At 69.5% G+C, this 96794-nt stretch carries 82 protein-coding genes and 1 pseudogene (1 of these 83 only partly in view); 32 read left to right on the top strand and 51 right to left on the bottom strand.

The genetic code is table 11. The annotated features are described in order from the left end of the window. Window positions 1-91 precede the first annotated feature (91 nt). The 5 genes from AB0J88_RS30130 to AB0J88_RS30110 all read right to left on the bottom strand — a co-directional run bounded on the left by AB0J88_RS30130 (window position 92) and on the right by AB0J88_RS30110 (window position 4681). Window positions 92-532, bottom strand: coding sequence for a hypothetical protein (locus AB0J88_RS30130; RefSeq protein WP_364349457.1), 441 nt, complete (start codon window positions 530-532; stop codon window positions 92-94). Window positions 533-657: 125 nt separating this feature from the next. Further along, the gene (locus tag AB0J88_RS30125) at window positions 658-2025 is read right to left on the bottom strand and encodes a hypothetical protein (protein ID WP_364349460.1); all 1368 of its coding nucleotides are present in this window, start codon (window positions 2023-2025) and stop codon (window positions 658-660) included. Next, on the bottom strand, window positions 2001-2606 hold the full coding sequence (locus tag AB0J88_RS30120) for a hypothetical protein (RefSeq protein WP_364349463.1): 606 nt from the start codon (window positions 2604-2606) through the stop codon (window positions 2001-2003). The genes AB0J88_RS30125 and AB0J88_RS30120 overlap by 25 nt, the downstream gene beginning before the upstream one ends. Continuing rightward, window positions 2600-3226, bottom strand: coding sequence for a hypothetical protein (locus tag AB0J88_RS30115; RefSeq protein WP_364349466.1), 627 nt, complete (start codon window positions 3224-3226; stop codon window positions 2600-2602). The genes AB0J88_RS30120 and AB0J88_RS30115 overlap by 7 nt, the downstream gene beginning before the upstream one ends. 228 nt (window positions 3227-3454) lie before the next feature. Continuing rightward, window positions 3455-4681 (bottom strand): hypothetical protein, encoded by a 1227-nt coding sequence (locus AB0J88_RS30110; RefSeq protein WP_364349468.1) that lies wholly within the window; start codon window positions 4679-4681, stop codon window positions 3455-3457. A 270-nt stretch (window positions 4682-4951) separates the two neighbouring features. On the opposite strand from AB0J88_RS30110, the gene AB0J88_RS30105 reads away from it, so the two are divergent. Further along, window positions 4952-5227 carry a DUF4240 domain-containing protein gene (locus tag AB0J88_RS30105; RefSeq protein ID WP_364349471.1) on the top strand — a complete coding sequence of 92 codons (276 nt, stop codon included), beginning with the start codon at window positions 4952-4954 and terminating at the stop codon, window positions 5225-5227. 1124 nt (window positions 5228-6351) lie between these two features. On the opposite strand, the gene AB0J88_RS30100 is transcribed toward AB0J88_RS30105, so the two are convergent. The 4 genes from AB0J88_RS30100 to AB0J88_RS30085 form a co-directional block, all read right to left on the bottom strand. Continuing rightward, a complete protein-coding gene (locus AB0J88_RS30100; protein ID WP_364349474.1) occupies window positions 6352-7590 on the bottom strand; it encodes a hypothetical protein in 1239 nt (412 codons plus the stop codon). A 100-nt stretch (window positions 7591-7690) separates the two neighbouring features. Further along, window positions 7691-7912 (bottom strand): hypothetical protein, encoded by a 222-nt coding sequence (locus tag AB0J88_RS30095; protein WP_364738071.1) that lies wholly within the window; start codon window positions 7910-7912, stop codon window positions 7691-7693. Between the two features lie 180 nt (window positions 7913-8092). Beyond that, the gene (locus AB0J88_RS30090; protein WP_364349480.1) at window positions 8093-8818 is read right to left on the bottom strand and encodes an FGGY-family carbohydrate kinase; all 726 of its coding nucleotides are present in this window, start codon (window positions 8816-8818) and stop codon (window positions 8093-8095) included. Between the two features lie 8 nt (window positions 8819-8826). After that, window positions 8827-9456 (bottom strand): hypothetical protein, encoded by a 630-nt coding sequence (locus AB0J88_RS30085; RefSeq protein WP_364349483.1) that lies wholly within the window; start codon window positions 9454-9456, stop codon window positions 8827-8829. A 494-nt stretch (window positions 9457-9950) separates the two neighbouring features. On the opposite strand from AB0J88_RS30085, the gene AB0J88_RS30080 reads away from it, so the two are divergent. The 3 genes from AB0J88_RS30080 to AB0J88_RS30070 all read left to right on the top strand — a co-directional run bounded on the left by AB0J88_RS30080 (window position 9951) and on the right by AB0J88_RS30070 (window position 13704). Beyond that, a complete protein-coding gene (locus tag AB0J88_RS30080) occupies window positions 9951-10496 on the top strand; it encodes a hypothetical protein (protein WP_364349486.1) in 546 nt (181 codons plus the stop codon). Between the two features lie 8 nt (window positions 10497-10504). Beyond that, window positions 10505-12097 (top strand): tetratricopeptide repeat protein, encoded by a 1593-nt coding sequence (locus AB0J88_RS30075; protein ID WP_364349489.1) that lies wholly within the window; start codon window positions 10505-10507, stop codon window positions 12095-12097. Between the two features lie 767 nt (window positions 12098-12864). Beyond that, entirely contained in the window at window positions 12865-13704 is an 840-nt protein-coding gene (locus AB0J88_RS30070; protein WP_364349492.1) for a BTAD domain-containing putative transcriptional regulator, read from the top strand. Here the strand turns inward: AB0J88_RS30070 and AB0J88_RS30065 are convergent. From AB0J88_RS30065 to AB0J88_RS30015, 11 genes are all read right to left on the bottom strand, one after another. Beyond that, entirely contained in the window at window positions 13683-16295 is a 2613-nt protein-coding gene (locus tag AB0J88_RS30065) for a tetratricopeptide repeat protein (RefSeq protein ID WP_364349495.1), read from the bottom strand. The two genes, AB0J88_RS30070 and AB0J88_RS30065, sit on opposite strands and share 22 nt — an antisense overlap. Window positions 16296-16469: 174 nt before the next feature. Next, window positions 16470-16868, bottom strand: a complete 399-nt coding sequence (locus AB0J88_RS30060; RefSeq protein WP_364349498.1) for a hypothetical protein — start codon at window positions 16866-16868, stop codon at window positions 16470-16472. A gap of 2 nt (window positions 16869-16870) precedes the next feature. Next, entirely contained in the window at window positions 16871-17140 is a 270-nt protein-coding gene (locus AB0J88_RS30055; protein ID WP_364349501.1) for a mersacidin/lichenicidin family type 2 lantibiotic, read from the bottom strand. 77 nt (window positions 17141-17217) lie between these two features. Continuing rightward, on the bottom strand, window positions 17218-19386 hold the full coding sequence (locus AB0J88_RS30050; protein WP_364349504.1) for a peptidase domain-containing ABC transporter: 2169 nt from the start codon (window positions 19384-19386) through the stop codon (window positions 17218-17220). Further along, on the bottom strand, window positions 19383-19889 hold the full coding sequence (locus AB0J88_RS30045) for a hypothetical protein (RefSeq protein WP_364349507.1): 507 nt from the start codon (window positions 19887-19889) through the stop codon (window positions 19383-19385). Before AB0J88_RS30045 ends, AB0J88_RS30050 begins: the two co-directional genes overlap by 4 nt. Further along, complete coding sequence (locus AB0J88_RS30040) at window positions 19886-23149, bottom strand: type 2 lanthipeptide synthetase LanM family protein (protein WP_364349510.1); 3264 nt, start codon at window positions 23147-23149, stop codon at window positions 19886-19888. Before AB0J88_RS30040 ends, AB0J88_RS30045 begins: the two co-directional genes overlap by 4 nt. A 39-nt stretch (window positions 23150-23188) precedes the next feature. Further along, a complete protein-coding gene (locus AB0J88_RS30035) occupies window positions 23189-23446 on the bottom strand; it encodes a mersacidin/lichenicidin family type 2 lantibiotic (RefSeq protein ID WP_364349513.1) in 258 nt (85 codons plus the stop codon). Window positions 23447-23456: 10 nt separating this feature from the next. Further along, window positions 23457-23894 (bottom strand): hypothetical protein, encoded by a 438-nt coding sequence (locus AB0J88_RS30030; protein WP_364349516.1) that lies wholly within the window; start codon window positions 23892-23894, stop codon window positions 23457-23459. 184 nt (window positions 23895-24078) lie between these two features. Beyond that, window positions 24079-24321, bottom strand: a complete 243-nt coding sequence (locus tag AB0J88_RS30025; RefSeq protein ID WP_364349519.1) for a carbohydrate-binding protein — start codon at window positions 24319-24321, stop codon at window positions 24079-24081. 231 nt (window positions 24322-24552) lie between these two features. Continuing rightward, window positions 24553-24816: a hypothetical protein gene (locus tag AB0J88_RS30020; RefSeq protein WP_364349522.1), complete on the bottom strand. Its 264-nt coding sequence runs from the start codon at window positions 24814-24816 to the stop codon at window positions 24553-24555. Between the two features lie 666 nt (window positions 24817-25482). Continuing rightward, window positions 25483-25905: an SEC-C domain-containing protein gene (locus AB0J88_RS30015; protein WP_364738078.1), complete on the bottom strand. Its 423-nt coding sequence runs from the start codon at window positions 25903-25905 to the stop codon at window positions 25483-25485. 1016 nt (window positions 25906-26921) lie between these two features. On the opposite strand from AB0J88_RS30015, the gene AB0J88_RS30010 reads away from it, so the two are divergent. Continuing rightward, window positions 26922-27623, top strand: coding sequence for a hypothetical protein (locus AB0J88_RS30010; RefSeq protein WP_364349525.1), 702 nt, complete (start codon window positions 26922-26924; stop codon window positions 27621-27623). A 1093-nt stretch (window positions 27624-28716) separates the two neighbouring features. Next, window positions 28717-29943 carry a hypothetical protein gene (locus AB0J88_RS30005; RefSeq protein WP_364349528.1) on the top strand — a complete coding sequence of 409 codons (1227 nt, stop codon included), beginning with the start codon at window positions 28717-28719 and terminating at the stop codon, window positions 29941-29943. A gap of 51 nt (window positions 29944-29994) precedes the next feature. On the opposite strand, the gene AB0J88_RS30000 is transcribed toward AB0J88_RS30005, so the two are convergent. The 5 genes and pseudogenes from AB0J88_RS30000 to AB0J88_RS29980 all read right to left on the bottom strand — a co-directional run bounded on the left by AB0J88_RS30000 (window position 29995) and on the right by AB0J88_RS29980 (window position 35238). After that, a complete protein-coding gene (locus tag AB0J88_RS30000) occupies window positions 29995-30207 on the bottom strand; it encodes a hypothetical protein (RefSeq protein ID WP_364349531.1) in 213 nt (70 codons plus the stop codon). Between the two features lie 228 nt (window positions 30208-30435). Further along, window positions 30436-30754, bottom strand: a pseudogene (locus AB0J88_RS29995) (transcriptional regulator). A gap of 116 nt (window positions 30755-30870) precedes the next feature. Further along, window positions 30871-31932: a hemolysin family protein gene (locus AB0J88_RS29990; protein WP_364349534.1), complete on the bottom strand. Its 1062-nt coding sequence runs from the start codon at window positions 31930-31932 to the stop codon at window positions 30871-30873. Next, the gene (locus tag AB0J88_RS29985; RefSeq protein WP_364349537.1) at window positions 31929-33269 is read right to left on the bottom strand and encodes a hemolysin family protein; all 1341 of its coding nucleotides are present in this window, start codon (window positions 33267-33269) and stop codon (window positions 31929-31931) included. Before AB0J88_RS29985 ends, AB0J88_RS29990 begins: the two co-directional genes overlap by 4 nt. Window positions 33270-33360: 91 nt before the next feature. Beyond that, window positions 33361-35238, bottom strand: a complete 1878-nt coding sequence (locus tag AB0J88_RS29980) for an ABC transporter ATP-binding protein (RefSeq protein WP_364349540.1) — start codon at window positions 35236-35238, stop codon at window positions 33361-33363. Between the two features lie 77 nt (window positions 35239-35315). Here AB0J88_RS29980 and AB0J88_RS29975 point away from each other — a divergent pair, with 77 nt between their 5' ends. Both AB0J88_RS29975 and AB0J88_RS29970 read left to right on the top strand, forming a co-directional pair. Further along, window positions 35316-35801 (top strand): GNAT family N-acetyltransferase, encoded by a 486-nt coding sequence (locus AB0J88_RS29975; protein WP_364349543.1) that lies wholly within the window; start codon window positions 35316-35318, stop codon window positions 35799-35801. Window positions 35802-35954: 153 nt separating this feature from the next. Then, the gene (locus AB0J88_RS29970; protein WP_364349546.1) at window positions 35955-36746 is read left to right on the top strand and encodes a SigB/SigF/SigG family RNA polymerase sigma factor; all 792 of its coding nucleotides are present in this window, start codon (window positions 35955-35957) and stop codon (window positions 36744-36746) included. Here AB0J88_RS29970 and AB0J88_RS29965 read toward each other — a convergent pair. Further along, on the bottom strand, window positions 36743-36958 hold the full coding sequence (locus AB0J88_RS29965) for a hypothetical protein (protein ID WP_364349550.1): 216 nt from the start codon (window positions 36956-36958) through the stop codon (window positions 36743-36745). The genes AB0J88_RS29970 and AB0J88_RS29965 overlap by 4 nt on opposite strands. Before the next feature lie 448 nt (window positions 36959-37406). On the opposite strand from AB0J88_RS29965, the gene AB0J88_RS29960 reads away from it, so the two are divergent. The 4 genes from AB0J88_RS29960 to AB0J88_RS29945 all read left to right on the top strand — a co-directional run bounded on the left by AB0J88_RS29960 (window position 37407) and on the right by AB0J88_RS29945 (window position 44732). Beyond that, window positions 37407-37892 carry a hypothetical protein gene (locus AB0J88_RS29960; RefSeq protein ID WP_364349553.1) on the top strand — a complete coding sequence of 162 codons (486 nt, stop codon included), beginning with the start codon at window positions 37407-37409 and terminating at the stop codon, window positions 37890-37892. A 236-nt stretch (window positions 37893-38128) separates the two neighbouring features. Then, window positions 38129-40633, top strand: coding sequence for a hypothetical protein (locus tag AB0J88_RS29955; protein ID WP_364349556.1), 2505 nt, complete (start codon window positions 38129-38131; stop codon window positions 40631-40633). A gap of 49 nt (window positions 40634-40682) precedes the next feature. Continuing rightward, window positions 40683-41189 (top strand): hypothetical protein, encoded by a 507-nt coding sequence (locus AB0J88_RS29950; protein WP_364349558.1) that lies wholly within the window; start codon window positions 40683-40685, stop codon window positions 41187-41189. 102 nt (window positions 41190-41291) lie between these two features. After that, on the top strand, window positions 41292-44732 hold the full coding sequence (locus AB0J88_RS29945) for a ThuA domain-containing protein (RefSeq protein WP_364349561.1): 3441 nt from the start codon (window positions 41292-41294) through the stop codon (window positions 44730-44732). Here the strand turns inward: AB0J88_RS29945 and AB0J88_RS29940 are convergent. The 4 genes from AB0J88_RS29940 to AB0J88_RS29925 all read right to left on the bottom strand — a co-directional run bounded on the left by AB0J88_RS29940 (window position 44719) and on the right by AB0J88_RS29925 (window position 50760). Then, entirely contained in the window at window positions 44719-47703 is a 2985-nt protein-coding gene (locus AB0J88_RS29940; RefSeq protein WP_364349564.1) for a BTAD domain-containing putative transcriptional regulator, read from the bottom strand. The two genes, AB0J88_RS29945 and AB0J88_RS29940, sit on opposite strands and share 14 nt — an antisense overlap. Window positions 47704-47797: 94 nt before the next feature. Next, window positions 47798-48730, bottom strand: coding sequence for a hypothetical protein (locus tag AB0J88_RS29935; RefSeq protein ID WP_364349567.1), 933 nt, complete (start codon window positions 48728-48730; stop codon window positions 47798-47800). A gap of 282 nt (window positions 48731-49012) precedes the next feature. Next, window positions 49013-50518, bottom strand: coding sequence for a hypothetical protein (locus tag AB0J88_RS29930; protein ID WP_364349570.1), 1506 nt, complete (start codon window positions 50516-50518; stop codon window positions 49013-49015). Then, on the bottom strand, window positions 50515-50760 hold the full coding sequence (locus AB0J88_RS29925) for a hypothetical protein (protein ID WP_364349573.1): 246 nt from the start codon (window positions 50758-50760) through the stop codon (window positions 50515-50517). The genes AB0J88_RS29930 and AB0J88_RS29925 overlap by 4 nt, the downstream gene beginning before the upstream one ends. Window positions 50761-50842: 82 nt before the next feature. Here AB0J88_RS29925 and AB0J88_RS29920 point away from each other — a divergent pair, with 82 nt between their 5' ends. Further along, complete coding sequence (locus AB0J88_RS29920; protein ID WP_364349576.1) at window positions 50843-51535, top strand: hypothetical protein; 693 nt, start codon at window positions 50843-50845, stop codon at window positions 51533-51535. On the opposite strand, the gene AB0J88_RS29915 is transcribed toward AB0J88_RS29920, so the two are convergent. Continuing rightward, the gene (locus AB0J88_RS29915; RefSeq protein WP_364349579.1) at window positions 51518-52504 is read right to left on the bottom strand and encodes a hypothetical protein; all 987 of its coding nucleotides are present in this window, start codon (window positions 52502-52504) and stop codon (window positions 51518-51520) included. The genes AB0J88_RS29920 and AB0J88_RS29915 overlap by 18 nt on opposite strands. Before the next feature lie 67 nt (window positions 52505-52571). Here AB0J88_RS29915 and AB0J88_RS29910 point away from each other — a divergent pair, with 67 nt between their 5' ends. Next, window positions 52572-53207 carry an alpha-ketoglutarate-dependent dioxygenase AlkB gene (locus AB0J88_RS29910; RefSeq protein ID WP_364349582.1) on the top strand — a complete coding sequence of 212 codons (636 nt, stop codon included), beginning with the start codon at window positions 52572-52574 and terminating at the stop codon, window positions 53205-53207. A 3-nt stretch (window positions 53208-53210) separates the two neighbouring features. Here the strand turns inward: AB0J88_RS29910 and lipB are convergent, their stop codons facing one another. The 3 genes from lipB to AB0J88_RS29895 all read right to left on the bottom strand — a co-directional run bounded on the left by lipB (window position 53211) and on the right by AB0J88_RS29895 (window position 55552). Further along, a complete protein-coding gene (gene lipB, locus AB0J88_RS29905; protein WP_364349585.1) occupies window positions 53211-53861 on the bottom strand; it encodes a lipoyl(octanoyl) transferase LipB in 651 nt (216 codons plus the stop codon). Window positions 53862-53924: 63 nt separating this feature from the next. After that, window positions 53925-54548: a DUF2306 domain-containing protein gene (locus AB0J88_RS29900; RefSeq protein ID WP_364738068.1), complete on the bottom strand. Its 624-nt coding sequence runs from the start codon at window positions 54546-54548 to the stop codon at window positions 53925-53927. A gap of 20 nt (window positions 54549-54568) precedes the next feature. Beyond that, on the bottom strand, window positions 54569-55552 hold the full coding sequence (locus AB0J88_RS29895) for an NAD(P)-dependent alcohol dehydrogenase (RefSeq protein ID WP_364349591.1): 984 nt from the start codon (window positions 55550-55552) through the stop codon (window positions 54569-54571). A gap of 89 nt (window positions 55553-55641) precedes the next feature. Between AB0J88_RS29895 and AB0J88_RS29890 the strand changes: the two genes are divergently transcribed. Continuing rightward, window positions 55642-56370, top strand: coding sequence for a TetR/AcrR family transcriptional regulator C-terminal domain-containing protein (locus AB0J88_RS29890; protein ID WP_364349593.1), 729 nt, complete (start codon window positions 55642-55644; stop codon window positions 56368-56370). Window positions 56371-56414: 44 nt separating this feature from the next. Here the strand turns inward: AB0J88_RS29890 and AB0J88_RS29885 are convergent, their stop codons facing one another. Beyond that, entirely contained in the window at window positions 56415-56792 is a 378-nt protein-coding gene (locus AB0J88_RS29885) for a hypothetical protein (protein WP_364349595.1), read from the bottom strand. Window positions 56793-57036: 244 nt separating this feature from the next. Here AB0J88_RS29885 and AB0J88_RS29880 point away from each other — a divergent pair, with 244 nt between their 5' ends. The 5 genes from AB0J88_RS29880 (at window position 57037) to AB0J88_RS29860 (ending at window position 61571) form a co-directional block, all read left to right on the top strand. Further along, window positions 57037-58167 (top strand): ABC transporter substrate-binding protein, encoded by a 1131-nt coding sequence (locus tag AB0J88_RS29880; protein ID WP_364349597.1) that lies wholly within the window; start codon window positions 57037-57039, stop codon window positions 58165-58167. Window positions 58168-58170: 3 nt separating this feature from the next. Continuing rightward, window positions 58171-59076, top strand: coding sequence for an ABC transporter permease subunit (locus tag AB0J88_RS29875; protein ID WP_364349599.1), 906 nt, complete (start codon window positions 58171-58173; stop codon window positions 59074-59076). Then, on the top strand, window positions 59064-59867 hold the full coding sequence (locus AB0J88_RS29870) for an ABC transporter permease subunit (RefSeq protein ID WP_364349602.1): 804 nt from the start codon (window positions 59064-59066) through the stop codon (window positions 59865-59867). Before AB0J88_RS29875 ends, AB0J88_RS29870 begins: the two co-directional genes overlap by 13 nt. Then, window positions 59864-60904, top strand: a complete 1041-nt coding sequence (locus AB0J88_RS29865; RefSeq protein WP_364349605.1) for an ABC transporter ATP-binding protein — start codon at window positions 59864-59866, stop codon at window positions 60902-60904. Before AB0J88_RS29870 ends, AB0J88_RS29865 begins: the two co-directional genes overlap by 4 nt. A 64-nt stretch (window positions 60905-60968) precedes the next feature. Next, the gene (locus AB0J88_RS29860) at window positions 60969-61571 is read left to right on the top strand and encodes a CatB-related O-acetyltransferase (protein ID WP_364350963.1); all 603 of its coding nucleotides are present in this window, start codon (window positions 60969-60971) and stop codon (window positions 61569-61571) included. Window positions 61572-61601: 30 nt separating this feature from the next. On the opposite strand, the gene AB0J88_RS29855 is transcribed toward AB0J88_RS29860, so the two are convergent. Next, a complete protein-coding gene (locus AB0J88_RS29855) occupies window positions 61602-63347 on the bottom strand; it encodes a hypothetical protein (protein WP_364349608.1) in 1746 nt (581 codons plus the stop codon). Between the two features lie 169 nt (window positions 63348-63516). On the opposite strand from AB0J88_RS29855, the gene AB0J88_RS29850 reads away from it, so the two are divergent. Continuing rightward, window positions 63517-64707 carry a CapA family protein gene (locus AB0J88_RS29850; RefSeq protein WP_364349611.1) on the top strand — a complete coding sequence of 397 codons (1191 nt, stop codon included), beginning with the start codon at window positions 63517-63519 and terminating at the stop codon, window positions 64705-64707. Between the two features lie 3 nt (window positions 64708-64710). Here AB0J88_RS29850 and AB0J88_RS29845 read toward each other — a convergent pair whose 3' ends face one another. After that, window positions 64711-65088 carry a YciI family protein gene (locus AB0J88_RS29845; RefSeq protein ID WP_364349614.1) on the bottom strand — a complete coding sequence of 126 codons (378 nt, stop codon included), beginning with the start codon at window positions 65086-65088 and terminating at the stop codon, window positions 64711-64713. A 48-nt stretch (window positions 65089-65136) separates the two neighbouring features. Between AB0J88_RS29845 and AB0J88_RS29840 the strand changes: the two genes are divergently transcribed. From AB0J88_RS29840 to AB0J88_RS29825, 4 genes are all read left to right on the top strand, one after another. Then, complete coding sequence (locus AB0J88_RS29840; protein WP_364349617.1) at window positions 65137-66831, top strand: AMP-binding protein; 1695 nt, start codon at window positions 65137-65139, stop codon at window positions 66829-66831. A gap of 85 nt (window positions 66832-66916) precedes the next feature. Continuing rightward, window positions 66917-69316, top strand: a complete 2400-nt coding sequence (locus AB0J88_RS29835; RefSeq protein ID WP_364349620.1) for an MMPL family transporter — start codon at window positions 66917-66919, stop codon at window positions 69314-69316. Continuing rightward, window positions 69313-70308: a non-homologous end-joining DNA ligase gene (ligD, locus tag AB0J88_RS29830; protein ID WP_364349623.1), complete on the top strand. Its 996-nt coding sequence runs from the start codon at window positions 69313-69315 to the stop codon at window positions 70306-70308. Before AB0J88_RS29835 ends, ligD begins: the two co-directional genes overlap by 4 nt. Before the next feature lie 713 nt (window positions 70309-71021). Then, the gene (locus AB0J88_RS29825) at window positions 71022-72074 is read left to right on the top strand and encodes a MerR family transcriptional regulator (RefSeq protein ID WP_364349626.1); all 1053 of its coding nucleotides are present in this window, start codon (window positions 71022-71024) and stop codon (window positions 72072-72074) included. Between the two features lie 23 nt (window positions 72075-72097). On the opposite strand, the gene araA is transcribed toward AB0J88_RS29825, so the two are convergent. The 6 genes from araA to AB0J88_RS29795 all read right to left on the bottom strand — a co-directional run bounded on the left by araA (window position 72098) and on the right by AB0J88_RS29795 (window position 79928). After that, window positions 72098-73585 carry an L-arabinose isomerase gene (gene araA / locus AB0J88_RS29820; RefSeq protein ID WP_364349629.1) on the bottom strand — a complete coding sequence of 496 codons (1488 nt, stop codon included), beginning with the start codon at window positions 73583-73585 and terminating at the stop codon, window positions 72098-72100. Window positions 73586-73620: 35 nt separating this feature from the next. Beyond that, entirely contained in the window at window positions 73621-75261 is a 1641-nt protein-coding gene (gene araB, locus AB0J88_RS29815; RefSeq protein ID WP_364349632.1) for a ribulokinase, read from the bottom strand. A gap of 9 nt (window positions 75262-75270) precedes the next feature. Next, entirely contained in the window at window positions 75271-76275 is a 1005-nt protein-coding gene (gene yjfF, locus AB0J88_RS29810) for a galactofuranose ABC transporter, permease protein YjfF (RefSeq protein ID WP_364349635.1), read from the bottom strand. Between the two features lie 70 nt (window positions 76276-76345). Next, window positions 76346-77353, bottom strand: coding sequence for an ABC transporter permease (locus AB0J88_RS29805; RefSeq protein ID WP_364349638.1), 1008 nt, complete (start codon window positions 77351-77353; stop codon window positions 76346-76348). Beyond that, window positions 77350-78870, bottom strand: coding sequence for a sugar ABC transporter ATP-binding protein (locus AB0J88_RS29800; RefSeq protein ID WP_364349641.1), 1521 nt, complete (start codon window positions 78868-78870; stop codon window positions 77350-77352). Before AB0J88_RS29800 ends, AB0J88_RS29805 begins: the two co-directional genes overlap by 4 nt. Before the next feature lie 59 nt (window positions 78871-78929). Beyond that, window positions 78930-79928, bottom strand: coding sequence for an ABC transporter substrate-binding protein (locus AB0J88_RS29795; protein WP_364349644.1), 999 nt, complete (start codon window positions 79926-79928; stop codon window positions 78930-78932). Window positions 79929-80079: 151 nt separating this feature from the next. Here AB0J88_RS29795 and AB0J88_RS29790 point away from each other — a divergent pair, with 151 nt between their 5' ends. The 3 genes from AB0J88_RS29790 to AB0J88_RS29780 all read left to right on the top strand — a co-directional run bounded on the left by AB0J88_RS29790 (window position 80080) and on the right by AB0J88_RS29780 (window position 86560). Next, the gene (locus AB0J88_RS29790) at window positions 80080-81114 is read left to right on the top strand and encodes a LacI family DNA-binding transcriptional regulator (protein ID WP_364349647.1); all 1035 of its coding nucleotides are present in this window, start codon (window positions 80080-80082) and stop codon (window positions 81112-81114) included. Between the two features lie 309 nt (window positions 81115-81423). Next, complete coding sequence (locus AB0J88_RS29785; RefSeq protein WP_364349650.1) at window positions 81424-83982, top strand: hypothetical protein; 2559 nt, start codon at window positions 81424-81426, stop codon at window positions 83980-83982. A 34-nt stretch (window positions 83983-84016) separates the two neighbouring features. Continuing rightward, entirely contained in the window at window positions 84017-86560 is a 2544-nt protein-coding gene (locus AB0J88_RS29780) for a right-handed parallel beta-helix repeat-containing protein (protein ID WP_364349653.1), read from the top strand. A 62-nt stretch (window positions 86561-86622) separates the two neighbouring features. Here the strand turns inward: AB0J88_RS29780 and AB0J88_RS29775 are convergent, their stop codons facing one another. Both AB0J88_RS29775 and AB0J88_RS29770 read right to left on the bottom strand, forming a co-directional pair. Next, window positions 86623-87624, bottom strand: coding sequence for a hypothetical protein (locus AB0J88_RS29775; protein WP_364349656.1), 1002 nt, complete (start codon window positions 87622-87624; stop codon window positions 86623-86625). Between the two features lie 45 nt (window positions 87625-87669). Further along, window positions 87670-88146, bottom strand: a complete 477-nt coding sequence (locus AB0J88_RS29770; RefSeq protein ID WP_364349659.1) for a hypothetical protein — start codon at window positions 88144-88146, stop codon at window positions 87670-87672. 62 nt (window positions 88147-88208) lie between these two features. On the opposite strand from AB0J88_RS29770, the gene AB0J88_RS29765 reads away from it, so the two are divergent. Then, on the top strand, window positions 88209-88856 hold the full coding sequence (locus tag AB0J88_RS29765; RefSeq protein ID WP_364349662.1) for a TetR/AcrR family transcriptional regulator C-terminal domain-containing protein: 648 nt from the start codon (window positions 88209-88211) through the stop codon (window positions 88854-88856). Here the strand turns inward: AB0J88_RS29765 and AB0J88_RS29760 are convergent. Together AB0J88_RS29760 and AB0J88_RS29755 are read right to left on the bottom strand one after the other, a co-directional pair. Continuing rightward, window positions 88853-90154 (bottom strand): alpha/beta fold hydrolase, encoded by a 1302-nt coding sequence (locus AB0J88_RS29760; RefSeq protein ID WP_364349665.1) that lies wholly within the window; start codon window positions 90152-90154, stop codon window positions 88853-88855. The two genes, AB0J88_RS29765 and AB0J88_RS29760, sit on opposite strands and share 4 nt — an antisense overlap. A gap of 78 nt (window positions 90155-90232) precedes the next feature. Further along, a complete protein-coding gene (locus tag AB0J88_RS29755) occupies window positions 90233-91231 on the bottom strand; it encodes a class I SAM-dependent methyltransferase (protein WP_364349668.1) in 999 nt (332 codons plus the stop codon). Between the two features lie 99 nt (window positions 91232-91330). On the opposite strand from AB0J88_RS29755, the gene AB0J88_RS29750 reads away from it, so the two are divergent. Next, window positions 91331-92059, top strand: coding sequence for a helix-turn-helix domain-containing protein (locus tag AB0J88_RS29750; protein WP_364349671.1), 729 nt, complete (start codon window positions 91331-91333; stop codon window positions 92057-92059). 16 nt (window positions 92060-92075) lie between these two features. Here the strand turns inward: AB0J88_RS29750 and AB0J88_RS29745 are convergent, their stop codons facing one another. From AB0J88_RS29745 to AB0J88_RS29730, 4 genes are all read right to left on the bottom strand, one after another. Next, on the bottom strand, window positions 92076-93647 hold the full coding sequence (locus tag AB0J88_RS29745; protein ID WP_364349674.1) for a hypothetical protein: 1572 nt from the start codon (window positions 93645-93647) through the stop codon (window positions 92076-92078). Next, complete coding sequence (locus AB0J88_RS29740) at window positions 93533-93868, bottom strand: hypothetical protein (RefSeq protein ID WP_364349677.1); 336 nt, start codon at window positions 93866-93868, stop codon at window positions 93533-93535. Before AB0J88_RS29740 ends, AB0J88_RS29745 begins: the two co-directional genes overlap by 115 nt. 110 nt (window positions 93869-93978) lie before the next feature. After that, on the bottom strand, window positions 93979-94605 hold the full coding sequence (locus AB0J88_RS29735; RefSeq protein ID WP_364349680.1) for a response regulator transcription factor: 627 nt from the start codon (window positions 94603-94605) through the stop codon (window positions 93979-93981). Next, complete coding sequence (locus AB0J88_RS29730; RefSeq protein WP_364349683.1) at window positions 94598-95710, bottom strand: GAF domain-containing sensor histidine kinase; 1113 nt, start codon at window positions 95708-95710, stop codon at window positions 94598-94600. Before AB0J88_RS29730 ends, AB0J88_RS29735 begins: the two co-directional genes overlap by 8 nt. A gap of 124 nt (window positions 95711-95834) precedes the next feature. Here AB0J88_RS29730 and AB0J88_RS29725 point away from each other — a divergent pair, with 124 nt between their 5' ends. After that, window positions 95835-96503, top strand: coding sequence for an SDR family oxidoreductase (locus AB0J88_RS29725; protein ID WP_364349685.1), 669 nt, complete (start codon window positions 95835-95837; stop codon window positions 96501-96503). Continuing rightward, window positions 96500-96794 carry the start of an S-adenosylmethionine:tRNA ribosyltransferase-isomerase gene (locus AB0J88_RS29720; protein ID WP_364349688.1) on the top strand. The gene runs 704 nt beyond the window's last position, so the window shows 295 of its 999 coding nt (coding positions 1-295); its start codon is at window positions 96500-96502; the stop codon falls past the right edge of the window. The genes AB0J88_RS29725 and AB0J88_RS29720 overlap by 4 nt, the downstream gene beginning before the upstream one ends.

The following is a 96794-nucleotide window of genomic DNA, read 5'->3' as shown; positions in this document are numbered from 1 at the left end:
CTGCCTCAGCACAATCAACGCGTCATCCACGTCCGCACTTTGGCACTCGGGTACGACATCCCAACTGTCAAACTATTTCAGACACGCGACACTAGTTGTCCAGCCCTGCCTGCGAAACGCCCTTCTCCTCCAGCGCAGCCTCGGCCTTGACGATTGCCGAGTTGACAAAGCCTTCGGCGTCGCCGCCGGTCATGCGGACGATGGAGGCTAGGCGCATCAACGTCAGTGACATCATCAAGTTAGCTACTTTAGGATCGATGTACTCGACCGAGACTCCTTGCCCGAGGGCATGACGTATGAGGAGTTCGGTTTCTTTGGGTCGAATGTGGTCACTTGCTAGGGACTGTAGCTCTTCGACGAAGGCGGGGATCTCGGCAATCTGCTGCGGTCCGACAATCATTTGTCGGATTGCGATACGAAAAACTTCTTCCATGAGAGCGTTGGAGTGAACTTCGCCCTTTTCTCGCAGTTCGGAAATCCAAGCCTGGAACTGAGCGCGGTCGTCGAGATGCAAAAGGTTTGCGCGAATCACGCGCCCCATGATGGTTCGCGGCGCGGCTGGACCTCGTACTTCTTTCTTACGCCTGCGTAGCATGGCCGCCTTTCTGGCTCATTGAGCTTCAGACGTCGGCCATGCTACCAGCACTTGGTCAAAGCTTAGGGCCCATTGAGTCTGAGGGCAGCTCGCCGTAGGACTATTTTCTGAATGACTGACAGACTCATGGTCGCCAGTGAAGCGGCTCCAAGAATGGGATCGACAGTCGCGCCCGTTGTCGACGCGGCTGGCTGTGCCACTGGATGAGTGGTGCCGATCGTGGTTGTGGGCGGCGTGCGGTCGAAGACCGCCTGGAGCCCACGGCCAATATCGTTTGCCACCTCCGGCGGGCTCGCCCCTTTGTCTTCCAACCCGTCCGGGTTTGCGTCTCGGTTGAACGTGTCGCGCTGTTTCCCATTCTCCAACGGCCGTTCGTCGGCTTGCTGCTTGCCCCTGCCTTTATGCTTTTCTTTCTCAGCTTGTCTTTTGCCCGTGCTCTCGAAGTCTGCCTTAATGACTTTATGCTTTGGCTTCTTTGGCTTGGGATTGCTGCCTTTGTTCTTTGACCTGATTTCTTTAGAGTTCTTGCGCTTGCCTTTGCCTCCGTTGTCTTGGGTTACTTTTACCTTTGGCGCCGCTTTGACGCCGGGAGGGTCGCCCATATCCGCGGGCCGTCCTCTCGGCGCGCGTGACCAGACCCCACCCGAGACCTTAGGCTTGGGCGTTGGCTTTCCCTTGACCATGCGGCGCAGCCAACCTCTGAAACCCCCGCCGGGGACCCGAACTCCGCCGGCTCCAGTTCCGATCCTCACGCCGTCGCCCATAGTCATGGCTCTTAGGCCATCGGGTCGGTGTAGGACGCCGGGTTGTTGTTGGCGTATGCATAGCCGTTCCAGGACTGTGGGTCGGGCGACGTCAAAGAGCGGGTCAGGTGAGATGAAGCGGCCCTGCCCCGGGTCGTATTCGCGCGCGCCGAGGTTGACCAGCCCGGTGGGGTCGATCGTGCCGTTGACGAACCCCCGTGTGCCCGGCCAGTTTGCGGGTTGGACGCCGCGGGGTTCGCCGAACGGGAGGCTGCGTCGACGGGTCAAGCTCAGGGTGTTTGGGTCGATGCTGGCTTCGTTGGTGGCATGATGGTCGGCTACGAGCCAGGTGAGGCCAGAGCTGGGGCGCGCGCCGATGACGTCGCCGTCGTGCGAGTAGTAGCGGGTGCCCTCAACCTGTCCGGTTGCGACCGTGCGTTTGAGCTCGGTGTTGCCGAGGTACAGCGTGTTCGTGGCGCCGTTGTTGTCTTTGCGGAGCAGACGGTTGCCGCCGGCGTCGTAGATGTAGCCGGTGGTCAGCCCCGGCTGTGTGGTGCTTTCAAGGCGGCCTTCGGCGTCCCAGGTCAGGGTCTGGTTGACGCCGTTGACGTTGCGGGTGGTGGTGTATCCGCCGGCGTTGGTGTCGAAGGTGTCGGTGCGGGTTACGTGGGTCCGGCGAGGATCCACTCATCGAGGGCCGCCTGCGTCGATGGCAGGCCATGCTGCGCAAACGTACGATCCGCGTTCGGCACAGTGGCGAGCACTCGAAGCTGGGCGAAAGCGGTGCACGCCTGCCGCTGCTCCGCAGGAAGGTCGAGGAAGCGCGGCGCCCGGCGGACCTCTCCGGGCTCTTGTGGGAAGAGCTCCTCGATGACCGAGAGAATCCACCGCCGGGGATGGCGTACCAACGTGGGGCTCGTCAGGCGGCGGAGCAGCAGTGGACGAGCGGCCGCGCTGCGTTCTCGTGCCCGCAAGTAGAAGTAGACAGCGACGTCGTGCAGCTCCCCGTTCAAGAGGGGGAAGTACGCGACATCGCCTGGCCCGTCGAAGCAGCACTGGTCGACCAAGGTCATGACCTCGTCGTCCAGCCTTTCGAGCAATGCCGACAAGCCAAGGGCGGCGCCCCAGCGCTCGACCACGTCCTCTCCGCTGAAGAGACACGCGTCCAGCGCATCGATGAGCCGCGGGTCTCCCCGGACACCGATCATTCCGGCCGCGACACAGGCCGTGGCGGTTATCCCCGGGGCGGCCTCGTACTTGTTCAGCATGCCGACCAACGCTGGCACCGTCCTCTCCCGCTCTTCAGGAAGAAGCCCACCAGGTACTCGGCATACACCCGATGCAACGGATTCGCGGAGCGTAGAAGGTCGGCGAAGACGGGAACGCCGGCCCGGACCGCGTCATAAGCCTGCACCCCATCACGCTCCACCTGGCGCCCAATGTCCAGGTCCTCGGATTCGAGCATCTCCAGACGCGCGTCCAGGTCCGATCCCCCCAGCGACCGCTCGTGATCTCGCGCCTCCCGTTCGAGGTCGGCCACCGACAGGGTCTGCTTTCGGGCAACCTCCCGCCGCAGCGCCGGCCAATCCGGTGGATCGTCGAGGTACGCCAGCTGGTCGCCGACAGCGATGTCACAGAGCAGCAGCATCGCCGCGTCCTTCTCGACCACAGCTGGATCTCGCACCAGATCGAGGAGGAACGGCACCAACTGCACGCTGACTTCCGAGCGCTGCCCCATGTACGCGACGAGGTCCTTCGCTCGTTCGTAGGCAGCCAGGCGGGCCTCCGACGCGGCTGAGGTCAGGTCCGCGACGAGACGGGGGATCTCGCCAGCGGGTCCGAATGGGGTCGGAAAGCTGCGCCAGTCGACGTGGTTGACGTCCATCACGGCGCCAATCTAGATCCTGCGGTTACGGCAGCTGCTGAGCTCTGCTCACGCCGCCGAGCGCACACCGGGCAAGACCGTCGCCCTCGCCGTCACCGCCACTCTCCCGACCGTCAGGCGCGACGTTGCCCGACCCTCGGGGACGCTTGAGCGGGCCAACGACGACTGGGCGCTCAGTGTCAGGTTCTCTCTTCTATGCCGGTGGGCACTGCGAATGGTCCAGCGTTGTACTCAGGAACGCACCCACTCGTCCAGAGCGGTCTGGTCCGAGGGGAGGTTGTGCTCCTCCCTGTAGAGGCGAACACCCATCGGCCCGTCGTCGAGGTATCGCGTTTGGGCTATGGCGCGCGCAACCTGCCGCTGCTTCGAGGTAAACGAGGCGAACGGTGGTGGCTGTGATCGGCCCACCGGCACTGTGGCGGGGAAGGTGGCCCGAATGAGTGTCTCGAGCAGCAGGCCGAGGTCGTACGGGGGTTCGGGCGCCGCTAGCCGGCGTAGGAGGATGTCGATCCCGGCGTCGGTCGCCGGGCCGAACCCTTTCGTCGCGAAAGCGGCGAGCTGCCCCAGCTCGCCGTCGGAGAAGGGGATGAGCTCGAGCGGTGCTTCTTCGTTGGCGATGCACTCGAAGATGGCTGCCCGTATCTGCCCGTCGTGCCGGGCATCAGGCTGGAGCCGCGCGAGTCCAATCGCAGCGGTGGCGCGCACGACGTCGTCTGGGTCATCGAGGAGGGTCCGCATCGTCGTGCCGACGGCACCGCCTGTTCCGGGACCGACCAAGCCGGCGGCGATGCATGCGTCGGCGATGACGAACGGCTGGGGTTCCTGGCCGCGCAGCAACTCGTGCAGCGCGGGCAGGATGACCGACTGATCCTCGCGGAACCAGGCCAGCAGCGCGGCGGCGTAAAGCCGATCGCCCGCCTCAGCGGAACGTAAGCATCGAAGGTAGGTCGGCAGGCCTGCGCGTACGGCGTCGTAGGCGGCCACAGCTTCTACGAACGACTGTCGTGAACTCTCGACGTCGTATATTGCGGCGGACTTCTCGCGGTTGGCGCGGACCTGGGCGGATCCCGCCTCGTTAATCCAGCCGCGCTCGTACTGATCGAGTTCGGCCCTGCTCATGCTCCCGAACCGGGCGGCTTGGGCTCTGAGGGTGGGCCAGTCGGGGTCGGCGGCGAGGTAGGTGCCCTCGTCGCCGACCGCGATTCCGGCCAGCAACGACAATGCGTGGTGTCGATTGGCGACGCTGTCGTCGGCGACGACTTCGATGAGGAACGGCGCCACGACGACGCCAGCCGGTGAGCGGGTGTCGTCAGAGGTGATCAACCAGGCGAGCTCATCGTATGCAGAACCCTGGATATCCGGGTCGGCAGCGCGTATATCGGCCAACAGCTGGGGGATCTTCTCTCCGGATCCACTGGCTGTCTCCGTCCGTGCCCAATCGATGTCCGATATCTTCACGTCACACCTTGTTATGGGGTGATTGGCGTTGGGCGGATAGTGGTCCGCCCGGGGTGTGGTCGGGCCGCCACCGTCAGCGGCGCCTAGCTTGCCATTGTGCGGTGGCGAGCGAGGAGACGGCCGGCACCGCTGACGTGGCGTCGTCATGCCCGCCAGTGGCTTCACGCTCCAGCCTGGTCGTAGGGGCTGGGGCTCCCTGAGTACGTAAGTCAGCGCTTGTCGTCCAAGCCGTACCGTGAGGACGCGACCGAAGATCGTATGGTCGTGGCCGTGGATGTGCAGGACTTCTGGCGGTTCCTTGAGCGCTCCCGCGCGGAGGAGACCCATCCGCAGCGCAGAGCGGACTGGCTGGAGCACAGGCTGAGTCGTATCGCCGTGGATCACATCGTGGATTTTCAGATCCACCTCGACGCGGCCCGCGGTCCGATCGACACGTTCGACATGCTTGGAGCTGCCAACCAGATCATGGATGGTCTCTGCGGCGGTGACGCATTCTGGGACTTCCAACCGTGGCATATCGGCCAGGGACAGCACTGGTGGCAGTAGGCTATCGAAGACCCAGACAACCTCGCCGATGTTCCCGCCGTACAGGCCCTTGCCGGCCGCCGGCCGCGGGAGTGGGCGGACAACGAGTGGCCTGCCTGGGAGGCATTGGCAGCTGTGGCTTCCGCTGCCTACGACCGCATCACAGGCCAGGAGGAGGGCATCGACGATGCGTTGAACGCTCGCGGGCACCGCCGTCCGCGCGATCCGCTACTCGCGGGTCGGCCATGGAACTCCGACAGCCGAGTCGAGATCGAACGCCGCCTGCCGCGACTGTCCACGTTGTTCCCCCGGGCATACGTATCTCAACCGTGACCAACACTGCTTTCTCCCACCAGCTATGAATATCGCGGTGCGGGGACGGGCCACCCGGTTTGCTGGTCGTGTCGGATCACGTCGATAGTCACGCGGTCGAGTCGGCCATTCTGTCGCGCCTCGGAAGCGACCGCCTTGCGCGCGGCGCGGTGGCGCACACGGCGTCGAGCCTGACCATCTCGTGCATCTCACGTCTCGGCGACAACGCCTACACGAGCCGGAAACCACGGTGGGCAACTAAGACCGGCGAAGGTCTGGGAGGCGGGCGAGGAGATAGTCGTTGATCGGGTCCACCTCTGAGGCCTGTTCGAGGAGTAGGGCGGCGGTGGGCGGGTCGGCGTTGTCGGCGAGGGCGATGTAGGCGTCGATAACGGTGCGGCGGATTCGTTCGCGGTGTGGTTCGAGCCAGGGCCATTGCCGGCCAGCGGCCAGTTCCCCTTGGTAGAGGGTGATGACGGTGGTGCAGCCGTCGTGGCGCGCGCGGTCGGTGACGGCGTGTCGGGTGGTGGCGGCGGCGCGTTTGAGGCGCCACAGGTCGACGTCGAGGGTTTCGCGGAGTTGGTAGTGGTCGCCGTCGTGGTCGATGGCGGCTTGCGCGCCGGCGTGGTTGAGGTCGCGGCGCAGTTCGCTGACGGTGGTGTAGAGGCGGCTGATGGTGGTGTGTGGGCGTTCGGCGGGCCAGATCGCGGCGGCGAGCTGATGGCTGGTGGCGCCGGCGGGATGGACGGCGAGGTAGAGCAGGATCTGCCAGGCCGCAGATCGGCGGATCGTGATGTCGGCTCCAGCGTGCTGCAGGACCGGTGGTCCCAGCGTCAGCAGCTGGGAGGAGATCGCGCCGACGGAGGCTTGGGAACGCCAACGCTCGCGGGACTGCCTGCGGTCGTGGTTTGGCCACCCGCGAGGGGTTCGGCCCCGACCATGTGGACAAGATGCAGGAGATCGGTCGCGGCACGTGGCGTCAGAACGCACAGTCGACGGGTCCGTGAGCCGGCAGCACTGTGCGGGCTGACGTGTCCGTCGAGGTCGACGTGCCAATCGTCGCCGTACGTCCAGGAGCCGAGCACCACCGCTGTCGCCTTGGCGGCCGTGACGGCATCGGCGAGGCGCTGATCGTGGAGGCTTCCGGCCGCGGCGAGGACCGTTGGCGGTGCCGTGTCGGCCGCCTCCAGGACGGCGATGACGTCGGCGACGGTCGCAACTTCCCGCACGCCAGGGAACGTCAGAGATCGTTGCCGTTCAGGGAGGATCAGGTCGAGTGTCGCGGTTGTCGTCACGACGGCGTCGGCGTCCGGGCGTGGGTGGGCGAGGACGAGGGTGACCAGTAGTCCCCGCGCCGCGGCGGTGGCACCGTCTCCGGTCAGAGCGATGCCGCCCGGTGGCAGGTCAGCGGGAGCCATCAGGTGCTCCGGTCGAGACGTCTGGGTTTCATGGCTGGTCTCGCCGGGGGTGGTGAGTGCTTGGATGGCAGCGACCGTCGGTGGGAGTGGGTCAAGTCCGAGATCGCGGGTCGCGCCTCGCGGGTCGGGTTGGTAGTCGCGGCGGCGTCGCCACCAGATGGCACCGGCGGCCGCGGTCACGGCGTCGGTGACGGGTTGTGGCAGCCAGCTGCCGTCGGTCAGGTCGATGCCTACCGGGCTGGAGCTCGCGGTGGGCGTTGGGGCCTCAACGCTGGCAGAAGCAGTCGGGTCGGCGCGGTGCGTGTCGCTATCCAGGTTGGGAGTGGATGTCGTTGCGGGTGGGTGGTGGCTCGGCTGGCTGGCTGCGGTTGCCAGGAGATACGCGCCGAGCAATCCGCTGGCGGCGGCCTGCAATCGCGTCGGCAGACGCAGGCGGGATACCCGTCCGCTCAGCCGGGACCTGATCTCGGCGAGGACGCCGACGGCAAGGACGCACCACAGCACACCGCCGCCGATCACCACCGCAACGATCAGCGTCGCCGACGACAACGGCCGTTCCACGGCCCGCCATGCAACGTCCTGCGCCGCGGGCCGATGCTCCACCATTAGCCACATCAGCAGTACGGGTGGCACGACGAGCAGCGTGAGGGCCACCGCGACAAGGCGGAATCCGCCGTCGCGGCGGCGATCGGCTCCTCGGTTCGGACCCCGGGGGTTTGCTGGGCGTGTGGTGTGGCCGGCGTCCCGGCCGGCTCTAGCGGGCATGTGCGGTTCGCGCGGGAGTCGTCTGGCGGGCCAAGGTCCACGTGCGGGCGGCCAGCCACGTTGCGGCGGCGATCGCGAACATCACGCCGATGATGCCTGCACCGCGCCAGTCCGCGATCGCGAAGCAGAACAGGCTCAGCGGTACACCGACGATGATCCTGAACAACGGTCGGGACAGCACCGAGAGAGTCAGGCCGATACCGATCAACACTCCGGCTGCGCGGGCGGCAATATTCAGGTAGAGGATCAGGTCTGGCCACGGGGTCGCCTTGCTCGAGTACTGCAGCAGTGCCCATACCGACCGCGATGAGCACGATCGAGGTCGCGGAGAACCGCAGCCACCGCATCCACCCGCCGATCGGAGCAGTGCGGCGCCTGACGACCAGCGCCGTTACCGCGACCACGGCAGGGATGGGCAGCAGCGGCAGGACCGACCAGCGTAGGAACGCTCCGGGTGGCAGGCCCAGCAGGAAGCTGCCCAGGACGGCGTAGGCGCCGGCGATCCCGAACCCGCCGGCGGTCCCTGCGGCCAGGCCGGCCGCCACGCGTGGCCCGTCGAGCGGGACCCGTTTCTCATCCGCGAGGAATGCCGCGCCGACCACCCCGTCGACAGGCAGGCGATCATCGCGCAGACGGCGGCGATGGTGTGCTGACCCCAGGCCGCCAGGACCCAATAGTGCTGGTCGTGGTTGAACGGAGTGCCGTTCTGCGGGTCCGCCTGCAGCACGAACTGCGCGAACATCGCCAGCGACGCGACACCGGCCACGACCAGCGCGGGGACGTGGCGTGCCACCGCCCGCGCCGCGGCCCAGGAGCCGTCCGACGCGTCGACCTGGTCGTCGGTCGCCGGTGTCGCACCAGCGGCACCCCACAGAGCTGCCCGGCCCGGATCGTCCGGCACAAGCGGCTTCTGCCCGACCGCGTCCGCGATGGCCTGGACCGCGGCGGGGCTGTTGGCGCCACCGCCGATGCAGATCACGGCCGAAACCTCGGTCGGCTCAAGGTCTGCGGCGGCGATCGTTTCGAGAGCTAGCTGGGCCGCACGACCCCACACCGTGCCCGCGGTGATGTCGACGGCTGCCGCGGTTAGAACCATCGGCGGGTGAGGGGCGGGCATCGCGACGGTCACCGCGGGCGCCGACGTCGCGCCTCCATCGCTGTCCGAACGCTCGCCAACGCGACCGTGTCGGTGATGGCGTGCCCAGTCATTGGTCCGGGCGCAGGCGCCGCCGAGGTCGATAGGCCGGTGGCGGCCTGCGTGGCATGTAGATGGCTCAATAGGAGGCGTTCAAGCGTGCGGCCGCCAGTATCTGGGTCGTCAAGGGCTGAGATCGTCTCGAAGCCAGCCGGCGTCCGACGCAGCATCGCCGCGTCGCATCCCGCGCCGAGGTCGACCACGAGCAAGTAGTCACCAACCCGGGCCTGCAACTGGCCGGCGCTGACTAGCAGTTCCACCGCGGCGACCGGAGCATCAACCAGGCTCGCTTCACGCGGGCCGGCGCGGTTCGCGGCCTGCCGAAGCCACGTCCGCCGGCGCGGGCCCCACCCGAGCGGAACCACCAGCCGCACGTCGCCGACCGTCCCAGTGCCGTGTGCCGCCTCAACGACCAACCGCAACGTGGCGGACACGAGCTCAGCGACCTCCACCTCGACGCCGCCGACGGTCGCCTGGCCGCGGCCAAGCCGGAGCGGATCCGCGACGAAACCGCCCCCGTCCCCGCTGAGGCCCGCACGCCACGCTTGCTGACCGCCCACCGCCGACCTCGTCCGCCAGCACCAGCACGGCGCTGGAGAGGACATCCGCTCCTTGAACTGCCATCGGTGACCACTGCTGGTCAGGACCGGCCAGGAGAGCAGCGGTCGTCAGCGTGCCATAGTCCACGACGAGCCGAACATCTCCTCGATCCACCATTCAGTGATACACGACGATGCAACCATCCGTAACCCTGCGATCACGACAACGTCGTGAATGTTCACCTGGGTATCGTCGCGAGGTGCCGTGGATGAACTCGCAGAGACTGTCGCAGCACACCGGCCAGGTTGAATCGGCGCCCAAAACTCCGATGGCCGCAGTGGCCAGGCTGGCGCTACGCGCGTCCGACCAGCCTGACGCGCCGTCCACGACCCCCAACGCGGCAGTCGGGCCATCGGAGCTAGACCCGCGCACCAGGTCGTAACCACCGGGAAGTCCCGGCTAACGTCAAGTAGCCAAGACCTCGATGCCCCCTGCCAGAGATCTTGTCTGGTCGGTGTCGGCAGTCTCAGCGGCTGTCGAATATCGGATGCTGCCCGCCGCCTCGCCGTTTGTCACCATGGTGATACGCAGCAACTCGCGCGCACGAAAATGGAGGCCGATTGTGGATAACAATCCCGGCGGCGACAACATCAGGGTCGGCGACATCACCGGTTCCTACGGAGTCGCGGTCGGCCGCAATGCCAGCGCGCACGCGTCCGGAAACATTGTCGCCGGCGCGAGGGTAGATCCCGAGCAGCTGCGGGTCGCCCTGGAGCGCGTCTACGACACCCTCGATACCGCCGGACTGCCTCGCGAAGAAACGCGCAGCGCTCAAACGTCCGCGGGCAACGCCATCGAGGCGGCAAAGGCCGGCGAGTCCGGGCTCGAGGCAGTCGTCGAGAACGTCAAGCGAATGGGCCAGACACTCAGGGAGGCCAACGTCGTAGTGGGCGAAGGCTCAAACCTCTGGCAGCAACTGAAGGAGCTTGCCGCAGTACTGGCTCCACTCGCCGGCGGTGCAGCCGCCGTCGCCGCATGGTTCGGCTTCCCCCTGCAATAGGGACTTCCATGATGCCAAGTCAACAACCCGCGCAACCGCACCGCATCAGCGTCGGCGACATCACCGGCTCCGACGCGGTCGCCATCGGCAGCGGCGCGGTTGCCATCAAGACCGGCAACCTTCACGTGGAAGCAGGCGGAGTCCTGATGCTCGGCGTGGACGGGCGCAGGATCCCGGTGCGATCCACCCCCGAGGTCACCCCGGCACAGCCGGGAGAAACAGTTGCCTTGATCGCACAGTTCGACGGCCACGGGCAGACCGCGTGGAAGATCGAGGAGCGGATCTACCGGGCGATCAACGACGCCATCTCCCGGCTAGTGGTGGACAACCTCCGCGTCGCACGCGTACGCAACGTTGTGGTGGAGAGCGGCGACGACGCGAAGGCCCGCGAGATCGCGTCCGCCTGCGGCGCTGCGATGATCATTTGGGGTTGGTATGACGAGGTGGGCTTCACGCCCCGGCTGACAATGACCGCCGCGAACAGGGTCGAAGGCGAACCTGCGGACCTGCCCGAGGTCATGGTCGACGCTGGCGACCGCGCCTTCCGCCACTACATGTTCCGTGGCCTCGCGGACGAGTTGGCGTTGCTAGCAACGCTCGCGGTGGGACAGCTCCTCTATTGGGACCGCCGCTACACCGAGGCGCTCGCGGCGTTCGACCGCGCCATCGCCGAGGCGCAGACTCGCCAAGAACCCCAGCTAGCTCTTGCTCACTTCTACCGCGGCTTCATCCTGGCGACCCGGCAGCACGACGTAGCCAGTGCGGCCGCCGCGTTCGAACGCGCGGGCGAACTCGATCCCGGCTTCGCCCAGGCGCATTACAATCTCGCCGACGCAAGGTGCGCCCAGCTCCGGTACAAGGACGCGATCCTGGCATACACGCGCGCCCTGCAAGCAAATCCCGGACATCTGTTCGCCCTAATCGGCCGCGGCAACGCACACCTCGAAGCCAAGCGGTACGACCGGGCGATCGAAGACTTCACCGCGGCACTCAACATCCGGCCATGGACCCGCATTTACCTCGCACGAGCGCAAGCGTTCGAGCGGTCCGGCCGTCGAAAGCTCGCTCAGGGTGACTACTACCGCGCCCGCGAGCTCGATCCGTTCTGCGACACCGCGAAAGAACGCCTCAAGCCGCCGCGCTATCGCGGCGAGGGCAAGCTCCGCTCTGCCCACTACGACCTCGAGCACGCGCCCGGGCCCACGTTCGTCGCCTCTTATGAGACGGCGCTACGCATTCTCGGCCGCGCAACCCCACCAGCGACGCAAACCGAGCCCAGCGAGGACGCCGAGGCCGTCGAACTCGCCCGCTGCCTCGCCGAGATCGAAAACCACACCGTCTTCGCCTTCGAAGCGATCCCCACCCCTGAGCAACTCGCCTACGAGGAAGCCGGGGCACGTCTGCCCTTTGTACTGCTCACCGACGGACCCGATCTCACCAACACCGAAGCGCTGCTAAACGTGCTCTACCGCTCGTCTCCGCAGGGATGGGGCGTGCGCGACCTGATTCACGACCTGCTGACCTTGCCCACCTTGCAGGTCCGCTTCGGCACGAAGATGCTCGCCGCGCTTAAACTGTCGGTGCGCGAGGGAACCCCCTAAACAGCGGCTCTACGTGTCCCGCGCCGTCCGCTGCTGCCGTCACCCGACGCGCAGGTCACCGTCGACAACGAGGCACGGCACATCGCCGACCCGCTGTCCGAGCTCTGGCTCGATGATCTAACTACGTGTCCGACTACGGACACAGCCGTTTGCCACATGGGATCGCTGTGGAACTCGGCATCGACCATCGCAGCAATCACCTCCACGAGTGAGAGCAACGCCCGACCGGGGACGGCGACAGAGACAGCTACTGACAGCAGACCCGCATATGGCCGATCGTGATTCCTATGCAGCGATCAGCCGGTGCCCACCAGCGATTCGCCTTCTACGGCCGAGTCTCGACCGAGGACCATCAGGATCCCGTCGCCTCACGGGCCTGGCAGTACAGCCGGGCCAATGACTTGATCGCTTAGGTCGAGGGCCAGATCGATTGCGAGTATTTCGACATCGGGATCTCTCAGTCTCTTCCCTGGAAGCGTCGCCCGCAGGCCAGCGACCCTCTCGACGCCATCAAGCGCCTCGCAACGGTTCGAGGCAGTAATTATCGGAGAGCCCCAGCGCACCTTCTACGGTGACCAGTTCGGCATGACCTTTCCCATCCTCGTCCACTACGGCGTCGAGCTCCGGGTGCCCGAGATCGGCGGACCGGTCGACCCGGGCAGCGACGCCCACGACCCGGTCATGGCCCTCTACGAATTGTTGTTCGGGTCTTTTCGGGACGTCCGGCGAACCTTGCCGGAGGGCAAGTGGCATGTTGGTATCGCCCAATGGGGCTCAGCGTTTTCCTACTCGGTCCGCTCGACGTCCGCCGCGACGGCGCCTCGGTCGCGCCGCCGATGGGGCGGCAGCGAACCATCCTCGCGATGCTCATGCTCAACCCGCAACGGGGCGTGTCGCGCGCCCGGCTCGCCACTGAACTGTACGGCGACGCCCCGCCCGCGTCGGCGGCGGCCAACCTGCGCAGCTACGTCTCCGGTCTGCGCCAGTGGCTGGCGGCGACCGCCGTCCCGGCCGCGGGCGGAGTGCTGCCGCACGGCGACGGCGGCGGCTGGTCGCTGTCGTTGGCCTGCGACGACATCGACGTACGCGCGTTCGAGTCCGACCTCGTGGCCGGGCGGCAGGCGGTCCTGGGCGGTGATTGGCAGGTCGCCCGGCGGCGGCTGTCCCGTGCCGTGCGGGCCTTCCGGGACGCGCCGTTGGTCGACGTCGCGAAGGGTCCGGTCCTGACCGCCCGGGCCACCCTGCTGACGAGCCAGTGGTTCGCCGCCGTGGAGGAGTACGCCGATGTCCTGCTCCGTCTGGGCCGGTACGTGCTCGTCCAGGAGCTGCTGGTGGAGTTTCTGGCCGCCAACCCCACCCGCGAGCGGGCCTGGGGCCAGCTCATGTTGGCCTGCTACCGCGCCGGGGACACCGCCGAGGCGTTGAGGTCGTTCCGGACGGCCCGCGCGGCGCTGCTCGACCTGTTGGGGATGGAGCCCGGCGAGGGTCTCGACCATCTGCACCGGCAGATACTGAGCCGGGATCCGTCGCTGGGTCCGATCCGGCTGCCGGGGCACCCCGGCCGGCAGCGGCGCCGGGTCGTCGTCTACCCCGGCCGGGCGGGGTGAGGCGGGACCGTGCGCATCAGCTCGGCCAGCTCCGCCACCTTGGCATCGTTGCCCAGCTGAGCGAAGAGCTCCTGGGCCTGGCCGAAGGTCAGGTGCGCGGCCTCCGGCGCGATCGCCGCGTACGCCTGGCCGAGGGTGGTCAGCGCCGTGGCGTGGAACGAGACCCAGCCCCGTTCCTTCCAGATCGCGACCGACTCCTCCAGGTGGGTGACCGCCCGTGCGGGCCGCCCGTCGGCGAGCTCGATCTCACCCAGGACCGCGAGGGCGTCGGCCAGATAGTGGTTGAGCTGGAACTCGCGGCTGAGGGCGAGCGATGCCTCGGCCACGCCGCGGGCCCGGGCGTCGCCGCGCCGCAGATGAAGGCGGGCCAGACCGAGCAGGGTGAGCACCTCGGCGTAGTGGTCGCAGTAGGCCCGGGAGATCGTCAGCGCCTGCTCGAGGAGGCGCAGGCTGGTGTCGGCGTCGCCGGCCTCGCGGTACGCGAATCCGCAGAACTGCAGCGCGGTGGCCAGGCACCGGTCGTTGTCGAGTGCCCGGGCGTCGTCGAGTGCCCGGGTCGCCTCCGCGATCGCCACGTCGTAGCGGCCGGACTCGTAGTGTGCCAGCCCGCGCGCCAGCCGGGCACGGACCTGGCCGCCGGGGTGTGCCGCACGTTCGGCGAGCCGCAGCGCCCGGGAAGCGGCGTCGACCGCGCCGGCGTGGTCACCGGCGGCGGTCAGCGCCCACGAACGGTTGACCGCCGCGTCGGCCGCGCCGGCCTCGTGGCCGAGTTCGTCGAACATCTCGAACAGCCGGTCGGCGTCGGCGTGGAACCGTCCCATCACGTCGCCGCCGCCTTTGGCGGTCCAGGTGGTCACGTCCATCAGCCCGCGCAACATGACGGCTTCGCCGAGGCGGTTGCCGGTGCGCCGGCAGGTCTCCAGCACCACGGTGTTGAGGCTTTCCCAGTCGGTATACATGCCGCGCACGTCGAAGTATTTCTCGAGGGCGCCGGCCAGGTCGAAGGCGAGCTCGCTCAGGTCGAGCCGGCATGCCTGGCGGACCGCCGCCGGCAACGCGGCACGTTCGGCGTCGAACCAGTCCAGCGGGTCGACCTCGCCGAGCCGGTCGAAGATCTCGCCGACCGGCGGCCTCGGCGCCGAGCCGCTGATCGGCGCGAAGCAGGGGCCGGGGATCTTCGGCGCCATCCGTTCGGCGAGGGCGAGCCAGCCGCCGAGGGCATGGTCGACAACGTGCCGGCGGCATCGCTCCGACTCCTCCGCCAGGGCCAGCTCGCGAGCGAACACCCGGACGAGGTCGTGGAACCGGTAACGGGTCTGCCGGGCGGGGTCCGTGCCCGCGATCGTCAGGAGCTGGGCGTCGACCAGCGCCTCGACGCGTTCGGCGGCCCGCTCGGGTGACTCGCGCAGCACCACCGCGGCGACCCAGGCGGGGAAGTCGGCGACCTCCAGTAGCCCGAGCAGCCGAAACAGCCGCCGCTGCGGCGGGTCGAGCTCTCGATAGCTCGACATCAGCGACGACCGCACGGCCAGGTCGCCGGTGGACAGGCTGTCCAGGCGCCGGACCTCGTCACCGAGCAGCGCGGCGAGGCGGGCCAGGGGCCATGACGGTCGGGCGGCGAGCCGGGCGCCCGCGACCCGGACGGCGAGCGGCAGGTTGCCGCACAGGTCGACGATCTCGGCGGCGTCCGCGGACTGGCCGGCGACCCGTTGCGCGCCGCCGACCAGGCCAAGCAGACGGAGGGCGTCAAACCGTGGCAGCACGCCGAGCTCGATCTGGTGTGCACCCTCGATCCCGCTCAGCCGGGTCCGGCTGGTCACCAGCACGGCACACGAGCCGGAACCGGGCAGCAGCGGGCGGACCTGTGCCTCGGACCGGGCGTTGTCGAGCACGACCAACACCCGCTGGCCCGCGAGCCGCATCCGATAGACCTCGGCCCGCTCCTCGGCGGCGGCCGGAATCGCGCGGCTGTGCACGCCGAGTGCGCGTAGCAGGCGGCTGAGGACCTCGCCGGGGTCGAGCGGGCAGGCCTCCGCACCGCCCAGGTTGATCCACAGTTGGCCGTCTGGATAGGACGGAGCGACCGCGTGCGCGACATGAGCCGCGAGCGCGGTCTTGCCGGCGCCGGGCATGCCCGATATCGCGACGATCGGCAGGGCCCGGTCCTCGCCAGGGGAGAGGTGATTGGCGAGCGCGGCCAGCTCGGTCGCCCGGCCCGTGAAGTCCGGCAGATCCGGCGGCAACATGGCCGGCGCGGGCCACGGCGCCGGTTGGTCGGTCTCGTCGTCGGCCCTGGCGGCCGCGCCCCCGGCCGCCAGCGCGTCCCTGGCGGCGAGCCAGCGGGCGGCCTGATCGTCGCTGAGGCCGCACGCGCGCACGAACGAGGCGACGAAGTCCCGCCGCGGCAGGGCGGATCGGCCCAGCACCGACGCCGTGGTGCTCGGAGGCAGCGGGTGGTCGATCTCGTCGGCCCGCGTCGCGAGCTGTCGGTAGGTCAGGTCGGACCAGAGCCGCAGCGCTTTCAGCGCGGCGACGAAATCGGCCGCGGAGCCGGCGTCGTCGGGGATCGGCGGCGCGACTCGTTGGGTCATCCCATCCCCTGCTCGACACACATCGCAGCCCGCGATGGTCGCGGGACGACGCCCGCGGATCGTGGTGTTGGGCCTCGCCGGGAATGATAGCACTCGATGGGATTGGGGCGGATGCGAACGGCGGCGACGCGGTCCGGTTGCGCCGGTGCCGCGTCGCCGCGACATGCGTTCCCGTTACCAGATGATGCCGCGGGCTCGGCCGCTACAGTGGACGTTGCTGCCGTTGGCTCCGTTGCGCAGGCAGGCATACAGCTGATACTCGGCCCCGGTCCGCAGGCCGCTGATCGTCCGGGTGTTGCACGTCCCGGTTCCGCCAGCGGCGTGTGTGGTGTGCACGATGCCGTCGACCAGCAGGGTGGCCACGGCCCGCAGCCCGTCGGGCTCACCCCAGTCACAGGCCCTGAGCCGACGGTCCGAGGACGAGTCGTTGAACCAGACCGCCTGACCCCAACCCAGGTCGGGTGAGGTGGCGCTGCCAGCCTGCCCGCTCTGCGCGTGCCCCGCGGTGGGCGTGGCGACGACGATCGCGGCGGCCAGCACGAGCGCACTGGCCAACGTGGCGACCCTCACCATCGTCAGCAGTTGCCGATGGTGAGGAAGGCGCAACCGCCGTTGCACCAGGTGTTGTTAATGGTGAAGCAGCCGGCCTCCCAGGTGAGCACGAGGGTGGTGGTGATGGGAGTGCTCGCCGCGCCGCCGCCGGCCCCGTCGATCGCGGCCAGGTCGTCGTCGGTCATCTCGACGACGCCGGCCGGATGCGCCGGCAGGGCACTAACCTGGGCCGGATCGAGGCCGGCCCGGTACTCCGGGTCCTTCCAGGCGCGGGTGAGGTCCACCGTCTTCATGGGTGTATTCCCTTCTCGAGGGCGAGCGGGACGCTCGCGTGTGGCCTATCGACAGGTGCGCAAGGGGCCGGTGGCGGTCATTCGGCGGCCAGCGGCGACCGTTCGACTTGCTGGTGGATCAGCTCGGTGTAGTGCCCCTCGCAGGCCATCAGGTGGTCGTGAGTGCCGACCTCGACGACGCGCCCGCCGTCGAGCACGACGATGAGGTCCGCGTTGCGCACCGTGCTCAGCCGGTGCGCGATGACGACCCTGGTGCAGGCGAGGTCCGACAGCACCTGGTCGACCCGTTGCTCGGTGACCGCGTCGAGGTGGCTCGTCGCCTCGTCAAGGACCAGCAGGGCGGGCTGCGCCGCGAGCGCGCGGGCGAGGGCCAGCCGTTGCCGCTGTCCGCCGGACAGGCCGGTGCCGCCCTCCGGCAGAAACGTCTCGTAGCCCATCGGCATCGCGATCACCTCGTCGTGGATCTGCGCGAGCCGAGCGCCCTGAACCACCCGCTCGAACGGCAGGTCCGGGCGGCCGAGCGAGATGTTGTCGCGGACCGAGCCGGAGAACAGCGCGGCGTCCTGGGTGACGACACCGCACTGGCGGCGCAGCGTGCGCAGGTCGAGCCCGTCCAACGCGACGCCGTCGAAGTTGATCTCGCCGCGCGCGGGCCGGTAGAGCCCGAGCATCATCTTCGCCAGCGTGGACTTGCCCGAGCCGGTCCGGCCGACGAGCGCGACCTTGGCGCCGACGGGCACGTCGAGGGTGACATCCCGCAGCGCCCACGGGCCTGTCGGGCCGTAGCGGAAACCGACCGACCGCAGCTCCACGCGGCCGCGCAGCCGGTGCGCCGCGCCGGGTCCGCCGTTCTCGTCCTGCTCGGCACGCTCCTGGAGCACGTCGGTCAGGCGCTCCAGATGCGTGCCGACCGTCTGGAACTGGCGCACGGAGTTGGCCAGCGAGCTCAACGGTGTCAACAGCGTCGCCGCGAGCGCGTTGAGCGCCAGCATCGTGCCCAGCGAGCGTTCGCCGCCGACCACCTGGGCCGTGCCGATGCACAGTAGGGTCAACGGCGCGCCGAACCGGAGCGCGGTCATGAACGACTCGTTGACGGCGTCCAGCCGGCGGCGGCGCACGGACGCCCCGAGCTGGCTGTCGAAGAGCACGGACCAGCGGTCGAACACCTGTCGCTCGGTGCCGCTCGCCTTGACCGTCTCCGCGGCGTTGAGTGCCTCGATCGCGTAGCTCTGCGCAGCCGCCTGCGCGGCGACGTCCCGCTCGGTCAGCTCGCGCATCGCCCGGAACGTCACGGCAACCACGGCGAACTGCAACGCGCCGAGCGCCAGGACGAGTCCGCCGTAGATCGGGGCCACCGCCAGCAGCAGGGTGGCGTAGACGAGCACGAACGAGCCGTCGATGAACAAGGAGAGGGTCTGCCCGGTGATCACCTCGCGGATCAGCGCGTTGCTGGACAACCGCATGATCAGGTCGCCGCTCGGCCGGTTCTGGAAGAAGCTGTACGGCAACGAGAACAAGTGCGCGAAGAACCGCCGCATGGTCGAGGCGTCCAACTGGGCCTGCAGGTGGTTGAGCAACGCGCCTCGCGCATAGGTGCCGACCGCCTGGGCGACGACCAGCGCGACCAGGCCGACGGCCAGGCCGGTCAACAGGTCCGCCTGGCCGAAGCCAATGACCGTGTCGACCATGAACGCCGTCACCAGCGGGGGAATGATCAGCAGCAGCTGGAGGACGAGCGAGGCCACCAGCACCCGTGCCAGCAGGCGCGGAGCGGTCGACAGCAGGCCGCGGGCGAACCGCCAGCCGTCGTGGGTGGCGCCACCGCGGCGGCGCTGGAAGCCCGGGCCGGGCACGAACTGCAGCGCCACGCCGGTGAACCCGCGGGAGAGCTCGGCGCGGTCGATGGTGCGCCGGCCAGAGCTCGGGTCGACCACCTTCGCCGTGCGGCCGTTCCAGCGCTCCAGGACCAGGTAGTGCTGGAAATGCCAATGGATGACGGCGGGCAGGCGCAGCCCGGCCAACCCGTCGAGGTCCAGGCTGAACGCGACGACCTCCAGCCCTTGCGCGCGGCCGTACTCGGCCATCTGCCTGGCGTTGGAACCGTCGCGCCCGACGCCCAGCGCGGCGCGGGCCTCGCGGACCGTGGTGCGCCGGCCGTGTGCCGACAGGACGATCGCCATCGCGGCCGCGCCGCAGTCCGTCGCGCTGGTCTGGAGCATGACCGGCACCCGCACCCGGCGTCTCATCCGCGCACCCCGGCGAGCCAGCGGCCCAAGAGCGTGGGGTTCGCGGCCGTGATCCGCACCTGGCCACCGGCCAGAGCCGGCGCCGGCCGCGGCCCCGAGACCAGCTCCACCACGGTTACCGGCAGGTCGAGGTCCGGCGGCAGCGCGTGGGCCCGCGCGGCGGCCCGGTCGGCCACCACGGTGACCGCACCGACCCGCATCGGGATCTCCGGCCCGGCGGCGGGAACCAGGGCGGCCGGCGCGCCCTCCGCTACGCCAGCGTCGGGAACGCCCGGCACCAGAGCCACCATCCCGCGCCCCGGGATCGCGACGGCGACGCCCGCCACGTACACCGGCGCCCGGAACACACCCGCTCCGAGGACGAGCAGGCCGACGACCACCAGCAGGGTCGGCAGCGGCCAGCGTGGCGGCGGGCCGACCCCCTCGTCGTGGGCGCCGACCGTCATGTCACGGTAGGCCGCGAGCGCCTCCGGCCGGTATCTCGGGCGGGTGGTCGCGATCATCGCGTCGCCTGGGGCGGCGCCAGCAGGAGCAGCGAGGGTACGCACTCGGGGGTCGCCAACCGCAGCAGACCATGCCCGATGCCGGCGAGGCCAGCCATGAGCCCCGGTGTCTCGACACCGAGCGGGACGCCGCAGGACCAGCCCTGCTCGCCGATGTCCCGGACGATCCGGCCCCCGGCGCCCCGGGCCCGGTCTGTCCACATAGGGTCCGCGAGCCGGGCGGCCATCGCCGTGAGCGCCTCGACGTTGCCCAGGTCGCCGTGGCACAGGCAGTGGTTGCCGGTGCCGATGCCCCGCCGCCAGACCGTCTCCGCGGCCCGTTGCAGGTCCTCCTCGACCACCGGCTCGTCGGGTAGGTATCCGGCCAGGTCCGCCCGGGCCAGGCCGATCCCGGCCGCGCCGTGACACCAGGCCACCATGTCGCCGTCCAGCCCCGCGATCGAGCGGGCGTCGCGCCAGTTGTGCCGGTCCGGGTCGTAGAGCGAGCGCTCGAAGCGCAGGGCGGCCCGGACCAGGTCGACGTGCCCGCGGGTGCCGCCCGCCCGGTCGAGCCGGGCCAGCGCCGTCGCGATTCCCGAGGCTCCGTGCGAGAAGCCGGCCAGCGCGGCGGCCGGGTTGACGTCGGCCCGCCACGATGCCGCGTCGCCGGTCCACTCGGCGTGCGCGGCCAGTCGCGCACCCAGCTCGTCGGCCACCGCCAGAGCGGCGCCGTCGGGCCGCACCGCGTGCAGGGCGAGCGCGGCGAACACGGCGCCGGCGGAGCCGCCGATGACGTCGAGCGACAGGTCGTGCTCGGCGAAGCGGCGCACCACCGGCAGGAGCCGCTCGGCGGCGTCGCCCAACTCCGGCCGGCCGAGCAGGGCGTCGAGGTGAGCGAGGGCGTACACGACAGAACCGACGCCGGCGAACGCGCCGATCGGACCACGGATCGTGTCGTCCGAAAGGTTGGCCAGCACGTCGGCGTGCCGGGCGACCGCGGTCACGGCGCGTTCGCTCGCCGACCGGACCCGGTCGTCGCCCGTGACATCGGCGAGCTGGGCGAGGAACAACCCGATGCCGCTGACGCCGCCGAACAGGTCGGAGGCGGTCGGGCTCAACTGCCACACCCGGTCGCCGACGAGGTTGAGGCCGAGCCAGCAGGCGCTGTCGTCGCCGAGCGCGAGGGCGAGCAACCGGTCGGCGACTCGCATCGCGCCGGAAAGGCATTCATCGGGGCTCGCCGGTTCGGCCGATGGCGCCGCGGCCGGCCGCGAGCCCCGCGGCCGCGCGGTCGGCTCCTGCGCACCCATCGTGAGCGCGGTCAGCGAGCCCTCGACGAACCACGTCTGGCGCACCAGGTCCGCCTCCGACATCTCGCCAACCCGCTCGGCCGCGCAGCGCAGTCCGGTCTGCTCGAAGGCATCGGCCACGACGACCCGACCGTCGCCGTCCATCAGGTCGGCAGAGCCCGGCGTGCCGCGGAACAGCGGGATGTCGCCGTCGTGCAACTGGGCGACCTCCGACGCGATAAGCGCCGCGCGGCCCGGTACGGCGGAGTGCGCCGACCACAGGTTCTCGAAGAACCGGTCCCGGTCCAGCGCGTCGCGGAGCAGGTCGGGGTGGAAGCTCTCCAGCAGGAACGTCATGTACCCACGGGTCGGCCGGACGATGACCCGGTTGGGGTCGTCGGCGAACGCGGCCAGCGGGCCGTCCGGCGCGAGCAGCTCGTCGCGGTGCCGGAGGATCAGGCGGTACGTGTCGCGGAACCCGTCGACCAGGTCGGTGCGAAAGTCGATCGGGTCCACGTCGACGCCGTCCACAGTGGGCAGGTTCTGCGCGCCGTTCATCGGGAGCCGCCGGCGGATCAGGTGCATCCGGTCGGTCCCGCCTGCGTCGAAGGCCGCCACCGCCGTGGGGCTGAGCTGCCCGGCCGCCCCGGCCAGCCCGCTCAGGTCGGCCTGGCCGATGCCGTCGTCGTCCTGCCAGATGATGGGCGTCGGGAGCAGGCCCACGCTCAGCACGGACGAGCGCATGGCCCGCAGCGCGTCGGGCGGCAGGTCCAGCGGGTCGGGCTGGCGCAGCTGCCAGGAATGGAAGAGCGCCTCCAGGTCGATCAGCATCGGATGCTCGCCGGCCGCGATGAGATTCTCCAGATGCATGTCGGTGGCGGCGAGCGCGTGCAGGAGGGCCAGATAGCCGCCCTGACGCCGGTAGAAGCGGCCCAGCGCGGGCCGGTCGGGGCACGGCGCGGCGGTCACGAACTCGCTCCAGCCGTAGTCGCCGCGGTCTAGGACCCAGTGCGTGCGCAGCCGCGGTCGCTGGCCGCGGGCGTTGAGCCAGTCGAGCAGCCCGTGGAAGTGCCGATCGATGGCCATGGGGCGGGGCTTGTAGACCACCTTCGCGCCCCCGTCGAACCCGACGACGCACACCGAACGGCCGCCGTGGTGGGTATCGCCGACGCCGAACTCCACGGTGCCGACCACGCCGAGGCCCCCCGGCGCGGGGAACCGGGCACTGATGTCGGCTAGGTCGCCGAACAGCCGCGTGGCGAACTCGATCCGGGTGTCGGCCCAGCGGTCCGCGACGTGGACCAACTCCCGGGCCAGAACCGGATATTCCGCGAGCAGCTCCATCGCGAAACGCGGGTCGGCCAGGCGGCGGACGAAGTACGCGAAGCGTTCCTCTGGTGTGTCGCCGAGTAGCTCGTCGCGCACCCGCATCACGTTGAGTTCCAGCACGGCCACGCGGGCGACCATCTGCAGTACGGTCGAGAGCGGCGGCCGGCACAGCTGCACGGTCAGCAGCGCCGGGTCGACGTGCGGCGTCGGGGAGTGGCCGGCGAGCCGGTCGACGGCGGCTGCGATCCGCGTGGCGGCCTCGTCGAACAGCGGCGTGGCGAGCGCCGCGAACCCGTGCTGCTCCGCGGCATCCGGATCGGTCGACGCGACCCGGTAGCACGCCTCCAACAAGCGAGGGTAGTCCGGTGGCGCGGTAAGCCGGCCGCTGACCGACGCCGGCGGCTCGCCGAGGATCGCGATCAGGTCGGCTTCGGTCAGGCCGGCGCGGTCGAGGAACTGCTCGAGTCGGCTCGGGTCCGCGCTGAAGATCGGCTCCTTGCGCCACATGCCCAGGCGGAGTTCGCCGCGCAGCGGATCCGGCCCGACCGGCCGGACCACGCTGCGCTGGCGCTCGTCGAGGCGGGCGGCCAGCGACCAGACCGGTGAGGCCAAGTCGACGAGCGGTCCCGCCGCCGGTGGCGGCCCCGTATCGAGATCCGTCATCCTCGTTCCCTTCGGAGACTGGTGAACTGGCTGGTCCGCTCAGGCGGTGCAACCCGCGATCGTGTAGAGGTTGCAGTTGATGCAGGTCGGGTGACACGACCCGCAGTAGGTGGTCCAGGTGAACCCGGGGCAGCAACCGAGCGACATCACGTGCTCCGTGCGGCCACCGACGACGTCGTCGAGGAACTCGTCGCCGAGCACGATGCCGCCGCTCGGGTGATGGGGCAGGGCGTCGCGTTCGTCCGCCGTCAGCCCCGCCCGGTACTCAGCGTCTTTCCATGCCCTCACCAGATCCATCGACCGCTCCTCACGTCGTGACCCTCAGGACCTCGTTGCAGTCCTTCGTCGTCTTGGTCGGCAGGTCGGCCTGGCAGGTCTGGAACGAGAAGATGCCGCCGTCGCCAAAGCTCTTGTTGATCGCCGTGTAACCCGCGGCCATGCCCCGGTCGTTGTACACGACGCCGCTGCGGGAGACGGTGGACGAGCCCTTGGGCCGGAAGTTCCACTTGACCGCGACGGGGATGTTGTTGGCGCTGGTGTCGTAGAGCCAGATCCACTCGCCGTACGGCTGGAAGCAGCCGACCGCGTAGTCGCTGGGATGACAGTGCAGCGGCTCGACAGCGTCCTGTTCGGACACCACACCGGCCCGCTGCCAGCCGTCGGCGGCGGAGGCCGGAGATCCCGACGCGATGACGGTCGCCGCCACGAGAACACTGAGCGCGACCGCACCGATCCTTTTGAACAATTGGCAGTCCTTCCCCTGGTCGCAAGGACGTCAGGCGCCCCCGCGATCGTCGACATGACTTTGCGGATCGAAGGTTATCGACGGGCCGTACAAGGCTGCGCATACGCGGGTGCATACCGCGACCAGCGGGAACGCGCGACGGCCCGCCACCCAGGAAGGGTGGCGGGCAGCCGGTGGTGGGGGGTCAGCCGAACTGGACCCAGTTGAGGTTGACGAGGCCGGGCCTCGGGCCGTCGGTGACGCCGCTGAAGACCAGGTAGAGCCGGTGCGTTCCGGCCGGCTGGCTGACCGGCACCGAGGTCTCGGCGAAGGCGCCGTTGCCCGTCGTCGCGTTCGGCGTCGCCGTGCCGACCACCGCGCCGGCGGGTGAGTCGAACCGCAGCTCGGCGGTGGCCCGCGCGGTTGTCAACAGTTGGTCTGCAAGCATTGACGCCAAAACCGTCTTGCCTGAGCCCGGTTCGCCGATCACCACCAGCTGTCGCCCGGGCAATTCCCGCAGCTGCGACGCAACGACCGCGACGTCACCTTTCTAGCGGCGCTTCAGCCCAGGTTGTGTCATCAAGTTCACGGCGTCCCATCACCGCCGATCGGTCGGCGCTGACGTGATCGGCAGAGCGGTAACGCAGCCGAAGCGGAGCGGGCCGGTACAAGTGCCGCCTCAAAGCGCTGGTCCGATCACCGTCAACATGTGTATGGCTAAGCGATCGGCCGCTCGCGACAGCGGCTCCTCATCACTTGAGCGACGCACCGCTTGCCAGACGGGATGCGCAAAAGCTCCCAGCAGTGCGGCGATCGCAGCCGACACGACAGTGAAGCCGCTTTTGTCGTCGGCGAACGCAGCCCAGGTTGCGCCGGCTGCCACGCTCCCCGGGATGACGAGGAGCAGCAGGCGGCGGACAGATCCACTCTGGAGCCAGCGCACGCCAACACCGTACCCACCGTTATCAAACCGGGCCAGACTGGCGGGATTGAGACAATACATTTAGCCACTGGATCGCAGGGCGGCAGCCCCAAGGCGGAATCCTGGCGGAGCGCCGTCGCATACGTCGACGGCCGGACGCCTTTCACGTCGGCGTGCTGAGGTGGCGCCGCGGGGCCAACGTACTGGGCGGTCCGAGTCGCCGACCCCCGCCGGCGGCATGATGCGCGAGTCGACACCCGCTGTAGGCAGCGCCGGGCTGCCACGGTATGCCCGTTTCATGGTTCGTTGAAGGGCGCGACGGAGCCGCGCGGCCGCGGCGCGTGGGAAAGGCTTCGCGGGCCGCGGACTGCGCCCTCGGACCTACCACTGGGACCGGGACACCGTGATCCTTCCCATCCTCGTCTCGCAGCCGGCCGGCACCGCTACCGCGGAGCCCGCGGTGCACCAAGCCGAGTTCGTCGTCGGCTGACGCCGAGCCGCCGGCCAGCTCTTGAACACGAGGGGTGTCCACATAACTGTCCTTATGTTGTACAGCTCGCCCCTTGACTGCGACAGAGATAGGACAGGCACGCGCCGAATGGGGCCTGGTGCTGCATCAGCATGGCCACTGCTCGGCGTCGCAGCCGAGGCCCTTCGACCCGTTGACTGATCGGGCCGAGATGGTTGCTACGGGCCAGGTCTCGCATGGCATCGCTTAAATTTCAGGCCGCTTCCACAGGGGCAGGGTTCGTTACGCCCAGTCTTTGGACTAGGCACACCGGACGAACTGGAATTTGGCGCAGGTGCGCTCGGGCTTGCTCCGGTCGACGGCGCTTGTTCCTGCAGTTGTTCAACAACCTCGCGGGCGATCTCTTCCGACGAGGGCGGGTCGCCTGTCGCCACCGAGGTCCAATATGGACCGATTAGCAAGCTCAAGATGGCTATAATCAAGCCAACGTAGAACTGTACGTCCGCTCGTCGCGTAGATCTGTCTCGCACTTGCGCAGCCAACTCGGGATATTCTTCTTCGACCGCACCACTGAGATCGCTAGATCTTTGCAAGAGATTGTAAAGGCGCACTAACTGGTCGGGTGAGTAGCTGCGGAGCATCGACAGCGTATTGTCCACTACTTCGTAAACGCCGTCCATTATGCGACCCATCTGGCCACAGCTAGGACACGGTCCGCCAGTGCTATTCATAAACGTGACCCTCGATGCGCCGCTGATGGGCGCAAAGATCGAGAAAGGCTTCGAACAGGATACGCAGAAGACGGCCAAGTGGGGCACCAGCCAACGGTAGCCAAACCGCTAGCTCCTCGGTAGGCCGATCCGGGTGCGCTGCACGACCTACTCGGCTTGTGCTAAAGCCTTCAAGTCGGGTCAAAAGGTAGAGATGGCGCCCGGCCTACCCTCTGGGCTATCGGCTTGACGCCTTTTGCGGAGGCTGGACCTCGCCCGAACTCGGGCGAGACGCCGACCGCAGACGCCTGCACCGCTTTGAGATCGACACGGTCGCCCGCCAAGTTGTGGTGTAGCACTCCCGATACGGCAGTTAGTCCCCATCGTGTTCAATCGGATGTCCTGAACGGTGGAGCGAATAACCCCGCGACTCCGCGCTCGCCATGGCGGGATTATGGACCGCCGTGTGCGGTCGAGCTCGCCCGATCATCTACTCGGCGGGCGGCCTAAGATCCCCAGGATCGTGACCGGACACAGGTATGCGGGGACGTCGCCACCTAGAACGATATGTCCAATCTGGCGTATGTGTCTGACAACGCATCGATGACGCTTGGCGCTCCATCGGTCATGTTGTGCGGCGCTGGGTCGGCCCGAGCGTGCGAGATCCGCCCCGAAACAGGACATGCCGTACACCGTTGGGCGTCGCTGATCGCCTCGGCTATCGGGGTGGCCGCGTCAACGGTCGACCCGCGGGCAGCAACCCGCTCGTTGCCCTCTGCACGGGCATGTTTGAACCTGTACTTAGCGGACAAGCGCGTCGGTACCAGAAACTCCTTTGCCCAGAACGACTTCGAGCGTCAAAGATGTCTCCCATGGCGCGACGATGCGCATTTTGCGGTGGGGCAAGCTTGACCAGGGAGCATGTAATACCCAGGTGGCTCAGCACCGTGCTGCCCGAACAGGCCCGATACCGGGGCCAGGACCAGGCGACGATGCTCTTTCGCCCTGTTCGCACGTTCGACGGTCTCCATCGCCGAGAAATGGCGCAGACGTTCAACTCGCAGACCGTCAAGGCGGTCTGTGGTCGATGCAACAACGGCTTTATGAACCGAATCGAGGCTGCCGCTCGGTCCTGTCTGTCCACGATGATCCGCGGTGACATGGAGCTGTCGCTCTCTGCCGAGGCGGCTGTCGCCCTCGCGACCTGGGCGGTCAAGACCAGCCTGATGGTACAGCTGACTGGGTCTCAGCCGGCCGCCATCGAACAGGTCTATAAAGGCTTCTACGCGACCCGACGGCCCACTCCCGAATGCCTGGTCTGGGGGGCGGTGGTTGACGATGACCGGTGGGCGCTGCGCACGGAGAGCCGCCTCATGTTGGTGGCTCCGGACGGCCAGTCGGCGAGCCCCGACGATCCGCCGAACATGCTCTCGGTGACCATCGGCCTTGGCTCATTGCTGCTGTACGTCATCATCGATCCGGTCCTCGGAAACCCGATGTGGAACCTCACGTCGGCGTTTCGTGGCGCCCTGGTCCCGCTCTGGCCCAATCCCAACCCGTCCACATGGCCTCCTCGTGCTTTAAACCCCGCCGAGGCGCGGTTCTTATGTGAGTACATGCCGCTGCTGTTGATTAAGGGAAGTCAGTGATGGGAACCCTCCGCGGACAGCCTCGAGCGCGTGCAGGACACGTGCGCGGCCGGCACCGTCGGAGGCACTCCGCCGAAGCATCCGCAACGGGCCACAACTACGACCGTCGCTGCGTGGTCCGTGACTTGAGCCGCCGCGGACCGCCCACCACCGCCTCAAGGGTCGCCCTATGCCCGCAATCTTCAGCGTGCAGGAGCGTTGCCCTCGGGAAGTTTGCGAGGCCTGAAAGATCTTGCCGTAGCCGTAGTGCTACGGGTCACGGCTGTCCCCATGCCCGCCGGCAACCGGACACTCCTGGTCCCGGCCGCGCACCGCCGAGGGTCGACGAGCGGGTCAAGCGGGAGGCACGACCACGGACTTAAGTTTGCTTTGCGTGCCGGCCCTTGCCCGGCCGTCCCATAGAAGGCGGACGGTGACAGAGTCACCCTCCTCGCTTAAACCAGACCGAGAAGGCCGCCGCGCGGCGTGCCAAGTGGACTGCTACGCGCGCTGCAGACCGGTTCCCGGAGCCGGATACCGCATGCGCAAGCACGGCAAATATTTACAGCTCAAAACGGCGGGTCAGGCGCCATCAGCGTCAGATCTGACTCCCAGAACCGCTTGAAATGGATGCAGAAGGTCATGATGTCATCTGGGCACGTAGCAGTGGTGAAGAAGGACCAATGACGTGTCACGGAAGCCGTTGTCTCGCTCGTGAGATATGGCCTGTCGATAGCACTTAAGATGGCGCCGATGCGAGTCGTATGCCGCGTGGCCTCTGCGAGCGCATCGACGAATTCGGCCTCCAGCCTCGGTCCGATCCATGCGTTAGAACACGAAGGAAGAGGAGCCCAATATCGCCCTTTGGTAATTGCTTTGCTGCACCACGAACTGTGTTCATTACAGAATTCCTAGACCAGGCAGTGTCGTCGTCTTTCGCTTTGATCTCCACTGGCACGAGGCGTTGATTTATCACGGCGAAGGCGTCGTAATCGCTGCCTTTCATGCCGCTTGAGTGGCGAGCCTCAACGTGCGGACTCGCGATCCGGAGCGCCCACAGCACATCGAGCTCGAACGCAGCCCCACTCAACTTACGCGTTCTCACACCATCAAGATGCACTGGACTCCGACCCAGGCCGGTTGGGAGCTGATCAGCGTGCGCAGTGTCAGCGCCGACGGCACCCTGTCGGAGGCGACGTCCAGCGACTTCAACGTCGTCGACACCAGGCCGTACGTGTACTCCAACAGCTATCCGGACTACGGCGCCCACGGCGGCGTCGGCCTGCCGGGCGAGTTCCAGTTGAGCACCCCGCTGCCCGACGTCGACGCCTACGTCTACCAGTTCAACGACGGTCCGGAGCAGGTGGCCGACGCCGACCCGAACTTCCCGCACGTGACGGTCAACTGGACGCCGGAGCGATCCGGCCCCAACACGCTTCGGGTGCGCATGCGCTTCCTCGACGGTTCCTTCTCGCCGGAGCGGGCGTACGAATTCCAGGTCGACGACGCGCCGTTGGTCGTGTCCACCGACTACCCGGAGAACGAGTCCGTCGGCCAGCCGGGTCAGCCGGGCCGCTTCACGTTCAGCCCGGGCCGCGAGGGCGTCGTCGAATACCGCTACTCCCTCGACGGCAACGCCGACGAGGTCGTCGCGGCCGGCCCCGACGGCCGAGCCACGCTCGACATCACGCCGACGCACCCGGGCTACAACATCCTGCTGGTGGCCAGCGTCGGGGCGGACGGCACGACCAGTGCCCAGCGGCAGTACTCGTTCCGGGTCCGCGATCCGTTCGTGCGGGTCTACAGCGACTACTACGAATGGGCACCGCGTGGCGGTCTGGGCAGCGTGGCCGAGTTCCGGTTCGACACGGAGCTCAGCGAGGTCACGGCCTTCGAATACCGGGTCAACGGCGGGGCGTGGCAGACCGTCGAGGGCTCGTGGTCGGCCACGGCAAAGGTGACACTCGACCGCAACGGCGAGAACCTGCTCTCGGTACGCGGCCGCACGGCGACGGGCACGACGGCACAGACCGACTATCCCTTCCTGGTCGGCACGGCGCCGCTCGTGTCGTCGAGCGTCTACCTCCCGTCCGGCTCCACGGGCGGCGTGGGCGTACCCGGCGATTTCACGTTCACCCAGGGCGGCCCGGGGATGGTCGAGTTCGAATACACGGTCAACGACGTCGACGTGACGACCGTGCCCGCCGACGCCAACGGCAAGGCCACCATCACCTGGACGCCGACGGGTGGCGGCTCGCACGCGATGCGGGTGCGCGGCCGCACGGCTGACGGCACGTGGTCCAACGCGACCGAATACCGCTTCTACGTCACCTGGAGCTGAGCGACAACGCCCGGGGATCGGCTCCACGCGGAGCGGATCCCCGGGCACGGCTCAAGGCGGATAGCGCATCTCGGGGAACGCGCGGGTCGGACCCTCGATGCGGTCCAGCACGAACGGGATGTCAGCCGCGAAGTCCGGCGCGCCCAGCGAGTGCTCGCCGCCGATGTCCGGGAGCGTGAGTCGGCCGTCCGGGAACTCGCTGTACGCGTCGTGGGTGTGGTCGACGGTCACCACGACGAGCCCGTGGCTGGCCAGCTCCTGCACCGAGACCGTGTTGTCGGCCCGATGGTCGGGTACCAGACGCTGACCATCAGTTCGCGGTGGCGGCCCGGGCCGGCGATCGGGTCCGGCCGGGAACGGTCGACGAGGTGCGGCGGACCATGCCGATCGGGAAGGGTCCGGTCGGCGTGGGCAGGACTAGCAGCCCGAGACGGGAGGCCGATTACGCCGAGGCCGAGGCTCCAGTAAGGACAGTGCGGCGGGACACCGCGGTCACGGTGCCCCCTCGACACGGGCGATGAGTTGTTTGAGTCGCGTGATCTCCTCCGCGAGCGCGATGTCGCCCGCGGCGGTGACGGTGATCCAGGTGCGGCCGCGCTTTCCCTCGTAGCCCCTTCCCGAGCCCGACCAGGCCGGCCGTTTCCAGCACGACCAGGTGCTGCGAGAGGTTTCCGGCCGTCAGCACCAACCGAGTGCGCAGATAGCCGAACTCCACGCGACGCGCCTCGTGCGCGATCGTCAGGATGCCGAGCCGGACCCGCTGGTGCACGACGTCATCCAGCCCGGCGACCGGGCGCGGAGGCTCGGTCACGGCGCCGCCGCGGCCGTCGCGCCAGCGCGAATCCGGCACAAACCAGTTGGCGCTAGTGCGCGACGAGGCTGGACCCCACCTGTGAACGACCAGCGCGTACGCCGTGGTCGACGACCCTAGCGGCCTGCTCGGGTCGCGGCGCCCACGATGCGGTCGGTTTCGTCGTCGAACTCGCCGATCAGCTCTTCCAGGAGGTCCTCCAGCGCTACCACGCCGACCACCTGGTCGTCCGAGGTGACCACGGCGAGCTGGGAGCGGTGTTCGCGCATCATCCGCACCGCCCCCGCCACCGGGACCGCCGCGCCGAGCGACAGGGGCGACGACATCAGGTCGGCCGCGGTCTGCGGCGTACCCGAGGTGGTCACCCGGACCGCTTCACGGACGTGCACGAAACCGCGCACCTGGCCGTCGGCCGAGATCACCGCGAGCCGGGAGCGGCCGCTGCGCCGGCTGGTCAGCTCGATCTCGCGGCCCGACGCCGTCGGTGGCACCGAGACGACCTCCGCCAACGGGGTCATCACCTGCGCCACCGTGGTGTTCTGCACCGCCAGCATCGCGGTCAACAGCTCGTGCTCCGCCGCCGCGATCGTGCCGTGCTCGCGGGACGACTGCAGCAGCAGGCGCAGCTCGTCGGGGCCGTGCACCTGGGCCAGCTCGTCCTGCGGCACCACCTTGACGAGGCGCAGGCAGGCGTTGGCCAGCTGGTTGAGCGCGAGCAGCGCCGGCCGGAACACCCATGTGAACGCTCGGAACGGGCGGGCGAGCAGCAGCGCCGACCGCTCCGGGTGGCTGATCGCCCACGACTTCGGGGCCATCTCACCGACGACCACGTGCAGGAAGCTCACCACGATCACGGCGAGGAGGAACGCGAAGACGTACGAGAGGCCGGACGGCAGCCCCGTCGCGTCGAAGACCGGCTGGAGCAGGTGGCTGACCGTGGGTTTGGCCAGGGCACCGAGCGCCAGCGTGCTCAGGGTGATGCCGAGCTGCGCGCCGGCCAGCATGACCGAGAGCTCGCGTACACCTGCGATCGCCGAACGGGCCGACTTGTTGCCTTCCGCGGCGGCCTGCTCCAGACGGTGTCGCTTGGAGGCCACCAGTGCGAACTCAGCGGCCACGAAGAACCCGTTTGCCACGAGCAGCAGCAGCGAGAAGATCAGGGACCAGGTCGTGTTCATGCCGGCACCACCTCGAGCGAGACCTCGTCCGGCACGTGCCGGCGGACCGACTCCACCCGCAGGCGGGCGCGGCCCGGTGACATCGGCTCGGCGTCCTCCGACAGCACCGGTGGCAGCTCCACCAGCACCACGTCGCCCGGGGTGGGCACGCGGCCGAGGCGTTGCAGCACCAGGCCGGAGAGCGTGTCGTAGGTGGGTGACGTAGGCAGCACCACACCGGTCGCCTCGGCCGCCTCGTCGAGGCGCCAACGGCCAGGCAGCGACCACAAACCGTCGGGACGGTGGCGGGCGGAGGGCTGTGGCAGGTCGTCCTCGTCGTGGATCTCGCCGACCAGCTCCTCGGCCACGTCCTCGAGGCTGATCACGCCGGCGAAACCGCCGTACTCGTCGATCACACAGGCGAGCTGGCGGTGCTCGGCACGCAGCCGCTCCAGCACCGCCGGCAACGGCAGTGTCTCCGGCACCAGCACGGCTGGCACGGCCAGCGTGCCGACCAGCACCTTGCCCCGGTCCGCCGGCTCCACCTCGACCACGTCGCCGACCGCCACGATGCCGCGCACGTCGTCGACCGCCGCCCCGAGCACGGGGAAGCGGGTGTGGCCCGTGTCGAGCAACTCGACCACGCGTACCGCCGGATCGTCGGCGTGGACGGTCACCACGTCGACCCGCGGCACCATCGCGTCGCCGGCCGTCCGGGTGCGGAAGTCGAGACCGTGGTCGAGCAGCCGAGAGGTGTCGGCGTCGAGCTGACCCGACTGGCGCGAGCTTTCGATGATCCGGTCCAGGTCTTCCGTGGTCGCGCCCTGCGGAAGCTCCTCGACCGGGTGAATGCCGACCGACCGGAGCAGCTTGTTGGAGGTCGCGTCGAACAGCGTGATCAACGGTCCGGCGATCTTCAGGTACGCCTCCGTCGGCCGCGACAGCGACCGGGCCAGCGCGTCCGGCTTGGCGATCGCCAGGTTCTTGGGCGCGAGCTCGCCGACCACCATCTGGATCACGGTCGCGATCAGCAGCGCGACGGCCACCGAGATGGTGGCGGTCACCCCTTCCGACGCGCCGGTCAGGCCGACGAGGTCGGCGATGCCTTCACCGAGGTACGGCTCGGCCACGTAACCAGCGAGCAGGGCGGTGACGGTGATGCCGAGCTGAGCGCCCGAAAGGACGAACGAGAGTCGGGAGGTCACGTGCAGCGCGCGTTCGGCGGCGGCGTCGCCTGCTTCGGCCTCAGCGCGCAGCTTGGACCGGTCGACGGCGACGTAAGCGAACTCCTGGGCCACGAAGAAGCCGGTCGCCACCGTCAGCGCGACGATGATCGCGAGGCCCGCCAGGATCAACATGATTTGGGAAGCCGGTCAGAGACCGGCTTGGTACTACCTTCATCCACCCGCCGAGATTATCGGGATTCGCTGAGGGTTCGCTGGGAACTTGCTAACCGAGGTAGCCGCTGGCCTGGAGGTGGAATAGTTCCTGGTACAGCCCCCCGGCGACGATCAGCTCCGCGTGGCTGCCGTGCTGCACGATGCGCCCGTGGTGCAGCACGTAGATCTGGTCGGCGTGGCGCACATTGGCGAGTCGGTGTGTGATCAACACCACCGTGCGGTCCGGGCGACGGCGAAGCTGCTGGAACATCGCGTGCTCGGCCCGGGCATCGAGGGCCGACGACGGCTCGTCACAGATCAACAGGGCCGCGTCCCGGTAGAAGCCCCGGGCCGCGACGAGGCGCTGCCATTGGCCGCCGGATAGGTCGTGGCCGTCCTTGAACTGCCGGTTCAGCAGTGTCGCGTACCCCTTGGGGAGATCTTCGATCATCTCGTGAGCGGACGCCGCGGTCGCCGCGTCGACGACCGTCGGGCCGGTCTCCCGATCGCCGCGCCCGACCGCGATGTTCTGGTGCGCCGTGAACGGGAACTTCCACCAATCCTGGGTGATCACCGCGACCTGCGCGGCCCGGCTGGCCGGATCGACTCGCCGCACGTCGACCCCGTTCCAGGTGATCGTGCCGCCGGTGGGTTGGTAGAGCCCCGCGAGCAGCTTGGCGAGGCTGGACTTGCCGGAGCCGTTCTCGCCGACCAGGGCGATCACCTGGCCCTTGCGCACGGTCAGCGACACCTCGTCGACGGCCGGCGTGTCGGTGTCCGGATAGCGCAGGCTCGCCCGGTCGAGCCGGATCTCGTCGAAGGGGGTGGCCGGCTCGCCGCTCGGCTCGGGTGCCTGCGCCCAGGCCCGGTCGACGAAAGCGCGGAAGTCGCCGTAGTAGAGCGCGTCCTCGTAAAGCCGGTTGGTCGCGTAGATCGCCGTGTTGAGGCCCATCTGCGCGGCTTGCAGGGCGAGCAGGGCGGTAGCGGCGGCGGCCAGCGGGATCGCACCGTCGACGAGCATCCAGCCGAGCACGGCGTAGAGCGCCAGACTCGCCAGGCCACCCACGGCCGCCCCGACGGTGCGGGTGCCGGTCTGCGCCCGCACGAGCCGCATCTCCGCCGCCGTCTGGCTACGCATGATCCGCTCGTACTGCCCGAGCAGGAAGTCACGCATCTGGTAGCTGCGGACCTCGGCCGCGGTGTGCCGGTTGGCCATGATGCTGCCCAGCAGCCACATTCGCCGGCGGTGGCCGATGAACGCGAGCATCGCGAGGTATTCGCGGCGCGCCATCCTTACCGCCGTGACGGCCGACGGGATCGCCGCGACGACCAGGCAGGGCAACAGGATCGGCTCGATGACGGCGATGGCGGCCGCCGTGGCGACGACGCGGACCAGGCCGGTCAAAAGGTCCACACTGGAGTTGACGATCGACGCCGCCTCGACGATGCCCCGTTCCTTGGCGCGGTCCATCTCCTCCGCGAAGCCCGAGTCGTCGAACGCGGCCAGCCCGACCGCGGTGGTCGCACCGAACAGGCGCAGCTCGACGGCGTAGTTGATCTGTGGAGCCATCCGGGCCTGCGCCCAACCGGCTGCGATCGTCAGCCCGCCGCGGACCGAGACCGCGACCGCGGCCACGACCAGCGCGGGCAGGGCGGCCGCGATCCGGTCAGGAGTGGGACCGGCCGCGAACAGCTCCGTCAGGACCGAGCTGGTGGCCAGCAGGCCGAAGGTGGTGGCGACACCGGCGATGACGTTGAAGGCGATGGCCGCGGTCGTGTCGAGCCGGTTGGCCTGCCAGGCCAGGGAGAGCGCCTCCCGGACGATCGCCGGCAGCCGGCGGGCGACAGCCCAGAAGCTGGTCTCGGCGAACGACTCGCTGTGATGAAGCCAGCCGGCGGCCTCCAGCTCCGGCAAGGCGTCGTGGTCGTCGATCGTCTGCTGGGCCACAGGGCCGCTCCTGGATGCCGGGGGGCAGCCCGCGCAGGTCCTCATTCATCGTAGTCGTTCGCGCTAGCCTCGGGCGCGTGGAGATTCGCGACGCGTCGGCGGCCGACTGGCCGCGCATCTATCCGTTCTTCGCCGCCATCACGGACGCCGGCGGCACGTACGCCTATCCCCTCGACCACACCCTGGAGTCGGCGCGTCCGTGGTGGATGGAGTCGCCCCCGGGCGTGACCGTCGTCGCGACCGACGCCGGCGAGATCCTGGGTTCGGCGAAGATGGGCCCGAACCGGCCGGGACGAGGCGCGCACATCGCGACGGCGAGCTTCATGGTCGACCCGGCGCACCAAGGCAGGGGCATCGGCAAAGCCCTCGGCACCTACGCGGTCGAGTGGGCGCGGGCGCAGGGCTACGTGGGCATGCAGTTCAACGCGGTGGTCTCGACCAACACCGTCGCGGTGCGGCTGTGGCAGCAGCTCGGGTTCACGATCATGACGACGATCCCGGAAGCCTTCGACCACCGCGTGCACGGTTTGGTCGGCTTGCACGTCATGTACCAAAAGTTTTGAGAGCCTTATGTTGGCATAGGTCCTTTTTAGAGGAAAGATGACTCATACTTTCGGCTAGCTTCTTGGTGCTGACCGGCTTAGAGTGAGCGTCGATTGGTTAACCCGTGCTCCATAGCAAAGATCGCTATTCGGGTACGTCCCAGGAGGCCCACGATGTCGACGCAGACCCTCTTCGAGTCCACCCCGGACACGGCGGAGCCGACTGAGCTGCTCGCCGCCTTGGCCGCGCTGCCCGCCGACCACCCCTCGCGGTCGTCGCTTCGGGATCGCACGATCGAGGCCTGGCTTCCGCTGGCCAACCACCTGGCGCACCGCTACAGCGGCCGGGGCGAGCCGACCGACGACCTGCTGCAGACCGCGGCGGTCGGCCTGATCAAGGCGGTCGACAAGTTCGACCCGTCACGCGGAGTGGACTTCGCCGGCTACGCGATCCCGACCATCATCGGCGAGCTCAAGCGCCACTTCCGGGACCGCACCTGGGACATCCGGGTGCCGCGCCGGTTGCAGGAACTGCGCCTCGCCATCTCCGAGGCCAACAGCACGCTGCTGCAGTCGCTGGGCCGGTCGCCGACGGTGGCCGATGTCGCGGAGCACCTGAAGCTTTCCGAGGAAGAGGTGCTGGAGGGGCTGGAGGGGGCGCGGGCGTACAACGCGGTGTCGCTCTCGACGCCGACGGGCGACGGCGAGCGCGGCACCGAGCTGGGTGACCTGCTCGGGTCCGAGGACACGTCGTTCGAGCTGGCCGAGCTGCGCGTCGCCCTCGGGCCGGCCCTGGCGACCCTCGACGAGCGCGAGCAGAAGATCCTGACGCTGCGTTTCTACGGCAACCTGACCCAGTCGCAGATCGCGGACCAGATCGGCGTCTCCCAGATGCACGTCTCCCGCCTGCTCACGCGCGCCTTGACCAAGCTGCGCGGAACCCTCACGGAGAGCAGCTTCAGCTAGGGACGCAGCAGGTTGCCGATGTCGGCGGCCAGCGCTACGGACGCGTCGATCTCTTCCTTGCGAATCGACACGCTTTCCACGTTGAACCCGAACGGCGTGCCGATGCGGCGACAGAAGTCGGCCAGGTCACGCGCGTTGGCCCGGCACTGGTCGAGGGACTCGGTGAGCGGGTCTTCCGCGTGGACGAGCGCGTTCTCCAGCCAGCGCGGCACGGCGAGCCGAGCCAGCGCAGGAACGCCAAGGTCTTCAGTGAACCGCAGACCGACAGCGTGAAGATGACCGGTTGGGGTGTCAGACCGCGTTGCCGGCAGGTGTAGACGTAGTCCGACACCAGGCTCTTGGTCGCGCCGACGTCGTAGACCAGCAGGTCGGGGCTGACCTCGCGGCGCATCACGTGCGCCTGAGCGGGGTTGGTGCGCACCGGCTTGTCGCGGGAGGACGCGCCGACGAAGACACTCGCGGTGGTGGCCGGGTCGGTGTCTCGCAACCACGTGCGGAGCTCGTCCTCCGCGTACTTGCCGACACACCGGTAGACCATCATCGAACCCCACGCTAGTCGGCCGGTCACCAGGGCCGGGTGAGCACCCCTTCCGGCTCGCCGCTTGACGTCCATCATGGACGCGCTCTCGATTTCCGCGCGAGACCTGGCATCCTGCGGGTATGGACGCTGGTGCTTGCTCGCCGTCGCGGCGGGTGGCTGTGGTCGAAGGTCTCGTGACGCCGGAGCGGCGCATGATCATGGTGCTTGGCGGTGTGGGTGACTGGGACTTCCTACCCGACTTCGGCGACGACCGGCTGTGCTATTCGGGCATGGATGTGCTCTACCTGATGAGCGTCTCGCAATGGAGCCACGACGCGGCGGTCGCCTTGGAGGCGTGGACGGGCGAGCCGCCCGTCGACCCCGATGCCGAGGTCGCCGAGACGACGACCATGAGGCTGACCGGCGGGCGGCTGTACCTCACGATGATGGGCGTGCCGACCGCCGCCGACGAGTTGCCGCTGGACGGTGCCGGCTCTTACCACGTGCGGGTCACGGCGAGCGGTCGCGCTGAGCTGTTGCGGCTCCAGGCTGAGGTCAGCCCGCCGCCGTGGCTCAGCGGGGTGGAGCGGTTCAGGGTCTCGGTCTGGCCGGACTTTCGAAACTAACGGATCTCTATGTGTGAATTTGCTGGCCGTTCGGAGGATGGGGCGGTCGGTGACCATTGGGACAGTGGGGTGGTCCGTGTGACGGACCGCTCAACGGGGGAGCTACGGCGGTGTTGACCGCCTTGTGCTGAGTCGTGTTCTCACCTTCGTGGTGTCTTCCTGGGCGCGTCGCTGCCGCGGCGCGCCTTTCTCGTCGTCCCGTGCGGGGCGAGACGCATCGAGGAGTGTGAGACACCTTGCGCACACCACATCGGACAGTGCTCGCGGCCACGATGGCCGTGGCGCTGGCGCTGCTGGTCGCACCGGCGCCGGCGCAGGCCGACCCAGGCGTGGCCGGACCGGCACGGGCCGAGCCGCGGCCGGCCGCTTCGGCACGATCGCTGCCGTCGCTGCCGAAGACCAGAGTCTCCGCGGTGCAAGGCGGTGGCACCCGGATCAGCGGGGTGCTGCCGGCCAACCGGGCCGCGAAAGCCGCCGACTACCAGGCCGCGATGCGCGACTACCGCGCCGATCGCGACGCCCCGAAGCTCGACGACGCGCAGGAGGAGGCGCTGCGCCGCGCGGCGGCGTCGGGCAACGACTCGTTCTGGGACGCCGCGGCCAAGGATGGGCCCGGGATCCTGCGGGAGCGGTTCACCCCACCGCCCGCACCCCAGTCGTCGTTCATCCAGGAGTGTCACCAGCAGTCCCAGAGCGGCAGCGACACCGGATGGGTCAAGAACCGCATCGAGTGGTGCGTCAGCGCGCAGGCCTTCGACCTGTGGTTGGACTCCTCCGGCAAACGGACCGGCTTCATGATCATGGACTATGACCTGTTCGGGTACGGACGGGACGACGGCATCCGCAGCATCGTCGTCTACGCCCGCCCGACTTTGGTGGTGTACGGCGGGAACTACACCGCGCTGTCCACGGTCGCGATGCGGTTGGGCTGTGACAGCCGCGGTGACGCCGGCTGCTTCGGCGGCGGCGAGCACCGCGCGACGATGGCCGAGTGGCAGATCCGCGCCGCGAACCCGGACCTGTGGGTCGGTTGGGAGATCGCCTCCGACGAGACTGTCTCCACCCGCCCGGACGCCACCTCCTACCACTGGTTCGACGAGGACTTCCGCTTCATCGACGGCCGCTCCGAGGAGCTCGGTGATTTCGGGATCCGCTGCGACTCGGCGACCTACTTCAACGCCCGCGCGCAGGCGTGCATTTTCAACGACGTCGTCCCCCACCTGCAGTACTCGATCAAGGACGCGGACGGGAACTACACCAACCAGCGTGAGGTCGCCGAGCACATCCGACAGGCTCAGGACAATCCGAACAGCACCCATCCGCCGAAACTCGACGGTGACAAGAGCATCCCCGGAAAGTACACGGGCCAGTTCGACCTGAACTACCTGTCGCGGATCGACACCAGCACGCAGACGTACCGGGACAATCAGGCGGCGAAGAACGCCGCCTGCGCACCACTGACGCCCGACCCGGCCATCGTCCGTCCACAGTGCGACGAGTACCCGTTCGCCAGCACCCGGCAGGGTGCGGCGCATCCACTGTTCGACTTCTCCGTCAAGTACGTCACGGGATCGCAGAACGAGTCGGCCGGCAACCTGCTCGTGCAGTACTACCGCGACGACCGGATCCTTTACGACGACGACGCCTTCTACGTCGAGATCCGAGACCAGGCCGGCGGCCCGGTCAGTGGCGCACCGATCGTGCGGGTGCTGCCCGAGGTCCACGGCGACGAGGGCGAGGCCATCCCGCTGCTGGCATCGGTGTCGGGCTCGAACCTGTCCGTGAACTGGACCTGGGAGCCCGTCGCGAACGTCGACGACGGCGCCACGTGTTGGTTCAGCAAGGAGACCATCCAGGCGCCGACGATCACGTGCAACGACGACGGCGAGTTCCGGGCGACCGTGACGGTCAGCGACGGCACGCACGACCCCGTCTCGGCCTCCAGCCGGGTCATCGTGCGCAACGTGGCCCCGACGCTACGGATCGCCAGCCCCCGCGACTGGGACCTGTTCCGGGTCGGCGCGCCGATCATCTTCGACGTGCCCGTCACCGACCCCGGCACCAACGACACGCACGACTGCCAGTACTGGCGCGACGCCGGCGACGGCTGGGACGACGGGTTCTTCACCGCCACGAGCAATTGCGGCACCGTCGTCGCCTACGAGCACGCCGGCATGTACACCGTCGACGTGGTGGCGACCGACGACGACGGCGGCCAGGGCGGCGGTGACCCCGTCATGATCGTCGTCTACGACCCGCTCGAAGGCCAGGCCAACATCGACGGATCGACGGCGACGCCACAGGGCGCGCTGGTCGCCAACCCGACGGTGCCGGATTGGACGTGGCTGCACTACGCGGGCGCCTATCAGCGTCTCGGTGGCACGGTCCCCTCTGGTGCCAGCCGGGCCTGGGTCGGCAACACCGCGTTCCGCCTCGAGGCTTCGGCGATGGAGTGGCTGGTGATCACCGAGGACGGCAAGGTCGCCTCCCGCGGCACCGGCAGCGTCGACGGTCAGGCCGGTTACACCTGGGTTCTCTACGGCTGGGACGCGTGCACCGGCTCCAATGGCCCCGACTGCCAGGACATCAGCCAGGACCAGGCGCGCCTGGTCGTATGGCGCACCGCTACCGGCCAGATCGTGTACGACCACTCGCCCGGCAGCGGCGAATACGATGTGGACCGGATCGAGCCTAAGAACATGACCTCCGGGGCTGTCCAGATCCAGCGCTGGCCCCGCTGAACCCGCGGTCCCGGGCCTCGCCACGAGGCCCGGGACCGAACAGGCGATCATGACTATCTCGCACGCACCGAAGGTCCTCGCCATCCTCGCGGTGGCGTTGCTGGCAGCCTGCGCAGAGACCGGGGGCCCGCGCACCGAAGGGGCCGCCAGCGCCACGGCCGGCCCGAGCCGATGCGCGTACAACCGGCCGGCCAACGCCACCGGCGACCCGTGCCGACCGCGCCCGCCCGATGGCCCGGCGCGCGCGACTCTCACCGCCGCCGAACGAGCATCGGCGGAACCCGCCCGGACCATCGCCGAGCGGGCCGTCGCCAGCGCCCTGCGCTGCCCGACTTGTGCCAGTGCCGAGCCGGCGGACGTGCGCGCGGCCCTGACCGCGGCCGGTTTCCCCGACGCCGTGGCGAGACCGGCCCGGGCGGACGATCCGGCACCCCCGGGCACCATCGTCTACGCGGTGCCCGCAGGGGCGGCGTGCGTGCTCGGCTACTACGACCCGTCGACAGGATCGCAGCGACTCCAGATCCAGGGATCGCTGTACCAGGGCCACTGCCTGTGAGTCCGAACGGGCATTGATTCTGACCTATTAGGCCCCTACTCTGAGCAAGTCGGCGAACGCACTGCGCTATCCCCACCCGTCCCCTGCTTTGGGAGCGCCCGCATGAGTCGCATTCGCCGTGTCATCGCTCTTGCCGCCGCACTCGCGCTCGCGGTGCTGACAGTGATCGTCGGCCCGGCCGATCCCGCCAGTGCCGCGCCGCGGTTCCGGGTGCTGGTGTTCTCCAAGGTCACGAACTTCTATCACGACTCGATTCCCGCCGGGATCGCTGCTGTGCAGCAGCTTGGGGCGGCGCAGAACTTCGAGGTCGAGGCGACCACCGACGCCGCCGCGTTCACCGATGCCAATCTGGCTCGGTTCGACGCGCTGGTTTTCAACAACACCAACTCGACGCCCGAGTCAGGCGCGTTACTCAACGCGGCCCAGCGCACCGCACTGCAGAACTTCGTGCGGGCCGGCGGTGGCTGGGTCGGCCTCCACGCGGCGAGTGCGAGCGAGCGCGACTGGACCTGGTACGACGGCCTGGTCGGCACGATCTTCGACTTCCACCCCGACTTCACTTCGACCGGCGGCGTCTTCCCCGGGCGGATCAAGGTGCTCGACCGAGCCCACCCCTCGACGAAGAACCTGCCGGAGCTCTGGGAGCGCAGCGAGGAGTGGTACAACTGGCGCACCAACCCGACCGGCCGGGTGCACACCCTCGCGCAGATCAAGGTGCGCGACGGCATCAACGGGCTCGACGAGGGCGTCGACCACGCCTACTCGTGGTGTCAGAACTACGACGGCGGCCGGTCCTGGTTCACCGCCGGCGGGCACTCGATCTCGTCGTTCAGCGAGCCGTTCTTCCTCGACCACCTGCGCTACGGGATCGAGTGGGCGGCCGGCGCGGTCGCCGGTGACTGCAGCGCCACCCAGAACAACAAGTTCCAGCGGGTGCCGCTGGTGACGCAGAACCTCGCCGACCCGTTCGAGTTGGCGGTCGCACCGGACCGGCGCGTCTTCTACATCCAGCGAACCGGCGCGGTGAAGGTGATCGACCAGAGCACGCTCGCGGTGACCACGCTGATCGACTTCGCGTACACCCCGACGCAGACCAGCCAGTCCGACGGGTTGCTCGGGCTCGCCATCGACAACAACTTCGCGACCAACAACTGGCTCTATCTGCTCTGGTCGGACAAGACGCTCAACCAGCTCAACCTCTCCCGGTTCACGGTGACCGGGTCGACGATCGCGCTCAGCTCCGAGAAACGGCTGCTCACCATCCCTACGCTGCGCGGCGAGGCCCGGGCCAACTCGCACATGGGCGGCTCGATCGCGATGGGCAAGGACGGCAACCTGTACGCGGGGATCGGCGACAACACCGACCCGTTCGAGTCGAGCGGATACGCCCCGATCGACGAGCGCTCCGGGCGCCGGGCCTTCGACGCGCAGGGCACCGCCGGCAACACCAACGACCTGCGCGGCAAGATCCTGCGAATCCGGCCGCAGGCGGACGGCACGTACACGGTTCCGTCGGGCAACCTGTTCGCGCCCGGGACCGCCCGTACCCGATCAGAGATCTATGCGATGGGGTTGCGCAACCCGTTCCGGATCACCGTCGACCCGCACACCAACGCGGTGATGGTCGCCGACTACGGACCCGACGCGACCGCGGCCAACCCCAACCGCGGCCCCGAGGGGACGGTCGAGTTCAACCGGATCACCAGCGCCGGCAACTACGGCTGGCCGTACTGCATCGGCAACAACACCCCGTTCAACGACTACAACTTCGCGACCTCGACGTCCGGCCCGGTCTTCAACTGCGCGTCGCTCGTCAACAACTCGCCCAACAACACCGGCCTGACGAACCTGCCGCCCGCGCGCCCGGCACTGGTCTGGTACGCCTACTCCGCCTCGACCCAGTTCCCCGAGGTGGGCACCGGTGGTGGTGGCCCGATGGGCGGCCCGGTCTACGACTACGACCCCGCGAACCCGCGCCTGTCGAAGTTCCCCGAGTACTTCGAGAACAAGTGGATCGTCTACGAGCTGACCCGCAAGTGGTGGAAGACGCTGTCGATCAACCAGACCGGGCAGACGTTCAGTGACCCGCGGTTCGGACCGACCACCGCCGGCGGACTCCAGTCGATCAACACGATCTTCACCAGCATGAGCTGGATCCAGCCCTTCGAGGCGGAGTTCGGGCCGGACGGCTCGCTCTACGTCATGGACTTCGGCGCCGGCTCCGGCAGCGGGCGCGGCGGCACCAACGAGGGCGCCGGCATCTACCGCATCGACTACGTCGCCAACGGCGTGCCACCGGTCGCCGTCATGACCGCGAACCGGGACTCGGGCGCCGCGCCCCTGGCCGTGACGTTCTCCAGCGCCGGCTCGACCGGGGCGATCAGCTATGCCTGGGACTTCGACGGCAACGGCACCACGGACTCGACGAGCGCCAACCCCAGCTACACCTACAGCACCCGCGGCCGCTACACCGCCCGGCTGACCGTCACCGGCGCCGGCGGGCTGACCGGGCTCGCCACAACGGAGATCACTGTCGGCAACACCCGGCCGACCGTCACGATCAACATCCCGCACGGCGGTTTCTTCGAGTTCGGCGACCGGATCCCGTACACGGTCACGGTCAACGATCCGGAAGACACGACCATCGACTGCAGCCGGGTCGTCGTGCAGACCCTGCTCGGCCACGACGCCCACGCCCACCCGCTCGACAACTACGTCGGGTGTTCCGGCACGCTGGTCACCGAGTCGGGCGGCGGCGACGGGCACGGGCCGGGAGCCAACCTCTACCAACTGGTCAGCGCGCAATACACCGACGCCGGCGCGACCGGCGGCATTCCGGCGTTGACCGGCTCGACGCAGGTGGCGTTGCAGCCGCGCAGCATGGAGGCCGAGCACTTCGACGCGCACTCCGGGGTCAGCATCCTCGACCGGCCGTCGGCCCAGGCCGGGCGGCGGCTCGGCGACCTCGACAACGGCGACTGGATCAACCTCGGCCCCGTCAACCTGACCGGCATCGGCGGTGTCACGGTCGGCGCGTCATCCGGCGGCACCGGCGGCACGATCGAGTTCCGCGCCGGGTCACCGACCGGCACGCTGATCGGCACCGCGACGATCAACAGCACCGGTGGGTACGACAACCTGATCTCGCCGTCGATCACCCTGACCAACCCGGGCGGCACGTTCCCGCTCTATCTGCGGTTCGTGAAGTCGGGCCAGACCGGCGACCCGGACATCATGGCGCTGGACTGGCTGCGGTTCAACGGCCGCGGCGTCAAGGTCGAGACCGGAGCGACGCTGACCGTCACGGCCACTCCGACGACCGGCACCCGACCGCTCACGGTGGCGTTCGCCAGCACGTCGACACCACCACCGGGCCGCACCATCGTCGACCGGGAGTGGAAGTTCGGCGACAACACCGCGTCCGTCCACGCGGCGACGGCGAGCCACGCCTACTCCCGCCCGGGCACCTACACCGCCTGGATGACCCTGACCGACAGCGTCGGCGCGACCCACTCGAGCAGCGTGGTGATCACCGTGAGCTGAGTTGCTCCAGGCGGCGGGCGGCCTCGTGTCGCTCGGGCGCTTCGGACTGTTCGAAGAGGGTCAGGGCCAGCTTCAGGTGCTGCCGGGCTCGCTCGGGATCGGTCTCGGCCACGCAGCGCGCGATGCCGAGTGACGCTCGGGCGCGCTCGCGGACGTACCCGATCGCCGTGGCCAGCTTTTCCGCCTGCTCGAACGCGTCCAGTGCACCGGGCTTCCCCGCGGCGATCAGGGTCTCCGCCAGGTCGCTGAGGGCCGTGGTGCGCACGTGGTTGGTCCTGGTCGAGCTGGACGCGTCCAGGGCCAGGCGGTGGTGTTGTTCGGCCAGGTCGTACAGACCGAGGCCGCGATAGACGCTGCCCAGGTCGTTCAGGACGTCCGCCGCGTCGAAGTTCCGCTGTCTCTGGTGCAGCGCGAGACAGAGGCGCAGTATCCGATGTGCCGGCTCGAGCTGACCGAAGCGGAGCCGGGTCGCACCGAGAGCGGCCAGCGCGGTGAGCAGCCTGCGCAGGTCCTTGGTCTGGCGGGCGACGAACAGGGCGGTTCGGCCGGTGCGCACCGCCGTGTCCATCCGGCCCAGATGGGCGTAACACATGCCCAGAATCGTCAGCCAGCTTGCCGTCATGTCCAGGGCCAGGTCCTGCGCGATGGCGTCTTCCAGCATGCGGGCGGCGGCCGAGACCCGGCCCTGAACCAGGAACACCGTCGCCAGGTTGCTGCGGCTGACGTAGAAGCCCCGCTGGTCGCCGATGGCACGGCGGATCTCGATCGCCTCCAGCAGGTGCCGCTCCGCCACGGCCACCTCGCCCATGGTGAAGTGCCCGGAGGCCAGATAGTTGTGTGCGGCGGCGGCCAGGGCGTCGTTGCCCACCGTCCGAGCGGCCTCAAGCGCCACTGTCTGGGTCTCGACGATCTCTTCGAGTGCGCTGTTGTTGAAGAGGTGACGCCAGATCGACATCGCGAGTTGTCCGCCGCGGTCGTGGTGACCCGACGCCGAAGCCGAACGGATCAGGCTGAGCAGGTTGGCCTGCTCACCGCCGAACCAACCAGGGCCGGGGTCGCTGGGAGCGAGTTCGGGGCGAAGGGTCGGAGCCTGCTCGAAGTGCTGGAGGACACCGCTGGAAGCCTCGCCCGGAGACAGGCTCAGCGCGGCCACGGCCGTGAAGTAGCCGTAGCAGTTGGCTGTCCAACCCGCGCGAACGTCCCAGGTGTCGATCGCGTTCGCCAGGCTGGCCGCGTAGCTCTTCATCAGGTCGTGCAGCCGATAGCGCTCGACGTCGTGCTCTACCAGCAGATTGGCGTCGGCCAGGGCTTCGAGATCCTGCCGCGCCTGCTCCACGCCACAACCCGTCGCCGCGGCGACCGAGTGGGCCGACACGTCGTCGAGGGGCAGGACGCCGATGACCCGGAACGCGGTCTGTGCGCCGATGGTCAGCCGCTCGTACGACGTGCTGAACGCGGCCGTCACCGTGCGGTCCTCGGCGGCCAGGTACGACAGCACCGAGCCCTCCCGCAGCCGCGCCGCCAGGTCGGCCAAGGTCCAGGCCGTGCGCCGGCGCACCCGGGCACCGGCCAACCGCAACGCCAACGGATGATGCCCGCACAACTCGACGATCTGGGCCGCGGCCTCCGGCTCGGCATCCACCCGTTCCCGGCCGACGATCGCGGCCAGCAGGTCGATGCCCTCACCACCCGTGAGCACTGGCAACGACTCGGCCCGCGCACCCGTGGTGTTGGTCAGCCTCCCCCGGCTCGTCACGATGACCAGACTGCCGGGAGCGTCCGGCAGCAGGTGGGCGATCTGTCCGGAGCTCGCGGCGTTGTCGAGCACGACCACGCACCGCCGGCGCGACAGTTCGGCGCGCCACAGTGCGGCCCGCCGGTCCAGGCCGGGTGGCAGAGCGGCGGCCGGGAACCCCAGCTGGTCGAGCAGGATTCCCAGCGCCACGCTGGTTTTCCGGGCCGATCCCTCGGCGTGACCCTGTAGGTCGACGAAGAGCTGACCGTCCGGATAACGGCTCTTGACCATGCGCGCCGCGTGTACGGCCAGCGTCGTCTTGCCGATCCCGGGCATCCCGTCGATCATCCAGACGAGGCTCTCGTCGCCCTCGTCCGGTTTGTCGACCGACGTGGTCAACCGCGCGACAACCGCGTCGCGGCCGATGAATCCGTTGGGTGGCCGGGGAAGCCATGACCTCGGCACCGCCTCGGCGCCGTCCTCACCGTCCCCTGCGGCCCCTGTGTCGCGCAGGATGTGCCGCTCGGTGTCGAGGAACCGCTGCGACGGATCCAGACCCTGGTGCTCGCGCAGATGTGCCCGGACCCCCCTCGCCACCGCGAGTGCCTCGGTGCGCCGGCCGGTGCGGTGCAGGGCGAGCATCAGCAACGCGGCCGGCCGCTCGCGCTCGGGATGCGTGGCCACGAGCTCACGTAACACCGGGATCTGCTCGTCGGGGAAGCCGACGTTGATGCGGGCCTCGGCCAGCCGCTCGATCGCGTCCAGCCGCTGCTCCTCCAGCACCGTCCGGGCCGGACCGGCGAAGGCCGCGACGACGTCGGCCAGCGCGGTGCCGCGCCACAACGCCACCGCCTCGCCCAGCTTGCGGGACGCCGCCGTCCAGCTGCCTCGATCGGCGGCGTCGGCGGCCTCCGACACCCGCTGGCGGAACACCTGGTGGTCGAGGTCCTCCGCCGCGGCGACGAGCTGGTAGCCGCCGGTCGTGGTCACGATGGTCTCGGGCTGGCCGGATGCCAGCAGCACCTTGCGGATCGCGGCCACGTCGTTCTGGATCTGGCTGCGCGCGGTCGACGGCGGCAGCGCGCCCCAGATCGCCTCGGCCAGCTCGCCGACGGTGACGGCACGGTTGGCCGCGAGCAGCAGGAAGGCCAGCACCGCACGCCGCCGGGGACGATCGAGCCGGACCCATTGCTGGCCGGCGTTGATCTCGAGCGTCCCCAGCACCCGAAAGCGCATCTGCTCCTCACGCCTCGCGATCGACAACCGTTTGCCGTGCGAAGCGTACCGGCTGGCGATCCTGGCCCGCGGCCGTCGGACGCGGGCGGTGCCGTCAGGCGGTCGGGCCGGTCAGCAGGTCGTGCATCTGGGTCACGACCGTGTCGGCATCGATCTCGCCGCTGGCGTGCTGGTCGAGCAGGGTGCGCAACCGGCCGTCCAGCGACACGTCGGCGGCGATGTCCTCGATGGTGGCCAGGGTGGCGTCCTGGTCGGCGTCGATGCGCTTGAAGTCGTCCTGGAGCCGCCGCTCCACATCGGGTGCGACGGACGCCACGGCCCTACTGACCGCCTCGAGCTTGAGGGCCAGCGCCTCCAGCCGGGTGGTGACGCCGATCGCTGCCTTCTTCGTCGGTCCACCGGCGACCTTCGACCGGCCGGCGGCCAGTCCCTCCACTCGCCAGATCAACGCGTCCCAGTCTTTTTGCCTCACGGTTGCCATGAAATCGCCCTCTTCGGAGATCGCCTGATTGATCAGACGCAGCAGGAGTTTCCGGTACGCGCCGTCGCGGCGGCCTTCACTGTCGCGGAAGAAGCTGGTGTGGGTGTGCGTCCGGTGGTTGAGGTCGCCGCCACTGCGGATCTGCAGGACGTCGAAGGTCTTGACCTCGTCCCCGTCGGGTGTGTAGATGATTTCCCGGATGTCCTCGGTGCCGGGCGCCTTGGCCTTGAGCGCCGCGACGTAGAGGTGGTTGAACCGCAGGAACGCCTTCTGCGCGCGCTTCTTCGCGGCCGCGTCGTTGGCCGCCTCGAAGCGCCACTCGTTGCCGAGGTCGAACGCGCTGGCGGCGTTGGTCGGGTGCTTGTCCCGGCGCGACTGCGTCACCGAGTAGGCGTCGTCGCGCAGTTGGTCCCGGCCGAGGTGGTAGCTGGTGCCACCGTCGGCGTGGTCGGTGTCGCCCAGGATGCCCAGGGCGTTGAACGGGATGTGGACCAGCGCCTTCACGTCGCGCTGAACCTCGACCAGATCCGCGGGATTGAACGTCACGTCAATTGCCTCCTCCCCTGTGCGAACGCCAGCGTAGGACGCGTTATCCCGTCGACGGGACCGTCGATCAGGGCTTTCGAGGCGTCGTGCGCACGGCCGTCGCCACCGATCAAACCGCTGTTGCCGCCGGTCAGGCCTTTCTCGACCCGTCACGTATCACCGGCCGGACGAGCACCTCCGTGAAGAAGGCGGCGCGCGCTGGCTCTTCCTCAGTCGCCGGGAAGATGTCGAACATGCGCGGTGGGGCGCCTGCCGCCTTCGCCCTCCTGGCCTCGGTCGCAGTCACCCCGCCAGGCGGCCGACCGCGGCCAGCACCAGCGCGTCGGCTTCGTTGACGAGCAGCGGCGGCGCCTTCCTGCGGCGGCGTACCGCCCAGGTGTGGTTGAGGTCGTCGACGAAGCGTTGCCGCTCGACCAGGAACGCCAGCTCGGGATCGGAGCGGGCCTGGTCCCACATGAGATCTTCGGTCGCGGCCAGCAGCGCACGGCCGAGGTAGGACCACGCCAGCGGCAGGTAGGCGGCCTTCTCGACGCGTTCGGCGGCACACGAGTAGAGGCAGGCGATGGCGTAGAGCGTGCGCGCGTCGCCGGCGGCCTTCGGTGGTTGGTCGCGTAGCTCCTCGGCCGCGACCGAGGTGGCCGCAAGATCGCCGGAGAGCAGGGCGCACTTCAACCGGCGTACGCGATGCCGCTCGCGCTCGTCGGCCAGCGCTGTCTCGGTGGTCGAGCCCGCGTTGTCACCCGGGTTGGTGACCAGCCGCTGCTCCGCCTCGGCCCAGCTCTCGCTCGCGTCGAGGAACGCCCGCCGCGCCTTGGTCTCGACGTTTTCCAGGCGATAGGCGAAGCCGAGCCGTTCCTGGACGGCACCCCGGATTGCCGCCGGGCGGTGGTAGGCGCGCAGCGCGAAGCCGACCTGGTCGAGGTCGTCGAGTGCCTCCGCGCCGAAGGCCAGCGTGTGGCCCGCGAACTCCTTCATCGCGTCGAGGGTCAGCGCCGCCGCCAGCATCCGTTGCAGCTCGAGCCGGGTGGTCAGCGAGCGTCGGCGGCTCAGCCACGGCACCCGCAGCCCTCCGGCCGGCATCGCGCGCAAGCGGCGGGCGACCAGTCGGAGGGCGACCCAGTGTGCGGCGGGCTCGATCAGCGCGACCAGCCGCTCCTGCCACGACTGTCCAGAAGGGTCGGTGCCGAGCGGCTCCCAGAGCGTGGTCGCCGCGATCGGCGAGCCGTCGAGCTCGTGCAGCTCGATGGCGAGGCCGAGCCGCTGGTTGCCGGCGTCACCGCGCAGCAGCGGCGCGGTCTGCACCAGGCAGCCACGCGGGCTGGGCAGCGCGGAGCTGAGCGCGCCGAGGATGCCGTCGGCCTGGCCTGGCGCGACGGCGCGCAGGCCGCTGGCCACGGTCGCCATCGTGTCCTTGGCCGCCGAGGTGATCGGCTCGGTGTCGTCCTTGATCGCGATCTCGGCCGGGAGTCGGCGCAGCGCCACGTCGCGCTGGAACACGTCGTCGACGATGCCTCGGGCGGCCGCCGCCTCGTCGGCGAGAGCCGCCTGAACCCGTTGCCGCAACCAGGGTGACAGCGTCAGCGCCTCGCCCTCGCTGCCCGCGATGGCCGCCGGCAGTGGGGCGGTGTCGTTGATGACCAACTGCTGGCGCAGCCGCTCGCGGATTGCCCGGGACAGCCCGACCAGGATCACCACGACGGCGACGACCGCGGCGGCGGCCAGCGTCGCCTTGCTGATCGTGTCGGCCAGCGCGCCGACGTCGTCGATGCTGAACGCCACCGGGCTCATCGGGTCGGGTCGTCTCCCTGCGGGTCGCCGTCGTCGGTGAAGGTCGGCCCGATCCAGCCGCGGTCGGGCTGCTCGTCGTCGCCGGCCACGGTCGCGCCGGGCCAGCGCTCCGGCGCTTCGGCCGCCAGGCCGTCGCGGACCAACCGGACGAGGGTCTCGTCGTCGACCTCGACGACGCTGCCGGCCGGATGTTTGACGCCGTCGCCGTCTGTCCACTCCTGATCGAGTCGCGCCCGCGCCATTGCATCTCCAATCGTCCCGGCTCAATCTAGAGAAAGCGCCGCCGCTGGGCGACCCCTGTGGACAACCGTCGAGGGAGGGAAGGTGCCGGATAACTTCCTGCCGTCACGACACGGCTTCACGTTCGACAACGTGTGGCCCGCCCAACCGGCCGTCGTCGTGCCCACCCCGTTCGGGGACGTGCCGTTCGGCAAGGCCAACGGGGGCCTCTGCGGTGGCATGGTGTTCGCCGCGCTCGACTACTGGAACGCGGGCCGGCAACCGCCCGCCAGCCGCCCGCCGTTGGGCACCCCGCTCTACTCGTTCATCGTGCGTCGGCTCCTCGAGTCCTGGCGGCTGCCCGGCGGCGTTGCCAAGTACTACGAGTGGATGGGCATGCCGGACACCGACTCACCGACGTTCCAGCTCTTCGGCCGGCCGTTGCTGACCCGGCGCGGCATCGCCTACCGCACGATCAGCGGCGAGTGGCCGAGCATCCGCACCGAGCTCGACCGCGGCTCACCGGTGCCCCTCGGCGTGATCACCGTGTCGTCCCGACAGCCCAAGGACCTGGCGCTCAACCACCAGGTGCTGGCGTACGCGTACACGAGCAACGGAAATGCCGTCACGGTCCGCGTCTACGACCCCAACCGCGGCAGGCGCGACGACATCGCGATCACGTTCCAGGCCGGCGCCAGCCCGGCGACGTTCACGCACAACCTCGGCATCGGCGGGCGCACGGTGCGCGGCTTCTTCCGCACCGGCTACCGGGCGCAGCGGCTACCGACCGCCGGCTGACACGGCCTTGGCCAGCTCCGGCGCGGTCTCCTCGGGCCGGCCGGGGTTGACCAGCAGCCCGGTGGCCAGCTCCAGCCCCGCGAACGTGGTCGTGCGCGGGTGGATCTCGACGTGCCACTGCCACCAGCGCGCCACCTCCTTGCCCTCCACATCAGACGGTCCGGCGTGGACGACCAGGTTGTACGCCGGATTGTCGAGCACCTCCGCCAGACCGCGCAGCAGCGGCGGCAGGATCCGGGCGACCGCCGCGAGCCCGTCGTCGGTGGCGTCCGCGAGGGTGCCGCGGCCGTCGCCGGGCACGAGGACGGTCTGATGCGGCACGGCCGACGCGTACGGCTGATAGACCAGCACTCCGTTGTCGGCGACCACCCGCTCGCCCGCCGCCCGCTCGGCGGCGGCCAGGTCGTCGACCAGCCGGCGCCCGGTGTCGGTGTAGTGCCCACGGGCCAGCCGCCACCGCCCCATCAGCCCGGGCGGCGCCTGGTCGAGGGCGACGAGCTGGCTGTGCGGGTGCCGCAACGACGCCCCGGCCGCGACGCCGTAGTTGCGGAACACCACGACCGCGGCGGGTCGCGGCCCGCTCAGCGCCCGGGACCGCTCCCGGAGGGCGCCCAGCACTTCGAGCGCCTGCTCGTGCGTGGCCAGGCGCAGGTCCCAGTCGTGGTCCGGCGACTCGACCAGCACCTCGTGGTCGCCGGTCGCCGGGAACCTCGGGAACAGCCCGGTCGCGGTCTCGAGGTCGGCGGCCGGGCTCACGATCGGGTATTTGTTCGCGAACCCCCGGACCCGCCAGGCCCCGTCCCCGGCGGCCGGCACCCGCAACCGCTCGGGCGGCGTCTGGTCCTCATGACCCGGACAGAACGGACAGCCGGTTGAAGCCCGCCGCGCGTCGTCCGGCCGCTGCGCCCGTCGTGGCGCGCTCAGGCGCCATTCGCCGGTCTCCGCGTCGACCCGTGTCTCGGTGATCACGAGGTTCAACTTAATGGATCAAGCAACCCGTTAGCACTGTTGTGCTAACCCGCGCTACGCTGCGGTTATGCACGGCATCGCCCATCAGCCATCGATGTTCGACCTGGTCGAGGAGCCGACGCTCGGCCAGCTCGACGGTCGCGTCCAGCGCACCCAGCTCACCCGGGGTGCCTGGGTCGACCACCTGCCCGGCTGGGTCGACGGCTCCGAAGTCATCCTGGAGACGCTGCTCGGAGACATCGGTTGGCGAGCCGAACGCCGCGAGATGTACGAGCGTGAGGTCGACGTGCCACGCCTGCTGCGCTGGTACGACGCCGACGAGGAGCTGCCGCATCCACTGCTCACGTCGGCCCGCGAGCAGCTGACCGCCTACTACGCCGCGGAGCTCGGCGAGCCGTTCGTGACGACGGGCATGTGCCTCTACCGCGACGGCCGCGACAGCGTGGCGTGGCACGGCGACACAACCGGCCGCTCGTCGAGCCAGGACACCCTGGTCGCGATCGTCTCCTTCGGCTCACCCCGCCCGCTGCTGCTGCGCCCACGCGGCGGCGGCGCCGACAGCCTGCGGTTCCCCCTCGGCCACGGCGACCTGGTGGTGATGGGCGGTTCGTGCCAGCGCACGTGGGAGCACGCGATCCCGAAGACCGCCAAGAAGGTCGGCCCGCGCGTCAGCGTCCAGTTCCGGCCCGTCGGGGTCAGCTGAGCGTCACCGGCAGCCGAGGTGCTTCGCGACGGCGTCGCGGATGGTGGCCTCCGAGGGCAGGGCGCGGCCCTGGGTCTCGGCGATCTCGCGCAGCGAGGTCATCCGCACGCCGTCGAGTCGGCAGGCGGTGAACCGGTCGAACACGGTGAGGTCGGGGTCGATGTTGAGCGCGAAACCGTGGCTCGTGATGCCCCCACCGATCCGCATGCCGATCGAGGCGACCTTGGCGTGGTCGGGGGTCCATACCCCGACCAGGCTGTCGGCGCCCTTCGGCGTATCCCGGCGGACGGTGGCGAAGCCGAGCTCGGCGATCGCCTCGATCAGTGCGTTCTCCAGCCAGCGGACGACATCGGCGGGTCCCCGCTCGCGCAGGTTCATGACGAGGTATCCGACCAGTTGCCCGGGACCGTGGTAGGTCGCGTACCCACCTCGGTCGACGGCCACCACCGGCAACCAACCGGAGTCCGCGGGCAGGTCCTCCGGCGGCGTGTGCCTGCCGTAGGTGATCACCGGCGGGTGGGTGAGCAGGAACAGCCGATCTGGCGCCGCGCCGGCCCGGCGCTGCTCGACCCAGCCCCGCATGTCGTCGACGGCTTGTTCGTAGGGCACTTCGCCGAGGTCGACCCGGTGCGGTGCCGTAAGCGACGTTGTCATCGTCTCCATCCTGCTCCGCCGGCCGGCGTTGACCGCCGTGACGGCCGCCACGGCTCGCGATCCTCAGGCGCGCGCGGCCCACGCGCGACGGCGGCGGGCCGTGAAGGTCGGTGCTCGGCGGATGGCCCACTCGGCGACGGCCGCGTTGATGACCCAGCCCATCGAGATCGAGATGGCGGTGGTCAGGTCGCTCGTGCCGAACAGGCCCTCCCCGACGCTCCCGGTGAAGACCTGGGTGCCGGCCGCGACCGCCAACGCATAAGCACGGATCATCCAGGCGCGGTGGGCGGCGATGTCGCGACGGCGGATTGCCGCGAAACCCAGGACGATGGCCGCCCCCATGGCCGAGCCGACCACCAGCCGCACGCCCCACAGCAGGTCGCCACCCGGGGCGTTCGGGTAGAACAGCGTCATCCAGATCCCGGAGCCGGCCACCAGCAGCCCGGCCCCGACCAGCACCCGGCCGGACCTGCGGTGCCAGGCCGGGCGGCGGCGGCGCAAGCGGGACGAGAACTGGAACGCGCCGAGGAACGCGTAGACGACCGCCGCGACGATGTGCACCACAACCGGCGCCGGGGAGGCGTCCACGCGAGGGTTGCTCGGCAGCAGTTGCGGGCCGCCGGCCAATTCGAGCAATCGCACGGACCCGGCGATGACCGGGATCAGCGTGAGGACGATCAACGCCACTGGGAGGCGCCAGCTCCTGGTCATGACGCGGCGTCCAGCGTGATGACGACCTTGGCCCGGGCGTGCTCGGTCTCCAGGTAGCGGATGGCTTCCGGCACCTCGGCCAGCGGATAGGTCCGGTCGATGACCGGGGTGAGCCGGCCGGCTTCGGCGTGGGCGCGGAGCGTTTCGAGGTGCTCCCGGCTGGGAGTGGCCGCGGGGACCACGATGCGTTGGCGCACGAACGGCGCGAGCAGCCGACCTCGGGCGATGAGCCAGACCGGGCCGACCAGGCTGCCGCCCCGGTAGACGCCCCCGCCGGACAGGACGAGGGTGCCGCGCGGAGTCAGCGCTCGCCGGAGCGCGGTCAGTGAGCGATTGCCGACCAGGTCGAGCACGACGTCGTGCCGGCCGGCGCGGGTGAAGTCCGCGCGCGTGTAGTCGACGACGTCGTCAGCCCCGAGCGAGCGCACCAGGTCGACGTTGCGGGTGCTGCACACCGCGGTCACGGTCGCGCCGAACGCTTTGGCCAGTTGGACCGCCAGGGTGCCGACCCCACCGGACGCCCCGTTTATCAAGACCTGCTGACCGGACGAGACGTCGCGCAGGCCGAGCAACGCGGTGACGCCGGCCAACGGCAGTGCGGCCGCCTGCTGCGGCGTCAGGTTCGAGGGTGCCGACGCGACCATGGACTCGGGCACGCGCACGTATTCAGCGAACGCCCCGTTGGCGTCGCCGAGGTCGCCGAAGACGGCGTCGCCCGGTCGCAGCCGCTGGACACCCGCGCCGACCGCCGAGACCCGGCCGGCGAAGTCGCGACCGCGGATCCGAGCCCGCGGCCCGGACCGGCCGATCGACAGCCGCGCGAGCCTGGGGTCACCCCGCATGACATGCCAGTCGTACGCGTTGAGCGCCGCGGCCTCGACCCGCACCAGCACCTCGCCGGCCGCCGGAGTTGGCGTCGCGACGTCGGCGAGCGCGAGGACGGACGGTGGGCCGTATCGATTCTGAACGATGGCTTTCATGACTCCCTCCCCGGGTGTACGGTGTACACCTCCTTGAGGAACAAGGTAGGTGTACGGCGTACACCTGTCAATGCGGTTAAGGTTTCGAAATGGCTGAGCAGGTCGAGACGCTGCGCCGGACGCCGCTGAGCAGGGACCGCGTCCTGCGCGCGGCCGTCGCGCTGGCCGACGAGGCCGGCATCGAATCCCTCAGCATGCGCAAACTCGCCCAGGATCTCGGCGTCGTGCCGATGGCCCTCTACAAGCACGTCGCCAACAAGGACGAGCTGCTCGACGGCATGATCGACGTGGTCGTCGGCGAGATCGACCCGCCCGTGTCCGACGCCGACTGGAAGCGCGTGGTCCGCCGGCGCATCCTCTCGGCGCGGGAGGCGCTGCTCCGCCACCCCTGGGCGCCGATCGCGATCGAGACGCGCAACCAGGCGACCCCGGCGATCCTCGGCTACCTCAACTCGATGGTCGGGATCCTCCGCGACCGCGGCGGGTTCTCCACCGACCTCGCGCACCATGTGATGCACGCGATGGGCAGCCGGATGCTGGGCTTCAGCCAGGAGCTGTTCGACGACGCGCGGCGCGCCGGGCGATCCGGGCCGGCCGATCCCGAGCCACCGGCGGGCTTCCCGGCCGAAGCGGCAGCCGCGTTCCCGCACCTGGCCGCGATCGCCGGTGCGGCGTCCCACGACGACGCGTCGGTCGTCGGGCCGGGCTGCGACGACCAGTTCGAGTTCGAGTTCGCGCTGGACCTGCTGCTGGACGGCATCGAACGGTTGCGGCAACAGGGCTGGACGTCACATGTGGGCACGCAACCACCCGCGTAGCCGGTCGAAATGGTCCTCCGGCGGCGGGGCCGGCAGGGCGCGCATCAGCTCGGCGTCGGTCGCCGGGCGGGCGGCCAGAGCGGTGCGCCGCAGCAGCTCGCGATCGACGGACACGCCACCCTCGCGCCACCCGGTTCCTGGAAACACTCGGCCGACGCCAACGGTGAGTCGATGACGACCACCCAGAGCAGGCGGGAAGGGACGGTCGCACCGAGGCGACTGACCCGCGCGGTCAACGTGACGACTGCCCAGAGGTATCCGACCAGCAGCGACAGACCGATCAGCAGGGCGATGCCGACATAGAGCGCTCCGCCGAACAGCGCGAGGGCGAGTGGCCCGACGGCGGACGGCATGAGCATCCCGCCGAGGAACCACAGCGCGCCGAGTTGGACGAACAGTAACGGATCGAACTTCCACCGCATCGGCTCAGGATGCTGGTTCGGCGGGCGAGTCACATGGGCTCGGATGCTCACAGCCCGGGGTGACGGACAAGCACGTTTCGCCCATCCTGCCCCCAGAGCGGGTGTGAGAAGGGCCTGGCCACCCAATCGCAACAGTGCGGCCTTCCGCTGTTGCGTTGCCCGCAATCACCCCCCACGCATGATCATGCCGGCGAAGAAATCTACGAGGCCGGTCCAGCGACGGATCGGCGAGAAGGGAGGATCCGTGCGATTCTCGATTACCCGCGGGACCGCCCTGGTCGCGGTTGCCGCCGCGATGGTCGGTCTGACCGCGTGTTCCCCTCCGTCCAGCAACAACGAGGCCGCCGCGAGTGACGCGGCGAAGGCGCAGAACGCCGCCGCCCTCGGTGGGATGGACAAGCTCGTCGAGGCGGCCAAGAAGGAGGGGGCGCTCAACGTCATCGCGCTGCCGCCGGACTGGGCCAACTACGGCGAGATCATCCAGGCTTTCACCACGAAGTACGGCATCAAGGTGAACTCGGCCCAGCCGGACGCCTCCAGCCAGGACGAGATCAACGCCGCCAAGCAGCTCAAGGGCCAGGGCGGCGCGCCGGACGTGTTCGACCTCGGCTCGGCCGTCGCGCTGGCCAACACCGCGTCGTTCGCCCCGTACAAGGTGACGACCTGGGACGACATCCCGGCCGCGCTCAAGGACGCCAGCGGCACGTGGGTCAACGACTACGGCGGCTACATGTCGATCGGGTACGACTCGTCGAAGGTGCCGGCTCCCACGAGCATCGCCGACCTGCTCGGCTCGGCGTACAAGGGAAAGGTCGCCCTCAACGGTGACCCGACGCAGGCCGGCGCGGCGTTCAACGGCGTCGTCGCGGCCGCGCTGGGCAGCGGCGGCTCCGCCGACGACATCTCCAAGGGCGTCGACTTCTTCGGTGCGATGAAGAAGGCCGGCAACTTCCTGCCCCTCGACCCGACCCCGGCGACGATCGAGTCGGGCCAGACCCCGGTCGTCTTCGACTGGGACTACCTGAACGTGGCCCAGGGCGCCAAGCTCAAGGGCAAGGTCGAGTGGAAGACCGTCGTTCCGGCGAACGCGGTGCTCGGCTCGTACTACGTGCAGGCCATCAGCGCGGACGCCCCGCACCCCGCGGCCGCCCGGCTCTGGCAGGAGTTCCTCTACAGCGACGAGGGCCAGAACCTGTGGCTCAAGGGTGGCGCCCGCCCGGTGCGCGCCGACGCCATGACGAAGGCCGGCACGCTCGACAAGACCCTGTTCGACGCGCTGCCCGCGGTCAACGGCACCCCGGTCTTCCTGACCGACGCCCAGACCAAGTCGGCCAACGACTACCTTGCCGCCAACTGGGCCAAGGCCATCGGTTAGCCGATGCTCGACGAGATCGAGACGCCGACCACCACCGTTGTACGGGGTGGTCGGCGCCGCCGGTGGCCGCACCGCGACGCGCTGGGTGTCGTGCCGTTCTTCGTGTACGTCGCCGTCTTCCTGTTCGTCCCGACGATCGTGGTGGTCGTCGGGGCGTTCGCCGGCGACGACGGCCGTCCCACGTTCGAGAACATCTCGGCGCTGGCGGACGACTACATCGTCGAGGCCTTCGTCCGCAGCATCACGCTGTCGGCCGTGACGGCGATCCTCGGTGCGGTGATCGGTGCGCTGGTCGCGTACGCGGTGGTGACCGCCGGACCGGACAGCCTGGTGCGCCGGCTGGTCACCTCGGCGTGCGGGGTGCTGGCCCAGTTCGGCGGCGTGACGCTGGCGTTCGCCTTCATCGCGACGATCGGGCTCTCCGGCTTCGTCACGGTGTTCCTCAAGGACTCGCTCGGCATCGACATCTTCTCGGGCGGCGTGTGGCTCTACGACCTGCCCGGCCTGGTCCTCGTCTACACGTACTTCCAGGTGCCCTTGATGGTCATCGTGTTCCTGCCGGCACTCGACGGCATCCGTCCACAGTGGCGCGAAGCGACCGAGAGCCTGGGCGGGTCGACCTGGTACTACTGGCGGCGCGTGGCGGCACCCCTGCTCGCGCCCGCGTTCATCGGCTCCACCCTGCTGTTGTTCGCCAACGCGTTCTCCGCGTACGCGACCGCGGCCGCCCTGGTCAGCCAGGGCAGCCCGATCGTGCCGCTGCAGATCCGCTCGGCGCTGACCAGCGAGGTGCTCCTCGGCCGCGAGAACCTCGGCAAGGCGATGGCGCTGGGCATGGTCCTCGTCGTCGCGCTCGTCATGTGGCTCTACGGCCTGCTACAGCGAAGGACGGCACGATGGCTGGACTAGTGCGCCGCAGGGCCCGTCGGCAGCGGGTTCTGCGCTGGGTCGTCGTCGCGCTGTTCGCGGTGCTGTTCCTGCTGCCGCTCGTCGCGATGTTCGAGTTCACCACCCGGGACTCGTGGGACACCTGGCAGGTCTTCTTCAACTGGAGGGAGCTCGGCGAGACGTACCCGATCCTGTGGACCGGCATGAAGGCCTCGTTCTGGCTGGTGCTCCTGTCGGTCGCGCTGACCCTGGTGCTCCTCGTGCCGACCGTGGTCTGGGTGCGCCTGCGGCTGCCGCGGCTGCGTCGGGTCGTCGAGTTCGTCAGCCTGCTGCCGTTGACCATCCCGGCCATCGTGCTGGTCGTCGGCCTGGCACCGGTGTACGCCTGGGTCGTCTACTTCGTCGGCGGATCGTCGGTGACGCTCTTCCTCGCGTACACCGTCCTCGCCCTGCCCTTCGCCTATCGCTCGATCGACGCCGGGCTGTCGGCGATCGACGTGCGGACCCTGTCGGAGGCCGCCCGCAGCCTCGGCTCGAGCTGGGCGACGGTCATGTGGCGGGTGGTCCTGCCGAACATCCGCTCCGCCGTGCTCTCCGCCGCGTTCCTGACGGTCGCCCTCGTGCTGGGCGAGTTCACGATCGCGTCCCTGCTCAACCGCGACAACATCCAGGTCGCCATCAACCAGCTCGGCAAGAGCAGCGCGACGATGTCGGTCGCGGTGTCGCTCGCGGCGCTGGTCCTCGCGTTCGTACTGCTGTTCCTGCTCTCCTTCGCCGGTCGCAGGCGCAATCGGGAAAGGAAGACATCGTGACGTCGTCCGGGGTACGCCTCGAGGCCCTGCGCCGCCAGTTCGGAAACGTGCATGCCCTCGACGGGCTCGACCTCGACCTCGCGCCGGGCGAGCTCGTGGCGCTGCTCGGGCCGTCGGGTTGTGGCAAGACCACGGCCCTGCGCATCCTGGCCGGTCTCGAGGACGCGGACTCGGGCCGCATCATCGTGGGCGGCAGGGACATCGCGAACGTGCCGGCCAACAAGCGCGGCATGGGCATGGTGTTCCAGGCCTACAGCCTGTTCCCGCACCTGACCGCGATCGAGAACGTGGAGTTCGGCCTGCGGCTGCGTCGCCAGAGCGCGACGGCCCGGCGCAAGCGGTCCCAGGAGATGCTCGACCTCGTCGGCATCGGAGCCCACGCGGGTCGCTATCCGCAGCAGCTCTCCGGCGGCCAGCAGCAGCGGGTGGCCCTGGCGCGGGCGTTGGCGTTCGAGCCGTCGGTGCTGCTGCTTGACGAGCCGCTCTCGGCGCTCGACGCCAAGGTCCGGGTGCAGCTGCGGGAGGAGATCCGCCGCATCCAGCTCGAGGTCGGCACCACGACCCTGTTCGTGACGCACGACCAGGAGGAGGCACTGGCCATCGCCGACCGCGTCGGTGTCATGCGGGCCGGGCAACTGGAGCAGATCGGCTCGCCGGAGGACATCTACCGCAGCCCGGCTACGCCGTTCGTGGCCGAGTTCGTCGGCCTGAGCAACCGGCTCGCCGGCCGGGTCACCGGTGACGTCGTCGAGGTGCTCGACGCCAAGCTCCCGCTGGTCGGGGGAGCCGCGGTCCACGATGGACCGGCGACCGCGTTGGTGCGCCCCGAGTCGGTCGATGTGACGGCCGACGCCGACGGCGTGGGACGGGTGGTCGCGGTGAGCTTCCTCGGCCCGCTGGCCCGGGTGACGGTGGCCCTGCCGGGCGACGTGCTCGTGGTCGCTCAGCTGGCCAGCGCGCGGCTGCCCGAGCTGCCGGCCGGCACGGCGGTGCGGGTCGTCCTGCGTCCGGTCCCGGTGGTGGTCTCGGCCGCGTAGGTTGGGTCGGTCATGTCGCCCGACGAGGAGGCTCCGGATGGCCGACCCGAACGTGCTGCACCCGATGCCCGACCAGCCGCGGGTGGTGCTGCTCAAGCCACTGGTCACGTCGCCGCTGATCTCGGTCGGGGAGTTCTCGTACTACGACGACCCGGACGATCCGACGGCGTTCGAGACGCGGAACGTGCTCTACCACTACGGTCCCGAGCGGCTGGTGATCGGCAAGTTCTGTGCGCTCGGTGAGGGCGTCCGTTTCATCATGAACGGCGCCAACCACCGCATGGACGGCCCGTCGACGTTCCCGTTCCCGATCATGGGCGGGAGCTGGGCCGAGCACTTCGACCTGATCACCGGCCTGCCCGGGCGCGGCGACACCGTGGTGGGCAACGACGTCTGGTTCGGCTACCGGTCGATGGTGATGCCCGGTGTCCGGATCGGCAGCGGCGCGATCATCGCCTCGGGCGCGGTCGTCGTCGACGACGTGCCGGACTACGGCATCGTCGGCGGCAACCCGGCGAAGCTCATCCGCCTGCGCTACAGCCCGGACGAGGTCGCCCGCCTGCTCGCGCTCGCCTGGTGGGACTGGCCGCTGGACCACCTGACGGAACACGTACGCACGATCATGTCGGGCTCGATCGAGGCTCTGGAGGCTGCCGCCCCCCGTTAGCCCCTGCCTGGCGCAGGTATTGCCAGACGGTCATCGCCCGAGCGGGTCCAGCAGGTAGACGACCGCCTCCGGAGTGTCGACGCGGGTCAGCGGGAGGCCGCTGGTCGTGCCCCAGACCGTTCCCTCGTACGGCGTGCCGACGACCGCGTCCCGCACCACCACGACGCTGCGTACCCCCGTCGCCCTCAGCACGGCCACCGACGACGCGTCCGGGAAGTGGAGGGCCGCCTTGCGGGCGGCGTCCTGCCGTTGTGGCGTGAACGCCGCCGCGCCGTTGACCATGGGCGGGAACCGGTCGGTCGTCCACAGCATCGGGATGCCGTCGATCGTCGCGCCGGTGGGCAGGACCAGGAGCGGCGCCTCGGCGGTGGCCAGCACCGGCGGTGCCGCGGGCACGGCCGGGTGCGGGGTCGTGTTCAGGCCCTCGGCCACGACCAGCAGCGGCAGCAGGGCCAGGGCCAGCCCGAGCGGCTGCCACCTGACCCGTTTGGCGAGCGCCGTGACCGCGCCCGCCGCCAGGACCGACAGCAGGAGCGTCGTCCAGATCACGAGGCGGCCGGGAGTGCGGATGCCGTCGAAGCCGGGCAGCACGTAGAGCAGGCCGTACGTGAGGCGGCCACCCCCGGGTCCTTGGGTGCCCATCCCGAACACGATGCTCGCGACGACCGCGGCGCCGAGCAGCAGGCGCTGGCGCAGTGTCCAGATCGACAGGACGAGCCCGAGGGCCGCCAGCGCGTAGAGGGTGAAGCCGGGCAGCAGCGACACCTCACCCCGATGGCCCAGGTCCGCGCGGGCGTCGGCGAACAGGTCGCCCCACACGATCGAGGTGCCCGGCGAGGTGAAGAAGCCACGCAGCGGCGGCGAGGTCCAGGTCAGGTCCTGCCAACTGCGGCGGGCGTACGGGAACTGCTCGGCGACCCGCAGGTACGGGCGGGCCATGAAAGCGGCCACGGCGAGGAACACCGTCAGCCCGATGCCGTTGGCGAGCAACAGGCGGCGGGTCACCGGCGGCCGGTGCCGCAGCCAGCCGAGGATCGCGACGGCGCAGACCAGGGCCAGGGCGTAACCGAACGGAACTCCGATGCCGAAGCCCAACGAGAGCTGCCAGGCCGCGGCGCACCAGCCGGCGACCGCCCAGCCGGGACGCACCCGATCGGGGCGGTAGCCGTGCCGGAGCGACCAGCCGTGCCCTCGGGCGAGCATGGCCAACGCCAGCGCGATCCCGCCGGTCGACAGCACCTGGAGGTGCCCGGCTTGAGCGAGCCGCCAGGGCGCGCACGCGAACGCGGCTCCTGCCACGGCACCGGCCACCCGGCCCGCGCCGAGCTGCCGGACCAGCGCGTACGCGCCGACGAACGCGAGCGCGACCGCCAGCACGAAGATGATGTTGTAGCGGACCAGGGCGGCGACCGGCCCGCTGCCGATCAGCCCCGCCGGGGCGTACCCCAGGAGGGTGTCGGTGAAGGCGAAGCTGTTCGCCTCCGGGTGGAAGGCGTTGGCCTGCCACAGGCTCAGCGGGTCGGTCCAGAGCGCGTGGCCTGACCAGGCCATCTGCCACGCCTGCATGGTCGGGTCGCCGACGTCCGACGGGATCGTGCTGGCCGGATGCCGCAGCGTCGGCCAGGTCACCACCGCCGCCAGGGCCAGCGCGCCGAGCACGGCCAACGTCCACTCGTGCCAGACCCGAGCCCACCACCGCGCCCGCGGCACCGGCGGCGGGCTCAGCGGCGCCTGGACCTCGTCGACCTTTGTCGGTGCAATCCCCGTAACGACCACGGTGGAGAGGATGTCATTCGCGAGCCACCACTAGCGATCAGCCGAAGGGCGCTTTTCGGTCTCGCCCACCGAAAGTGGCCGCGATCGCTGGGATTTGGTCACCTCATGAGCGCCGTTTCGGGCCTCGACGGGGCTGCGCGATGGTGGCGTCGTCCGACAATCTGCTCAGATGCGCTTTCGGAGCGGGGGCATCGCGGTGCTGTTGGTCGTCGGCCTTTCGTTGTGGGGTGGGCCGGCCACCGCCGTCAGCGGGACGCCCCGCGCCGTGCCGGAACCCGGCGGCTCCCTGTCCATGCCGCGGTTCGCGCGGTGGCCGCCCCCGGCTTCGCCGTCGCCGACCACGTGGGTTCCGCGCACTTTGACGCTGGTCGCCAGCGGTGACGTGCTTCTCCACTCTGGACTTTGGCAGGACGCGGCCAACGCCGCCGGGCACCGTGGCTACGACTTCGCGCCCTTGTTCACGCACGTCGCCCCCGTCGTCAGGGATGCGGACCTCGCGATCTGCCACCTCGAAACGCCGGTCGGGCGGCCGGGCGGCCCCTTCACCGGGTATCCGATCTTCACCGTGCCGCCGCAGATCGCGCCGGCGCTGCGCACCACCGGCTACGACTCGTGCTCCACCGCCTCCAACCACAGCCTGGACGGCGGAGCCCCGGGGGTGAGACGCACCCTGGACGCGCTCGACGCCGCGGGCATCGCACACACCGGCACCGCACGGACCGCCGTGGAGGCGGCGCGTCCCACCGTCTACGACGTCGCCGGGGTGCGGGTGGGCCACGTGTCCTACACGTTCAGCTTCAACGGGCTGCGCGAACCCGCGGACAAGCCGTGGCTCGCGAACGAGCTCGGCGTCGCGGCGCTGCGCCGGGAAGCCCATCGGGCTCGCCAGGCCGGCGCGGAGTTCGTGATCGCGTCGATCCATTGGGGCACCGAGTACGCACACCAGCCGGACGCGATGCAGCGCCGCGTGGCACGCGAGGTGCTCAGCTCGCCCGACGTCGACCTGATCGTCGGTCACCACGCGCACGTCGTGCAGCCGTTCGAGCGGATCGGGTCCGAATGGGTCGCGTACGGACTCGGTAACCACGTCTCCAGCCAGGACTTCTCGAACGACACCCGGGACGGGGTGATCGCTCGCTTCGCCCTCACCGAGGTGGCGCCAGGGAAGTTCCAGGTTTCCCGGGCCGAGGCGCTCCCGACGTGGATGCTGCTCGGCGGTGGGCGACCGGGGCGGGTGCTCGACGCCGCGCGCTGTGCCCGGAGCCCGCGGAACTCCGCCGCGCTGCGCCGCACCTGCCGGGAGTCGTGGCGGCGGACCGCGCGGTACGTGTCAGCTCCCGGCCTGGTGGTCGTCCGGTGAAAGTCAGGGGCGGTCGCCCGTCCAGACCGGGCGCACCTCGACCAGGCCCAGGGCCGCCTCCGGGACCTTCGAGGCCCATTCCAGGGCGCGCTCCTCGGTCGGGCAGTCGACCAGGTAGAAGCCCGCGAGCTGCTCCTTCGACTCCGCGAACGGACCGTCGGTCGGCAGCCCGAGGGCGACCAGCGCCTCCGGCCGCGCCGGCAGGCGCTTGCTCGTCGACGGGTCGGCCAGACGTTCGTTCGTCACCAGCTCGCCGGCCGCGGCGATCGCGTCCCGCAGGGCCAGGTGCTCGGTCATGCCGGCGGCGCGCTGCTCCTCGGTGAAGCTCTCCCAGATCGCACGCGACCGCGGGTTCCCGTACACCATGATCAGATATTTCATGCCCTTCAGTGTGGCGCGGCTCATGGAGATCAGGAGCAGACTGGGGCGGTGAGCCGAGAAGCCTTCAAAGCGGCGCGGGACTATCTCCTCGATGTCGCCGACGACTACGAACGGGCGTTCGCGGAGTTCCGGTGGCCGCGGCTCGACACCTTCAACTGGGCGTTGGACTGGTTCGATCCGATGGCGGCGGGCAACGAGAACCCGGCCCTGTGGATCGTCGAGGAGGACGGGTCCGAGGCCAAGCGGTCGTTCGAGGAGCTGTCCCGACGCTCGAACCAGGTGGCGAACTGGTTGCGCTCCGATGCCGGTGTTGCTCGCGGCGACAAGGTCATCGTCATGCTCGGCAACCAGGTCGAGCTATGGGAGACGATCCTCGCGTGCGCCAAGTTGGGCGCGGTGATCATCCCGGCCACGCCGTTGTTGGGGCCGGCCGACCTGCGGGACCGGCTGGATCGGGGCGAGGCGCGGCATGTGATCACGACCGGCGCGTCGACCGCCAAGCTCGACGGGGTCGCGGGCTCCTACACCCGCATCGCGGTGGGTGGCGGCTCCGTGCCGTCGGGGTGGCTCGACTATTCGGCGAGTGCGTCGTCCGCGTCCGCCTTCGATCCGGACGGGATCACGCGGGCTTCGGATCCGCTGCTGCTCTACTTCACCTCCGGGACCACGGCGCTGCCGAAGTTGGTGGAGCACACGCATGCCTCGTACCCGGTGGGTCATCTGTCGACCATGTATTGGATCGGTTTGCGGCCCGGCGACGTGCACCTCAACATCTCGTCGCCGGGTTGGGCCAAGCACGCCTGGAGCAACGTCTTCGCGCCCTGGAACGCGCAGGCGTGTGTCTTCCTCTACAACTACAGCCGGTTCGACGCGGCGGCGCTGATGGCGCAGATGGACCGGTGCGGGGTCACGACCTTCTGCGCGCCGCCGACCGTCTGGCGCATGCTGGTGCAGGCCGACCTGCGCAAGCTGGCCACGCCGCCCCGGGAGGTGGTGGCCGCGGGTGAACCGCTCAACCCGGAGATCATCGAGCAGGTACGCCGCGCGTGGGGCGTCACGATCCGCGATGGCTTCGGGCAGACCGAGACGACGGTGCAGATCGCCAACACGCCCGGGCAGCCGGTGAAGCCGGGTTCGATGGGCCGGGCTCTTCCCGGGTACGCGGTCGCGCTCGTCGACCCCCTGACCGGCCAGCCGGGCGACGACGGTGAGATCTGCCTCGACCTCGCGGACCGGCCACTCGGGTTGATGGTCGGCTACCACGGCGACCCTTCGCGCAACGCCGAGGCGATGGCGAACGGTTACTACCACACTGGCGATGTCGGCTCCCGGGACGCGGACGGCTACATCACGTACGTCGGGCGGATGGACGACGTGTTCAAGGCGTCCGACTACCGGATCTCACCGTTCGAGCTCGAGAGCGTCCTGATCGAACACCCGGCGGTGGCCGAGGCGGCCGTGGTGCCCTCGCCGGACCCGCTGCGGCTCGCCGTGCCGAAGGCGTTCGTGGTGCTGGCCTCGGGCTGGTCGCCGTCCGCAGAGACCGCTGCGGCGATCTTCGCGCACTGTCGCGAGCACCTGGCGCCGTTCAAGCGGGTGCGGCGGCTCGAGTTCGCGCCGCTGCCCAAGACGCTCTCGGGAAAGATCCGCCGGGTCGAGCTACGGACCACCGACCACGAGGCGTACGCGTCCAGCGGCCGCCCGGCAACGGAGTTCCGCGAGGAGGACCTCCGCACCACTTGACCGTTTTATGCTGTATGCCCGGTCCCGTTCCTGTCCCGTCCTCCCTGGACCGCCCGGCAGGCCTGGATAGCCGAAAGGGCTGTGCATGCACGCGTTCCTGGCCCGTCTCGGCCGCGGTTGCGCCCGCCATCACTGGGTCGTCATCGTCGCGTGGCTGGTGCTCGTGGTCGGGCTGGCGCTGGCGAACGGCCGGTGGGGTGGGGACTACGTCAACAACTACACGGTGCCGGGGAGCCAGTCCGACCAGGGCACCCAGGTGATCGAGGATGACTTCCCCGGACAGAGCACGTTCGTCGGCCAGTTGGTCTTCCAGGCGCCGGCGGGGACGACGGTGGCCGCTTCGCAGGCGGCGGTCGACCAGTCCTTCGCGAACACCGCGAAGCTGCCGCATGTGGTCAGCGCGGTCAGCCCGTTCGCCATGTCACCGCCGACCGTGTCGGCCGACGGCACGATCGCGTACGGCAACGTCGACTACGACATCTCGACGGACACCCTTGGCTACTCGTACCTGCAGCAGCTCGACCAGGCCGTAGCCCCGGCCCAGGCAGCCGGCCTGACCGTCGACTACGGTGCCGCCTCGGGCCAGATCGACAAGGGCACGAACGACATCCCATCCGAGATCGTCGGCATCGTGGTGGCCTTCGTGCTGCTGTTCCTGATCTTCTTCTCGGTGGTAGCGGCCCTGATCCCGCTGGTCTCCGCGGTGTTCTCGGTGCTGGGTGCGCTGTCCGTCATCGGGCTGCTGGCGGTACTGTGGAACTTCCCGACGACGGGGCCGACGCTGGCGACCCTGCTGGGCCTGGGCGTCGCGATCGACTACGGGCTGTTCCAGGTGGCCCGACACCGGGAAGACCTCGGCGCCGGCGACGACTTCGTGGGTGCGGCGGCGAAGGCCAACCAGCACTCGGGAATGGCGATCGTGGTCGCCGGCACCACGGTGATCATCGCGATGCTCGGGCTCTTCATCGCCGGGTTGCCGTTCATCAGCGCCCTGGGGGTGTCGGCGGCGCTCGGTGTCGCGATGACGATGCTGGCCGCGTTGACGTTGATCCCGGCCTTCCTCGGGCTGTCGGGGCGGACCGTCCGCGCGATGCGCCGTCGCCGCAAACCCGCGGCCGGGCCGGCCGGTGTGGCGGTCCCGCCGACACCACCACACCCTCGGCCGGGCAACGCCGGCGGAGACGCTGCGCCAGCGGGCGATGGGCCTGCGGGTGAGGCAGGCCACGGCGCGGAACCCGGTAGTCGGCACGACGGTGAGACGTCTGGCCTTACGGATGAGACGGACGCTGTCGGCTCGGTCTACCCGGCGGGCTCTGGGTCTGCCTCCGGAGAGCGGCCCGATCAGATCACTCACCCCGCGCACGAGCATGGCGCGTTCGCGCGTTGGGGTCGTTATGTGAGCAAGCACCCGTGGCCGTGGGCCGTCGCGGCTGTGGCGGCCCTGCTGGTGATCACCATTCCGTTGATCTGGATCGACTTCGGTCAGCTCGATCCCGGAACCGATCCGACGAGTGACAGCGACCGCCGGGCGTACGACCTCATTGCCGAAGGTTTCGGTCCCGGTGCCAACGGGCCGTTGACCGTGGTGCTGACCTTCCCGGCCGGCACCGACCCGACGACGCTGTTGACCAGCACCCAGCTCACCCTCGAACAGCAGCCCGGCGTGGCCTCGGTGACGCCGCCGCTGGTCAACCCGCAGGTCACCGCCGCGATCATCAACGTCGTTCCGACCACCGGGCCGCGCGACTCGGCTACCAACGACCTGCTGCACCACCTCCGCGACGACGTGCTGCCGACCATTCCGGCGACGAGCTACCTGACCGGGCAGACGGCCGGCTATGACGACTTCACCGCGCGTACCGTCGAGCGCCTCCCCTGGCTGATCCTCGCCGTCGTGGTGCTCTCGCTGCTGCTGTTGACCACCGCCTTCCGGTCGCTGGTGATCGGCATCCAGGCCGCGCTGATGAACCTGCTCTCGGTCGGCGCCGCGTACGGCGTGATCGTCGCCGTCTTCCAATGGGGCTGGGGAGCGTCGCTGATCGGCGTGGACATGTCGCTGTCGATCCCGGCGTACGTCCCAATGATCATGTTCGCCGTCGTCTTCGGGCTGTCGATGGACTACGAGGTCTTCCTCATGTCCCGCGTGCACGAGGCCTACCTGCACACCCGCGACACCCGGCGCAGCGTGGCGCTCGGCATCGGCGCCACCGCCCGGGTCATCACCACCGCCGCGCTGATCATGATCGTGGTCTTCATCAGCTTCGTCGCCGACCCGGACCCGACGATCAAGATGCTGGCCGTCGGCATGGCGGTATCGGTGCTCCTCGACGCCAGCATCGTCCGCATGATCCTCGTGCCGGCGATCCTGGCGCTGCTCGGCGACCGCGCATGGTGGATCCCCCGCTGGCTCGACCGCATCCTGCCGCGGATGGACATCGAGGGCGACCAGCCACCCAAGCCCGAACTCCAGGACGCGCACCGATGAGCCCGGTCGCCCGCCGAAAACCCCCGGGCCTGGGCTGGCCGGCGGTGATCGAGCCGATGCTGGCGGTCCCGGGCGAGATACCGACCAACCCCGGCTGGGCGTACGAGTTCAAGTGGGACGGCGTCCGCACCGTCGCCTACACCGACGGCCGCGGCGGCATCCGGCTGATGTCGCGCAACGACCTCGACGTGACCGCGAGCTACCCGGAGCTCGGCGTGGTCGCCGACCTGGTCGGCCGCCGCCGCGTGGTGCTGGACGGCGAAATCGTCACCTTCGACAAGCGTGGCGTGTCCTCCTTCTCCTCGTTGCAGCGCCGGATGCACGTGGTCAGCCCGAGCCCGAAGCTGGTCAAGGACACCCCGGTCGTGTACGGCGTGTTCGACGTGCTCTTCCTGGACGAGCCGCTGATCGCCCGCCCATGGCACGAACGCCGGGCTGTCCTCGAAGACCTGGGCATCGACGAGCAGCCGGTGCTGGTAGCGCCCTACTTCGACAGCGACCCCGACGCCGTCATGGCGACAGCGCGCGAACGCGGCCTGGAGGGCGTGGTCTCCAAGCGGGTCGACGGCACCTACCACCCGGGCCGCCGTTCGCCGGCATGGCGCAAGACTCCTTTCATCCAGACCACCGAGGTGGTGGTGGTCGGCTGGAAACCGGGCGCCGGCCGGCGCGCGGGGACGATCGGCTCGCTGACCCTGGGCGCCTACGACGAACAGGACCAACTCACGTACTGCGGCGGCGTCGGAACCGGTTTCACCGACGACATGCTGGCCGAACTGCTCGCGCTGCTCGGCCCGCTGGAAACGGACCGCTCACCGCTGGCGCACCAGATCCCGGCGGCGGACCGGCGCGCGGTGCGCTGGGTGCGCCCGAAGGTGGTCGGCGAGGTGGTCTTCCGCTCAGTCACCCCGGACGGCCGCCTGCGCCACCCAGCCTGGCGCGGCCTGCGCCCGGACCGCCGCCCCCACGAGGCCCGCCTCCCACGCCCCTGACCCACCGCGATGGCGGCATGGACGACGCGCACGGGGGAGACTGCCTTGGCGAGCGCGTTGCGTGCCACGCCGCTGATCGCGGCCGGCACGGAGGCGCACGCAAGACTTCCCGCCAGCGGGCAAAGCCACCGGAAGGTCCCTGAAGCGGCGCCCGCCAGCGGGCGTGGCCCAACGGAAGGCCCGCTGGCGGGCCTGCCGGAAGGCCCCCGAAGCGGCGCCCACCAGAGGGCAGAGCCCACCGGAAGGACCTGAAGCGCCGCCCGCGAGCTCGCAAGGCCCGCCGGAAGGCCCCTAAAGCGGCGCCCACCAGAGGGCAGAGCCACCGCAAGCCCTTTGAAGCGCCGCCCACCAGCGGCAAGGCCCACCTGGGGCCCCCTAAAGCGCCGCGGGCGCAGCGCGGCGCGAAGGCCCACGCGAGACCCCCGCCGGCGGCAAGCCCGGCCCGACGACACGCCGCTGAAGCGCCGTCGGCGCGGCCCGGCGCGGAGGTGCACGGCCACCCGCGACCGCGGCGCGACCGACGCGACAACCCACCGCGCTCCAGCGCGCACGAGCCCGGCAACCAGTGCCCTCGGCAAGGACCGTCTCCCCGACAGATCGCCGGCCCGGCAGAATCTCCCCGTAGTTCATGGGGAAATGGATAGCAGGGACCTCCGACAGAACTTGACCCTCGACCAGGTCGAGGCGCCACGGTAAGGGATGTGGAGAGCGACATGCGCAGCATCGGCGAGACCGCCCGCGCCAGTGGCCTCAGCGTCAGTGCGCTGCGGTTCTACGACCGCGAAGGCGTGCTCGTCCCGGCGCTGGTGGACCCGGAGAACGGCTACCGCTGGTACACCGACCGCCAGATCCGTCAGGCCCGGCTCGTCGCCGGCCTGCGGAGGGTGGGTATGCCCGTCGCCGAGATCGCCGCCGTTCTCGGCACCGATCCGGCCGCCGCGCATCGGCTGTTGGAGAGGCACCTGCACCGGCTCGAGGCCGGTCTGTCCGATGCCCGCCGCGAGCTCTCCCGTGTCCACGCCCTTCTCGACACGCAGGAGTTCCTCATGACCACCGTGACAATGTCCCGCGCCGCCCTGATCGCCGCGCTCGGCGATGTTCGGTTCGCCGCCGGCCGCGACCCGGAGCTGCCGATGCTCGCCGGCGTCCTGGTCGACGTCGAGCCCGGTGCGGTGACCTTCGTGGCCACCGACCGCTACCGGATGGCAATCCACCGGGAGGACGCCGAGGTCGACGGCCCGGCCATCAAGGTGATCGCGCCGCTCGACTGGGTTGATCAAATCCACGAGCGAGAAGCCGGCGACGAGCCGATCACCCTGCGCCTGACGAGCGACGCGATCGAGGCCGAGGCCGCCGGTGCCGGCTGGGCGGTCGAGGGCAAGCCACTGGGGTACGACTACACGGACTGGCGACGCGCGGTCGAAGCCCGCAGCGCCGGTGGCAGCCCGCGCCTGGCACCGGTCGACGCGACTGCCCTGCGCGCGACGCTCACGGCAAGCGACAGCCCGCGGGTCGTACGCCACGACCACGAGCTCGTCGTGCTGGCCATCGGAAGCGACGGCGGCATCGACGTGGTCGGCGAGCGGGAGTGGGAGGCCGGCGCCGACGAACACGTCGCCGTCAACCGCGAGTTCCTGCTCGATGCCCTGAACGCCGGCGGCGACGGCCAGCTCCTGCTCGAGCTGGACGGCCCGATCCGCCCGCTCGCGATCCGCCGGCCGACCGACGACCGCGGCTACTCGCTCCTCATGCCCGTGAAGCTCTGACCCAGGTGCCGCTGGACGGCGGCCTACAAACCACGGGCCAGCCGGTGGTACGCCGCCGTCCAGCGCAGCTCCTGCACGAACCGCCGCATGGTGGTCTGGCCGTCGATCAGGGCCAGCTCGGTCCCGGTCATCTCCGCCAGGTCGTGCAGCTCAGCCGTGCCGACCGCCTGCGAAAGCGCGGTGTGGTGCGGCCCGCCCGCGGTCAGCCAGGCCTCCGCCGAGGTGAGTAGATCCGGACGCGGGACCCAGATCGCCCGCGCCACCGGCAGCTTGGGCAACGGCTGGTCCGCCGGCACCACGTCGACCTCGTTGGCCACCAGCCGGAAGCGCTCGCCCAGGTCCGCGAGGCCGACCACGACCGCCGGGCCGGGTGCGGCGTCGAAGACCAGCCGGACCGGGTCCTCGCGGCCGCCGATCGACAGCGGGTGGATCTCGGCGCGCGGGGTCTCGCCGGCGATCGACGGACAGACCTCCAGCATGTGCGCGCCCAGCGTGCGTTCGTGGCCGGGTGTCAGGTCGTACGTGTAGTCCTCCATGAACGAGGTCCCACCGGGTGCCATTGCCTTGAGGGTCCGCACCAGCACCGCGGTCTTCCAGTCGCCCTCGCCGCCGAAGCCGTAGCCGTCGGCCATCAGACGCTGCACCGCCAGGCCCGGCAGCTGCCGCAACCCACCCAGGTCCTCGAAGTTCGTGGTGAAGGCCCGGAAGCCACCGGCCTCGAGGAACGAGCGCAGCGCGAGCTCGATCCGTCCGGCGTACCGGAGCGACTCGTGCCGCGCGCCACCGGTCCGCAGCGACGGGTCGAGCCGATAACACGATTCGTACTCGGCGACAAGCTTGTCCACATCGGAGTCGGCGGTGGCATGGACCGCGTCCGCGAGCTCGCTCACCCCGTACGTGTTGACGGAGACCCCGAACCGCACCTGAGCCTCGACCTTGTCGCCCTCGGTGACCGCGACGTTCCGCATGTTGTCGCCGAACCGGGCCAGCCGCAGCGAGCGCAGCTCCGCCCGGCCGAGCGCCGCCCGCGTCCACGTGCCGATCCGCGCGGTCACCCGAGGGTCACTGACGTGCCCGGCCACGGTCTTGCGTGCCACGCCGAGCCGGGTCTGCACATAGCCGAACTCGCGGTCGCCGTGTGCCGCCTGGTTGAGGTTCATGAAGTCCATGTCGATGTCGGCCCACGGTAGGGCCACATTGGACTGCGTGTGCAGGTGCAGCAGCGGCACATCGAGCGCGTCGAGCCCGGCGATCCACATCTTGGCGGGCGAGAACGTGTGCATCCACGCGATCACCCCGACGACGCCCTCGGTGTTGGCCGCGGCCCGGCAGCAGCTCAGGATGGCCTCGGCCGAGGTGAGCACCGGCTTCCACTCCACCGCGGCCGGCACGTCGGCGGACGCGTCCAGCACGGCGGCGATCCGTTGCGACTGCTCGGCCACCTGGCGCAGCGTGTCCTCGCCGTAGAGCTCCTGGCTGCCGGTCAGAAACCACAAACGCGGTGCGCTCATCCGGATCTCCCCTATCGGGTGCGGTCAGGGTGCGGTCAGGCGGTGGCGCGGCGGGCATGCAGGCGGTGCAGCACCCTGGACGCTCCCCGACCGAAGTGATCGTGCAGCTCGCGGTAGTCGGCATAGATCGGGTCGTACGCGTCGGCCCGCTTCGGTTCGGGTCGGTAGACCTCTGCTCCCCGGCTGCCCATCACCGCGGCGGCCGCACGGACGTCGGGATAGTGCCCGGCGGCCACGGCGGCATGGATCGCCGAGCCGAGCGCCGGACCCTGGGCCGAGCCGATGACGGAGATGGGTCGGCGCAGGACGTCCGCGTACACCTGCATGAGGAACGCGTTCTTGATCAGACCGCCCGCGGCGACCACCTCGGTGACCGGTACGCCGGCGGCTTCGAACGTCTCGACGATCATCCGGGTGCCGAACGCGGTCGCCTCGACCAACGCCCGGTACTGCTCCTCTGGACGGGTCGCCAGGGTCTGCCCCAGGATCACGCCCGAGAGCGCGTGGTCGACCAGCACCGAGCGGTTGCCGCTGTGCCAGTCGAGTGCGACGAGCCCGTGCGCGCCGACCGGCTGCGCGGCCGCCAGCGCGCTCAGGTGGTCGTGCAGGTCGACGCCGGCGGCAGCGGCAGCGGACACATAGGATGGTGGCACGCAGTTCGCGGCGAACCACCCGAAGATGTCGCCGACGCCGCTCTGCCCGGCTTCGTACCCCCAGAGCCCTTCGACGATGCCGTCCGCCACCACGCCACACATTCCTGGCACCGAAGCCAGCCGGTCGCTCGACAGCACATGGCAGGTCGACGTGCCCATGATGGCGACCAGTTGGCCCGGCTCGACCGCCCGGGCGGCCGGCGCGGTGACGTGCGCGTCGACGTTGCCGACCGCGACCGCGATCCCCTCGGGCAGACCGGTCAGCGCCGCCGCCCGCGCGGTGAGCGAGCCAGCCCGACCGCCCAATGGGGACAGCGGGTGGCGGAGCTTGTCGACGAAGCCGGCGAAGCGCGGGTCGAGCAGGGCGAGGTATTCCGGCGATGGGTAGGCGCCGTCCTGGTGGATGCCCTTGTAGCCGGCCGTGCAGACGTTGCGGGTCTCGACGCCGCACAGCTCCCAGATGATCCAGTCGGCGGCCTCGATCCAGCGCGCGGCCCGGTCGTAGAGCTCCGGATCCTCGTCGAGCAGTTGGAGGCCTTTGGCGAACTGCCACTCGGCCGAGATCCGGCCGCCGTAGCGGCGCAGCCACGGCTCGTCACGGGTGGCGGCGAGCGCGTTGATCCGGTCGGCCTGGCCCTGTGCGGCATGGTGCTTCCAGAGCTTCGGGTACGCGTGCGGCCGGTCCGCCAGCCCGTCGACCTCACACAGCGGCGTGCCGTCGGCCAGCGTCGGCAGCACGGTGCAGGCGGTGAAGTCGGTGCCGATGCCGACCACCTCGGTGGGCTCGACACCGGCCACCGCGAGCGCCTTGCGCACGGCCTCGCGCAGCACGTCACGCCAGTCCTGCGGCACCTGAAGCGCCCAGGCTGGCGGCAGCCGGCGGCCACCACCCGGCAGGGCACGTTCGACCGCGCCGTGCGCGTACTCGTGCACCGCGGACCCGACCTCGGTACCGTCGGCCACGCGCACCACCACGGCCCGGCCGGAGAGCGTTCCGAAGTCGACGCCGACCACGTACGGCACGGCTACTCCCTATCGACGGCGCCGGGTGACGGCGCGCTGGAGGACGATGAAGACGAACAGGAACAGGCCGATGAAGATCTTCGTCCACCAGGAGCTGAGGTCGCCCTGGAACGTGATGATCGTCTGGATCAGGCCGAGCACCAGCACGCCGAGCACGGTGCCGAACAGATAGCCGGAGCCACCGGTGAGCAGCGTGCCACCGATGACCACCGCGGCGATGGCGTCGAGCTCCATGCCCGAGGCGTGCAGTCCGTACCCGGAGAGCATGTAGAAGCTGAGCAGCACGCCACCGAGGCCCGAGCACAGCCCGCTGATCGTGTAGACCGCGATCCGGGTGCGGCCGACGCGCAGGCCCATCAGCATCGCCGACTGCGGGTTGCCGCCCACCGCGTAGACGTCTCGGCCGAACGTCGTGTACGCCAGCACGTACGCGGCGATCAGCACGACCGCGAGCGCGATCAGCACGCTGATCGAGATGAAGAAGCCGCCGAACCAGAGTTGGGCGTTCGCGACCGATACCCAGAACGGGTCGTCGATCGAGATCGAGTCCGTGCTGATGACGTAGCAGAGCCCGCGGGCGAGGAACATGCCGGCGAGTGTCGCGATGAACGGCTGCACGTCGAAGTAATGGATCATCAGGCCCATCAGGAACCCGATGGTCGCGCCCATCAGGAGCGCGACGGGCAGCACGACAGCGGGTGGCCAGCCGTTCTCCAGGAGCAATGCGACGACCATCGTGGTCAGCGCCACCACCGCGCCGACCGACAGGTCGATGCCGCCGGTCAGGATCACGAACGTCATGCCGACCGCGACCACGAGCAGGAACGCGTTGTCGATGAAGACGTTGAGCACGATCTGGGTGTCGGAGAACCCGGTGTAGTTGATCACGCCCAGGCCGTACATGAAGGCCAGCAGCACCGCGGTAGCGGTGACCGGCAGGTACTTCTGGCGAACCGGGATCACCCGCATCCGCTCGGCAACCTTCTGCGAAGGTCTCGTCTTCAAATCGATCATGCCGCCACCTCCCTGCGGTCGGCGGAGCACGATCGACGGTCGCTGAGCCGACTGCGTTCGCTTCGCTCACTCATGCCGCCACCTCCGCGGGCTGGCGCCGGGCGAACTTGGCGCGGAAAGCGGGCGACTGCACGAGGCAGAGGATGACCACGACCACCGCCTTGAAGAGGAGCGCCACTTCGGGCGGGATGCCGATCGTGTAGACCGTCGTGTCCAAGGTCTTGATCAGCAGCGCGCCGATCACCGTGCCGGCGATGGAGAACCGGCCACCGAGCAGTGAGGTGCCACCGATCACCACCGCGAGGATCGCGTCGAGCTCGATCAGCAGCCCGTTGTTGTTTCCGTCGGCGCTGGACACCGTCGAGCTGACCATCAGACCGGCTACGCCGGCGCAGACCGCGCAGACGACGTACGCGATGATGATCAGCCGCCGCGACCTGATGCCGGCCAGCCGGCTCGCACCGGCGTTGCCACCGACGGACTCCAGCAGCATCCCGAACGCGCTGCGACGGGTGACGACAGCGACGAGCGCCACGACGCCGGCCGCGATGATCACTGGCACGGGGATGCCGAACAGGAAACCCGTGGCGATCGTCTTGTACGGCGGAGAGTTGACGTTGACGATCTGGCCGTCGGTGATCACCTGCGCGACGCCGCGGCCGGCGACCATCAGGATCAGCGTCGCGATGATCGGCTGGATGCCGACGACGGCGACCAGGAAGCCGTTCCACGCACCGAGCCCGGCGCTGAGCGCCAAGGCCATGGCCACGGCGACCAGGACGCCACCGACCGCGCCCTGGTCGTCGAGGCCGGCAATCTGCGAGCAGGCCATCGCGCCCGAGATCGCCACGACCGCGCCGACCGACAGGTCGATGCCGCCCGTGGCGATGACCAGCGTCATGCCGAGCGCGACCAGCATCAGCGGCGCACCCTGCCGAAGGATGTCGATCAGGCTGCCGAACAGGTGGCCGTCGCGCACCTCGATGGAGAAGAACCCCGACGTGAAGAACAGGTTGCTGAGCAGCAACGCGACCAGCATCGCGACCGGCCAGAAAAGCCGGTGCCGCACGACGTTCATGCCACGCCTCCGCTCGCGATGGCAGCCATGACGCGGTCGGTGTCGAGGCCGTCGCTGTTGTCGAGCTCGGCGACCAGCCTGCGGTCGCGGAGCACGGCGACCTTGTGGCTGAGTCGCAGCACCTCTTCGAGCTCCGCGGAGATGAACAGCACCGCCATGCCCCCGTCGGACAGCTCGACCACCAACTTCTGGATCTCGGCCTTGGCGCCGACGTCGATGCCCCTGGTGGGCTCGTCGAGGATCATCAGCTTCGGCTCGGTGATCAGCCAGCGAGCCAGCAGCACCTTCTGCTGGTTGCCGCCGCTGAGGTTGCGCACCGGTATCTCAGGATCGGCCGGACGGATGTCGAGCGCCTTCACGTAGCGGGCGACCAGTTCGTCCTGCTTGCTGCGCGGCACGGGCCGGGCCCAGCCGCGATCGGCCTGCAGCGCCAGGATGATGTTCTCGCGTACGGTCAGCTCTTCGACCAGCCCGTCGGTGCGCCGGTTCTCGGGACAATAGGCGATCTTCTGCCGCATCGCCGATTGCGGCCCGCGGAGCGCGACCGGCTCACCGTCGACCGCGATCTGCCCCTGGTCGGCGCGGTCAGCGCCGAACAGCAGCCGGGCGACCTCGGTGCGACCGGAGCCGAGCAGGCCGGCGAGGCCGACCACCTCGCCTTTGTGGATGGCCAGCGAGAACGGCGCGATCGCGCCCGCGCGGCCGAGACCGTCGGCGCTGACCACCGGAGTGCCCCGCTCCAGCACCGCCACCTCGCGGCGCGGCGCCTCCTCGATGTCCTCGAGCGCGGCGAGCTCCTTGCCGATCATCGCCGCGACCAGGTCGAGCTGGCTCAGCTCCGCCGTGCGGTATTCACCGACCCGGCGCCCGTTGCGCAGCACCGTCATGCGGTCGGCGATCTCGTAGACCTGGTCGAGGAAGTGGGTCACGAACAGGACCGCGATGCCTTCCTCCTTGAGCGCGCGCATGACCCGGAAGAGCTGGTCAACCTCGGAGGCGTCGAGACTCGACGTGGGCTCGTCGAGCACGAGCACCTTGGCGTCGACGTCGAGCGCACGAGCGATGGCGACCATCTGTTGTACGGCGATGGAGTGGGTGCCGAGGTCGGAGCCGACGTCGATCTTCAGGTGCAGCCGGTCGAGCAGTTCCTCGGCCCGGCGCCGCACGGCCGACCAACGGATGCGCCCGAACCGCGTCGGGGCGCGCCCGATGAGCACGTTCTCCGCGACGGACAGGTTCGGGCAGAGATTGATCTCCTGGTAGACGGTGCTGATGCCGGCCTGCTGTGCCTGGTGCGGCCCGGCGAAGGCGACCGGGTGGCCGCCGAGCGTGATCTCACCCTGATCGTGGTGGTAGGCGCCGGTGAGCACCTTGATCAGGGTCGACTTGCCCGCGCCGTTCTCGCCCATCAGGGCGTGCACCTCGCCCGGGTACAACCGCAGGTCGACGCCGTCGAGCGCGACGACTCCCGGGAACCGCTTGCCGATGCCGCGCATGACGAGCAATGGCTCGCTCATGGTGCCTCTCCTGTGGCGGGAAGGGCGGCCCCGGCGCGAACCGGGGCCGCCGTCGACACTCAGTACTTGCGGTCGGGCAGGGCAGCCTTGGCCTGCTCCTGGGTGAACGTGGTCTCCTCGGTCAGCACCCGCGCGGGCACCGTCTCGCCGGCCACCACCTTCTTCGCCAGCTCCATCAGCTGTGGGCCGAGGAGCGGGCTGCACTCGACGATGAAGTTGATCTTCCCGTCGGCGAGCGCCTGCATGCCGTCCTTGACGGCGTCGACGGTCACGATCTTGATGTCGACGCCCGGCTTCTTGCCGGCCGCCTCGATCGCCTCGATCGCACCGAGACCCATGTCGTCGTTGTGCGCGTAGAGCAGGTCGATGTCCTTGTTGGCGCGCAGGAACGCCTCCATGACCTCCTTGCCCTTGACCCGGGTGAAGTCGCCGGGCTGGGAGGCGAGCATCTTGAACTTCGGGTCAGAGCCGAGCACCGACGCGAAGCCCTCCTTGCGGTCGATGGCCGGAGCGGCACCGGTGTTGCCCTGCAGCTCGACCATGTTGACCGGGCCGGGCGCGCTGGCGAACTCCTTCTTGACCCACTCGCCGGCCTTGTTGCCCTCCACCACGAAGTCGGAGCCGATGAACGTCTTGTAGAGCGTCTTGTCGGGCGAGTCGACCGCGCGGTCGGTCAGGATCACCGGGATGCCGGCGTCCTTGGCCTCTTTGAGAACGGTGTCCCAGCCGGACTCGACCACCGGCGAGAACGCGATGATGTCGACCTTCTGGGAGATGAAGGTGCGGATCGCCTTGATCTGGTTTTCCTGTTTCTGCTGCGCGTCGGAGAACTTCAGCTCGATCCCGGCGTCTTCGGCCGATTCCTGAACCGACTTGGTGTTGGCCGTCCGCCATCCACTCTCGGCACCGACCTGCGAGAAACCCATAACGATCTTGCCGTCGTCCTTGCCGGCGGCCGCGCCGCCGCCGCTATTGCGGGAGCCCTCGCCACCGCAGGCGGCCAGTGTGGCGGCGACGAGCACGCCACCGAGCACCACCGCGGACACTTTCCTGAGCACGGCTTCCTCCTCACGTACATCGATGGCTCGTGTGTTGCGAGAATGTTAGCGTTCTCATAATCGACGTCAATAGCTCCGAACAGACGATTGTTAGCGTTCACAGCGCGGTTATGATCGACAAGGCGGGTAGAGTGTCCGCCGAGGAGTTGCCATGGACCAGCCGTCTCCGCCACGACCGGCGGTGATGATCGACGTCGCGCGACTGGCCGGCGTCTCACACCAGACCGTCTCCCGCGTGCTCAATGGACACCCGAGCGTGCGCGACGAGACCCGCGAGCGCGTGCTGACCGCCGTGCGGCAACTCAACTACCGCCCCAACGCGTTGGCCCGCGGTCTGGCGGGTCGGCGTTCCCGGGTGCTCGGCGTGGTCAGCTTCGACACCATCCTCTATGGACCTGCCGCCACCCTGCTCGGCGTCGAGCGCGCCGCGCGCGCCGCCGGCTACGGCGTCAGCATCGTGACGCTCGAGCAGCTCGACCACGACGGCGTCAGCGACGCGCTCAGCGCGTTGGCCGAACAGTCTGTCGCGGGAGTCGTCATCATCGCGCCGTTCACCAACACCGCCGCCGCGCTGCGCAGCCTTCCGATCGGGATCCCCGCGGTGGTGGTCGAGGCGGGTCTTAGCGGTGCGCTGCCGGCCATTTCGGTCGACCAGGCCGCGGGCACCGAGCTCGCCGTGCGCCACCTGCTGGAGCTTGGTCACGAGACCGTCTGGCACGTCCGCGGCCCGCAGAACTGGCTCGAGGCACGGGACCGCGAGGACGCCTGGCGATCCACACTGGAGGGTGCGGGCCGGTCCGTGCCACCGATGATCGACGGCGACTGGAGCGCACGATCGGGCTACGAGGCCGGCCTGCGACTGGCCGGCGACCCACGGGTCACGGCGGTGTTCTGCGCCAACGACCAGCAGGCGCTGGGCTTGCTGCGGGCCTTCCACGAGCGTGGGGTCCGCGTGCCCGACGACGTCAGCGTGGTCGGCTTCGACGACATCCCCGAGGCGGAGTTCATGTCGCCGCCCCTCACCACGATCCGCCAGGACTTCGACGAGGTCGGCCGCCGCTGCCTGGCGATGCTGCTCGACCTGCTCGACTCCCCCGTCGAACCACCGACCTACCCACGCGTGATGCCGGTGCTCGTGTCCCGCGCCAGCACGGGAATCAGACCTTCGGTCAACGGGACCGCATAGATCATCCGGCTGGGCTTCGCCCGAATCGCAAGAAGCGGGGGAAGCTCGATGCGAATGCGCGGCACGGCGCTGCTCACTGTCAGCCGGCTCGCAGCCACCAGCCTTCCGGGCAACCGGTCACGGTTAAGAGATACCGCGCCCGAGCGGTCGCAATCACCAACCGGACCAAGTCGCCGTTCGTCCGCTCCCTGTGCACGACCCATCCGCCGGCCTTTAGGGCGGGCGGCGGCGTTCTGCCTCATCGGCCAATGGAAATCGATGCGGCCGCGCGATAGCCTGCCGCAAGATCATTAAAACGGGGAGAACACGATGCGGATCAGTCGCGGCGCGACGCTGCTCGCAGCCGGCTTGTTACTGGCGGCCGGCTTTCCGACCGGAAGCGCCTCGGCGGCCGAGCCCGTGGACACGATCTTCGTGGCCAAGAGCTGCCAGGACGGTGCCGACGGCTCCGAGCTGAAGCCGTTCTGCTCGATCTCAGCGGCCGTCGCCGAGGCCGAGCCGGGGCAGACCGTCGTGGTCGGACCAGGCAGCTATCAGGAGTCGGTTTCCCCGCCGTCCGGCGAACCCGGCAGGCCGATCACGATCAAGGGGTACTTCGGGCCGGGGCAGCGCACCACCGTATCCACCGCGAACGGAAGTCCGCCGTTCGTCCTGACCGATGCGCACGACATCGTCCTCGACCGGATCGACATCTCCGGAGCCAACAACCCTGCTCTGGTCATCGACAGCTCGACCGACGTCGCGGTCACGGGCGGCTGGATCCGGTCGGTCAACGTCAACGCCGTCGACGTGCGGGGCGACTCGCGACGGGTGACGATCAGCGGCAACGCGGCTTCGGTGACCAGGACCTCGTTCATGACGATCGGCGCCGGCGTCAGCGACACGATGTTGGTCGGCAACAGCCTCAGAGCGACATTGTGGACGCAGCGGCCAGCCGCGCTGATCACGGTTGCCGACGCACCGCGAACCACCGCGACCAACAACACGATCGTGACCGACTGCAACGTCGGCATCGCCGTCACCGGCAGGTCGACCGGCTTCCGGCTCTACAACACGATCGTGCGTACGCGGCCGGTCGATCTCGAGAACTGTTCCGGCACGGCGATTCCCGATCCGGCAACCGTGCCGGCGGTGACTGTCGACAGCGCGGCGACGCCGGACAGCCACGTCGACTACAACGTGATCGACCCGGTACCGGGCGGGCCGGCGTACGCGTGGGGCGGCACCGTCTATCCCACCCCGTCGGCGTTCCACGCGGCAACCGGCCAGAGCGCTCACGACATCGGCGGCGACGCCCGGCTGGTTCTCGACGGGTTCACGACGGGCGCCGGGTGGAGCCTCGCCTGGGACTCGCCCGCGATCGACTCGGCCTGGACCGGCGCACCGGGTCGGCCCGCCACGGACTTGCGCGGCAACGGCCGCGCCGACAAGCCCGACATGCCGAACTCCGGCGGCGGGTTCGTCGATCGCGGCGCGATCGAGCTGGTTCACCCCCCGACGCTGAGCTTCTGGACCAGTCGCGCCCACAGCGACAACCCGTTGGAGTCGATCACGAAGGTCGAGGCCACGAACCCCTGGACCCTTGACGGGCCGCTCGGATACCTCTCGTTCTCGGCCGAGGGCCGACCGACGATCGTCGACCGCACCGGCCCTGCGCGGCTCACGTTCGACCGCCCGGGCAACGCCTGCGTCCAGGTCGGGCGCACCCTGCTCGGTTTCCGGGAATTCTCGGCACCCCAGGCTCTGGATAGCTGCACGTATCTCGGCGCTTCGTTCACCGCGGTCACTCCGCAGCGGGTGCTCGACACCAGGGCAGGGGTGGGTGTGCCTCGCACGACTCCGCTCTACCCACACGAGGAGATCGAGCTGCCGTTGCCCGCCCCCGCGGCGACCAGCGACGCGGTGGTGCTGAACCTGACCGTCACCAACCCGACCTCGAACGGCCACCTGAAGGTCTACCCCGCCGCGGAGCCGACGGCGTCGAACATCAACTTCACGGCCAACCGGACGATCCCGAACCTGGTCACCGTCCCGGTCGCCAACGGTCGCGTGAAAATCAAGAACGGCAGCGCTGGCACCGTGCACGTGCTTGCCGACCTCGCCGGTTACTACGCCAGTGCCGGCCTCGGCCTGATCAGCGCCACGCCCACCCGGGTGCTCGACACCCGGTCCGCGGTCGGCGTGCCCGGGAACACCCCGGTCGGCCCCAACGGGCGCGTCACCGTCGACCTGTCGGCTCGGGTCCCGGTCGGCACCACCGCGGTCGTCCTCAACGTTGCCGTCACCAAGCCCACCACCGGCGGCCACCTGACCGCGTTCCCGCCCGGTGGAGCGGTTCCGGGCACGTCGAACCTCAACTTCGTCCCAGGCCAGACGGCCAACAACATGGTTATCGCACCCGTCGTGGACCGCAAGATCGCCTTCGCCTACGGCGGCAGCGGCACCGTCCACGTCCTCGCCGACGTGAGCGGATACTTCGCGCCGGGCGTCGCTGACACCTACCTCCCGGTCGAGCCCAAGCGGATCCTGGACACCCGCGACGGAAGCTCGACGGCGGTCGGACCAGGCCAGACGATCATGGTTCGGGTGGATACGTTGGCGTGTCCGGCGTTCGGGTGTCGGACATCCGCTCTGGTGGCCAACCTGACGGTCACCGGCGCACAGTCGCCGGGCTACCTGACCGTTTATCCCACTTACGAGCCGCGCCCGGCTGCCTCGGTCATCAACTTCGACAAGGGCGAGACGATCGCCAACCTGATCACCGTCGGGTCTCTCCACGGCTCCTTCATGCTCTACAACAGCAGCGCCGGCACCGTCCACGTTGTCGTCGACCAAGCCGGCTACTACATCCAGGCGCCAACCGCCTGAACACGGCTAGACCTTCAGAAACGGAAACAGCGAAATGCGGATAGGTCGCAGCGCGACGCTGCTGACGATCGGCGTGCTGACGGCAGCCGGCCTACCGGCCGGCGCCGCCTCCGCCGCACCACCGGACACCATCTACGTGTCGACCAGCTGTGGCACCAACCCCGACGGATCGCAGCAGCGTCCGTACTGCTCGATTCGGGCGGCCACCGACAACGTCCGACCCGGACAGACGATCGTCGTCGGACCTGGCCAGTACAACGACTCGGTCTCCCTGCCATCCGGCGAGCCGGGCAAGCCGATCACGATCAAGGGATTCCGTGGGCCGACCGGCCGCACCACCGTCGGCAGTTCCGTCAATGCTCCGAGGTTCACGCTCTCCGGCGTGCATGACGTCGTCATCGACGGACTGAACATCGCCGGTGGCACCGGGACGGCCGTCGTGATCGAGGACTCGACCGACATCGTCCTCACCAACGGCTGGCTCACCTCGATCGGCGGTCCGGGCGTCGCCATCAGCGGCGACTCGCGTCGGGTCACGATCAGCGGCATGGTGTCGCGAGCGTTCCGCTCGTCGTTCGTCTCCGTCGGCGCGGGTGTCAGCGACACCTTGCTGAGCGCCAACAGCGTCGAGGCATATCGGTCCATCCCGGTCGCAGACCCAGCGGTCGTCGTGACCAACGCTCCGCGGACCACCTTGACGAACAACACGATCGTCACCGACTGCGCCAAGGGCGTCGAGGTGGCCGGCGCGTCGACGGGATTCGGGCTCTACAACACGATCGTGCGGACTCAGCGCGTCGCTGTCGCCGGTTGCGGCGGCACCTCGCCTCCTGACCCGGCGAGCACACCGGCCGTCTCCGTCGCCACCACGGCCGTCGCGGACAGCCGCCTCGACTACAACGTGATCGACCCGATTCCTGGCGGGCCGGCGTACTCGTGGGACGGCACGATGTACTCGACGCCAGGCGCATTCCACGCGGCCACCGGCCAAGGCGCCCACGACCTCGGCGCCGATGCCAAGCTCGTGAACGCACCCGACGTGGACGACCTCGGGTGGAGCCTGTCGGCCGACTCTCCCGCTATCGACTCCGCCTGGTCGAACGCACCCGGTCTGCCCGGCATGGACCTGCTTGGAAACGCACACGCCGACAAGCCCGACGCGCCTAACAGCGGCGGCGGCTTCGTCGACCGTGGCGCCGCCGAACTCATGCCGACCCTGAGCTACAGCAATGTCACCTCCCGAGTGCGCGGCGGTGGCCCGTTCGACACCGACACGACGGTCACCGCCACCTCCGCATGGCCGGTGGACGGGCCGGTCGGCACCTTCGTCCTGAAAGCGATGGACCAGACCGTCATCAACCGGGGCGGCACCCAGCGGTTCACCTTCAACCGCGCCGGGCGCTCCTGTGTCTACGTCGAGGCCAGCCCGGACGGTTTCCGCAGCTACCCAACCCGATACACCGATAGCGAGTGCCTGATGCTGGGCGCGGCGTTCACCGCGGTCGCCCCGCAGCGGGTGCTGAGCACCAAGGCCGCGATCGGCGTGTCCCGCACGACGCCACTCAACCCGCATGAGGAGATCGAGCTGCCGTTGCCGGCCCCGGTCGCGACCGCGAACGCGGTGGTGCTGAACGTAACCGTCACCAATCCGACCAGCAACGGCTACCTCAAGGTCTACCCCTCCACCGAGCCCGTGGCGTCGAACATCAACTTCGTCGCGAACCAGACGATCCCGAACCTGGTCACCGTGCCCGTCGCCAACGGCAAGGTGAAGATCAAGAACGGCAGCGCCGGCACCGTGCACGTACTCGCCGACCTCGCCGGTTACTACGGGAGCGAGGGGGTGGGCCTCACGTCGAACACTCCGGCCCGGGTGCTCGACACCCGATCGGCCGTCGGCGTACCCGGCGACACCCCGCTCGGCCCGAACGGCCGGGTCACCGTCGACCTCGCCGGCCGCGTGCCGGTCGGCACCACCGCGGTCGTGCTCAACGTCGCCGTCACCAAGCCCACCGCCGGCGGCCACCTGACCGCCTTCCCGCCCGACAGCGCGGTGCCGACCACCTCCAACCTCAATTTCGTCACCGGACAGACGGCCAACAACATGGTCATCGCACCCGTCGTCGACCGGAAAATCTCCTTCGCGTACGGCGGCAGTGGCACCGTCCACGTCCTCGCCGACCTGAGCGGTTACTTCGCACCCGGCATCGCCGACACCTTCCTGCCGGTAGCCCCGACGCGGATCCTCGACACCCGCGAGAGCTTCAACCCCATCGGACCTGGCCAAGCGATCTGGGTCAGCGCCTACGACAACGACTGCTACCAGACCGGATGCCGGCGTACCGCCGTCGTCGCCAACCTGACCGTCACGGGCGCGCAATCGCCGGGCTACCTGACCGTCTATCCCGAAGGCCAGCCGCGCCCGACCGCATCCGTCATCAACTTCGGCGTGAACGAGACCATCGCCAACCAGATCACGGTCGGGCTGGGACCTGGCTTCATGGTCTACAACAGCAGCGCCAAACCGGTGAACATCGTCGTCGACATGGCCGGCCTCTACCTGGCACCGCCCGCTTGAAACTGAGAGAAGGAAGGCCGGCCCCAGTCGCGGGGTGCCGGCCTTCCGTATGTTCGTCACGCCTACGCCCGGGCGGGCGTGCTCGACCGCCTGAAGTAGGCGTTGGCGGACGACACGAACATCAGGACGCATCCGGCGAGTACGGCCGCTACGTGCACGGCCCGGCTGATGCCGAAGGCGCTCACGTTGGCGAGGGCATCGCTCAGCGAGTTGCCGTCCAACAGCCACAGCACGGGGTCGACGACCAGGGAAAGGGTGCCGAAGAACCCGAGGCCGATGGTGAGGACGAGGCGCGCCCAGCGTTTGCCCGAGCGCATCTGGAACGCCACCAGGAGCGCGGCCACGAAGACCGCCGCTCGGATGGTCACGCCGACCACGGCGGCGGAACCCGCTTCTCCGTTCGCCACCGCGAGGATGGTCTCGAAGGCTCCCGCCGCCACGGCGAGGAGCCACATCACGAACGCCGCGCGTACGGCGGCCGGTGTCAGGGTTCGCATGCCAATCAGCGTCCCGAACAGCGACCCCCATCGACATCCCGCACGCTGGCCGGTATCCGGTGAGGGCCGCCCTACCCGCACGCCTTCACTTCGAGCCGGGTGGTGCTCACCTGCCCGAAGGTCACCGTGTTGTACGGGTTGAGCGCGACCGGATACCGGCTCGCCGACGGGACGTTCACATAGGAGCTCCCGTTCCGTTACTGCGAGGTCCACGACGCAGGCAGCCGCAACGCCGCCGTTGTAGAGCAGCTTCTTGTAGTCGTCGTTGGTCATCCACGAGTTCGGATAGTTGCGCAGCGCCGACGAGTAAAGCCGGAACTGCACGGTCGAGTTGATGATCGAGAAGTTGTTGCTGCCCGGCTGCCATGCCGCCGCCGCGGCGGCCTCGTCCCGCTGGTTCGCGGTGTAGAACGGGAAGATCGGGTAGTCGGCCGGGTCGGCGAACAGCCGCAGCGCCCCACGGTACTGCGCCGTGTTGGGCATCAGGTCGACGGAGTACGGGTAGTAGTTGTTGATTTCCTGACGGCCGTCGACGGGCGTGGTGCGCCAGCCCTGCCGACTGGTCACCCGGGAGTCCACCGTGCCCACCACGGTCCCGCAGCCCCGCCCGGGTTAGCCCGCGGCCGCGAACGTGGCGACGGCGGCCGCCAGCATCAGCGCGTGCAGCACCATGTGCTCCAGGTTGGGGCGCGGGCGGTCGCCGATCCGGGGCAGCACGACCAGCGTGTGCGCGTACGTGCGGGCGTGCAGTTGGGCCCAGGTCACGCCGGTGCCGGCGGTGGCCCACGGCACGGTGACGCCGGCGAGGTAGGGCAGCCACCAGAGCAGCAGACCGCCGGCCACGATGAGCAGCTCCAACCCGCCGGCCACGTAGCCGAGCGTCTTGACGTCCAGCGCCGCCGCCAGGCTCAGCAGGACCGCGGGCAGCGCCATGACGGGTGCGTTGACGGCGACTTCGGTCCATTGTTCGGCGCGCTTGGCGTCGCGCACGTTGTTCAGCGGATACACGTCGACCAAGGTCATGACCAGGTGGTACGCGACAGTGCTCAGGATCAGCGTCAGGGCGAGGGCGAGCATTTCGGACCCCATTCTTACGGCGTAAGTTTCTGCTAGCCTGACTTACACCGTAAGAATCGTCAAGGGGTGTGGTGGTGGCGGAACGCCGAGCCGGCACGAAGGCCGGGCTCAGCCGGGAGCAGGTGTTCGACGCCGCTCTGGACTTCGTGGACACGCATGGCCTTCCCGCGCTGTCGATGCGCAAGCTGGGCGGCGCATTGGGCGTCGAGGCGATGACGCTCTACAACTACGTGCCCAACAAGGACGCGCTCCTCGACGGCCTGGTCGACCGGGTCATGGAGACGGCCTTCGCGGGGCTCGACGAACCCGGCGACGAGTGGGTGCCGTGGATGCGGGAGTTCGCGCACGCGCTGCGCCGGGCGCTGCTGGCCCACCCCGGCGTGCTGCCGCTGGCCGGCACCCGGCCGGTCAACTCACCGGAGGCGCTGCGGATGTCGGAGCGTTGGCTGGCCGGGATGCGCGCGGGCGGCGTACCCCTGGGACGGGCCATGGATGTCGTCAACGTCGTGGCCACGTTCACGATCGGCCACACGCTCGCCGAGGTGGGCCGGACCCCCGGACACGAGGGCACCGAACCCAACCTCGACGACCGCGCCGACGAGCTCGACCCGGTCGAGTTCCCCAACCTGACCGAGGTCATCGCCACGCGGGCCGGCCTCGACTTCGACAGCCGGTTCGCGGAGGCCATCGACATCCTGCTGGCCGGATACGCCGCTGCCTAGTAGTCGTTGACGTTGACCGTGATCCGGTGGTCGTCCGACGGCCAGTTGGGCAGGTTGACGGACTCGTAGCCGCCGCCGCGCTGGCCGACGGTGATGGACACCAGGCCTCGGTTCTTGGGAGCGGCCGGGATGAAGACGTCCATGCCCGTGATGAAGGTCTGCGCGAAGAACGCCGGCAGCGGCGCGGTCAGGTCGGTGCGGCGGTCGCTGCCCGCGTCGAACGCGAAGATCCCGATGACCCGCTTTGCCCGCGGCGCGTTGGCGGCGTTGAGGATGTCGCGGCCGTTGACCCACAGGTGGTCGCCGGCCGTGCCCTGGTCACCCCACCATTCCCGCTGGCGTTGGATGGTCAGCGCGGTGTGCCCGGCGCCGGCCTCCACGAGGGCGCCCAGCCCCTCGCCCGGGCGGCTGGTGAGCAGCCGGACGAACGCACTGTCACGCAGGAACGGCTGGAAATAGAAGTGGTGCGTCGCGGCGCCGGGCCGGACCACCGCTAGCTCGTACCGGGCGGTGCTGTCGAGTTTGATCGGGCCGAACGCGCCGTCGCCGGACAACGCGGCCCGATGCACCGGCCTGTTGCCCAGCCGTCGCCCGGACAGCGGACTGACCCGGTAGACCTCGAGCGTGGCGTCCGTGACACCGGCGTTGCTCGGGAACAGCACCGCCCGGCCCGAGATCTCGGCGTGCCGTTCCGGCACGATCCTGCTGGTGTGCGGCGAACGGCCCCGGAAGAACCGGAACATCTCCCGGAACGACTCCTCCGACGAGACCGTCTGGGTGTGCGACTGGTCCGGGAAGTAGACGTTGGTGGCGCCGGTGATCGCCCGGGCCGGGTCGCCCTCGCCCCAGACCGCCAGCGTCGGCACGCCACCCGGCAGGGCGGTGGCGGTGCGCCCGTCGAGGTTGACGTAGTGCGCCACCTTCGCCGCGCGGCCCGGCGAGCTGGCCAGGTAGCTCTGCATGACAAAGGTGCCGAGCGAGTGCGCGACGATGTCGACCTGCTCTTGTCCGGTGCGGCCGCGCAGCCGTTCGACCCGCTCGTCGAGCCCGGCGAAGATCGCCGGCAGGATCGTCGCGACGTTGGGCGAGTCGTACTCGTGTGCCTCGATGATCTCGATGGGGTAGCCGTTGCTGGCCAGTCGCCGGGTCTGCGACTCGAACTGCGAGGCGGACCCGGCGCTGCCGTGCACGAAGATGACGGGCCGCGGTTTGTCCCCGCTCGCGACGGCCGGTGTCGCGGTCAGGACCAGGGCGATGGCGGCGACCAGGGAGAGCAGACCTTGGCGATAGCGACGCACGGCACCTCCAAGATTCTTGCATTGAGAGTGCGTATATCGTCGCAGCCCGATGCCTTCAGGTCCAGCCTCTTTGTCGGATCAGGCGTAACCCCAGGTCAGGGCGTGCATCGGGGTGATACTCGCGAAACCGAGGTCCGTAAACCCGTGCTTCGCCAGCAGGTCGTCGTACACCCGGCGGGGTAGCAGTTGGTCGTCGATCTGCGCCTCGAAGATCTGGATGCCGGACATCACGCGACCCGGCGCGGTGCGCAGCCCTTCGTCGTCGTCGGCGAACGGGAAGTCCGAGATGACGAACACCCCGCCCGGCTTCAGCGCCGCCTTCACGTTGCGCACCACGGCGTCGATGTCGCGGCACTCGTGCATGGAGATGTTGTTGATGACCACGTCGTACGGCCGGTCGACGCTGAGCTTCTCCAGCGGACTGTCCCAGACCGTGATCCCGGTCAGCCCGGCCTGATCCAGCGTCGCGCACGCGACGTCGACCGAGTGTGCGTCACCGTCCACACCGTCGATCTCGCTGTTCGGGTACGCCCGCGCGAGCATGACCAGCCCGTGCCCGGACCCGCAGGCGGTGTCGAGGACCCGGCAGCCCTGGTCGAGCTTGGCTTTCAGACCGGGGACGCGGGCGAGCCCGTCCGGCACGAGGCGGCGGTAGAACGGCCGGCCGGTGCCGCCGACCGCCGCGATGAACTCGGGCGAGCAACCGTCCCACCAGAGCCGCTCGCCGGTGGCCAGGCTGGCCTCGAACCGATCGAAGATCTCGGGCTGTTCGAGGACCTTGAAAACGCCACCGACGTACGCCGGGGAGGTGTCGTCGAGGAGAACGGTGCCGAGGTTGTCGGCGAGCCGGTAGGTGTCACCGTCGCGCTCACAGACGCCGGCGCCGTAAGCGGCCCGGCACCAGGCGAAGGTGTAGAACGGGTCGAGCCCGGTTCGTCGGGCGAGCTCGTCCGGTGTGGCCGGTTCCTGGATCGCGGCGACGAGCCCCGCCCGCAGACCGGTCGCGACGGTGCGATGGCCGACGTACCCGGCCAGCAGCCCCAACATGTTTCCCACGGATTCCTTGATGTCAGTCATGACCTCGATGTTCGGCCGCGACCGGGGTCGCCCGTCAGTTCACGAAATGAAGCCAACCAGTTCTGTTTCTGTACTGCGGTGTGCTCTTACCGTCGGTGTATGGGTACCTACTACCAGTTCTGCCCGGTGTCCAAGGCACTTGAGGTCCTGGACGAGCGGTGGACCCTGCTGATCGTCCGCGAGCTGCTGATGGGCAGCCGCCACTTCAACGACATCCGCCGAGGCGTCCCCCGCATGTCGCCGGCGCTGCTGGTCAAGCGCCTGCAACGCCTGGAACGGGTCGGGGTGGTCGAGCGCTTCCCCGACGGCAACAAGGTCATCTATCGCCTGACTCCGGCGGGCAAGGACCTACAACAGATCGTCGACGGGCTGGGCGACTGGTCGCTGCGCTGGCTGCCGGAATTGGGAGACGAAGACCTGGACCCGCACCTGCTCTTCTGGGACATGCGCCGCCAGGTCTCCCGCGCAGACCTACCGCCGGGCCGCACGGTGGTTCACGTCGCACTGGGCGACGTGGCACCGAAAACCCAACGCTGGTGGCTGATCATGACAGCGGAGGACGCGGACGTCTGCGACTTCGACCCGGGCCACCCCGTAGCGGCAACTGTCGAAACAACCCTGCGGTGCCTGACCCACCTATGGCGCGGCGAGGTCAGCTGGCGCGAAGCGATCCGCGCGGGCGACTTGACCGCGACCGGCTCCCGCGCGGCGACACGGGCGCTCCCCCGCTGGCTCAACGTCCGCGCGACGCCGACCGACCCACGCCCTCAGTTCAGCGTCTTCGGCCGCCTGGCACCCGACCTCCAGCCTGACGGGGCACAGGTGTGACGCGACCAGCCCCGGGTCAGTGCCCGAGCGCGGCTCGCGCGTACGCGCGAAGCGCCTCCTCGGGCGACCGGTCACCGAGCATGTCGCAGGCCCACCGCGCGATGATGATCGCCTGATCGGGTGGTAGGTCAAGACTCTGGTGCCGGGGGTGGGCACGCAGATCTTGCAGCTCCACGCTCGCCGCCGCGAGGAAGTACCTCTCCACGTAGTCGCCGAGGCGATCCCAGTACTGGCGGTTGAAATCCGACATCTCCAAGTGGAAAACCTGCAGGTGCTGGTGCATGGCGGTGAGCCGCCGCGATTCCGGACGTCCGCCGCCGTCGAGGCCGGAGGCGTCCAACAGAGTTCGCGCGCCCATGAAACCTCGCCCGCGGAGCCCGACGGCGGTCCGCCGGAAGATCTGCAAGCGCGCGTGCTCGCCCGCGAGATCCGTCGGCGTGACCTCCTGAGCGTCGTCGCGGGCGACGCGCGGCGCGGCCACGGCGAGAGTCCGGATCAAGCGCATCCAGTGCAAGGCCATGAAGGAGGCAAGCACGCCGTCCCCGTGGCGTTTCCCGATGGACCGCGCGAGCTGACCGACCACGTCCGCGGCGAAGAGGTCACACAAGCACTCCTCGGCCATGCCGGGGTCCGCCAGGAGCCGGGCAACGTCGACGTCGCGTTCGTCGCTCTGGCTGGCCATGTGATCGACTTCGCGCTGGATCTCCGTCGGAGTGGGTGCCCTCCCGAACATTCGCTGGTGCAGGATGATCCAGTCGCTCAGCAGGGCATCGGCACGCCGGACTGGATCTCCGATGCGGCCGTCTTCCCGCATGATCTCGTGGTACGTACGGCCCAGCTCGAAACACTCGATCAGCCGGCGGCGGGCGGTGAGCGCGGCCAAGGACCTGGCCCGCAGCAGGTGGTGTGCGAGCTCGTGGCAGAGGACGAAGGCCTCTTGGAGGAACGAGAACGCTCCGCGGTCCTGCTCCGTGAACCGGAACCGCGGCTGTCGCTCGGGTTCTGGAGCGTCGTGGAAACCGATCGGGTCGGTGAGCTCCGACCAAGGCTGGTAACCGTCAGCGGTCTGCGGCCGCAACCGCAGATGCATCAGGCCGTAGTCCATCGCCTCCTGTGGATATCCGTTGATCAGGGAGAGGTTGGCACAAATCTTGAACAGGTAGCAGGTGATGGCCCGGAACGAGGTGGGTTTGACGACCAGCCGGTTCAGCTGGCTGAAGACCTGCCCGAGGTATTGGTCATAGATGACGATCGAACCATCGCCGAGGCGCAGGGTCTCAGCCTTTGCCTCCTGCGAGTACGTGATGTGCAGCCGAACGGGCGGAAGCTTCTCCGGGGCGACCAGGTCACGCATGATCGCCGCACAGACGTTGAACTGTTCAGCGTAGATCCGTGCGAGCGGTAAGCGGGGATCCTGCGGCTCAGCGGTGCCTCTCGTCGCCAAGAGGAACGAGCGGACGATTTCTTCCACGTCTATTCGGGTTCGTCGCGCGCGGCACTGGGCTCTTTGGTGAGGGCCGCGTTGAAAGCCGAGACGATCTGGTCGACCTCCTCCGCGGTGTACCCGCGTAGTTTGACGCCCTTCCACGACACCATGGTGGCCTGGCGGGCTGCCGTCCGCGCGAGAAGCCAGGCCCGGAGCGTTGCCAGCGCCGGAATGCCTATCAGCACGATGGCCTGTGCGACAAGGGCGCCGTCGAGTGGCTTGCTTTCTATCGTCGGAAGCTCCTGTCCAAGCTCCCGCGACAGCCGCTCGAAGTCGGGCCGTTCAGCGGCCGGGATCTGGATGACGACTTCGAGTCGATCCATTCGTTCTCCCTCTCCAGCTGGAACAGAACCAGACAAGAAGAGCAGATTGACACGTTGGCCGGGCTCGAACTGACCGTGATCTGTCAGCGATGGTCACTCTTGGCTCGGTGTCAGGCGAGGCCCGCACGGACGGCGTAAAGAGCTGCCTGGGTGCGGTCCTGGACTCCGAGTTTGGACAGGATCGCGCTCACGTGAGCTTTTACCGTCTTCTCGGCCAGGCCCAGCGCTCGGGCGATCTCGCGGTTCGACCGGCCTCGGCCGATCTCCGTCAGCACCTGGCGTTCGCGCGGGGTGAGTCGGGCCGGGTCCGCGGCCGCCTCGCCCTCGCTGAGCACTCGCGCCACATCCGGGTGCAGCAGGGTGTGTCCGAGGTGGACCGAGCGGATGGCGGCCGCCAGCGCCGGGGGGTCGACGTCCTTGTAGACATAGCCTGCCGCTCCCGCGCGGACCGCCGGCAGCACCGCCGCCGGTTCCGTGAAGCTCGTGATCACCAGGACCCGGCACGGAAGGCCCCGCGCGGTCATCTCGCGCAGCGCCGACACGCCGTCGACGCCTGGCATCCGTAGGTCGAGCAGGACCACGTCCGGCAGCAGCTCCACCGCCCGCGCGACCGCCTCCGCGCCGTCGGCCGCTTCGCCGACCACCTCCAGGTCGTCCTGCACCTCCAGGAACGAGCGCAGGCCCTGGCGCACCATGGCGTGGTCGTCGACCACCAGCACCCTGATCCGCTCAGACAACGGGCACCTCCAACCGCACCGTCGTGCCCTGGCCCGGTTTCGAGTCGACCGTCAGGCGGCCGCCGACCGACTGGGCGCGCTCGCGCATCGAGGTCAGGCCCAGCGACGCCTGGTCCGAGGGGCGCAGGCCCGATCCGTCGTCGCGGACCTCGACGACCAGTGCGGCGCCGTCGACGAACAACCGGATCTCGACGGTACGGGCCGACGCGTGCCGCAACGCGTTGTGCAGAGCTTCCTGGGCCACCCGGTACGCGGCGTCCTCGCATTCCGGTGCCACGCGAGGCACCGCGTCGGCCCGCAACCGCACCCGCGCCGCGTGCACCCGGTCGAGCAGCCGCGCCTGCTTCGCCAGCGCGGCGTCCAGCCCCTCGTTGGCGAGGTCGGCGGGCCGCATGCCGACGACGATCGCGCGCAGCTCGTCGGCGGCCTCGGCCGCCAGCGTGCGGACGGTGCTCAGCTGGGCCGCCGCCCGCGAGGGGTCCCGCTCGAGCAGCGCCGCCGCCGCGTCCGCGGTCAGGCGCAGGCCGAACAGCTTCTGCGCCACCGAGTCGTGCAGCTCCCGGGCGATCCGGTCGCGTTCCTCGAGGATCGACAGTTCCCGGCTGCGCTCGTACAACCGGGCATTGACCAGAGCGATCGCGGCGTGACCGGCCAGAATCCGGAGCAGGTCCTCGTCGTCGCGGTCGAACTCGCCGCCGCGCTTGTTGGCCAGATAGAGCGCGCCCAGGATCTCCTCGCCGTGCACGATCGGCATGCCGAGGAAGTCGCGGAGCTCGGGGTGGTGCTTGGGCCAGTACTCGAAGCGGGGGTGCGACCGGATGTCGGCCAGCCGCAGCGGCGCCGGGTCGCGCAGCATGACCGCGAGCAGGCCGTGCTGGCGTGGCAGCGGGCCGATCGCGTTCCATTGGGCGTCGCTGATCCCGTCGACCACGAACTCCGCGAACGCACCGGTGTCCTCGTCGGGCACGCCGAGGGCCGCGTACCGGGCGTCCAGCAGCCGGCGCGCGGCCGACACGATCGTCTGGAGCACCTCGCGCACCGACTGGCGCGCGGTCACGGCGAGTACGGCGGCGCTCAGCGCCCGCAGTTCTTCGCGCGCGTCCACCCTCGCACCGTAGCGCGGGCCGGTCCTCCGGTGATCCGGTCCGATGGTCCTAGGACCAAGGTCCCGGGACGGCGTTGTCCCTGGTCCGATGGCATCGGCCGGCATCGTTCCTAGCGTCGGAGGCATGACAACAGCGATCATCACCGGCGCGTCCCGGGGCCTCGGGCGCGCACTCACCGGCGGCCTGGCGCGCGCCGGCTGGAACGTCGTCGTCGACGGCCGCGACGGCGCGGCCCTGGCGGCCGTCGGTTTCGGGCCCGGAGTCACCCCTGTCGTCGGTTCGGTCGCCGACCCCGAGCACCTGGTCGCGCTGGTCGAGGCGGCGGACCGCTACGGCGGCGCCGACCTGCTGGTCAACAACGCCTCGATCCTGGGGCCTTCGCCGCAGCCGCGGATCGCCGACTACCCGATCGAGGCGTGGCGCGAGGTGTACGAGATCAACGTGCACGCACCGCTGGCCCTCACCCAGCTCGCCCTGCCCGGGTTGCGTAAGCGCGGCGGGGCGGTGCTGAACGTGACCTCGGACGCGGCGATCGAGGCGTACGCCGGTTGGGGCGGCTACGGCTCGGCGAAGGCGGCCCTGGAGCAGGCGAGCAGGATCCTCGCGGCCGAGGAACCGGACGTGCGGGTGTGGTGGGCCGACCCGGGCGACATGCGCACCCGGATGCACCAGGAGGCCTACCCCGGCGAGGACATCAGCGACCGTCCGGAGCCGGAGTCGGTCGTGCCCTCGTTCCTCCGTCTGCTGGCCGCACGGCCGGAGTCGGGCCGGGTCCGGGTCGCCCAGTGGTGACCGCGACCGGGTCGCCGATCGACTTCGTGCTGCCGGACGAGCTGTCGGCCCACGAGCCGCCGGAGGCCCGAGGCGTGCCACGCGACGGTGTACGCATGCTCGTCTCGACCCCGTACTCCCAATCGCACCGGATCTTCCGGGAACTGCCCGACGTGCTCTGCCCGGGAGACGTGCTGGTGGTCAACACGTCGGCGACACTCGCGGCCGCGGTGCCGACCGTCGACGGACATCCCGTGCATTTCTCCACGGCCAATCCGGACGGTACGTGGCTCGTCGAGCCGCGCGGCCCGT

The sequence above is a fragment of the Asanoa sp. NPDC049475 genome (assembly GCF_040676915.1).
Taxonomy (GTDB): Bacteria; Actinomycetota; Actinomycetes; order Mycobacteriales; family Micromonosporaceae; genus Asanoa.
The sequence above is the reverse complement of the archived record's forward strand: the minus strand, read 5'-3'. Positions and strand labels throughout refer to the sequence as shown.

Coding starts and splice junctions, on each gene's coding strand:
- AB0J88_RS30055 (WP_364349501.1), bottom strand. CDS start 17,140: ATGAAGACGGTGGACCTCACCCGCGCCTGGAAGGACCCGGAGTACCGG.
- AB0J88_RS29805 (WP_364349638.1), bottom strand. CDS start 77,353: ATGAACGTCGTGCGGCACCGGCTTTTCTGGCCGGTCGCGATGCTGGTC.
- AB0J88_RS30065 (WP_364349495.1), bottom strand. CDS start 16,295: ATGACCCAACGAGTCGCGCCGCCGATCCCCGACGACGCCGGCTCCGCG.
- AB0J88_RS30090 (WP_364349480.1), bottom strand. CDS start 8,818: ATGCCCGCCCCTCACCCGCCGATGGTTCTAACCGCGGCAGCCGTCGAC.
- AB0J88_RS29785 (WP_364349650.1), top strand. CDS start 81,424: ATGCGGATCAGTCGCGGCGCGACGCTGCTCGCAGCCGGCTTGTTACTG.
- AB0J88_RS29725 (WP_364349685.1), top strand. CDS start 95,835: ATGACAACAGCGATCATCACCGGCGCGTCCCGGGGCCTCGGGCGCGCA.
- AB0J88_RS29895 (WP_364349591.1), bottom strand. CDS start 55,552: ATGAAAGCCATCGTTCAGAATCGATACGGCCCACCGTCCGTCCTCGCG.
- AB0J88_RS29755 (WP_364349668.1), bottom strand. CDS start 91,231: ATGACTGACATCAAGGAATCCGTGGGAAACATGTTGGGGCTGCTGGCC.
- AB0J88_RS29985 (WP_364349537.1), bottom strand. CDS start 33,269: ATGTTGATCCTGGCGGGCCTCGCGATCATCGTCGCGCTGACGGTGGCG.
- AB0J88_RS29835 (WP_364349620.1), top strand. CDS start 66,917: ATGCACGCGTTCCTGGCCCGTCTCGGCCGCGGTTGCGCCCGCCATCAC.
- AB0J88_RS29870 (WP_364349602.1), top strand. CDS start 59,064: ATGGCTGGACTAGTGCGCCGCAGGGCCCGTCGGCAGCGGGTTCTGCGC.
- AB0J88_RS29950 (WP_364349558.1), top strand. CDS start 40,683: ATGACTATCTCGCACGCACCGAAGGTCCTCGCCATCCTCGCGGTGGCG.
- AB0J88_RS29990 (WP_364349534.1), bottom strand. CDS start 31,932: ATGAACACGACCTGGTCCCTGATCTTCTCGCTGCTGCTGCTCGTGGCA.
- AB0J88_RS29825 (WP_364349626.1), top strand. CDS start 71,022: ATGCGCAGCATCGGCGAGACCGCCCGCGCCAGTGGCCTCAGCGTCAGT.
- AB0J88_RS30045 (WP_364349507.1), bottom strand. CDS start 19,889: ATGATCGCGACCACCCGCCCGAGATACCGGCCGGAGGCGCTCGCGGCC.
- AB0J88_RS29845 (WP_364349614.1), bottom strand. CDS start 65,088: ATGAAATATCTGATCATGGTGTACGGGAACCCGCGGTCGCGTGCGATC.
- AB0J88_RS29945 (WP_364349561.1), top strand. CDS start 41,292: ATGAGTCGCATTCGCCGTGTCATCGCTCTTGCCGCCGCACTCGCGCTC.
- AB0J88_RS30120 (WP_364349463.1), bottom strand. CDS start 2,606: ATGCTGAACAAGTACGAGGCCGCCCCGGGGATAACCGCCACGGCCTGT.
- AB0J88_RS29770 (WP_364349659.1), bottom strand. CDS start 88,146: ATGGGGTCCGAAATGCTCGCCCTCGCCCTGACGCTGATCCTGAGCACT.
- AB0J88_RS30075 (WP_364349489.1), top strand. CDS start 10,505: ATGATGCCAAGTCAACAACCCGCGCAACCGCACCGCATCAGCGTCGGC.
- AB0J88_RS30060 (WP_364349498.1), bottom strand. CDS start 16,868: ATGGTGAGGGTCGCCACGTTGGCCAGTGCGCTCGTGCTGGCCGCCGCG.
- AB0J88_RS29910 (WP_364349582.1), top strand. CDS start 52,572: ATGCACGGCATCGCCCATCAGCCATCGATGTTCGACCTGGTCGAGGAG.
- AB0J88_RS30040 (WP_364349510.1), bottom strand. CDS start 23,149: ATGACGGATCTCGATACGGGGCCGCCACCGGCGGCGGGACCGCTCGTC.
- AB0J88_RS29940 (WP_364349564.1), bottom strand. CDS start 47,703: ATGCGCTTTCGGGTGCTGGGGACGCTCGAGATCAACGCCGGCCAGCAA.
- ligD (WP_364349623.1), top strand. CDS start 69,313: ATGAGCCCGGTCGCCCGCCGAAAACCCCCGGGCCTGGGCTGGCCGGCG.
- AB0J88_RS30015 (WP_364738078.1), bottom strand. CDS start 25,905: ATGCTCCGCAGCTACTCACCCGACCAGTTAGTGCGCCTTTACAATCTC.
- lipB (WP_364349585.1), bottom strand. CDS start 53,861: ATGACAACGTCGCTTACGGCACCGCACCGGGTCGACCTCGGCGAAGTG.
- AB0J88_RS29850 (WP_364349611.1), top strand. CDS start 63,517: ATGCGCTTTCGGAGCGGGGGCATCGCGGTGCTGTTGGTCGTCGGCCTT.
- yjfF (WP_364349635.1), bottom strand. CDS start 76,275: ATGATCGATTTGAAGACGAGACCTTCGCAGAAGGTTGCCGAGCGGATG.
- AB0J88_RS30070 (WP_364349492.1), top strand. CDS start 12,865: ATGGGGCTCAGCGTTTTCCTACTCGGTCCGCTCGACGTCCGCCGCGAC.
- AB0J88_RS29780 (WP_364349653.1), top strand. CDS start 84,017: ATGCGGATAGGTCGCAGCGCGACGCTGCTGACGATCGGCGTGCTGACG.
- AB0J88_RS29790 (WP_364349647.1), top strand. CDS start 80,080: ATGGACCAGCCGTCTCCGCCACGACCGGCGGTGATGATCGACGTCGCG.
- araA (WP_364349629.1), bottom strand. CDS start 73,585: ATGAGCGCACCGCGTTTGTGGTTTCTGACCGGCAGCCAGGAGCTCTAC.
- AB0J88_RS29930 (WP_364349570.1), bottom strand. CDS start 50,518: ATGAGCCCGGTGGCGTTCAGCATCGACGACGTCGGCGCGCTGGCCGAC.
- AB0J88_RS29890 (WP_364349593.1), top strand. CDS start 55,642: ATGGCTGAGCAGGTCGAGACGCTGCGCCGGACGCCGCTGAGCAGGGAC.
- AB0J88_RS29860 (WP_364350963.1), top strand. CDS start 60,969: ATGCCCGACCAGCCGCGGGTGGTGCTGCTCAAGCCACTGGTCACGTCG.
- AB0J88_RS29750 (WP_364349671.1), top strand. CDS start 91,331: ATGGGTACCTACTACCAGTTCTGCCCGGTGTCCAAGGCACTTGAGGTC.
- AB0J88_RS29800 (WP_364349641.1), bottom strand. CDS start 78,870: ATGAGCGAGCCATTGCTCGTCATGCGCGGCATCGGCAAGCGGTTCCCG.
- AB0J88_RS30025 (WP_364349519.1), bottom strand. CDS start 24,321: ATGCTTGCAGACCAACTGTTGACAACCGCGCGGGCCACCGCCGAGCTG.
- AB0J88_RS29970 (WP_364349546.1), top strand. CDS start 35,955: ATGTCGACGCAGACCCTCTTCGAGTCCACCCCGGACACGGCGGAGCCG.
- AB0J88_RS30005 (WP_364349528.1), top strand. CDS start 28,717: ATGCACTGGACTCCGACCCAGGCCGGTTGGGAGCTGATCAGCGTGCGC.
- AB0J88_RS30050 (WP_364349504.1), bottom strand. CDS start 19,386: ATGAGACGCCGGGTGCGGGTGCCGGTCATGCTCCAGACCAGCGCGACG.
- AB0J88_RS29740 (WP_364349677.1), bottom strand. CDS start 93,868: ATGGATCGACTCGAAGTCGTCATCCAGATCCCGGCCGCTGAACGGCCC.
- AB0J88_RS29875 (WP_364349599.1), top strand. CDS start 58,171: ATGCTCGACGAGATCGAGACGCCGACCACCACCGTTGTACGGGGTGGT.
- AB0J88_RS30035 (WP_364349513.1), bottom strand. CDS start 23,446: ATGGATCTGGTGAGGGCATGGAAAGACGCTGAGTACCGGGCGGGGCTG.
- AB0J88_RS29960 (WP_364349553.1), top strand. CDS start 37,407: ATGGACGCTGGTGCTTGCTCGCCGTCGCGGCGGGTGGCTGTGGTCGAA.
- AB0J88_RS29885 (WP_364349595.1), bottom strand. CDS start 56,792: ATGCGGTGGAAGTTCGATCCGTTACTGTTCGTCCAACTCGGCGCGCTG.
- AB0J88_RS29925 (WP_364349573.1), bottom strand. CDS start 50,760: ATGGCGCGGGCGCGACTCGATCAGGAGTGGACAGACGGCGACGGCGTC.